The sequence below is a fragment of the Mycobacterium sp. BK086 genome (genome assembly GCA_004362315.1).
GTDB lineage: Bacteria > Actinomycetota > Actinomycetes > Mycobacteriales > Mycobacteriaceae > Mycobacterium.
In genome coordinates, this window is the sequence record SNWL01000005.1 from 510654 (window position 1) to 622883 (window position 112230).

Annotated in this window: 118 protein-coding genes and 1 pseudogene (2 of these 119 running past the window's edge); 61 read left to right on the forward strand and 58 right to left on the reverse strand. The window is 66.5% G+C overall.

What is annotated here, in order from left to right:
- The 10 genes from EV580_RS18880 to EV580_RS18925 all read left to right on the forward strand — a co-directional run.
- Positions 1-515, forward strand: the final stretch of a protein-coding gene (locus EV580_RS18880) for a GMC family oxidoreductase (protein ID WP_133692722.1). 1171 nt of this gene lie to the left of the window's left edge; only the last 515 of its 1686 coding nucleotides appear in the window; the start codon falls outside the window, past its left edge; the stop codon is at positions 513-515.
- 37 nt (positions 516-552) lie between these two features.
- Positions 553-1035, forward strand: a complete 483-nt coding sequence (locus tag EV580_RS18885) for an SRPBCC family protein (RefSeq protein WP_133692723.1) — start codon at positions 553-555, stop codon at positions 1033-1035.
- A 10-nt stretch (positions 1036-1045) separates the two neighbouring features.
- Complete coding sequence (locus tag EV580_RS18890; protein ID WP_166654768.1) at positions 1046-1513, forward strand: nitroreductase/quinone reductase family protein; 468 nt, start codon at positions 1046-1048, stop codon at positions 1511-1513.
- 178 nt (positions 1514-1691) lie between these two features.
- The gene (locus EV580_RS18895; RefSeq protein ID WP_133692724.1) at positions 1692-3608 is read left to right on the forward strand and encodes a hypothetical protein; all 1917 of its coding nucleotides are present in this window, start codon (positions 1692-1694) and stop codon (positions 3606-3608) included.
- A 95-nt stretch (positions 3609-3703) separates the two neighbouring features.
- The gene (locus EV580_RS34090; RefSeq protein ID WP_133692725.1) at positions 3704-4099 is read left to right on the forward strand and encodes a lyase family protein; all 396 of its coding nucleotides are present in this window, start codon (positions 3704-3706) and stop codon (positions 4097-4099) included.
- Positions 4080-5327 (forward strand): threonine/serine exporter family protein, encoded by a 1248-nt coding sequence (locus EV580_RS18905; protein WP_166654769.1) that lies wholly within the window; start codon positions 4080-4082, stop codon positions 5325-5327. Before EV580_RS34090 ends, EV580_RS18905 begins: the two co-directional genes overlap by 20 nt.
- A 79-nt stretch (positions 5328-5406) precedes the next feature.
- Positions 5407-6780, forward strand: a complete 1374-nt coding sequence (locus EV580_RS18910) for a sodium/glutamate symporter (RefSeq protein WP_133692727.1) — start codon at positions 5407-5409, stop codon at positions 6778-6780.
- Positions 6777-7475 carry an AAA family ATPase gene (locus EV580_RS18915; protein ID WP_133692728.1) on the forward strand — a complete coding sequence of 233 codons (699 nt, stop codon included), beginning with the start codon at positions 6777-6779 and terminating at the stop codon, positions 7473-7475. The genes EV580_RS18910 and EV580_RS18915 overlap by 4 nt, the downstream gene beginning before the upstream one ends.
- 74 nt (positions 7476-7549) lie before the next feature.
- Positions 7550-8851: a cytochrome P450 gene (locus EV580_RS18920; RefSeq protein ID WP_133692729.1), complete on the forward strand. Its 1302-nt coding sequence runs from the start codon at positions 7550-7552 to the stop codon at positions 8849-8851.
- A gap of 30 nt (positions 8852-8881) precedes the next feature.
- Complete coding sequence (locus EV580_RS18925; RefSeq protein ID WP_133692730.1) at positions 8882-9301, forward strand: type II toxin-antitoxin system VapC family toxin; 420 nt, start codon at positions 8882-8884, stop codon at positions 9299-9301.
- Positions 9302-9310: 9 nt separating this feature from the next.
- Here EV580_RS18925 and EV580_RS18930 read toward each other — a convergent pair whose 3' ends face one another.
- A complete protein-coding gene (locus EV580_RS18930) occupies positions 9311-10093 on the reverse strand; it encodes a pentapeptide repeat-containing protein (RefSeq protein ID WP_166654770.1) in 783 nt (260 codons plus the stop codon).
- Positions 10094-10444: 351 nt separating this feature from the next.
- On the opposite strand from EV580_RS18930, the gene EV580_RS18935 reads away from it, so the two are divergent.
- A complete protein-coding gene (locus tag EV580_RS18935) occupies positions 10445-11245 on the forward strand; it encodes a DUF1906 domain-containing protein (protein WP_133692732.1) in 801 nt (266 codons plus the stop codon).
- Between the two features lie 160 nt (positions 11246-11405).
- On the opposite strand, the gene EV580_RS18940 is transcribed toward EV580_RS18935, so the two are convergent.
- Positions 11406-12197: an SDR family oxidoreductase gene (locus tag EV580_RS18940; RefSeq protein ID WP_133692733.1), complete on the reverse strand. Its 792-nt coding sequence runs from the start codon at positions 12195-12197 to the stop codon at positions 11406-11408.
- 259 nt (positions 12198-12456) lie between these two features.
- Between EV580_RS18940 and EV580_RS18945 the strand changes: the two genes are divergently transcribed.
- The gene (locus tag EV580_RS18945) at positions 12457-14814 is read left to right on the forward strand and encodes a putative bifunctional diguanylate cyclase/phosphodiesterase (RefSeq protein WP_133692734.1); all 2358 of its coding nucleotides are present in this window, start codon (positions 12457-12459) and stop codon (positions 14812-14814) included.
- On the opposite strand, the gene EV580_RS18950 is transcribed toward EV580_RS18945, so the two are convergent.
- The 3 genes from EV580_RS18950 to EV580_RS18960 form a co-directional block, all read right to left on the reverse strand.
- On the reverse strand, positions 14750-15259 hold the full coding sequence (locus EV580_RS18950) for a TetR/AcrR family transcriptional regulator (protein WP_286171666.1): 510 nt from the start codon (positions 15257-15259) through the stop codon (positions 14750-14752). The two genes, EV580_RS18945 and EV580_RS18950, sit on opposite strands and share 65 nt — an antisense overlap.
- A gap of 161 nt (positions 15260-15420) precedes the next feature.
- The gene (locus tag EV580_RS18955) at positions 15421-16512 is read right to left on the reverse strand and encodes a TIGR03857 family LLM class F420-dependent oxidoreductase (RefSeq protein ID WP_133692736.1); all 1092 of its coding nucleotides are present in this window, start codon (positions 16510-16512) and stop codon (positions 15421-15423) included.
- Between the two features lie 117 nt (positions 16513-16629).
- The gene (locus EV580_RS18960; RefSeq protein WP_133692737.1) at positions 16630-17100 is read right to left on the reverse strand and encodes an SRPBCC family protein; all 471 of its coding nucleotides are present in this window, start codon (positions 17098-17100) and stop codon (positions 16630-16632) included.
- Between the two features lie 126 nt (positions 17101-17226).
- Here EV580_RS18960 and EV580_RS18965 point away from each other — a divergent pair, with 126 nt between their 5' ends.
- Together EV580_RS18965 and EV580_RS18970 are read left to right on the forward strand one after the other, a co-directional pair.
- Positions 17227-17625, forward strand: a complete 399-nt coding sequence (locus EV580_RS18965; RefSeq protein WP_133692738.1) for a Zn-ribbon domain-containing OB-fold protein — start codon at positions 17227-17229, stop codon at positions 17623-17625.
- A gap of 34 nt (positions 17626-17659) precedes the next feature.
- Complete coding sequence (locus EV580_RS18970) at positions 17660-18871, forward strand: thiolase family protein (RefSeq protein ID WP_133692739.1); 1212 nt, start codon at positions 17660-17662, stop codon at positions 18869-18871.
- A gap of 5 nt (positions 18872-18876) precedes the next feature.
- On the opposite strand, the gene EV580_RS18975 is transcribed toward EV580_RS18970, so the two are convergent.
- Entirely contained in the window at positions 18877-19872 is a 996-nt protein-coding gene (locus EV580_RS18975) for an alpha/beta hydrolase (protein ID WP_133692740.1), read from the reverse strand.
- A 379-nt stretch (positions 19873-20251) separates the two neighbouring features.
- On the opposite strand from EV580_RS18975, the gene EV580_RS18980 reads away from it, so the two are divergent.
- A complete protein-coding gene (locus EV580_RS18980) occupies positions 20252-21607 on the forward strand; it encodes an NAD(P)/FAD-dependent oxidoreductase (RefSeq protein ID WP_133692741.1) in 1356 nt (451 codons plus the stop codon).
- On the opposite strand, the gene EV580_RS18985 is transcribed toward EV580_RS18980, so the two are convergent.
- Together EV580_RS18985 and EV580_RS18990 are read right to left on the reverse strand one after the other, a co-directional pair.
- A complete protein-coding gene (locus EV580_RS18985; RefSeq protein ID WP_133692742.1) occupies positions 21601-23880 on the reverse strand; it encodes a putative bifunctional diguanylate cyclase/phosphodiesterase in 2280 nt (759 codons plus the stop codon). The two genes, EV580_RS18980 and EV580_RS18985, sit on opposite strands and share 7 nt — an antisense overlap.
- Before the next feature lie 136 nt (positions 23881-24016).
- The gene (locus tag EV580_RS18990; RefSeq protein WP_133692743.1) at positions 24017-24667 is read right to left on the reverse strand and encodes a TetR/AcrR family transcriptional regulator; all 651 of its coding nucleotides are present in this window, start codon (positions 24665-24667) and stop codon (positions 24017-24019) included.
- A 57-nt stretch (positions 24668-24724) separates the two neighbouring features.
- Here EV580_RS18990 and EV580_RS18995 point away from each other — a divergent pair, with 57 nt between their 5' ends.
- Both EV580_RS18995 and EV580_RS19000 read left to right on the forward strand, forming a co-directional pair.
- Positions 24725-25216, forward strand: coding sequence for an Rv1443c family protein (locus EV580_RS18995; protein ID WP_133692744.1), 492 nt, complete (start codon positions 24725-24727; stop codon positions 25214-25216).
- Positions 25217-25282: 66 nt separating this feature from the next.
- The gene (locus EV580_RS19000) at positions 25283-26722 is read left to right on the forward strand and encodes a WS/DGAT/MGAT family O-acyltransferase (protein WP_133692745.1); all 1440 of its coding nucleotides are present in this window, start codon (positions 25283-25285) and stop codon (positions 26720-26722) included.
- On the opposite strand, the gene EV580_RS19005 is transcribed toward EV580_RS19000, so the two are convergent.
- On the reverse strand, positions 26719-27522 hold the full coding sequence (locus tag EV580_RS19005; RefSeq protein WP_133692746.1) for a lysophospholipid acyltransferase family protein: 804 nt from the start codon (positions 27520-27522) through the stop codon (positions 26719-26721). The genes EV580_RS19000 and EV580_RS19005 overlap by 4 nt on opposite strands.
- Before the next feature lie 333 nt (positions 27523-27855).
- Entirely contained in the window at positions 27856-28365 is a 510-nt protein-coding gene (locus tag EV580_RS19010; RefSeq protein WP_133692747.1) for a hypothetical protein, read from the reverse strand.
- Between the two features lie 115 nt (positions 28366-28480).
- Here EV580_RS19010 and EV580_RS19015 point away from each other — a divergent pair, with 115 nt between their 5' ends.
- Positions 28481-29053, forward strand: a complete 573-nt coding sequence (locus tag EV580_RS19015) for an HD domain-containing protein (protein WP_133692748.1) — start codon at positions 28481-28483, stop codon at positions 29051-29053.
- On the opposite strand, the gene EV580_RS19020 is transcribed toward EV580_RS19015, so the two are convergent.
- From EV580_RS19020 to EV580_RS19085, 13 genes are all read right to left on the reverse strand, one after another.
- Positions 29048-29797 (reverse strand): dienelactone hydrolase family protein, encoded by a 750-nt coding sequence (locus EV580_RS19020; protein WP_133692749.1) that lies wholly within the window; start codon positions 29795-29797, stop codon positions 29048-29050. The two genes, EV580_RS19015 and EV580_RS19020, sit on opposite strands and share 6 nt — an antisense overlap.
- Before the next feature lie 191 nt (positions 29798-29988).
- Positions 29989-30513 carry a hypothetical protein gene (locus EV580_RS19025; RefSeq protein WP_133692750.1) on the reverse strand — a complete coding sequence of 175 codons (525 nt, stop codon included), beginning with the start codon at positions 30511-30513 and terminating at the stop codon, positions 29989-29991.
- A 22-nt stretch (positions 30514-30535) separates the two neighbouring features.
- Positions 30536-30847 (reverse strand): hypothetical protein, encoded by a 312-nt coding sequence (locus tag EV580_RS19030; protein ID WP_133692751.1) that lies wholly within the window; start codon positions 30845-30847, stop codon positions 30536-30538.
- A gap of 88 nt (positions 30848-30935) precedes the next feature.
- Complete coding sequence (locus tag EV580_RS19035) at positions 30936-31559, reverse strand: hypothetical protein (RefSeq protein WP_133692752.1); 624 nt, start codon at positions 31557-31559, stop codon at positions 30936-30938.
- Between the two features lie 62 nt (positions 31560-31621).
- Entirely contained in the window at positions 31622-32386 is a 765-nt protein-coding gene (locus tag EV580_RS19040) for a cutinase family protein (protein WP_133692753.1), read from the reverse strand.
- A 546-nt stretch (positions 32387-32932) separates the two neighbouring features.
- Entirely contained in the window at positions 32933-33856 is a 924-nt protein-coding gene (locus EV580_RS19050; RefSeq protein WP_133692755.1) for a TIGR03564 family F420-dependent LLM class oxidoreductase, read from the reverse strand.
- Between the two features lie 48 nt (positions 33857-33904).
- Complete coding sequence (locus tag EV580_RS19055; protein ID WP_133692756.1) at positions 33905-34582, reverse strand: class I SAM-dependent methyltransferase; 678 nt, start codon at positions 34580-34582, stop codon at positions 33905-33907.
- A 75-nt stretch (positions 34583-34657) separates the two neighbouring features.
- Positions 34658-35701: an alpha/beta fold hydrolase gene (locus tag EV580_RS19060; protein ID WP_133692757.1), complete on the reverse strand. Its 1044-nt coding sequence runs from the start codon at positions 35699-35701 to the stop codon at positions 34658-34660.
- A 28-nt stretch (positions 35702-35729) separates the two neighbouring features.
- Complete coding sequence (locus tag EV580_RS19065; RefSeq protein ID WP_133692758.1) at positions 35730-36470, reverse strand: hypothetical protein; 741 nt, start codon at positions 36468-36470, stop codon at positions 35730-35732.
- Positions 36467-37657 carry a zinc ribbon domain-containing protein gene (locus EV580_RS19070; RefSeq protein WP_133692759.1) on the reverse strand — a complete coding sequence of 397 codons (1191 nt, stop codon included), beginning with the start codon at positions 37655-37657 and terminating at the stop codon, positions 36467-36469. Before EV580_RS19070 ends, EV580_RS19065 begins: the two co-directional genes overlap by 4 nt.
- The gene (locus tag EV580_RS19075; protein ID WP_133693138.1) at positions 37654-39255 is read right to left on the reverse strand and encodes a S53 family peptidase; all 1602 of its coding nucleotides are present in this window, start codon (positions 39253-39255) and stop codon (positions 37654-37656) included. The genes EV580_RS19070 and EV580_RS19075 overlap by 4 nt, the downstream gene beginning before the upstream one ends.
- Before the next feature lie 43 nt (positions 39256-39298).
- Positions 39299-39742 (reverse strand): hypothetical protein, encoded by a 444-nt coding sequence (locus EV580_RS19080; RefSeq protein ID WP_133692760.1) that lies wholly within the window; start codon positions 39740-39742, stop codon positions 39299-39301.
- 75 nt (positions 39743-39817) lie between these two features.
- Positions 39818-40990, reverse strand: a complete 1173-nt coding sequence (locus EV580_RS19085; protein WP_502703939.1) for a S1C family serine protease — start codon at positions 40988-40990, stop codon at positions 39818-39820.
- Positions 40991-41407: 417 nt separating this feature from the next.
- Here EV580_RS19085 and EV580_RS19090 point away from each other — a divergent pair, with 417 nt between their 5' ends.
- Positions 41408-42040 carry an FKBP-type peptidyl-prolyl cis-trans isomerase gene (locus EV580_RS19090; RefSeq protein WP_183505247.1) on the forward strand — a complete coding sequence of 211 codons (633 nt, stop codon included), beginning with the start codon at positions 41408-41410 and terminating at the stop codon, positions 42038-42040.
- Between the two features lie 7 nt (positions 42041-42047).
- Here the strand turns inward: EV580_RS19090 and EV580_RS19095 are convergent, their stop codons facing one another.
- The 6 genes from EV580_RS19095 to EV580_RS19120 form a co-directional block, all read right to left on the reverse strand.
- Positions 42048-42578 (reverse strand): hypothetical protein, encoded by a 531-nt coding sequence (locus EV580_RS19095; RefSeq protein ID WP_133692763.1) that lies wholly within the window; start codon positions 42576-42578, stop codon positions 42048-42050.
- A gap of 92 nt (positions 42579-42670) precedes the next feature.
- On the reverse strand, positions 42671-43132 hold the full coding sequence (locus tag EV580_RS19100; protein ID WP_133692764.1) for a DUF5078 domain-containing protein: 462 nt from the start codon (positions 43130-43132) through the stop codon (positions 42671-42673).
- A gap of 126 nt (positions 43133-43258) precedes the next feature.
- Positions 43259-43522 (reverse strand): hypothetical protein, encoded by a 264-nt coding sequence (locus EV580_RS19105; protein WP_133692765.1) that lies wholly within the window; start codon positions 43520-43522, stop codon positions 43259-43261.
- A 101-nt stretch (positions 43523-43623) separates the two neighbouring features.
- Positions 43624-44229 carry a hypothetical protein gene (locus EV580_RS19110; RefSeq protein WP_133692766.1) on the reverse strand — a complete coding sequence of 202 codons (606 nt, stop codon included), beginning with the start codon at positions 44227-44229 and terminating at the stop codon, positions 43624-43626.
- Between the two features lie 169 nt (positions 44230-44398).
- Entirely contained in the window at positions 44399-44695 is a 297-nt protein-coding gene (locus tag EV580_RS19115; protein WP_133692767.1) for a hypothetical protein, read from the reverse strand.
- An 81-nt stretch (positions 44696-44776) separates the two neighbouring features.
- Positions 44777-45202: a pyridoxamine 5'-phosphate oxidase family protein gene (locus EV580_RS19120; RefSeq protein ID WP_133692768.1), complete on the reverse strand. Its 426-nt coding sequence runs from the start codon at positions 45200-45202 to the stop codon at positions 44777-44779.
- Positions 45203-45322: 120 nt separating this feature from the next.
- Here EV580_RS19120 and EV580_RS19125 point away from each other — a divergent pair, with 120 nt between their 5' ends.
- The 7 genes from EV580_RS19125 (at position 45323) to EV580_RS19155 (ending at position 52539) form a co-directional block, all read left to right on the forward strand.
- Positions 45323-47641: a Tex family protein gene (locus EV580_RS19125; RefSeq protein WP_133692769.1), complete on the forward strand. Its 2319-nt coding sequence runs from the start codon at positions 45323-45325 to the stop codon at positions 47639-47641.
- Positions 47642-47908: 267 nt separating this feature from the next.
- A complete protein-coding gene (locus EV580_RS19130) occupies positions 47909-49015 on the forward strand; it encodes a type III polyketide synthase (RefSeq protein WP_183505241.1) in 1107 nt (368 codons plus the stop codon).
- Between the two features lie 14 nt (positions 49016-49029).
- Positions 49030-49533, forward strand: a complete 504-nt coding sequence (locus EV580_RS19135; RefSeq protein ID WP_183506413.1) for an isoprenylcysteine carboxyl methyltransferase family protein — start codon at positions 49030-49032, stop codon at positions 49531-49533.
- Between the two features lie 108 nt (positions 49534-49641).
- Positions 49642-50478, forward strand: a complete 837-nt coding sequence (locus EV580_RS19140; RefSeq protein ID WP_133692771.1) for an SH3-like domain-containing protein — start codon at positions 49642-49644, stop codon at positions 50476-50478.
- A gap of 15 nt (positions 50479-50493) precedes the next feature.
- Positions 50494-51210, forward strand: a complete 717-nt coding sequence (gene scnC / locus EV580_RS19145) for a thiocyanate hydrolase subunit gamma (RefSeq protein WP_133692772.1) — start codon at positions 50494-50496, stop codon at positions 51208-51210.
- Positions 51207-51542, forward strand: coding sequence for a thiocyanate hydrolase (locus EV580_RS19150; protein ID WP_133692773.1), 336 nt, complete (start codon positions 51207-51209; stop codon positions 51540-51542). Before scnC ends, EV580_RS19150 begins: the two co-directional genes overlap by 4 nt.
- 163 nt (positions 51543-51705) lie before the next feature.
- Positions 51706-52539 carry an acyl-CoA thioesterase domain-containing protein gene (locus tag EV580_RS19155; RefSeq protein ID WP_286171669.1) on the forward strand — a complete coding sequence of 278 codons (834 nt, stop codon included), beginning with the start codon at positions 51706-51708 and terminating at the stop codon, positions 52537-52539.
- Here the strand turns inward: EV580_RS19155 and EV580_RS19160 are convergent.
- Positions 52536-54518 carry a carbohydrate-binding domain-containing protein gene (locus EV580_RS19160; protein WP_133692774.1) on the reverse strand — a complete coding sequence of 661 codons (1983 nt, stop codon included), beginning with the start codon at positions 54516-54518 and terminating at the stop codon, positions 52536-52538. The two genes, EV580_RS19155 and EV580_RS19160, sit on opposite strands and share 4 nt — an antisense overlap.
- Before the next feature lie 324 nt (positions 54519-54842).
- Here EV580_RS19160 and EV580_RS19165 point away from each other — a divergent pair, with 324 nt between their 5' ends.
- Positions 54843-55616: an enoyl-CoA hydratase/isomerase family protein gene (locus EV580_RS19165; RefSeq protein WP_133692775.1), complete on the forward strand. Its 774-nt coding sequence runs from the start codon at positions 54843-54845 to the stop codon at positions 55614-55616.
- On the opposite strand, the gene EV580_RS19170 is transcribed toward EV580_RS19165, so the two are convergent.
- The gene (locus EV580_RS19170) at positions 55613-56431 is read right to left on the reverse strand and encodes a transporter substrate-binding domain-containing protein (protein WP_133692776.1); all 819 of its coding nucleotides are present in this window, start codon (positions 56429-56431) and stop codon (positions 55613-55615) included. The genes EV580_RS19165 and EV580_RS19170 overlap by 4 nt on opposite strands.
- A gap of 60 nt (positions 56432-56491) precedes the next feature.
- Here EV580_RS19170 and EV580_RS19175 point away from each other — a divergent pair, with 60 nt between their 5' ends.
- The 3 genes from EV580_RS19175 (at position 56492) to EV580_RS19185 (ending at position 58706) form a co-directional block, all read left to right on the forward strand.
- A complete protein-coding gene (locus tag EV580_RS19175) occupies positions 56492-57295 on the forward strand; it encodes an acyl-CoA thioesterase (protein WP_133692777.1) in 804 nt (267 codons plus the stop codon).
- 173 nt (positions 57296-57468) lie between these two features.
- Positions 57469-57759, forward strand: coding sequence for a DUF4193 domain-containing protein (locus EV580_RS19180; RefSeq protein ID WP_133692778.1), 291 nt, complete (start codon positions 57469-57471; stop codon positions 57757-57759).
- 29 nt (positions 57760-57788) lie between these two features.
- Positions 57789-58706: an alpha/beta hydrolase fold domain-containing protein gene (locus EV580_RS19185; RefSeq protein ID WP_133692779.1), complete on the forward strand. Its 918-nt coding sequence runs from the start codon at positions 57789-57791 to the stop codon at positions 58704-58706.
- Here EV580_RS19185 and ripD read toward each other — a convergent pair.
- Together ripD and EV580_RS19195 are read right to left on the reverse strand one after the other, a co-directional pair.
- A pseudogene (ripD, locus tag EV580_RS19190) lies at positions 58702-59187 on the reverse strand (NlpC/P60 family peptidoglycan-binding protein RipD); the annotation flags it as partial. The gene EV580_RS19185 and the pseudogene ripD overlap by 5 nt on opposite strands.
- A 208-nt stretch (positions 59188-59395) precedes the next feature.
- The gene (locus tag EV580_RS19195) at positions 59396-60175 is read right to left on the reverse strand and encodes a hypothetical protein (RefSeq protein ID WP_133692781.1); all 780 of its coding nucleotides are present in this window, start codon (positions 60173-60175) and stop codon (positions 59396-59398) included.
- A gap of 83 nt (positions 60176-60258) precedes the next feature.
- Between EV580_RS19195 and EV580_RS19200 the strand changes: the two genes are divergently transcribed.
- Positions 60259-61107: a formate/nitrite transporter family protein gene (locus EV580_RS19200; protein WP_133692782.1), complete on the forward strand. Its 849-nt coding sequence runs from the start codon at positions 60259-60261 to the stop codon at positions 61105-61107.
- Position 61108: 1 nt separating this feature from the next.
- On the opposite strand, the gene EV580_RS19205 is transcribed toward EV580_RS19200, so the two are convergent.
- Positions 61109-62671: a PucR family transcriptional regulator gene (locus EV580_RS19205; protein ID WP_133692783.1), complete on the reverse strand. Its 1563-nt coding sequence runs from the start codon at positions 62669-62671 to the stop codon at positions 61109-61111.
- An 81-nt stretch (positions 62672-62752) separates the two neighbouring features.
- Between EV580_RS19205 and EV580_RS19210 the strand changes: the two genes are divergently transcribed.
- Both EV580_RS19210 and EV580_RS19215 read left to right on the forward strand, forming a co-directional pair.
- Entirely contained in the window at positions 62753-64270 is a 1518-nt protein-coding gene (locus EV580_RS19210; protein WP_133692784.1) for a CoA-acylating methylmalonate-semialdehyde dehydrogenase, read from the forward strand.
- A gap of 35 nt (positions 64271-64305) precedes the next feature.
- Complete coding sequence (locus EV580_RS19215) at positions 64306-65691, forward strand: aspartate aminotransferase family protein (RefSeq protein WP_133692785.1); 1386 nt, start codon at positions 64306-64308, stop codon at positions 65689-65691.
- Here the strand turns inward: EV580_RS19215 and EV580_RS19220 are convergent.
- The 3 genes from EV580_RS19220 to EV580_RS19230 form a co-directional block, all read right to left on the reverse strand.
- Positions 65688-66038 carry a hypothetical protein gene (locus EV580_RS19220; RefSeq protein ID WP_133692786.1) on the reverse strand — a complete coding sequence of 117 codons (351 nt, stop codon included), beginning with the start codon at positions 66036-66038 and terminating at the stop codon, positions 65688-65690. The two genes, EV580_RS19215 and EV580_RS19220, sit on opposite strands and share 4 nt — an antisense overlap.
- A gap of 65 nt (positions 66039-66103) precedes the next feature.
- Positions 66104-67237 carry an acyl-CoA dehydrogenase family protein gene (locus tag EV580_RS19225; RefSeq protein WP_166654803.1) on the reverse strand — a complete coding sequence of 378 codons (1134 nt, stop codon included), beginning with the start codon at positions 67235-67237 and terminating at the stop codon, positions 66104-66106.
- 126 nt (positions 67238-67363) lie between these two features.
- Positions 67364-67912 carry a cysteine hydrolase family protein gene (locus EV580_RS19230; protein ID WP_133692788.1) on the reverse strand — a complete coding sequence of 183 codons (549 nt, stop codon included), beginning with the start codon at positions 67910-67912 and terminating at the stop codon, positions 67364-67366.
- A 158-nt stretch (positions 67913-68070) separates the two neighbouring features.
- Between EV580_RS19230 and EV580_RS19235 the strand changes: the two genes are divergently transcribed.
- The 5 genes from EV580_RS19235 to EV580_RS19255 all read left to right on the forward strand — a co-directional run bounded on the left by EV580_RS19235 (position 68071) and on the right by EV580_RS19255 (position 73666).
- Positions 68071-70581, forward strand: a complete 2511-nt coding sequence (locus EV580_RS19235; protein WP_133692789.1) for a glycogen/starch/alpha-glucan phosphorylase — start codon at positions 68071-68073, stop codon at positions 70579-70581.
- Positions 70582-70600: 19 nt separating this feature from the next.
- Complete coding sequence (locus EV580_RS19240; protein ID WP_133692790.1) at positions 70601-71434, forward strand: class I SAM-dependent methyltransferase; 834 nt, start codon at positions 70601-70603, stop codon at positions 71432-71434.
- A gap of 9 nt (positions 71435-71443) precedes the next feature.
- Positions 71444-72421: a DUF3533 domain-containing protein gene (locus EV580_RS19245; RefSeq protein WP_286171670.1), complete on the forward strand. Its 978-nt coding sequence runs from the start codon at positions 71444-71446 to the stop codon at positions 72419-72421.
- A gap of 76 nt (positions 72422-72497) precedes the next feature.
- On the forward strand, positions 72498-73478 hold the full coding sequence (locus tag EV580_RS19250; RefSeq protein ID WP_133692791.1) for an MOSC domain-containing protein: 981 nt from the start codon (positions 72498-72500) through the stop codon (positions 73476-73478).
- 2 nt (positions 73479-73480) lie between these two features.
- Positions 73481-73666 carry a hypothetical protein gene (locus EV580_RS19255; RefSeq protein WP_133692792.1) on the forward strand — a complete coding sequence of 62 codons (186 nt, stop codon included), beginning with the start codon at positions 73481-73483 and terminating at the stop codon, positions 73664-73666.
- Here the strand turns inward: EV580_RS19255 and EV580_RS33780 are convergent.
- From EV580_RS33780 to EV580_RS19265, 3 genes are read right to left on the reverse strand one after another with little or no spacing between them, the layout of a single operon-like run.
- The gene (locus EV580_RS33780) at positions 73663-73806 is read right to left on the reverse strand and encodes a hypothetical protein (RefSeq protein ID WP_166654771.1); all 144 of its coding nucleotides are present in this window, start codon (positions 73804-73806) and stop codon (positions 73663-73665) included. The two genes, EV580_RS19255 and EV580_RS33780, sit on opposite strands and share 4 nt — an antisense overlap.
- Before the next feature lie 41 nt (positions 73807-73847).
- Positions 73848-74813 carry an enolase C-terminal domain-like protein gene (locus tag EV580_RS19260; protein ID WP_133692793.1) on the reverse strand — a complete coding sequence of 322 codons (966 nt, stop codon included), beginning with the start codon at positions 74811-74813 and terminating at the stop codon, positions 73848-73850.
- Between the two features lie 4 nt (positions 74814-74817).
- On the reverse strand, positions 74818-75717 hold the full coding sequence (locus tag EV580_RS19265; RefSeq protein ID WP_133692794.1) for a mycobacterial-type methylenetetrahydrofolate reductase: 900 nt from the start codon (positions 75715-75717) through the stop codon (positions 74818-74820).
- A 176-nt stretch (positions 75718-75893) separates the two neighbouring features.
- Here EV580_RS19265 and EV580_RS19270 point away from each other — a divergent pair, with 176 nt between their 5' ends.
- The 3 genes from EV580_RS19270 (at position 75894) to katG (ending at position 78847) form a co-directional block, all read left to right on the forward strand.
- Positions 75894-76124, forward strand: coding sequence for a hypothetical protein (locus EV580_RS19270; RefSeq protein WP_133692795.1), 231 nt, complete (start codon positions 75894-75896; stop codon positions 76122-76124).
- A gap of 76 nt (positions 76125-76200) precedes the next feature.
- Positions 76201-76623 (forward strand): Fur family transcriptional regulator, encoded by a 423-nt coding sequence (locus EV580_RS19275; protein WP_221218386.1) that lies wholly within the window; start codon positions 76201-76203, stop codon positions 76621-76623.
- A gap of 58 nt (positions 76624-76681) precedes the next feature.
- Entirely contained in the window at positions 76682-78847 is a 2166-nt protein-coding gene (gene katG, locus EV580_RS19280) for a catalase/peroxidase HPI (RefSeq protein ID WP_133692797.1), read from the forward strand.
- Between the two features lie 57 nt (positions 78848-78904).
- Here katG and EV580_RS19285 read toward each other — a convergent pair whose 3' ends face one another.
- From EV580_RS19285 to EV580_RS19295, 3 genes are all read right to left on the reverse strand, one after another.
- The gene (locus EV580_RS19285; RefSeq protein ID WP_133692798.1) at positions 78905-79216 is read right to left on the reverse strand and encodes a hypothetical protein; all 312 of its coding nucleotides are present in this window, start codon (positions 79214-79216) and stop codon (positions 78905-78907) included.
- Positions 79217-79284: 68 nt separating this feature from the next.
- Complete coding sequence (locus tag EV580_RS19290) at positions 79285-80142, reverse strand: cytochrome c biogenesis CcdA family protein (protein WP_133692799.1); 858 nt, start codon at positions 80140-80142, stop codon at positions 79285-79287.
- A gap of 3 nt (positions 80143-80145) precedes the next feature.
- Positions 80146-80601, reverse strand: coding sequence for a protein disulfide oxidoreductase (locus tag EV580_RS19295; protein WP_255497068.1), 456 nt, complete (start codon positions 80599-80601; stop codon positions 80146-80148).
- Between the two features lie 247 nt (positions 80602-80848).
- On the opposite strand from EV580_RS19295, the gene EV580_RS19300 reads away from it, so the two are divergent.
- Genes EV580_RS19300 through EV580_RS19310 form a run of 3 tightly spaced genes read left to right on the forward strand, consistent with a single transcriptional unit; the run spans position 80849 to position 83701 of the window.
- Positions 80849-81388 (forward strand): TetR/AcrR family transcriptional regulator, encoded by a 540-nt coding sequence (locus tag EV580_RS19300; protein WP_133692801.1) that lies wholly within the window; start codon positions 80849-80851, stop codon positions 81386-81388.
- A gap of 1 nt (position 81389) precedes the next feature.
- Entirely contained in the window at positions 81390-82457 is a 1068-nt protein-coding gene (locus EV580_RS19305) for a DUF1214 domain-containing protein (protein WP_133692802.1), read from the forward strand.
- A complete protein-coding gene (locus EV580_RS19310; RefSeq protein WP_133692803.1) occupies positions 82454-83701 on the forward strand; it encodes a sulfotransferase family protein in 1248 nt (415 codons plus the stop codon). The genes EV580_RS19305 and EV580_RS19310 overlap by 4 nt, the downstream gene beginning before the upstream one ends.
- Here the strand turns inward: EV580_RS19310 and mug are convergent.
- Complete coding sequence (gene mug / locus EV580_RS19315) at positions 83674-84195, reverse strand: G/U mismatch-specific DNA glycosylase (protein WP_133692804.1); 522 nt, start codon at positions 84193-84195, stop codon at positions 83674-83676. The two genes, EV580_RS19310 and mug, sit on opposite strands and share 28 nt — an antisense overlap.
- A 90-nt stretch (positions 84196-84285) precedes the next feature.
- Here mug and EV580_RS19320 point away from each other — a divergent pair, with 90 nt between their 5' ends.
- On the forward strand, positions 84286-85155 hold the full coding sequence (locus EV580_RS19320) for an aldo/keto reductase (RefSeq protein WP_208114638.1): 870 nt from the start codon (positions 84286-84288) through the stop codon (positions 85153-85155).
- Positions 85156-85348: 193 nt separating this feature from the next.
- A complete protein-coding gene (locus EV580_RS19325) occupies positions 85349-86716 on the forward strand; it encodes an HNH endonuclease signature motif containing protein (RefSeq protein WP_133692806.1) in 1368 nt (455 codons plus the stop codon).
- Here EV580_RS19325 and EV580_RS19330 read toward each other — a convergent pair.
- A complete protein-coding gene (locus EV580_RS19330) occupies positions 86713-87288 on the reverse strand; it encodes a restriction endonuclease (protein ID WP_133692807.1) in 576 nt (191 codons plus the stop codon). The genes EV580_RS19325 and EV580_RS19330 overlap by 4 nt on opposite strands.
- 111 nt (positions 87289-87399) lie before the next feature.
- Here EV580_RS19330 and EV580_RS19335 point away from each other — a divergent pair, with 111 nt between their 5' ends.
- The 3 genes from EV580_RS19335 to EV580_RS19345 all read left to right on the forward strand — a co-directional run bounded on the left by EV580_RS19335 (position 87400) and on the right by EV580_RS19345 (position 89577).
- Positions 87400-88362 carry an LLM class flavin-dependent oxidoreductase gene (locus EV580_RS19335; RefSeq protein ID WP_133692808.1) on the forward strand — a complete coding sequence of 321 codons (963 nt, stop codon included), beginning with the start codon at positions 87400-87402 and terminating at the stop codon, positions 88360-88362.
- A 171-nt stretch (positions 88363-88533) separates the two neighbouring features.
- Positions 88534-88965 carry an STAS domain-containing protein gene (locus EV580_RS19340; protein ID WP_133692809.1) on the forward strand — a complete coding sequence of 144 codons (432 nt, stop codon included), beginning with the start codon at positions 88534-88536 and terminating at the stop codon, positions 88963-88965.
- Between the two features lie 45 nt (positions 88966-89010).
- Positions 89011-89577 (forward strand): Rv1352/Rv1906c domain-containing protein, encoded by a 567-nt coding sequence (locus EV580_RS19345; protein WP_183518436.1) that lies wholly within the window; start codon positions 89011-89013, stop codon positions 89575-89577.
- Here EV580_RS19345 and EV580_RS19350 read toward each other — a convergent pair.
- The 3 genes from EV580_RS19350 to EV580_RS19355 form a co-directional block, all read right to left on the reverse strand.
- A complete protein-coding gene (locus tag EV580_RS19350; protein ID WP_133692810.1) occupies positions 89574-90692 on the reverse strand; it encodes a YeiH family protein in 1119 nt (372 codons plus the stop codon). The two genes, EV580_RS19345 and EV580_RS19350, sit on opposite strands and share 4 nt — an antisense overlap.
- Positions 90693-90696: 4 nt before the next feature.
- On the reverse strand, positions 90697-90837 hold the full coding sequence (locus tag EV580_RS33785) for a hypothetical protein (RefSeq protein WP_166654746.1): 141 nt from the start codon (positions 90835-90837) through the stop codon (positions 90697-90699).
- Between the two features lie 93 nt (positions 90838-90930).
- Entirely contained in the window at positions 90931-91701 is a 771-nt protein-coding gene (locus tag EV580_RS19355) for a CDP-diacylglycerol diphosphatase (RefSeq protein WP_133693143.1), read from the reverse strand.
- Positions 91702-91826: 125 nt separating this feature from the next.
- On the opposite strand from EV580_RS19355, the gene EV580_RS19360 reads away from it, so the two are divergent.
- From EV580_RS19360 to EV580_RS19370, 3 genes are read left to right on the forward strand one after another with little or no spacing between them, the layout of a single operon-like run.
- Positions 91827-92231, forward strand: a complete 405-nt coding sequence (locus EV580_RS19360; protein ID WP_133692811.1) for a TOBE domain-containing protein — start codon at positions 91827-91829, stop codon at positions 92229-92231.
- 11 nt (positions 92232-92242) lie between these two features.
- A complete protein-coding gene (gene modA / locus EV580_RS19365; protein ID WP_133693144.1) occupies positions 92243-93007 on the forward strand; it encodes a molybdate ABC transporter substrate-binding protein in 765 nt (254 codons plus the stop codon).
- A gap of 20 nt (positions 93008-93027) precedes the next feature.
- Entirely contained in the window at positions 93028-94161 is a 1134-nt protein-coding gene (locus EV580_RS19370) for an alkaline phosphatase family protein (protein ID WP_133692812.1), read from the forward strand.
- On the opposite strand, the gene EV580_RS19375 is transcribed toward EV580_RS19370, so the two are convergent.
- Both EV580_RS19375 and EV580_RS19380 read right to left on the reverse strand, forming a co-directional pair.
- Entirely contained in the window at positions 94152-94778 is a 627-nt protein-coding gene (locus tag EV580_RS19375) for a nitroreductase family protein (RefSeq protein ID WP_133693145.1), read from the reverse strand. The two genes, EV580_RS19370 and EV580_RS19375, sit on opposite strands and share 10 nt — an antisense overlap.
- A gap of 44 nt (positions 94779-94822) precedes the next feature.
- Positions 94823-96085: a sensor domain-containing diguanylate cyclase gene (locus EV580_RS19380; RefSeq protein WP_133692813.1), complete on the reverse strand. Its 1263-nt coding sequence runs from the start codon at positions 96083-96085 to the stop codon at positions 94823-94825.
- 118 nt (positions 96086-96203) lie between these two features.
- Here EV580_RS19380 and yaaA point away from each other — a divergent pair, with 118 nt between their 5' ends.
- The 3 genes from yaaA to EV580_RS19395 all read left to right on the forward strand — a co-directional run bounded on the left by yaaA (position 96204) and on the right by EV580_RS19395 (position 98848).
- Positions 96204-96950 carry a peroxide stress protein YaaA gene (yaaA, locus tag EV580_RS19385; RefSeq protein WP_133692814.1) on the forward strand — a complete coding sequence of 249 codons (747 nt, stop codon included), beginning with the start codon at positions 96204-96206 and terminating at the stop codon, positions 96948-96950.
- A gap of 22 nt (positions 96951-96972) precedes the next feature.
- Entirely contained in the window at positions 96973-97572 is a 600-nt protein-coding gene (locus tag EV580_RS19390; RefSeq protein WP_286171672.1) for a class I SAM-dependent DNA methyltransferase, read from the forward strand.
- Positions 97573-97723: 151 nt separating this feature from the next.
- Positions 97724-98848, forward strand: a complete 1125-nt coding sequence (locus EV580_RS19395) for a GGDEF domain-containing protein (protein ID WP_133692816.1) — start codon at positions 97724-97726, stop codon at positions 98846-98848.
- 1 nt (position 98849) lies between these two features.
- Here the strand turns inward: EV580_RS19395 and EV580_RS19400 are convergent, their stop codons facing one another.
- Positions 98850-99224, reverse strand: coding sequence for a nuclear transport factor 2 family protein (locus tag EV580_RS19400; RefSeq protein ID WP_133692817.1), 375 nt, complete (start codon positions 99222-99224; stop codon positions 98850-98852).
- A gap of 60 nt (positions 99225-99284) precedes the next feature.
- Here EV580_RS19400 and speB point away from each other — a divergent pair, with 60 nt between their 5' ends.
- Positions 99285-100328, forward strand: a complete 1044-nt coding sequence (gene speB, locus EV580_RS19405; RefSeq protein ID WP_370581619.1) for an agmatinase — start codon at positions 99285-99287, stop codon at positions 100326-100328.
- Here speB and EV580_RS19410 read toward each other — a convergent pair.
- Together EV580_RS19410 and EV580_RS19415 are read right to left on the reverse strand one after the other, a co-directional pair.
- Positions 100325-101440 (reverse strand): hypothetical protein, encoded by a 1116-nt coding sequence (locus EV580_RS19410; protein WP_133692818.1) that lies wholly within the window; start codon positions 101438-101440, stop codon positions 100325-100327. The genes speB and EV580_RS19410 overlap by 4 nt on opposite strands.
- Positions 101437-102756, reverse strand: coding sequence for a hypothetical protein (locus EV580_RS19415; protein ID WP_133692819.1), 1320 nt, complete (start codon positions 102754-102756; stop codon positions 101437-101439). Before EV580_RS19415 ends, EV580_RS19410 begins: the two co-directional genes overlap by 4 nt.
- A 66-nt stretch (positions 102757-102822) precedes the next feature.
- Between EV580_RS19415 and EV580_RS19420 the strand changes: the two genes are divergently transcribed.
- Entirely contained in the window at positions 102823-103482 is a 660-nt protein-coding gene (locus EV580_RS19420; protein WP_133692820.1) for a hypothetical protein, read from the forward strand.
- Between the two features lie 5 nt (positions 103483-103487).
- On the opposite strand, the gene EV580_RS19425 is transcribed toward EV580_RS19420, so the two are convergent.
- The 3 genes from EV580_RS19425 to EV580_RS19435 form a co-directional block, all read right to left on the reverse strand.
- A complete protein-coding gene (locus EV580_RS19425; protein ID WP_133692821.1) occupies positions 103488-104828 on the reverse strand; it encodes a CHAT domain-containing protein in 1341 nt (446 codons plus the stop codon).
- Entirely contained in the window at positions 104825-106507 is a 1683-nt protein-coding gene (locus tag EV580_RS19430) for a hypothetical protein (RefSeq protein ID WP_166654773.1), read from the reverse strand. The genes EV580_RS19425 and EV580_RS19430 overlap by 4 nt, the downstream gene beginning before the upstream one ends.
- A gap of 94 nt (positions 106508-106601) precedes the next feature.
- The gene (locus EV580_RS19435) at positions 106602-107099 is read right to left on the reverse strand and encodes a lipoprotein LpqH (RefSeq protein ID WP_133692823.1); all 498 of its coding nucleotides are present in this window, start codon (positions 107097-107099) and stop codon (positions 106602-106604) included.
- 133 nt (positions 107100-107232) lie between these two features.
- On the opposite strand from EV580_RS19435, the gene EV580_RS19440 reads away from it, so the two are divergent.
- A complete protein-coding gene (locus tag EV580_RS19440) occupies positions 107233-108090 on the forward strand; it encodes an endonuclease domain-containing protein (RefSeq protein WP_133692824.1) in 858 nt (285 codons plus the stop codon).
- A 47-nt stretch (positions 108091-108137) separates the two neighbouring features.
- Here EV580_RS19440 and EV580_RS19445 read toward each other — a convergent pair whose 3' ends face one another.
- Entirely contained in the window at positions 108138-109406 is a 1269-nt protein-coding gene (locus tag EV580_RS19445; RefSeq protein WP_133692825.1) for an amidohydrolase family protein, read from the reverse strand.
- Between the two features lie 25 nt (positions 109407-109431).
- Between EV580_RS19445 and EV580_RS19450 the strand changes: the two genes are divergently transcribed.
- Positions 109432-110265, forward strand: a complete 834-nt coding sequence (locus EV580_RS19450; RefSeq protein WP_133692826.1) for an AraC family transcriptional regulator — start codon at positions 109432-109434, stop codon at positions 110263-110265.
- Between the two features lie 212 nt (positions 110266-110477).
- On the opposite strand, the gene EV580_RS19455 is transcribed toward EV580_RS19450, so the two are convergent.
- Positions 110478-111152, reverse strand: coding sequence for a hypothetical protein (locus tag EV580_RS19455; RefSeq protein WP_133692827.1), 675 nt, complete (start codon positions 111150-111152; stop codon positions 110478-110480).
- 216 nt (positions 111153-111368) lie between these two features.
- Between EV580_RS19455 and EV580_RS19460 the strand changes: the two genes are divergently transcribed.
- Positions 111369-111818, forward strand: a complete 450-nt coding sequence (locus EV580_RS19460) for a hypothetical protein (RefSeq protein ID WP_133692828.1) — start codon at positions 111369-111371, stop codon at positions 111816-111818.
- 55 nt (positions 111819-111873) lie between these two features.
- Positions 111874-112230 carry the 5' portion of an amidase gene (locus EV580_RS19465; protein WP_133692829.1) on the forward strand. 1113 nt of this gene lie beyond the right edge of the window, so 357 of the gene's 1470 nt are visible here — the first part of the coding sequence; the start codon lies at positions 111874-111876; its stop codon lies beyond the right edge, outside the window.

Here is a 112230-nt window from a genome sequence, read left to right on the forward strand (position 1 = left end):
AGTTCGGCGAACCGCTGCACTCCTTCGGGGCGATCACTCCCTCGGTCTGCAACCTGCGACCCAGCTCCCGAGGTCACGTGCGCATGGCCACCGCAGATCCCCTGATCAACCCGAAGATTCTCTGCAACTACCTGTCGACCGACGCCGATCGCCGCATCGCGGCCACCGGCCTCCGCATGACCCGTCAGATCATGGCGGCACCGGCGCTGGCCCGCTACGAACCGCAAGAAATGCTTCCCGGCTCGGAATTGGTGAGCGACGAGGATCTGCAGCGCGCAGCCAGTGAACTGGGTACGACGATCTTCCATCCGGTTGGGACCTGCGCGATGGGATCCTTTGACGCACAGGGTGTGCCGCGATCAGCAGCCACAGTGCTGGACACCGACTGCCGGGTGTATCGCGTCGCAGGCCTTCGCGTGGTGGATGCTTCGGCGATGCCGACGATCACGTCCGGCAACACCAACGCGCCGGTCATGCTCATCGCCGAGCGCGCAGCGCGGGCGATCACCGAGTAGCACTCACCGGACTGCCGCGGTCTGGCAGGATCGATCCGTGACCGAACGTATCGAGGTTGAACGACTCATCGCCGCGCCGGCTGCGGACATCTTCGCCGTGCTCTGCGATCCGCAGGGTCACGTCGCCATCGACGCGACGGGCATGTTGCAGGACGCCGACGGTCAGCCAGTGCGCGCCGTCGGCGACAGCTTCGTCGTGCACATGGACCGTGAATCGCTCAACGACTATCCGTTGGGCAAGTACAACGTCACCGTGTCGATCACGCAGTTCGAACAGGACCGGTTGATCGCCTGGACGATCTTCGGCCAGCTCAAGCCGGACATCGGCCACGTGTACGGCTACCGGCTGGAGCCGACGGACGGCGGTACGACCGTCACCTCGTTCTACGACTGGTCCGAGATCGATCCGCACTGGCGCGAGGCGAACATCTTCCCCATCGTCAGCGAACTGGCGTTGCGCGGGACGTTGGGAATCCTCGACCGTGCCGTGCGGCGCGGCTATCCGCAGGCGTCAACGTAGAGCCGACCTGATGCTGCGCGACGCGATCAGTGCGTTCCAGAGATGGCAGTACCGCGGCGGCCGTCCAGGGTTCTCAGCTCGTATCTCGAACCGGGTGGCCGCCATCGCCGTGGCGGCCGGTCTCGGGCCCGATTCTTCAGCCACCCTCGAAGTTCGTGGCCGCAAGACGGGTCGTGCGATCTCCTTCCCCGTGGTTATTGCGGACTACCGGGGCGACCGCTACCTGGTGGCCATGCTTGGCGAAGAGACGAATTGGGTGCGCAACCTTCGAGCGAACCCCCGAGCGGTGCTGCTGCACAACAAGAAACGCGAGGCGGTGACGGTGGTCGAGGACTTCACGGACGGCCGTCCGGCGATCCTGCGTCGATATCTCGAGTTGGCGCCCGGCGCGCGTCCGTTCTTTCCCATCGGTCCCAGAGCACCACTGACGGACTTCGAGCCGATCGTCGACGACTACCCGGTCTTTCGACTCGCCTGACGTCTGACCTGTGCGTCCCTGTGCGGGAGCTATGAGTTGATGAGAGTTCCGCCGCGCCGCTGGGTGCGCTGCGCGGGAATACGTAGATTTTAGTTGTGCTTGGTAAGTGAGGTAAGCACACAATCGCGCGGTCGGGAGCGACTCAACTACGGCTATCTGTCGTTGTCAGGAGGCCGCCATGACGACTCTCAGTCCCCCGCCCATCCGCGAGAACATCCTGCAGTTCGCTGATGCCGAACCGGAGCCGCCGTCGCGATGGCGCCGCTTCATCCCCCACTCCCGCCGCGCCAAGGCGGCTGTCGCCGGCGGGTTGAGCGTGCTCCTGGTCGCGGGCGTCCTGACGGCGACGTACGAGACGTCACCGGGCGGCACTCTGTGGGGTGCCGAGAAGATGATCTTTGCAGAGCATTCACAAGACGTTGCCCTGGCCGCGGTCGTCAGCGATCTCAAGCAGGCTCAGGACATCCTCGGTGGCGGACAACAGCCCACTCCCGATCAGCTGACCGCGGCCCGCACATCCCTCAATCAGGCCAAACAGGACCTCGACTATCTCTCAGCCTCACCGCAGCGAACCAGCCTGCAGAACCTGTATCTGCAACTGACACAACAGCTTCTGCAGTACACGCCCGAATCGGTGCAGCAACTTCCGCCGCTGCCACTGCCCCCTCCTGCCGACCCCTCGCAGGCGCCGGATGTGGCGCTGACGAGCGCATCGGCGCCCAGTTGGGGTTACCCGATCACCGATGAGTCGGCGACGTTGGCCCCGCCGCCGGGTGTCCCGGACGCTCCGTTGGCTGACTGGCCCCAGCCCTACGCGCCTCCGCTGACACCGAACCTCGGAGACCTCGGTTATTACGACCCGTCGTGGGGACAGCTCTACGGCTACGACCCAGGCGACTGGTACAACTATGACCTCAGTGGCTACAACCAGTACGGCTATGACTTCCTGGGCTTCGATCGGTGGGGCTATGACCGCTGGGGCTACGACCGGTGGGGCTATGACCACTGGGGCTACAACTGGGCGGGCTACAACTGGGCCGGCTATGACCGCGACGGCTGGGATCGCGACGGCCGCAACGACTGGGGCCAACGCCGTGACCATCCCGGCGACCCACGTAATCAGGACTGGTACAACGACCACCACGCCTACCAGCAGTACTACCAGTGGAAATTCCAGAACAACGACCCGGTCTATCACCGCACGCAATGGGATCAGGCTCATGGATTCAACGCGAACCTCTACCAGAACTGGAACAGGAACCGAGACTGGCAGAATCCGCGAAACCGGGACTGGGCACCGCCGGCCGCGGCAGCAGTCACGAACATCGACGTCCGCGCCTCGTCCCCAGTGGTCAACCTGAATGCCTCACTGACACAGTTCATTTCCACCGACAAGGCGACCAACTCGGGGCAATTGCTGAAGGACCTCGCCAACAAGCCTGCGCGCGAGTTCACCAATGAACTCAACCCGCGGATCACGATGTCCACGGGATTGCAGCCTCAGCCACTGTCGACCCTTGGCAAGTTACCTGCGGGAAATCACCAAACAGCCTTGGCGCCACCAATATTGACCGCACCCGCGCCGGCAACGCCACCGTCGAAGGTGTCACCCGGGTTCGCCGCTCCCAAGCTCTCGCCGGCGCCCGCGTACACACCGCCGAAAGCCGACCAACCACCGGGCAGCCGCGAGCCGGGACGGGACGCCATGCCCCCGTCAGGACCTGTGGCGGTCCCGCCGAAGGCCGACCCGCAACCCGCCCCTCCCCCGGCTCCGCGTGAGGTCAATCCGGCTGAGCAGGCACCGGATCCGGTGCCACATCGGCAGGCCCAAGAGCAGCCGCCTGCTCAGGACGCACCGGCTCCACGAGCGCCGTCGCCCGCGCCCAAAGCGGAGGCCCCAGTGCGTCCGGCACCGGAGCCGCAGGCGCCCGTCCGCCAAGCGCCCGCTCCCCGCGCGCACGAAGCACCGCCACAGCAGCCGACCCGACAGGCACCGCCACAACACGAGGCGCCCGCACCGAGGCCCGCCCCTGAACAGCACTCTGCACCTGCGCCCTCTGGTCCGAAGTGTTCGATGCCGGGGATGTGCGGATAACCAACGAAACCCGGCGCCGCGAACCTCTTCGAAGTGAGCAGTAGTCCTGCAGAATCGGGATGAGTCTGCCCACTTCGACTTACGGGACCGCCAATATGACTGATCAGGGCCAAGATTCGATACCGGAGTACACCGACGTCCCCATCGGGATCGACGCTGTCGGTACCCGAAGTGAATTCGACAGGCTCGGGACTGTCGAGGTCCCGGCCGACAAGTATTGGGGAGCGCAGACGCAGCGCTCTCTGCAGCATTTCTCGATCGGCAAAGACCACATGCCCATTGAGGTCTATCGCGCCTACGGGCTGGTGAAGAATGGCTGCGCACTTGTCAACGAGCGTGCGGGACGGGTCGATCACTATGTCGCTACCAGTGCCATGCTGGACAGCACGCTGCGTGACGCGGCGCTGGTATCGGGCAAACTCACCGCCGAACAATTCGATTCCGTCGTCAAGCCACATGACATGGTCGGCGATGGCATCGCAGGAGCCTGATCCCGTCGCGCCGAAGGCGCTGGACATCATCGCCCGCACCGCGGCATTCCTCCACGACCACGGTCAGTCGACCTCCATGACGCTCACTGCTGTCGAGCGGCTCAGTCGCGGACTGTCTCAGCCCGCGGTGGTGATACCGGCGTGGGCGTCGGTCACGGCGTACGACCCCCGCCCAGGCGGGGCTCTCATCATCACCACCGCCCGGCCCAACGTCGTCAACATGCGCAGGGTGGGGGTCGTGATGCGCGCCGTCGACGCGGCCGAGGACGGGCCCGTTCTCGAGGCCGACATCGAGCGCGCTCTCATGGAGGCGCGCAACCTTCCGGTCTCTGCCACAACACCATTCGTCGCCGCCTGTGCGTTGGGCGCCGCGGCACTCGCATTGGTCTTCGGCGCCACCGACGTTCGCGTCATTGCACTGGTCGCGGCCGCCGCGGGGATCGGAGGTCTGCTACGAAGGCTGTCGGGGCGCTTCTCCGTAGGCCCGCTGGTCGAGACGTTCGGCGCCGCGCTGGTGGCCGGAGTCGCCGGCGCCATCGCTGTGCACGCCGATTTCGGTCACGCGGCGCTGGTGGCGGTGTGTCCGGCAATGGTCCTCGTGCCAGGGCCCCAAATCCTCATCGGCGCAATGGATCTCCTCGCGCTGCGGGTACCGCTTGCGGTTGCGCGTCTGAGCTACGCAGCTCTGGTGCTGGCCACCATCGCCGCCGGCCTGATCGTCGGACTGCGCGTGGGCGGCCAGAGTCTGGCGGTGACATCGCCAAGCACTGACGTTCCGTTCCTCGTGGACGTCTTCGCCGCTGGTGTCGCAGCCGCGTGCTATCCGGTGTTTTTCTCCATGCCCTACCGACTGCTGGGCTGGCCGATCGTTGCCGGTATGGCCGCACATGCGCTGCATTGGTGGTCGATGACTGCGTGGCACGCAAGCTTGCCGACGGCGGCCCTCTTCTCCTGCCTCCTCGTCGGCGCTCTTCTCACGCCCGTCGCCTATCGGTTACGAATCCCCTTCGCGGCAATCGGATTCGCCGCGGTGGTGGCACTGGTTCCCGGCGTCTACGTCTTCCGCACAGTCGCCGGTCTCGCCGAGATGGTGTCAGCACCGACGACCGAGTTGATGCTCGACATCGGAATGAACGGGGTCACCGCCGCACTGACCGTTGCCTGCATGGCGTTGGGTCTGACCCTGCCGACGTTTGTGCGGGACCGAATCTTGAGTCGGACTCAGTGAGGTATCAGGCATGACAATTTCCGTCGCCGACGCGCCGGTGCCCGTAGGTTGAGAGCCACCCCTTCGACCGAGGATTCTGATGTTCAACCGGCTGACCGACGCACAGACGGTCGGCTTCGCGTTGGTGATCCTCGGTGTGATGTTCGGCGTCGGCTGGATCGTCCGTTCGCGCCTGAGCTTTCTGCGCGCGATGTTCATCCCCTCGAGCATCGTCGCCGGCTTCCTGGTGTTGCTCTTGGGACCGCAGGTGCTGGGCAGGCTCATCGGCACCAACGGGCTGTTTCCCACCGAAGTGCTCGACATCTGGCGCGTGATGCCGGGTCTGCTGATCAACGTCGTTTTCGGCGCGATCATGATCGGCAAGACGCTGCCCACACCCCGTAGGCTCTGGCAGGCTGCCGCTCCACACGCCCTATTCGGAACGTTCCTGTCGCTCGGCCAATTCGCGCTGGCCGGCCTTGCGGTGCTCTTCATCCTCGGACCGGTTTTCGGGTTACCCCCTGCCGCGGGAGCGCTGCTCGAGATGTCGTTCGCCGGCGGGCACGGCACGATCGCCGGGATGGGCCAACTCCTCGCCGAGGCCGGAGCTCCGGAGTTGGTGGACGTCGGTCTGGGTTTGGCGACGATCAGCATGATCACGGGAATCGGAGTCGGTTCGGCACTCGTGCGGTGGGCGGTACGCAGCCCGCGAGTCACGGTGGCGCGCAACGCAGCTCTCACCACGCACGACGATTACGACATCGACCGCGTACGTCCGGCACCCGTCGACGAACGTGAGCGCACGGACGACGGAATCCACTCCACGGTCCTCGCCTTCGCGCTCATAGCGGCCGCGATCGCCGTGGCTATCGCCTTGTTGTGGGGGCTGCGCTGGGTCGCCAACGCGGGTGGTTCGGATATTTTCGACAGGCTTCCGCTCTTCCCCATCACCGTCATCGGCGGGTTCCTCGTGCAGTGGCTGGCGACTAAGACCGGGCAAGCCGCCAAGATCGACAAACGAGCAGTGGACGGCATCTCGGCGGTGGCGCTCGATGCCCTGCTGGTGTGTGCGATCGGCACGATGTCCTTGGCGGCACTGGCCTCGAACGTCCCAGCCATCATCGTGTTCACCGTCATCGGTGTGCTGTGGAGTGCGATCACGTTGATCTGGTTGGGCCGGCGATTCCACCGCCACAACTGGTTCGAGCACACCATCGCCGACTTCGGCCAGTCACAGGGCAATGTCGCGACGGGATTTGTGTTGGCGGACATGGTCGACCCGCAACGGCGCACCAGCACGGCCAACGACTACGGCTACAAACAACTGATCTACGAGCCGATCCTCGGTGGCGGACTCATCACCGCGCTGTCGGTCCCGCTCATCACAGACATCGGCTTGCCGGCGTTCACCGCGGTGAGCGTCGTGCTCCTGCTTATCGTGGGCGCCTGGGGAATTCGCCGAGGCGCTTCATGAGGATCGCCGTCAGTGGCTCCCACAGCATGGGCAAGTCCACTCTGGTTCGAGACTTTCACGCGGCGCATCCCGAGTTCGTGATCGAGGACGAGCCGTACCGCTATCTCGCCGCTCACGGTGAACGAATCCACTTCGCGGAGCGCGCCAGCCAACGCTGCAACACCCTGATGACACAGCACGCGATCAGTCGCATCATCGAGGCGCGGGATATCCGGCCGGGTACGAACGTCATCTGCGATCGCAGCTGCCTTGATTTCATTCCCTACTCGGAGTACGCGCGCGCCATGGGTGGCGAGGAAGGCGTTCCCGAAAGCGACCGGCGCAGAACGCTGGAAGTCCGCGCTGACATGCAGGAGAAGAACAACGCGCGGTATCCGTCGGATATCACGGCTGCCTTCATCGACGAACTGTGGGACGTCGTTGTCGACAGCGATGCCTTGCGCAGCTACGACCTGATTGTGTTCCTTCCACTCACCGGTGACCCGGCGGTCGATCCGGCGATGGAGGACGACGGGATCCGCTCGGTGGAATCCTTCTACCGCAACTGGATCGATCGCGCGTTCAAGAGGCTGTACCGCGAGGAACTGCCTCGGCGTGCTCCTCTGCCCTGCCGATTTGCCGAGCTCACGGGTGATCGGGAGGAGCGAGTGAGAGCGCTGGAGCGAATCATCGACGAAATGCGCAAAGTTAAGTAGTCCAATACCTGTGCCCTTGGCTTCGGCCTCCGTGATCATGGATGAGGCGGACGCGGTCGGCTCGGGAGGTCACCATGACAACGCTCGAATCGGGTATCAACCACAGCGCTAACGGCACACCGCCACCTCACGTGCCGTTGAGCGATATCGACTTGGGCTCACTCGAGTTCTGGGGATGGGACGACGACCGCCGCGACGGGGCGTTCGCGACCCTGCGCCGCGAGGCGCCCGTCGCGTTCTTCGAGGCCGCGACGGTACCGGGATTCGAATCAGGCCCCGGCCATTGGGCGTTGACGTCCTTCGACCATGTGCACCATGCGAGCCGGCATCCCGAGGTGTTCAGTTCCGTTCCGACCAGCGTGTCCCTGAGTGAGATCGACCCGGCGGTCGCGGAATTCAGCGGATCGATGATCAACCTCGACGATCCGCGCCATCTGCGGCTGCGGTCGATCGTCAATCGCGCGTTCACCCCCAAAATGGTGGCCCGCATCGACGAGAGCGTCCGTCATCGCGCGCAGCAACTGGTGAGCGACATGGTGGCCGCTCATCCCGATGGGACGGCCGATTTCGTCGCGTCTTTGTCGGGTCCGTTTCCGCTACAGATCATCTGCGACATGATGGGCATCCCTGAGGCCGACCAACAGAAGATCTTCCACTGGACCTCGATCGCCTTGGGAATCGGCGACAAGGAGGTGGCCTCCGACCACGATGTGGTGATCCAGGCGGTGCTCGACATCGCCGCGTACGGCATGGAGTTGGCCGAGGCCCGCCGCTGCGAGCCTGCCGACGATCTGACCTCGAACCTGGTGCACGCGGAAGTCGACGGCGAGCGGCTGTCGTCCGCGGAGATCGCGTCGTTCTTCATGCTGTTGTCGGCGGCGGGCAATGAGACCACCCGCAATGCCATCAGCCACGGCATGGTGGCGTTGAGCCGGTATCCCGAAGCGCGGCAGACCTGGTGGGCCGATTTCGACGCCGTCGCCCCCAGCGCGGTCGAGGAAATCGTGCGCTGGGCGACCCCGGTGATCTTCATGCGGCGCAATCTCACGCAGGACGTCGAACTCGGCGGCGTGACGATGAAATCCGGCGACAAGGTATCGATGTGGTACAACTCGGCCAATCGCGACGAAGCCAAATTTGACAACCCATGGTCGTTCGATGTCATGCGAAATCCCAACCCGCACTTGGGATACGGCGGTGGCGGAGCCCACTTCTGTCTGGGCGCAAACCTCGCCCGGCGAGAGATCCGGGTGATGTTCGAGGAGTTGCACGCCCGCGTTCCCGACATCGTCGCCGTCGAGGAGCCCGCGATCCTGCATTCGGCGTTCATCCACGGCATCAAACGATTGCCTGTCGCCTGGACTCCCCCGGGCTGACCGCCGGTCGCCTCATGCGAAGGTGCTGAGATGACAATCTTCGTCGTCGACGCACCCGTGGCCATCGACCTCGCGGTCAAGGGAGCAACGATTCCTCCGGAGCACAGTCTGGCGGCTCCCACGCTGCTACGTTCACAGGCGCTGGCGCTTGTGTACGGATCGGTGCAGCGCGGCGAGATCGATCAACGCGCCGGCCGCAAGATCCTCGACGATATCCGTGGGTTGCGGATTCGGCTGCTGGGCGACCGGTCGCTGCAGGACACCGCATGGCGAATCGCCGCCAAGTTGGACTGGCCCGACACCTATCGGACCGAGTACATCGCGCTGACCCAGCTGCAGGCCGATGCACTGGCCACCGCAGACAAGAAACTCGCCGCTGCGGCACGCGCATTCGTTGTGGTCGTGTCGCCGGCCGACATCGTCACAGGTGTCCCTAAATGCGCTGATTGACAACAGGATTCATCCCATGCATGCGGTAATGTTTCGGTAGCCGCACTGGTCCTCGCGGGGTCGGCTGGGTGGCGGTGTGAATCCTTCGGGCCATGTCGTTGTGGCGTCGTACACGATGCGGCCGAGATTCGCCCCGGCCAGGTTCGCGCCGACCAAGTTCGCGTAGGAAAGGTCGGCGGCGTAGAGGTTTGCGCCGGTCAACTCTGCGTGATCCAGTAGTGCGGAGTGGAGGTTGGTCATGCTCAGGTTGGCGCCGGCTAGGTCCGCGTCGGTGAACTCGGCGGCGTTGAGATTCGCTCGCTGCAGGCTTGCGTTGGTGAGGCTTACGGCCGGCAACCACGCTTTGACCAGACTCGAGGCGTCGAGGAGCACCCCGTCGAAGTTCTTTCCTGTCAGGATGACGTTGGCCAGACAGGTAGACCGGAGATCGATCCTCTCGGGTTGCCCCGCCCTCTGGTCACGTCGTCCGATCACCGTCAGCGCGGCGTCAACGTCGACGGTGGGAGTTGACGAGGCGGTGCATGTGTCCACCGGTCCCGCATGCGTGCGGACGTAGGCGCTGAGCACTTCGAAGATCACACCGCGGTCTGCATTGGAATCTCCGGCGAGACCTTCCAGCGAGTAGATGCCGCCGAGGCGGATATCCAGCTTGTCGGAGCCGAGTTGCTCGACCGCCTTCGTGAACCGGTCGGTGACCTGTCCCCTCTCGGAGAGCGTGTACTGCTGTTCAGTGGACCTCAGGGATTGGGCCGAGAACCACAACGCGGCAACGGCCGTGAGCGCCGTGGCCACCGCCGCGAGCTTCGACCAGCCGGTCCAGTTGACTAGCCGGTGGCCTCCCCGCCGAACGGACGCGACCGCCCGCTGCCGGCGGGTCAGGAGTGGCGCCGGCTGTCTCAGCCGTAGACGCTGTTGGCCACCGCGAGAAAGTCGAACGCCGGCAGCCCGATTGCTCGGTTCACGCGATGCCGCGGGTAACGGACTCACCTATCAATGATCTTCCGGACGCTCGGGGTTGCACGCGCAGCGGACTACTCGTATCCGGGCAGGTGGGTAACGGTCCGAACTCATCTTGGGTCAATACCGGACACAAGAAGCGAGTCGCTACACCAGTAACAACAGTCACATCGTTAACATCACGCGATGCACGATTGGCTCCCGGCTGCCCGCGAACGGCCGTCACGCCCGGTTACCCGGCGTGACGCGCTGCGCTATGCCACGGCGCTGGCGGGGCTGGGGGTGGCGTCGTTGGGCGCGGGTACGCCCACCGCGGCGGCCGCGGCCCCCACGCTGATCGACTTCGCCGCCAAACAGATCCCCGCACAGGACATCCGGGCTGCCGGCCATTCGGGGGTGGTCAACTACGTCTCGATGTCCCGGCCCGGCTCATCATTCGGTGCCAAGCCGATCACGTTGCCGTACGCCAAGTCGCTGACCGCGGCGGGCCTGGTGATCGTCAGCAACTATCAGTACGGCAAGCCTGGCGGCACGGCGCCCTCAGATTTCTTGCGGGGCTACGCCGGGGGTATCGCCGACGCCCGCACCGCCTGGCAGCTGCATACTGCGGCCGGCGGCGGACAGAGCGCGCCGATCTACTTCACCATCGACGAGGACATCGACCGCGATACGTGGAACCGCGTGGCACTGCAGTGGTTTCGCGGCATCAACTCCGTCATCGGGGTCCAGCGCACCGGCGTCTACGGCGGCATCGATGTGTGTGAGTGGGCCGCAGCCGATGGCGTCCTCGGAAAGTCGAGCACGCCTGGCCGCTGGTGGGCCTGGCAGACCAAGGCCTGGTCGGGGAACAAGGTCCACCCCGGCGCCGCGCTCTACCAGCGCGTGGTAGCTACCGCGTCGAATCCGGGCCCGCTGGTGGGCGGCCTCGAAGTCGACGTCAACGACGTCCTGGCCTCCGACGTCGGCCAGTGGAACCTACATCCCTGACCTCAGTCGGCGCAGGACGTGCAGTCGGGGCTGTCGATGTCGAGTTGCCCGCAGGTCGGGCAGATGAACGGAATCATGAGCTGTCCTCCGTCTAACGGTTCGACGTCGGCTGACCGCGACGTTGGCGCTTTTTTACCCCGCGCCGTCGGGCTCGAAACCCCTAACCCAGAGCGCTCTTGTAGCGGCGCATCCCGGCAATCCACCGGTCGTAGTCGGCACCCTTCTGCCGGTACATGGTCAACACCTCGGGGTGCGGCAAGACCAGGAAGCCGCCGTCGATGACGGCCCGGACCACCAGGGCGCCGACAGTGTCTGGTTCGATCACCGCGCCGGAGTTGGTGACGGCAGCACCGGCCAACCGGATCTGCTCCTCCGGCGACTCGGACATCCCGCGTAGCAGTGGGGTGTCCACGCCCATCGGGCACACGCAGCTCACCCCGATTCCGTTGTCGCCGTAAGTGATGGACAACCATTCGGCGAATCCGACGGCGGCGTGCTTGGTCACGCTGTAAGGCGCCCCACCCACTTGGGTCAGGAGGCCGGCAGCCGAGGCGACGGCGACGAAATGACCGCGGCCGCGCTCGACCCATTCCGGCACAACAGCTTTGGCGGCGCGGATGTGTGCGCGCAGGTTGATATCGATGATCCGGTCCCAGGCGGCTTCGTCATCGCCGAGGCCGCCCTGCCCGGCGATGCCCGCATTGGCGACGTAGATGTCCACCGGGCCGAACGTCTGGCGCGCGGTCTCGAGAAGGGCAGCGATGCCCGCTGTGTTCGAGGCGTCCGCCGACACCGGGACACCGCCGATCGCCGCGGCCGTCTCGCCGGCCGATGCCTCGTCGATGTCGCCGACCACCACCGACGCGCCGGCCGACGCCAGCGCTGCCGCAATAGCTCGGCCGATGCCCGAGCCCGCTCCGGTGACCACCGCCACCGATCCGTCGACGTTCACGGCACATGTCTAGCCCACACCGATTGCCGGCGCGGCGAGTCGCGGAAAGTGGAACGTGAAGACGGCCGGTCCGAACCAGCGACACCGATCGTTGCTCGATCTTGATTTTGGCGGCTTTTACCGACCATTTACCGTCTGACATGTTTGCCGGGTACTTTGCGCGTCTGCTACCGAGTTGTGCCGGATGGCTCTAGGATCACTTAGCTGAGTTTTGTCGTCTCGGAAGGCGTGCCACCCGGGGGGTGCAGGAAGGGGTCGCATGCCCAAAACCGTCCATGTCGTGATCGGCGCCGTCGTCATTTTCACCACCTTTGTGGTGTGGGTCGTCGGCGGCTGGACGCACGGCACGTCGGTCAAGACCATCAACGACATCGTGTTCGTCGTTTTGAGCATCCTGGGGACCGTCTTCGCCGCCTTCGCGGTACGGGCGGTGCACGGCAGGTTGCGTGCCGCATGGATCGCCATGACGGTCGGGATGGCGGGTTGGGCGCTCGGTGAGGTGCTCTGGGCCTACTACGAAATCGCCCTCGACGAGCCCCCGTTTCCCTCACTGGCCGATGCGGCCTATCTGGTCATGCCCGTCGGGTTCTGCGTGGGTTTGCTGCTGTTCCCGGCGGACAGCGGCCAGTCGCGAGGGCGCACGCTGCTCGACGGCGTGATCGTGGCCGGTTCGCTCTTCGTGGTGAGTTGGGTGACCATCTTGAGCCCGATGTATGCGGCCGGGTCTGATAGCCCGGCGGCAATGGTCATTTCGCTGGCGTATCCGATCTCGGATGTTGTGATCCTCACGATTGCCGCGACGGCGTGGCTGCGAGCCGCCAAGGATCAACGCCGGGTGCTGGCCATGCTGACAATCGCAATCGCCTGCATCGCGCTGTCGGACAGCGGCTTTACCTATCTGTCGGCCGAGGATGCGTACTCCAGCGGCAACTTCATCGACATCGGATGGGTAGCCGGGCTGCTGCTCATCATGGTGGCGGCCACGGCCAGCCGTGACGCGGTCGGTCTGCCGCCGACTCAAGCCGCATTGACCGGCTGGGCGCCGGTCTGGTTTCCCTACGCCCCGCTGCTCCTGGCCGGAATCATCGCCGCGGCCGAGCCTGCGACGATCTTTCAAACCCCGATGGTGGAGGCCGTGGGGGCACTGTTGATTCTGGCCGTTTTGGGCAGGCAGTACCTCGCGGCCACAGAGAACCGGAGGCTGCTGGCGACCGTCGCCGAGCAGGCGTTGCGCGATCCGTTGACGGGCCTGGCCAACCGTGCGATGTTCTCCGACCGGCTCCAGGAGGCGATGCAGCGCCGTGAGCGCGACCACGTCTGCGTGGCATTGATCATCTTGGATCTCAATGACTTCAAGGTCGTCAACGACACTCTGGGCCATCCGGCTGGCGACGAATTGCTGAACCGCGTCGGCGAACGGATCTTGGGCTGTGTTCGCAACAGTGAGACCGTCGCACGACTCGGCGGCGACGAATTCGTCGTGCTCGTCGACGACGACTCCGCCGACGTGTACGCCGGTCAGATTGCTGCGCGGGTGGCTGAATCCTTCGACAAGCCCTTTGCCATCGACGGTCACGAGCTGTTCATCCGACCCAGTGTCGGGCTGGCGGTGGCAGGCGCCGACGAAGCTGGCGTGTCGGCGGAGGCACTCGTCAAACGCGCTGATATGGCGATGTACGCGGCCAAGAGGACGCGCACCGCCGGCGTTCACACGTTCGCGCCCGAGCTGGGAGTGTCCAACCCGCCCGACGATGGGGTGAGCCAGCGGGCGCCGACCACGCCCTCGACCGCGGATATGGCCGCGGTCCAACTGCTCGGTGAGCTGCGCCAGGCCATCGACTCCGTCGAACTCACGCTTCTGTATCAACCCAAGTTCAACCTGCTCACCGGTGCCATGGTGGGGGTCGAGGCGTTGGTGCGCTGGCCACATCACCGGCGCGGCCTTCTCAGCCCCGACGAGTTCCTGCCCTTGGTCCGGCACCACGGCCTGATGCGCCCTGTCACCGATCTGGTTATCAACACCGCACTCGACGCTGCGCTGCAGTGGCATCAGGAGGGACTGCAGCTACCCGTTGCCGTCAACATGTCGGCACCCCTGCTCGCCGACCCGCACCTGCCCACTCGTATCCGGCGAGCGCTGGCTGAGCGGAATCTGCCCGCCAGTGCGCTGACCGTTGAGATCACCGAGGACCTCGTTCTCGGCAATATCGAGGGCACCCGTGACGTTTTGAACCAGCTGCGCCGCAGCGGAATCCGGATCGCGATCGACGATTTCGGCAGTGGCTATTCCACCCTGTCCTACCTGTGCGAGCTGCCTGTCGACGAGGTGAAGCTGGACCGGAAGCTGGTCTTGCCCATCTTGACGGACGTCCGGGTGGCGACGGTGGTCCGCGCGGTGATTGCGCTCGCTCACGAACTCGGCCTGATCGTCGTCGCAGAGGGAGTCGAGGACGCGACGACCGCTGCGCGCCTCACGGAGTTCGGCTGTGATGTGGTGCAGGGCTTCTATTTCAGTGTGCCGGTGTCGGCTGCGGAGGTATCGGGGTTGGCCGCTAAGCCAACAACGCCACCACTGCGTCTGCCAATGTTGCACGGGCAACATCAAGGTCCGAGGTGAAGCCGATCTCGCGTTCGTTGCTGAGCCCCCGGATCGCGGCGGGTAGCAGGCACCGAACTCGGTAGAGCTTGTCGGGATCGAGGCCGAGTCCGTCCATGAAGTAGTCGAAGCCCTGGATCCAGTCGAGTTCGCGGGCCGCGAATGCGGCCGCTGTACGCGGATATTCGACGGCGATATCGGAACGGCGCGCCGGCAGTGAGGTTCGCAGCGCGGTGAGTGCTCGTCCCTCGGCGGTGTCCAGATAGCTCCAGACTGAATCGATCACCGCGTCCACCCGGTCGCGCAGCGTCGGACCACGCGTCGGCCAGGAGTTCGGATTGGAATTCCAACTACGGGAATGGATCTCGGTGATCACCGCGACCCACAGCCCGTCGAGGTCACCGAACTGATGTTGCACCGTCCCCCACGTCACCTCGGCGTCTTTGGCGATACGGTTCGCCGACACCGGCTCGCCCGCGCTATCGGCCAGGCAGCGAATGGCGACGTCGAGAAGGCGCGCCCGGGTCTGCAGGCCCCGCTTGTTCAGCCGGGTGCCCGCCGCCGACTGGGGTGCGTCGCTGGAGACCGCGGCCTGCCACTGTTCTCGGGCGCGGTCGGCCTGCCGTGTCAGGCGAACCGCCCGGGATTCGCTGCGACCGCCCGGCGCAATGTTGGGCGCGCGTCTCGATACGCCTGGACGACGGGCGCGAGTTCGTGCGGGCTGGCGCCGTGCATGATGACCGAGTGCACGCCCAAATCGTATTGTCGAGCAATGATTTTCGCGCAGTCCTCAGGCGATCCCTTGGCCACGGAGTCCAGCCAGTCGGCGGGGATCAATTCGGCGATTCGCTGCAGCGTCTCGTACGACGCGCTGGCGTCGATGGGTCCGGCAGACGCCGCGTCGGTGAACAGGTCGGACTGCCTGATGCGGTCGAACGTCGACCTGTCCCAGCCGTTGGCGGAGACCAGCACGTCCGGGTAGGCCTGCAAGTAGGTCGCCAGCCGCCCGACCCCACGACGGATCTGGTCTTCCGGCGACAAGGCGTCGGGCACCGTTGCCAGGCATGCCCAGATCCGGACACTGTCGGGATCCTTGCCTGCCCGCTCGGCGCCGCGGCGCACCGCGGCCACCGACGCCGTCGTTGCCTCATCGGAGAAAAATGTATGCAGCACAACGAAATCAGCGATCTCGCCGGCGAGCTCCATGGTCTTGGGGCCAACGGCCACCAACCCGATGGGTGGTCCGTCGGCCAACCCACTCACGTGGCGCAGTAGCGGCCACTTCCCCGCCGGGCCGTCGTGGTCGAGGATGGTTTCCCCACTCCACAGCCGTCGCAGGATCCCGAAGAAGTCGCGCAGCCGGGCCTCGGTCACGACGGGAAGACCGATCGCCTGCCAATATCCGGCCATCCCCCGCCCGAACGCCATGGCGAACCGGCCTTCGGTCAGCGCGTGCATGGTCGATCCCACGGTGGCGGTGACGGTCGGGTGGCGGGTCTGGTAGTTCGTCGAGGGGGCGATACCCAGGCTTGTGCTGCAGCCGGCGACCGCGCCGGACAGCACCGCCGCGTCCTTGACGGTGAAGCGTTCGCCGATGTGGCAGGAGCCCAAACCGAGCTCCTCCGCCGCGCGGGCTTCAGGAAGCACCACCCGGACATCTGCTGGGTGCCTGGTCACGGCGTAATAGCCGAGTTCGTTGAGCTGCGCGGCAGTGCTCATTGATTGCCTTTCGTGCCGGTGACGCCTAGCACTCTCATCTCCGTGACGGCAATTGTCAATGAACCTTCTCAATAACTTGGACACGTCGTGGCCGCGTCGAACCGCAGGCGATCAGCCTCACGTGGCGTAGCGCTGAGCCAACTTGGTAAGTGTGGCTTCGATGCTTTTCGCATTGCCTTTGGCGAAGCCCATTCGCTCGTAGTACTTCAATGCGTTCTTGAGCGACCCGGCGTCGCGATAGTCGAACGTCTCTGTCACGCGAGTGAGAGTCGGTGTGAGAGAGGCGAATTCCCAACGCCAACGGTGCCCGACGGGGTGGCGCCACTCGAAGAGTTCGTCGGGCTGGACCGCGGTGACAGTGCTGGTGATGCGGTAGGGCACCCCATACATCCGCATTTTGGTCGCGAACCGCGCCCCGGGAACCATTCGGTCTGGGCACGTGATGTTGTCGCGTACGGTGTCCGAACCGTCCAGCTCGTGGTGGCGGCGCGGGTCGGCGACCATGGCGAACAGCTCGGCCGCCGGCGCGTTTACCTCTATCGAGCGGCTGACTTGTCGTGGTCCGGCGTCGACGATGGTGACGGGCATGTTCCGAAGCATGCGCGTGTCGCTCGGGCCGGCGCAATAGGCGCTTCGGTTCTCGAATTCCACCCCGCTCCGTGGGCACCACCGACCACTCGCTAGCGTCACTTGGACATAGACGCGGAGGTTCACATGGCTGAGCAGATACCGATGGTCGACTACCTGGTGCTCGACGATGGTGAACCCCATCTCGTCGCCCATGAATGCACGGCCTGCGGTGCTCGGTTCTTCGACCGGCGCAATGCCTGCGCGGGCTGCTTCGGCACCGATTTCGCGACCGTCCCGGTGGCGACCGAAGGCACGGTACGAACGTTCACCATCGTCACCTTCGCCGCTCCGGGTGTGCCGGTTCCCTTCGTCGCGTCCGTGGTCGACTGCGACGGCACCCAGGTGCGCGCCAACCTCGTCAATGTCGAGCCCGATCCCGAACACGTTCGCGACGGCATGAAGGTGCGCCTGAGCACCTACTCGCTCGGCGCCGACACAAACGGAACCGAGGCCATCGGCTTCGGCTTCGAGCCCGTCGCCTGAATCCCCCGCCCCCGAGCCCTGCCAAGGAGATGCGATGAGTGCCAGTGACGAGATCTGGATCCTCGGAATCCGGATGACCAAATTCGGCAAGCACGCCGACAAGGACACCGTCGACCTCGCCGCAGAGGCCGCGACCGCCGCACTTGCCGACGCCGGCATCACGATGGCCGACATCGGAGTGCTGGCCGCCGGGAATCTGATGAACGCCAGCGCCGGAATCGGCCAGCAGCTGCAGAAGCAGATCGGCCAGACCGGTATCCCGGTCTACAACGTGGCCAATGCGTGCGCCACCGGAGCGACCGCACTGCGGACGGCCATCATGGCGGTCAAGGCCGGCGAGGTCCGTTACGGCATGGCAGTCGGTGTGGAAAAACTCTCGGGTGCAGGCCTTCTCGGTGCGGGTGGTCGCAAGAAGGATGACGCCGCGGTCTGGGAGCCGGCTGGCCGCTTCGGCGCCGTCGCTCCCATCGACGGACGGATCGGCACCGAGTCCATGCCCGGCGTGTTCGCCCAGATCGGCACGGAGTACGGCCACAAGTACGGCGGCACCAGCTTCGAACTCTTCGCCAAGATCAGCGAAAAGAACCACGCCCATTCGACATTGAATCCGCTGGCCGCCTACCAGAAGCGGTTCACGTTGGAACAGATCATGAATGACGTGATGATCGCCTACCCCAACACCCGCCCGATGTGCTCGGCCAACTGCGACGGCGCGGCCGCGGCCATCGTCTGCAACGGCGAAACGTTGAAATCCCTGTCACTCGACCAACGTCGGCGTGCCGTCAAGGTGTCGGCCTCGGTCCTGACCACCGACCCCTACGAAGCGGGGTGTCAGGTGCTGCCGAACGTCAACACCCTGACCCGCAACGCCGCCGCCACTGCCTACGAGCAGGCCGGCATCGGCCCGAGCGATCTCGACCTGGTGGAGCTGCACGACTGCTTCGCGACGGCCGAGTTGGTCCACTACGACAACCTGATGTTGTGCGAGCAGGGCGGCGCCGCCGACTTCTTCAACTCGGGTGCCACCTGGCGGGACGGCTCGACACCGGTCAACGTCTCCGGCGGCCTGCAGTCCAAGGGACACCCGATCGCCGCGACCGGTATCGCCAACATCTGGGAGATCTGCCACCACCTGCGCGGCGAGGCCGGCGACCGTCAGATCGAGAACGCGAAGGTGGGACTGGCCCACGTCATCGGGCTCGGATCAGCCTGCGGTGTCCACATTCTGGAGAAGTCCGTGGCCTGACGCCGCTATGCCCCCAGGGCGGGCCCGATGGTGGTGTTCCACGACTCCTGCATCTCGGACTCGAACAGACCCCACGTGTGCGAGCCCTGTGGGCGAGCGACATAGGTGACCGGAATTCCGGCGGCCCTTGCGGTGTCGGCGAATCGGCGGGTGCTGTCGGCGACGATGCGCTCGATGAAGCCACCGCTGATGTTCGGGCCGAACCCGTCCGGCAGGCGGTCGACCGCACCGACATCCCCGGTGTCGGAGGCGGCGGCATAGACGGCGACGCCCTTGAGGCGACCGACGTTCTGCGTCGGGTCGTGGGCGACCCACCCCGGCCCACTCAGTGGCCCCCACATGTTCTCGGCACCGAGCCCACCCGTGGACAGTGTCAGCGAAATCTGTTGTGCGGACTGGGGATCCGACGGCGTCAGGAATCCGCTGTACGAGCCGACGGCGCGGTAGGTGCCCGGTGCTTGAACGGCGTAGTCGATCGCGGTGCCGCCGGTGCTCGACAAACCGCCGACCGCGTTCCTACCGTTGGTCTTGTATTGCGAATTGATCAGTGGCGGAAGCTCTTTGGTCATATAGGTCTGGTACTGCTTGCTGGCGTCGTTGACCCAGTCGGTCCACCAACTGAACTGGCCGCCGAGTGGGGACACGACGTTGACGTTCTTGTTGGCGAAGAAGCCTTGGATGTCGGTCATGCCGAACCAGCTCTTGGTTCCCGGTGCGAAGCTGACACCAGGGTCGAGATTGTCACCACCGTCGATACCGGGCAGCAGGTAGAAGGTCGGTGCCCCGGATTTCGGCGACCTGTACACGTCGTTGACGATCACTGTGTTCATCGACGGCGAGTACACCGACACCTTGTCCCAGCGGTCGGTGATGTGCTGGATATCGGTGATGCGTGCGCCCCCGGCGGGATCCGCGCTCGCCGGCGGAACAGCCAGGAAGGCGGCCACGGAGATCAGCACGACGATGAGCGCGCGTACGCGGGTCGGGATCAATACAGTCACGGCACCGGATCCTCACTGGTTGTGATCGGAAGCTCTTGTACGGATTCACAAGGGATATACAGGGTTCTCACCACCGCCACACAACCGAAGCATCGATATTCACAGTGTTTTAACAGGATTTAGTTTTTCGCTGTTCAGCGGTGCGCAAATGGAGCGCGTGGATTTGCTGACGATTCCGCGACGGCGGTTGACAGGTCCGGACCCAGGCTCGCGTGCGGTTTATCCCCTACTGCCGCGCTCTCAGCAACCCGGCTGTCCTGACGGTGCCGGGCGCCCGCAAAACACCCACCTCGCCGCGCCCGGCGGCAGTCGGCCGCGCGGGGGCGAGAGACCATGTGAGTATCGGTAGTAGGACCAAACCAAGAGGGGTTGATTCGGCATGGGCACTGACCGCCCGAAGGTACTGATCATCGGCGGTGGGTTCGGCGGCCTGTTCTGTGCCCGCCGCCTGGGCCGCGTCGACGTCGACGTGACACTGCTGGATCGTGCCGCGTGCCACGTGTTCCAGCCGCTGCTCTATCAATGCGCCACCGGAACACTGAGCATCGGGCAGATCAGCCGCTCGTTACGCGAGGAACTGGCACGCCACCGCAACGTCACCACACTGCTCGGTGAGGCCGTCGAGCTCGATGCCGACGCGCGGCGGGTGACGGCTCGGCGTCCGGACGAAACGGTCTTCCATCTGGACTACGACTACCTGGTGATCGCGGCCGGCATGCGCCAGTCCTACTTCGGCAATGAACAGTTCGCGGCCTGGGCGCCCGGCATGAAAACACTCGACGACGCTCTCAGCATCCGGCGTCGGGTCTTCGCCGCGTTCGAGATCGCCGAGACTCTGCCGCCGGGGCCCGACCGTGACCCGTGGCTCACCTTCGCCGTCGCCGGCGCGGGCCCCACCGGCGTCGAATTGGCCGGGCAGATACGGGAACTCGCGACCCAGGCGCTGGCCAACGAGTTCCACAGCATCGAACCGCGGGAAGCTCGTGTGCTGTTGTTCGACGGCGGTGACCGGATCCTCAAGGGCTTCTCGTCGGGTCTCTGCAAACAAGCCTCGCGAGTTCTCGAGAAGCTGGGCGTCGAGCTGAATCTGGGCGTGCACGTGACCGACGTGCGGCGCGACGGCGTGACCGTGACCCCGAAGGACGGCGGCCCCAGCAGGGACTACGCCACCCGCACGGTGTTGTGGACGGCCGGTGTCGAAGCCGTGCCCTTCGCGCGGCACGCCGCCGAAAGGCTGGGCGCGCAGAGCGACCGATCCGGGCGCATCGCGGTGGATGCGGATCTGTCGGTGGCCGGGCGCTCCGAGGTGTTCGTCATCGGTGACCTGGCCGGCCGCGACGGGCTGCCCGGCGTTGCGGAGAACGCGATGCAAGGCGGCTTGCACGTCGCCGCCTGCATCAAACGCGACCTCGGCAGGACCACTCGCAAGGACTTCCGCTACCGCGATCTCGGGTCGGCGGCCTACATCAGCCGTGGACACGCGCTGCTGCAGGCCGGGCCGGTCAAACTCACGGGCTTCATCGGTTGGCTGGGCTGGGCGTTCATCCACATTGCCTTCCTCACCGGCGTCCGAAATCGCTTCAGCACGGTCGGAACCTGGATCGCGAGCATCGCCCGCGGCAACCGCAGCGACCGGACGTTCATTCTGGGTGGCTCCGGTCACCGGCACGAGCCCTACATGTGGGAATCGCCGGCCCATCAGGCACACCACGCCAGGCGCGATTCGGCTCAGTAGGGCCTGACGGCCTCATCGGCGATGTCTGCCAGCGTGGACGCTCGTCCGAACAGGTGCCCCTGCGCCAGGCCGCACCCGGCCATGTAGATGGTCTCCGCCTGATCGGCGGTTTCGATTCCTTCGGCAATCACGTTGAGGCCCAACGCTTCACAGAGGCCGGTGACCGACCGGTACAGCAACAGGTTTCGCTCGGGCTCGACGCCCATTGCGAGGCCCCGGTCGAGTTTCACGATTTGCACCGGCAATTCGTGAAGGTAGGTCAGCGAGTTGTAGCCCGCACCGAAGTCGTCCAATGCGACGCGCACGCCCAGTTCGTTCAACCGTCTGATGGCCGCGGCACCGTCGGCCAGGTCGACGATCGGAACCGTCTCGGTGATCTCGAGGACGAGCCGCTGTGGCGGAAGGAGATGGCGTGCCAGCGTGCGGCTGACGACATGCTCGAATTCCACGCTGCCGAGGCGCGCGGCACCGATGTTGATGTGAACGTCCAGATCCAGTCCGGACGCTTTGATCTGTGCGCAGGCCTGATCCAGAACCAGGGCATCGAGTTGAGCGCCCATGCCGTTGGCCTCGGCCAGCGAGACAAAGGTTTGCGGCGGTATCTGGATCCCGCTGGGCGCCGTCCACCGGGCAAGAGCCTCGACAGCGACCGGGATGCCTTGTGGGAGAGTGACTATCGGCTGATACTTCAGATGAAACCCTTGCGGAGCACCGCCCTTGGCTTGCCGTAGGGCGGTGGGAAAATCCTCTGACACACTGAACGCCGGCCGGTACACCACCGCGGTGTCTTTCCCCAGCCGCTTCCCGGTGTACATGGAGTTGTCGGCCTGCTTGAGCAGGTCGTCGGATGTCGGTGGTACACCGTCTGATCCGGGGCTGACCAAGCCCATGCTGGCGCGCACCCGAACCGACGTCGCGTGCACCGAGAACGGGCTGCGCAGCGCCACCCGTAGCTGATCGGCGACGATCTCGGGTGCGCCGACGGCCCCTGCGATGAGGATGGCGAACTCGTCTCCCCCGATCCGTGCCAACGTATCCCCGGGGCCGAGACAGCTCTCCAGGCGGGCGCTGATCGCGCACAGCAGTTCGTCGCCCGCGGCATGCCCGAATTGGTCGTTGACCTCTTTGAAATCGTCGATATCGACAAAGATCAGGACGAAGGGTCCGTCCCGGATGGCTTCGTCCAGTCGTTGCGCCAACAGCAATCGATTCGGCAGGCCGGTCAACGCGTCGTGGTGAGCCTGGTGAGCCAGGCGCCGCTTGGCTTCGACGAGCTGTTCGGTCAGCATGCGCTGCACGCGCATCGCCACCACGTAGCGCGTCGCCACGAGCAACGCCATTGCCAGGTAGGTGCCGATGAAGACCGGATCCACCCGCGCACCGACCAGAACGTGGAACGCCAGCAGCGCGGTGCTCCCCATGAAACCCACATAGGGCAGAGTCAATTGCGCCCAGTTGGTGGGCTGCTCCAGCTCGTCGTGGTCGGGCCGTGATCGCGGCGGGAATTCCAACAGGCTCAACATGATCAACAACGGAGCGATGACGAATCCGATGCCGACCCACGGATCCAGCTCGGGCACCCCGATGCTACGGAAGTAGGCCAACAGTCGGTCCGCGGATGTCAGGGTGATCACCGAGGAGGCGAGCAGCATGTAGTTCGCGCGGCCCGGACGGTACGGCGGATACCACATCGCGAGGAGGATCGCGCCGACCACCGTGACGAGTTCGACGGCGCCGATACCGAAGACGACCCCGGCGTTGGTGGACCGCGGCAGTGCTGCCCCGTCCATGGCACCCAATCGGGCGACGTACACCAGATGGGAGAACGCCAGCGTCGCGAGCAAGCCATCGAGGACGGTGGTGAGCACCGGCCAGGTCCGCACCCATGTCCTGCCGTCGTCGCGGTGGCCGGCCCGGACGAGGAGCAACATGGCCGCCGCGAACAATGGGCCTGCAATGAAATAGCCGGCAACGGCAAGTGCCGGGGCGGTGGCGTTGAGGTCGACAGCGTGATCCCCCCGCGCGAGAAACTCGGCGGTCAGGAACACGGCGATCGCCACCACAAGAGTGACCCGCCACCACCGCGAAAGGCCGGTGACCCGGCGCGCGACCACGATTCCGACGATCAGCGCGGCCACACACAGGGTTGCTTCGATGACGAACTGGACGCGCTGTGCGGTTTCCTGTCCCCACAGGGCGAGCGCGTTGAATCCTGCCGCGACGACAACGGCGGCAGATAATCCGCTACGCAGGCGGCGACTCCCAAGTGGCAACGCGTCCCCTCCAGCCCGCGGCGTTGACGTCCATATCCTGGCAGAAGAGTTTGCTTGCTGGACCGTTATCGCCCAACTAGATTCACGCGGTATTAGGTCGACTTAACCAATATCCGAAACCCGTTGATGTGCAGCACTATTCACTGGAAGGGTGGAGATATCTCCCGAGTAGCACGACGATTTCGTCTTCAAGTTCATCGAGGTCGACTTCTAGCTCGGTCGTGACGAGCCGATGCACCAGCGACTCGATCGTGGTCACCACAACATGAGCGGTGAGACGAGTGACTCGGACTCCCGGACGTGTGTCGAGCACGGCCGCGGTGGCGTCCACCGCGCGTCGCTCCATGTCGTGCAGGTGGGCCAGAAACTCCGGAGCCCGAGGTGCCTCCTCGAACAGCACCCGATGCAGCCGCGGATTGTCGCGGTGATTGTCGATGGTCGCGCGGACGAACACGCGCAGGGCGTCGTCCACATCGCTGGGCAGCCCGTCGGCGATCCGCTCGGCGATCAGCTGGGCACCCGCGTCGGCGTGGGCCTGCATGAGCGCCCGCAGCACCGCGTCCTTGTTGGGAAAGTATTGGTACAGCGAGCCGATCGAGACCCCGGCGCGTTCGGCGATGCGATTGGTGGTGCCCGCGGCGTACCCGTGCTCGGCGAAAACCTGAGCCGCCGCGTCCACGATGCGCTGCCGGGTCTCGGTGGCTCGGAGCTGTTTGGGCTGCTTGCGCTGCTTGAACCGGTCGGAGGGAGCGATCGTCGGCCTCCCCCGTGAAAAGCGAGTAGTCAGCCGGCGTCACCACCGGCAGACTTAGGGTAACCTAACTCGCCTGAAGGAGTGCTGCGAATGCGCACCATCCACCACCAGACAATCTTCCCGACCAGCGCACAGCGGGTGTGGCCGGCGATGCTGTCCCCCGCCACGTTCCTCTATGCGTGCAAGGGTCTGTTCAGCGTGCCCGCGCTCGCCGGCCGCGTCGAGCCGTTCCGTGAGGGCGAGAGTGGAACCGCCTGGCTCTTCGCTCTTCATGTCGTCCCCGCCTATCGGCACACGATCGAGGTCCACGACATCGACCCGGCCACGCACACGGTGCGCACGCGCGAGCACGGTGGAATCCTCAGGGCCTGGAATCACACGCTGCACGTCGAGGCCATTGACAACACGTCATGCCGTTACACCGACACTGTCGACATCGACGCGGGGATCGCGACGGGCCTGGCGGCACTCGTCGCCGACGGCATCTTCCGGTACCGGCAACGGCGATGGCGCACGCTCGTGCGCAGGCATCTCTTACCCGAGGGCACCGCGTACGGAAACGTCCGGGTTGATCGATGCTGAGCAGTCGCTTAGCATAGGTCCAGCGAAACGCTCGGTGCGGGGGCCAGGCACTGGGGAGGTTTGGTTGTGAGGCGACTCAACGGCATGGACGCCATGCTGCTCTACAGCGAGACCCCGACATTGCACACCCATACGCTCAAGGTGGCCATCGTCGACGCCGCCGACTACGACGGGGTGTTCGACTTCGGGGTGTTCCGTCGCACCGTCGAAGAGCGCCTACATCTTCTCGAGCCGCTGCGCTACCGCCTGGTGGAAATCCCCGGCCGCCTTCACCACCCGATGTGGATGCAGGACTGCGACGTCGACCTCGGCTACCACCTGCGCCGGGTCACCGTGCCGGCCCCGGGCGGGCGACGGGAACTCGACGCACTGATCGGCCGGATCGCCAGCACACCCCTGGACCGGCGATACCCGTTGTGGGAGTTCCATTTTGTCGAGGGGATGGCACACAATCGCTTCGCACTGATCGGCAAGGTGCACCACACCCTCGCCGACGGCGTCGCCTCGGCCAACCTCCTGGCCCGGCTGATGGATCTGGCCGGCCAGCCGAGCCCGGAGCCCACGTCTTACCCCGTGCGCATCCCGCCGTCGAAACGCGAACTTCTCCAGGCTGCGTTCGCTGACCACCTGCGCCAGGCCAGGGCCTTGCCGAGGCTGATCAACGATGCGGCAACGGGTTTCGTCCGCCTGCGTCGGCGCCAGCGAGAGCGTCGCGATCATGTTCAGTTGGCCAAGCCGTTTGCCGCTCCCGCGACGTTCGTCAATCACGTGGTGTCGCCGGTCCGCACCTTTGCTACCGCCACCTTGGAACTCGCGCAGGTCAAGGAAACCGCCAAGCATCTAGGTGTCACGTTCACCGACATCGTGCTGGCGGTGACCGCGGGCGGTCTGCGAGATCTGCTGCTGCGTCACGACGGCAGCGCGGACGAGCCGCTCGTGGCGGCGGTACCGGTGGCGATCGACAAGTCCGCCGACCGGGTCACCGGCAATGAGATCGGTGGGCTGTCGGTCTCGCTGCCCGTCCACATCGACGACCCGCTGGAGCGAGTCCGGCTCACCGCCTTGGCCAGTCGGCGAGCCAAGGAGAATTACGAACTTCTGGGGCCGACGGTGCAGGGACGATTGATGCAGTACCTGCCAACTGCACTGTCACCAGCGGCATTTCGGTGGCAGGCGCGTCACGCCGCGCGCAACCGGATCATGAATGTCGCGGTGTCCAGTGTGCCAGGACCGCGCCAGCGCGGGAACATCGGCGGAGCGCCGGTCAGTGAAATCTACTCGGTGGGAGTGCTTTCGGCGGGCAGTGCGTTCAACATGACCGTGTGGAGTTATGTCGATCAGCTCGACATCGCGATCCTGTCCGACGACCGCACATTCGCCGACATTCATGAGGCCACTGAGGCGATGGTTCGGGCATTCGCCGACATCCGTTCGGCGGCCGGGTTCTCCGACGGCGTGTGCGTCGTCGATACCGCGATGCCGCCGGTCGCCTTGGCCGGCGGTTAGCCCAGAATCGGCAGCCGGCGTTGCCGTGCAAGCCGTTTGAGCGCTTCACCCATCACCGATCGCACGTGCGCGTCTACTTCGGCGATATCGGGATCGGGGCCGAACCGCGCGACGATGTCGATCGGTTCGAGCACCTCGGTGACGACTTTGGCGGGCAGCGGCAGATTGGGTGGCATCAGCACGCTGAGCCCGAACGGCACGCCCACACTGACCGGCAGGATGTCCATCCGCGCCTTCGTCAGCCCGAGTCGTTTCGCCAGCCAATTCCCACGAGTCAGGAAGAGCTGGGTCTCCTGTCCCCCGATCGACACGGTCGGCACCAGCGGCACCCCGGTATCCAGCGCGGTCCGGATGTATCCGGTGCGGCCGTTGAAGTCGACGGTGTTCTGCTCGAACGTCGGCCGGTACGAGTCGTAGTCCCCGCCCGGGAACACCAGCACGACCGCGCCGGAATGCAAAGCGGTGGCGGCATTCTCCCGACTGGCTTCGATGACGCCGAGGCGGCGCAGCCAGCCGTCGAGCGGGCCGAGGAACACCCCGTAGTGAGCCAGCGTGTAGAGCGGCCGGTCGTAGCCGAATCGGCGGTAGAACTCGGGGGCGAAGATCAGCACGTCAGGTGTGAGCATTCCGCCGGAGTGGTTGGACACCACCAGGGCGCCGCCGGCCGCCGGCATGTTGTCCAGTCCGCGGACCTCGGCGCGGAAGTACCGGCTCACGACCGGTGACACCACCTTGCTCACCTGCTCGGTGAACGCCGGATCGAACTTGGCGGTCTCGTGGTCGAGTGCGTCGTCGCTCATAGCTACCCCTGGACGGTCTAGTGCCGTTCCCGCTGGTGGCCATGCCTCCCCGTTGGCCACCCGCACCAGCGGATATCTGATTTTCGAAAAATGAGAATACCATATCCGCTGGTGGTGGCCAAATTCCGGTAGAGCACTGGGACAACCCCGGCGTCAGGTCAGCGACGCGCGCTGGTGTGCCAGCACATGCCGGCGATCGCGCCGGCAACGGTGAGGAATTCGAGTGCGATATTCATGACGCCCCTCCGGTGGATGACGACGGTCCCGTCTCGAACAAGATCAGCCCAAGCTACCGCCGCAATCCGGCCCGTCCGGTCAGGCGCGGCGGGTGGCTCAGGTCTTACCGCGATATTCGAATGCCTTGAACGAGAACCATCCGGCCTCGCGGGCCTGCTCGAGCAGGTCGAGGTGGAGGGCGAAGTGCCCGCTGAATATGCAGGGCAGATGTGAAAGGCGTTCGCGGACTTCCTCTTCGGTCAGTGCTCGCCCCACGCGATAGACGCGGTCGTTTTTGTAGTACTTGTCCGTGATGACCTCGTGCAGGGTGTGCAGCACTCGCACGGCTTCGTCTGCGTTCTCGACGGTCAGGACAACGAGATCGTAGTCATTGAAGTGATATCCACGGTCAAAGAGAGCGGGGTCGTTGTGCAGCGATGAATGGACCATCAGGCGCAGGGGCCGGCCGGTCTTCTTGTTCACGATGACCCCGGTGTGGAGCGTGAATCCTTTCGTCACACAGGGAAAGAACCACCCATCGTTCAGCTCGCGGGCTTCACCGAGGACCACTTCCCCGTCGTCGAACGCGCCTTCGCCCAGCTCACGTGCCTCGGCCTCGTCGATCATGGAGCGAGATCCTAATTCGGCACGGTATGCGGGACACCAGATTCGCGAAGTGGACGATACGCAGCGGAAACACTCCGTCGCTACGGTGTTGGGCAACCGACCGAGAGGACTCGCCATGGCCACCCAGACCCGCGCGACCTACCGCACGATGGCCGAGGGTACGGCGGAGGACTACGCGCTGATCGTGCGTGCCGAGGAGGCCAACAACGCCGGACTCGTCCCCCGCGTCGTCAAACTGGTCGAAGCCCTCGCCGATGGGGAACAGGCCTACCCGGTCAGCAGATTGGAGCACTCGTTGCAGTCGGCCACCCGTGCCTACGACGACGGCCGATCGGCCGAGTACGTCGTGGCCGCGCTCCTGCACGACATCGGTGACACGTACGCGCCGCACGCGCACGGCGCGTTCGCGTCGTCGGTCATCGCGCCCTACGTATCCGAGCAAACGGCCTGGATCGTCAAGGTCCATCCGGAGTTCCAGCAGTACTACTACGCGCCGCACATGGGCGGATTCCGCGACGCTCGGGAACGCTACCGCGGGCACCAGTGGTTCGACGACGCGGTCGAATTCTGCGAGAAGTACGACCAGAACTGCTTCGATGTCGAATTCGAACACCGACCCCTCGAGTTCTTCAGGCCGATGGTCGAGGAGGTCTTCGCCCGCGAACCATGGGCCTGCCACGCATCATGACGTGGCCGGAGAGAGGGTGCGCACGAAGAACTGGGCTGCGTTCTCGCGTTCGTAGTCGAGTGCCGGATAGAGCCGACCCGATCGTGCGTGCAAGGACTTCTCGGTGGACCCCAACGCGTCAAACAGTGCGATTCCCGCTGCGCGATCGAATTCCTCATGGCCCCAAGGGATCCGATACTCGACCGGAATGGTGACGTTTCTGGCCGCTTCGATGGCGGCACCGTCGACGAACACCGCCCCGAAACTCGCGGCCCGGATGCGGGGCTCGGCGGTCGCCAGCATCAGCCCGGTGACCACTCCCAATGTCATGCCGGCGTAGCCAACCGGCTTTCCGGCGCCGATATCGGGCAGCGCCTGCAGAGCGTCCAAGGTGTGCTGCCATTCCGGCACCGCACGCTGCACCAGTGACCAGCTGTAGTCGATGACGATCGGCGCGATCGGCTCCCCCGCCGCCCGCGCGTGACGGATCGCCTCGGTCCATCGGTGGTCCTGACGGCTTCGCGGCCGGTCACCATGCCCGGGTGCATCGATGGCGACGACGGTGAAGCCGTGCCGGGTTACGGAGTGCAGTGCACTGGCGACCAATCCGGGCGCCTGTTTGTGCATGCCGCCGGAATGCCCGGCCATGAGCAGCGGAGCGTCGACGAATTCTGTTGCGGGCGACCAGAGCACACCGGTGATCTCGCCCAGAATGAAATGACGTTCGATGACACCGTTGGATGATGTCTCAGTGGTGAAGTACATGGTGTTGCCTTTCGGGAGTGCGGTATTGGGCGCTCCCGGCGACACCTGCGCCTACCGCTCGACCGCGAACACGAGTGGGAGCACCCACCTGGTTACTGCGTTCATGGGTTTCACCTCCTCGTGTGAAGTCACGGTCTGGCGCACGCTATCAACGTGAACAGACCGGCGTCCAACGCTTTTCTGGTCCCTGGCTACAGCCCAGGGTCGCTGTAGACATTGAATCCGTATGCGACAAGCGGCCGGAGAACCGGTGAGATGGTGAAGCCATTTGGTCCCACCTCGCGCTCGTCGGCGCGCGTGGCGATCACGACCAGCCGCCCCTGATGTCCCGCGAAGCAGTACCACTTGACGCCATTACTGGCGAGGTCGAGCTGCATCGAGTCTTCATTGAGGTACTGAGCCGCCAACAGAACCGGGTCCGAAGCCGAATCATCGGTGGCCAGGCACGCTGCGCTATAGGTCGATCGAGGTACGGCGAATGTCGAATTGGGAGAGAGCAATACGGTCCCCGCAGCCGGCGATTGATCGGTTCCCACACGCACCTGACGAACACGCGGTGCACAAACCGCCGAAATCCACGCGTCCGGCGTACCGGATACCGGGTCGACTGTCGGGAAGTGCGGGTCCTGCCACGGCTTGCCGACTCCGATCATCGTCGGCGTCCCGGCCACGACGCTCACCGATACGAGCGGCGGGATGACGCCGACGACGACCACCGCGCTGACAGCGACACTGACGCTAGTACTGACCCAGCGGCCGGCAGACATTGGTGATCGGATTCCAATACTGCCCGGCGTCACAGCTCAGCGGGACCGGCGACACCGGCGGTCGGCACACATTGGCGCCGGGGTCCCACCACTCCCCGTTCTGACAGTTCAGTGGCACCGGTGCGACCGGTGGCTGACAGACGTTGGCGACCGGATCCCACCACTCCCCGTTCTGACAGTTGAGGGGATCGGCCGCGCCTGCTGCCGGAGCAACCAGTGACAGCGCGGCGATTGGCGTGAATGCTGCCGCCAGAATTGTCGAGCGACGGATTAGCTTCCTCATTCGTTGAGCCTGCCCCATTCGCGGGGCTGCCAAACGCTAAAGACTCACCAATTGGATGATCGCCACGACATCGTTCGGAGCTTCCACATCAGGCCACCCGCTGGATTGTGATGCGCGCGTTGATGTGCCACACCGAATCGTTCTCGTTGACCTGAAGATAGAGACCCTTCACGTCCTCGCCGACCTGATGCTCGACGACGAGCTTGGCCTCGTCGGTGACATTGAGGAAGGTGTCCATGAAGCTCGGGAGCGCATTGGCGTCGCTACCAGTCCCGACCGACAGGGCCTTCGCGTTGCTGGCGTTGATCACATCGGGGGTTGGCACGGTGTCCGGCGCGAGGGCGTCCTTGAGATAGCGGAGACGGGCGTATCCGGCAGGCGGAGCCGGCACTGTGGGGATGACCGTCGGATTCGCCGGATCGGCATAGTTGACGAGCGACAACGCCGTCACGCGATAGCGACCGGGTTTGAGAGTGACGACGCCGGTCTGGTCGTCGAGGCTGATGTGGGTGCCTTCTTCGACCTCGCGCTTGTTGAATACTCGCGTGTTCCAACCGGCCACCATCGGCTTGCTGGTGAGCGAATACTCGGCATAGACCGCGTAGTCCACGGCCGGCGGCTCCGGGGTGCGGCTGCACGACGTGAGCATCGTGGCGCCCGTGGCAAGGGCGATAGCAGAGACGATCGAGGCGACTGAACGGGATCCGATCACCACGACATGGTGACGGAGATCCCGATCAGTCGCACTCGATTGCGGTTTCTCGGCAGAAGGCGTCAGTTGCCGGGAGCGACATCGGCAGCAGCCTGCACCAACACCGCCGCCGGGGCAGGCCCGCCGAGCTTGCTCGCCACGAAGTCGGCGGCCTGGTCGGCCATGCCGTTGGACTTGTACGAGCTGTGCGCTGAGCGGTCCAGGCCGCCGGGATAGCAGACCGGGTCGCCGGGGGCACACAGCTGGATGGTCTTACCGGCGTAGAGGTCGCCGATCGTGATCGGCGGTGCGTTGCGATCTGCCAGTCCCAGAAACCACGCGTCGGGAGTGCCGAAGAGCGCCACCGCCGCGACGTGGGAAGCGACCGACGCGGGCAGCGGCCCGGAAATGCTGGCGGGCAACGTGATCCCCGACGGAACAGTGCTCGATGTCGTATATCCCGCCACCGCGGCTCCCTGGGAATAACCGCCCAACACGATCTTGGTGGCCGGGCATTCTGCGGCGACCGACTGAATCTTGTTGACCGCGTCGCCGATTCCGTCGACGGCCTGCCCGAAGTTCAGCGAAGCCGGGTAGTTCACCCCGTAGGCCTCTACTGTCTTGCCGGGCAGTCGGGCATTCAAGGCGTCGACGAAGGACTGCCCGGTAGCACCAACGCCGGGTGCTTCGAAGGTGCCGCGGGCGAAGACGACCTCGACGGCCGCGCACGAATCCTCGGCGGCATTGGCGGTCGCAGCGGGGCCCGCGACGACGGCGATCAAGGCGAGGGCGGCGAAGATCGCCGATTGGGTAGCCTGTGCGGTCCGGGCCAACAATGCTCTGCTCATGCCTGCATAAAGCGGCGATCCCCTACCTGCGATTCCGCCGATGTCAAGTGATCTATCTCACCGGAGAGAAGATGGCTCGGCGGGATGGTCCAGGGGCGGTCAGGCGTTGGCTTCCTGCCACGACGATGCCAATTCAATTAGATGGGTTAGCTATCGGCGGAGCCGGGTAGACGAACCTCATGCAAGCGAAACTTTCGAAGCTCACACCAGTTCTGTTCGCAGGTGTTGCTGCCGCCGGAATCGCAGCCGCACCAATGGCTTTTGCCGATCCGGCGCCGGGTTGCTACAACCCGGATGGCACGCCGTGCACGCCGTCTGCCGGCCCTCAGGGTGCCGGAGCTGAGGTGCCCGGCGGACCCGGCGCACAGGCGGGCGCTGATGGCCATGTCTCCGCCGGAATCCCCAACGGTCCGTGGGCAGAGGCCGGTCCCGGTGGCGGGATTGCCTGTATTCCCGGTGGCCCGTGCCGGACGATCAATCTGCCCGGCTAACTGCGACTTGGCACGAAAAGCCTTCTCTTAGTGGGGCTTTTCGTGCCAGCTCGGGCTAGGTGTCGTACGCGCGCAGCAGTGCGCGCGTGCGGGCCCGGCCCTCGGACGACGAATCAAACGGCGCCGCGACGTACTCGTCGACCCCGGCGGCCCGCAATTCGTCGAGCCGGCCACGCACCGTCTCCTCGTCGCCGATGATGGCGGCGTCCTCCGGGCCTGCGTACCCCTCGCGGTCGAGCATGGCGCGATAGGACGGCAAGTGCCCGTACATCGCGAACTGTTCGGCCGCCTGCTTACGCGCTTCGCCGACATCGTCGGTGACGCTGATGGGCAACGACGCCGCCACCCGGACGGCGCCCTCGCGTCCGGCATCGGCCGCCGCCTGTCGCAGCGCCGGTCCGACATGCTCGGCCAGCGTCTTGGGCCCGGTCATCCAGGTGCAGGTGCCGGCCGTGCGCCGTCCGGCGATCTTGAGTAACTGCGGACCCAGAGCCGCGATGTACACGGCGGGCGCGGGCGCCCCGGCGATCATCAGCGCGCCCCGGGTGGTCACCGTCTCCCCCTCCGCGGCGGCAGGTTGACCGTCCAGCAGTGGCAGCAGCCCGTCGAGGTATTCGTTGAGTCTGCGGACCGGTTTGTCCCACGGGATGCCCCACATCCCCTCGGTGACGGCCTGATGCGTCATGCCGAGTCCGAGGATGAACCGGCCACCGGAGGCGAGGCTCACTGTGAGCGCGCGCTGCGCCATCAGCATCGGATGGAGATTCTGGATGGGCACGACGCCGCTGGCCACTTCGATCGTGTCGACCTCGTGCAACGCGATCGCCAGAACGGTGAGAAGGTCTGGCTCGTAAGGTAATTGGCTCATCCAGACACGCTTGAAGCCCTCGTCGCGCAGCATCGCGAGGTTCGCGATCGTCGCATCGATCGGAGATCCACTGCCCGATCCGCTGAGTTGCCCGAACATACTGACCTGCATCCGCCCAGCCTACGACGCATGCCCGGGTGCCCGACGCCGAATTCCGGCCTAGGCGCTGACGGTCGCCGATCCGACGATCAGCGGGTGCACGATCGCCGGCATCCCGCGCCATACCTGATCGTCTGCCTCGACGGTGAATCCACAGTTGCGCATCAGCTCCAGGGTCTGGCGGTTGCAGACGCATCCGCCTGCGAATCCGCGCCACGGCCTCAGCAGCGCGTCCTGGCACGCCGCGAGGAAGCGTGAACTGGCCCGCACGTGCTCGATGAACAGCAGTCGCCCACCCGGGCGCAGGATGCGGGCGATTTCACACAGGGCCGCTTCGGGGTCGTCGACGGTGCACAGCACGAGCGTCGACACGACGGTGTCCACGGACGCATGGGCGAACGGCAGTCGCTCGGCAGGAGCGTCGACGATCCGCGCGGCCAGTCCGCGCCGGCTGACCTTCGAAGCGAGCTTTCGGCGCATGCCGGGTTCGGGCTCGGTGAGTACGAGTTCGTCGAGCCCGGCGCGATAGTGCGCCACGTTCAACCCGGTGCCGGCACCGATCTCGACCACACGTCCGTGCGCGTTGGCCACCACTGCCCGCCGGCGGCGGCGCATCCCGGCCATCTCTCCTAGCCAGACGAAGGGGTCGTAGAGCAGGGCCATCACACGCAACCAGGCCGAATACGACGTACTCGCCTGGAGTTCGGTGCTTGATTGGTGGGCAGCGGTCTCGGTCATGCCGGGAATCTACGAGTCGCGTGAACCCCGGCGCATCCCCGAGAGCGGCCATCTTCACCCGATGGCCGGTTTCGGCTACACCAGTCCCAGACGTGCGGCTTGGGCCACCGCTGCAGTCCGCGACGTCGCGCCGAGCTTGCGCCGGATGTTCGCGACGTGGCGGTGCACGGTGTGCGGGCTCAGCTGGAGCTGCTCGGCGATCTCGCGATCGCCGAGACCGTGCGCGACGCAGGCGAGGATCTCACGTTCACGCTGGGACAGCAGGACCGGTTCGGATTGATCGACCGCCGCGGTGGGTGGTTGATCGGGTGCCAGCCCTTGGCGGCACGCGCGGACGACGGAGTCGACGTCACCGTGCCAGGGGAAGTGCGATTGACCGTGCAGCGGGATGAAACTCGCCCCGGGAATCGCGGCGGCGACCTCACGCCCGAGCCGGTAGGGCACCGCGCGGTCGTCGCGGCGGTGCACGACAGTCGTCGGTGCGGCCACCAGCGGAAGCTGCGCACGGATGTCGAGGCGATAGACCATCTCCAGCAATGCCGCGGCGGTCTCGGCGGTTGCCGACTCGCGCTGCAGCCGTGAGAAGCGTTCGTGCGCTGCGGTTTCCGCGCTGCCGAGAAAAATATCGCTGAGCATCCGGGCGCCGAGTCCCCAGTGGGCGCGCACCGCTGCGACGATCGCGTCCCCCACCCCCGGTGCGGTGAGTACGTCGCCGACGGGGTACGACCCGTACAACACCACGCGTTCGACGCGTTCGGGATATGTCGCGGCGAACGCGACAGCGGTGCAGCTGCCAGACGAACCGCCGATGAGCGAAACCCGATCGAGCCCGATCTCGTCGAGGAGTGCGTGCAGGATGGCGACTTCGGTGTCGAGGGTCAGATCGGCTTCGTCGACGGTGCGGTCCGACATCCCCACCCCGAGCCGGTCGTAGCGGATCAGGGTGTAGTTGTCGGCGACGCCCTCCCAGAATCGCCGGACGTCCGGGTTTTGCCAGTCCAGTTCGAGATGGCTGACCCACCACGCGGGCGCCACCAGCGGCGGGCCGTCACCGCGCACCTCGTACGCCAGACGCCGGGCGCCGACGGGGAGGAAACGAATCTCGAACGTGTCGTACATCGCCTGTGAGCGTACGACTCCCGGTGGTTTACCGCGGCGGGTCGCCCTTCCACAGGAAACTGTTCACGTACTTGCCCAGATCCTGGGCGAGTTCGAGATTGGCGCCCGACGGCACCCCCGGGCCATCGCCGGGCGCGAACTTCCGGTACGGACCGATCGCGACGCCGACGAGCGCCAGGTCGTTCTTGACCGCGGCCATCAAGACCAGGCGGGTCCTGGTGGCCGTCGTGCCGCCCTGCGGGTAGATGTCGAGGACCTCACCGAAGCCGAGCTGGTAACCGACGGTGGTATTGGGCAACACGTACGCCACCGTCGCGTCCGGTTGCTTGGCTTTGAGGAGGTCGTCGATGACGTCCTCGGCCGACCGGCCCTCGGCGGGTACGCCGAACAGCTCCATGACTCCCCCGTCGCCGCCGGTGTACGTCGCCGAGACACCGTCGTCTTCCAGGGTGACGTCGTATGCGGTTCCCGGCGCTGGGTACGACACCGAGAATGCGCCGTCGGCCGACACATAGCGTGGGCTTGCCTGCACCGGGACGCCCGTCGGCGGGCGCCCGCAATCCGGCGGGCAGCTGTAGCGCACGGTCGGCCCGGCGGCCACATTCCACAGCGCTGTCGACGCTCCGATCAATGCCGCCAGGGTGACGATCAACGATGTGAGCATCCGCCGAAACGATGTGAACCGTTGTGGCCCAGCTGTATAGGAGCCGGAGGGTACCGAGTAGCCGGGGAACAGCTCTACGGGTTGTGGCGCGGTGGGGGCGCTCATTGCTCCACCACCTCGATGTGGGGTTGAGGTCGATTCTCACGCCGTTCCGTACGCGACGTCTGCGATGCCGCATGTCCGGCAACGCCACAGGCCGGGCAGAACTTGGTATCGGGGACGACGTGGTGGCACCAGATGCACAGGATCGGCAGCTCCGGGAAGACGGCCGCATGTTCTTCGCGCAGCATCGTCAGTTGCAGGCTCAGCCGTAGCGCGATGATCGCCGCGACCGCGAGCACCGCATGCACGGTGAACTGTAGATACGGCGGCAACCGGTACGCCTCGGCAAGGCCGACACAGGCGTAGGCAGCGGCGCCGACGATCAGTCCCAGACCGCCGACCACCAGCACTCCGCGGCGATCGGGTCCATCGCGCCGGGCATACCAGAGACCCGCGCCGACGAGACCGCCGAGTGCCAAGCCGGTCAACGGTTCTGCGATACCGCGCACGCCGGCTTGAAGCAACATGTCCTCGATGGGCAGATCGCCGGTCACCGTGCTGTCGCCGAATTGCGGGATCATCCTGACCACGTTGGTTGCGAGCGTGAACGCCGTGGCACCTACCAGACCGATGACGAAGCCGTGCAACGATTCTCGAACCGGGGCCCGGACCAGTCGAACAACGATCGCCGGCAGCTGCAGGGCCAGCAGCGCCCCGAACGGGATCACCACCACGTCGCGCAGCAGGCGCGTCGTCGGAATCTGTGAGCCCAGCCCCAGGCTGTAGGTCTCGGCCACGATGGCATCGGTCAATGTCGCCCATCCCACGCCGACCCCGATGCCGAGGACCACCGTGAGCACCCACACCCACGCGGGAAGGTCTGTCAGCAGCCGAGATTCGACGAGATAGATCGCGACGAAGGTCGGGGCCGCGAAGATCGCCAGCGCCAGCATGGGCACATACCACTGCAGCAGGCAGAAGGCGATCAGCACCACCACTACCAGGGCGAGTGCGAACCGGAACGCGATGCGTGAGCGGGTCGGCAGCTGCGGGAACAGCGAGCTGAGGATCGAGGGCTGCAGAACGTTTTCCCCTGGCGCGGCAGCGAAGTCACGCACGCGCAGCAGCCCGGGCCGCTGGCCGGGCGCCAGCGACAGATGGGCGCCGCAGCGGACGCAGAACCTGCCCGCCGGGACGTCGTGATGGCATGCCGGGCACGGCATCGTGGCGATGGCGGCGTCGGCGGTCATCGCGGACCCCGTTGCACGTCAAGGATGTTGCGCACCAGGTTGTCGACGTCGGGACTTCCCAAGCCGGTCACCATGTCGTAGCCCGGCTGGGAAATCGCAACGGCGTTGGTCCCCAGAGTGATGTCGTGGAATCCCGGCCGCGACGCGCCCGCCTTGAGGCGGTACAGCATCGGGTTGAACTCGCCGAGCGGCCGTCCGCCGTTGGACACCAGGAATTGGTTCATCACCGCGGCGATACCGGCCCAGATCGGGGCCGCCATCGATGTGCCACCGCCCACGACCAGCCGCTGGTTTTGCACGATGACGGCGCCGGTCGAATTGTCCGCCACGGCTGAGACGTCGGGGGTCAGCCTGCGCACGGTGTTGGTCGTGTTCGTCACGGCGGACTGCCATGGTGGCCGGTCGAAGAGGCTGGACACTCCACCCCCGCTCCCCTGGGTCAGCGGGCCGTCGCTCCAGGCCTGCTCGCCCAGCCAGCGGTAGTTCTCGTCGGTCGACAGCGTGGTGCCGCCCACGCTGGTCACCTCGGGCAACGATGCGACGGCGTCGAGCCCGACGTCGGCGGGCCCGGGTGGCGCCGCCCAGTCGTGCCCCCGCTTGCACTCAAGACCGGCCAAATCCCCGCTGGCGTCGAACACCGTGGTGCCGTGGGCCAGCGCGGTGGCTATCGCGCCGCGGATCGGGGCGAGGTCAGCAGCGGTGATCATCCGGTCGCAGCCCCAACCGATGGACAAACTCCAGATGGCCCCGGGGAATTGCCGATCCACCGACTGCATCAGCTCGGCGATCTTGACGTAGGTGCTTCCACCGGCGACCGTCGTCCGCGCATTGACGAGCACCTTGTGCGCGTCAGGCGCGATCGCATGAGCGACCTGAAGGTCCATCGTCGATTCGCCGCTGCGATGCTCGGGAACGCCGCCGACCACCTCGGGGACGAGCTTCGGCAAGCCATAGGTCGCGGTGAACATGTCCAGGTCGGCCTGATCGAATCCGTCGAATCCGAATACGGCGATGGTGGTGCCCTTGCCGGTGTAGCCGGCTTCGGTCAACGGACGCACGTTGTAGGTCGTTCGCAGCGAGTCCGGGGGCAGGCTGTGGTCTGGTACGTCCAATGGCCGGAACGATGGACTGTTCGAGTGGTACGGCGTGAAGCTGAGGATCCGGCCAAGGCCGGCCACGGTGTCTTTCAGCGATGCGGGAACCGCGGGCTGCTGGGGTGAGGCGTAGAACACCTGCCCGCCCCGGCCGCGATAATCATGGACCGGCACGCGAAACGCGTTGGCCACGTGGGTGGGCGGCCCCTGCACGACGGCCCATCGATCCCCGGTGCGCCATCGAACCGAGAGACCGTTGGCTGCCGCCCACGCCTCGAGCCGACCGGGGCGTTGCGAGGTGTTGAGCTCGGCGGTGAGTTCGACGGTTTGCGCCTGCGAGTCACCAAGATTCGTCGAGAGCGCCAGCAGGGTGGCGAACGGACCCGAAATGGGTGGCGGCAGCTGCCAATCCGAGTGGGGCCGCAGTTGGATTGCCGCTATGGTCAGTGCTCCCGCGGTGAGCAGCGCAAGCCAAACCCGCAATGGTCGCCCCCTCAGACCCATCGGCACATCGCCAAGCTAGTGCATTTCCGCACGAAAGCCAGTGCTATCCAGTCAAACAGCCGAATTCATAGAGGGCGGCGGGAATCTTGGCGTCGGCGGGTGCGGGCGTGGTCGAGGCGTTCGTGCCGCACACCTTCTGCCTGTCCTGGTTCAGCCATTGCGAGCCCTGTTGCTGGAACACCAGCGTGGTGGGTGCGCCCATCTCGGGGTTGGTGGTACTCGACCACAGGCCGCCGGTCACCGCCCAGCCGTCAGCGCACTTCACATCGTCGATCCGGTAGGTGTTTTCCTTGGCCACGGCCTGTACGGCGGCGGTCGCGGCGTCGGCAAGCCCGGTTTTGGTGCAGTCGGCCGCCGGCGCGGAGCTCGAGGTCACCGGCGCGGTGGAGGTGGCCGTCGATTCCGACGATGAGCATGCGGGCAGGCCCGCGATGACAAGTCCCGAAAGGGCAACGGCGACAACGAGTGGGCGGGCGCTACGGTTCACGAGGGTTCCCCTGAAGTCCGTTGGATAGACGGCAGCTACCGGACTATAGCTGCCGCCTATCCCCGGCGAACGCGATCAGGACTGCATCGTGCCGAGGGTCACCTGCACGGTGTGCGAACTTCCGGAGGGGTCGTCGAAGGTCACGGCGACGCTGTCGCCGGGTGCCTTCGAATGGATGGCGGCGACCAGCGATTCCGGGCCATCGATCACATGGCTGTCAACTTTGGTGATCACCGCACCCTTCGGAAGACCGGCCGCTGCCGCAGGACTGCCGTCCGCGACTCCTGCGACCATCGCGCCATGAGCGCTGTCGTCCGAACTGAGCTGGACGCCGAGCGACGCGTGCTGAACGGTTCCGGTGGAAATCAGTTCGTCGGCAATGCGTTTGGCCTGATCGACCGGAATGGCAAAGCCGAGGCCGATCGATCCGGCTTGGCCCCCCTGCGAATCCTGGCCGCCACCAAGGGATGCGATCGCCGAGTTCACGCCGATCAGATCGCCGTTCATATCCACCAGCGCGCCACCGGAATTGCCGGGATTGATCGCCGCGTCGGTCTGGATCGCGTTCATGACCGAATGCTGACCGGTTTGTTCGTCGCCGGTGGCCACCGGACGGTCGAGCGCGCTGATGATGCCGGTGGTCACCGTGCCCTGCAGGCCCAACGGAGAACCGACCGCGACCACGTTCTGGCCCACCTTCAGATCGTTGGACGAACCGATGGTGATCGGGGTCAGCCCGGAGACGTTCTGCGCGCGAACCACCGCGATGTCGTCGGCGGGGTCGGTGCCCACAACCGTGAACGGAACCGTGCGGCCGTCGGAGAAGGTGACGGTGGCTTCAACACCCCCGCTGGTGCGACCGTACGGCCGCACACCCGGGCCGTCCTGACTGTCGCCCGCGGGATCCTGGCCACCCGCAGCCTGTGCGGCCGCCGCGACCACATGGTTGTTGGTCAAGATCAGCCCGTCGGAGCTCAGGACGATCCCGGAGCCTTCTTCACGCCCCTGTCCCATGCTGATCTGCAACTTCACCACGCTGGGCAGCACCTTGGCCGACACCTGCTCGACCGATCCGACCGGCGCCTGACCGGTGGGCTGACCGGAGACGGGTCCGACCTTCGGCGCCGGCACGCCCGGGGCAACCGGCTTGGGTGCGGCGACCGTGGCTGCAGGTTGTCCGACATGGTCGACGACCACGACGGCGGCGGCCCCCGCAACCATCGCGACCGCCGCGGTGCCGCACACCAAAAGACTGGCGCGGGCTTTGGATCGCGATTTGAGATTTTGCTGTGACGGCGGTCTCACAAATTGGCTGCCGGTATTCCCATATGGTCCGTACGGAGGCGCTTGCATCTGCGATGTATGAGAATTTCCGTAATAATTCTGATGCCCGCCATAGCCCCACTGCTGTGAGTTGGCGTGATCTGCAGCATCTTTCGCACGCCATTGGCGATTGTCGTCGTGTGGCGCATTGTCTGACCGGTAGCTCATCGTGTTCGACTTCTCTTTCTCATAACAAATTAATGTGTGCGCCGGCTAGCGCCTGAATGCAGGTTGCCTGCGATGGCTGAGGCTTTGCTGAGAATTAGTTCAACGCCGCCCAAGACTTTTGAATGGCTCGACATTGGGTGCCGGTAAGCCGACGTCGGGCAATGTCGCTGTAGCGTGGCCACCGTGAATTCCTTTCGTGTGCCCTCCGCCGTCGCGCTGGTAGCCGGCGCCGCCTCGATTGCCGTGACCCTGGCCGCTTGCGGCTCCGACACCTCTTCTCCCTCGGCGAGCAAGACCTCCACCGCCCCGGCGGTGGCCTCCTCGGTGACCCAGGCCGCCGGACCGGACGCCACCTGCCCGACCACGCCACCGGCGAACCCCGGCGCCCCCGAGTGGACGTTGCCGGGCACCACGGGCAGCGTCGCGGTCACCGGATCGACCGACACCGCCGCACCCGTCGTCAAGGTGACCGCGCCGTTCAGCGTGGCGGCCACCCAGGTGCAGACCCTTCAGGCAGGCACCGGGCCGGTGGTCGCGCCGACCGCCTCGGTTTCGGTGTGCTACATGGGCGTCAACGGACGCGACGGAACTGTGTTCGACAGCAGCTATGAACGCGGTGAACCGGCCGACTTCCCGCTCGACGGTGTCGTGCCGGGCTTCCAGAAGGCGATTGCCGGACAGAAGGTCGGATCGACGGTCGCTGTCGCGATGGTCTCCGCCGACGGTTACCCGGACGGCCAGCCGCGAGCGGGAATCCTGCCGGGCGACACCCTGGTCTTCGCGATCAAGATTCTGTCCGCCTCGTAGCGGGCGGCTACGGCTGGCAGGTGGGCTGCAGGCCGTTCACCAGCGCGTAGATGTCGTCCTTCTTCTGGTCGGCGTAGTCGATGGCGGTCCAGGTCGAGGGCTGCGGCCAGGCGTTGGACACCGTCGGCCCATAGCCGCCATAGCCCAACCCGTACCCATAGCCGCCGCCCGAAATCACGAACAGCGCCCCGACCGCGTCGCGCATGTCGTCGCTGGCGCGGCGGAGGTCGACGAGCGCGGGTGCCAGCCCGGGGACGATGCCGGGACCGTTGACGTCTTCCATGTAGTGGACGCCGTGGCTGATCATGGCGAGCTTGACGTTGGTGTCGCGCTGTTGGGCTGCGCCACTCGCGTACGGCGAGCTGATGACGATCCGGACCCCGCCGATGCCGGCGTTGATGTCGTTGTCGAGGCTTTCCCGCACCTGATCGAGCACCCCGCAGGGCACCCGCGCCGGGTCGGCGGTGGCGGCCGGTGCCACACCGAGAGACGCGCACGTCAGCGCCGCCGCGAGAGAAATGTTGAGAGTTTGCTTCATCGTCCACCTGTGTATCCGGGCATCACCATTGATGCCTGTATATAGGTGGAATTGACGCCTTCGTTACCGTCGGCCAGAAATTAGCTCTGAGGTTAGACCCAGTCCCAGACCGACATGTCGCCCTTGGGGTAGTTCATGCAGACGTCAGTGGCCTTGGCGACGACGCCCTTGTTGTTGAAGAACAACTTGGCCCAGTTGCCCCAGCGGGTCGCGACGAACTCGTAGTAGATGTTGGTCGCGGTGTCCTCGGAGTACTGGCGGCGGGCCACCGGGTCGAGCGAGAAGAACCAGTGAATGCGATCGAAGGCGATCTGCTGCACCTCTGGCGGCCGGTTGCTCCGGTCGATCATGTAGCGCTCGAAATACACCGGGCTGGTGTCGCGTGCGGCGGCCATGTACTGCTCCACATCACACTGGGTGATGATGATGCGGTGCGGGATCGGATAGTCGTCGCTGGCGTCCGCAGCCGCGGGACCGGCGGAGATGATGCTCCCAGCCGCTACTGCGCTCAGCGCAAGACTCGCCAGCTTGGCGCGACTCTTCAAACCAGCCATCGTTCTCCAACCCCAATCGCTAAAACCTTAAGCGGACTAACTATATAGCGGTCCACTGCGCAGTATCCACCCTAGGTGCGCGCTGGACGGCTTTTGTGACGCGTGAGACTTCTGCCGCCGAAAGTGTCAGCCGCCGTTGGTGACCGGGTTGGACGACAGCGTGATGAAGCCGTCGTTGATCCACACGCCCCAGCGGCCGCCCCACATGTGGGTCCACACCACGGGGTGACCGGCCCACACCTCAGCCGGCTTGCCCGGCGCCCAGGCCGGCACCGGGTCACCGATGTTCTGGTCCGGCGGCGGCGGGTCGGCGCTGGCCGGCGCAATGCCGATGGTGAGTCCAACCGCGAGTGCGCCGACTGCGGTCAGCGCGGTTTTGATCAAGGCCATGTGCACGACTCCAGCGTTCAGACATCAGCGAGATACTTAGCAAATATAACCAGAGGGCGACGCGGATAATCCCCTACCCCGCAATACCGTGAGTCGCGGACCTATGGCGTCGGCGCGGGCGTGGCGGTGATCGGTGCAGGCTGACCCGGGGTGTTGTATTCGTAGCCCGGCGGCGGCGGCCCCGAAATCGAGTAGTACCCCGGAGGCAGCGCGGGGGTACCGGGCGGAGGCGGTTTACCGGGGCCGAATTCGCTCGGCGGCGCCTCCGAGCCGGGTGCGGTGTAGGACTTGTAGCCGGGCGGCAACGGCGGCGGCGCTCCGGCGCCCGGCGGCGGCGCGACCGAACCGCTGGCCGCTGCGGACTCGTCGGGCGAGTAATACGGGTCGCGGACGTTGTGCCACATGTCTTTGAGTGACCCGAGGACGCCGGGGGTGTTCTGCGAGCCGTAGGTCGGGTTCGGGATCTCGGGGACCGAGGGCGGCGCTCCCGGCGGCGGCGGAGCCGGCGCAGCCACGGCGGCGGGGTCGACCGGCACGGCCACCGGCTGGCCAGGCGGAACGGCTGCCGGATCACCGGGAACCGGAATCGGCGTCGGCGTCATCGGGTCGGCCACGGCCGTCGCGGCGCCGGCGAGCGCACTGCCCGCCGTCAAACCTGCGACGAGGAGTGCGCGGACGAATAACGCGGTGCGGTGACCATCAGTCATGAATCCGGCGGTCCTCTCTGTTGCCCAGGCCCACCGATCGTCGCACAGATCGGCGCTCGGTGTTCCCGGGGCAAACCCGGTGTACTCCCGTCCTATCGCCCGCGCGACGCACGTCGTTTCAGCAACGCGCAGGTGCCCGGCCGGTTGGCCGGGCACCAAAGACGCCAGATCAGACGTTGTTGCGCTCGGGGTTGCTCTCGGTGCTGCCGGTTGCCGACCCCTTGAGATAGCGGGTGGCGAAGCCGAACGACACGACCGCGGCGACGGCACCGAGCACGCCCCACAGAATGATGGGGAAAACCAGCGACCCGAAGATGAAGTCGTAGGTCAGGGCCAGGTAGAGCGACCAGACGACCCGGTAGAGCGACCAGAACGCGAACAGGCCGGTGCTGATGGCGATGTACAGGCTGTACTGGCGGTCGACGCGATCGATCTGCTGGGCGATGGGTGCCGGCACGATCTTCATGGGTTCTTCCTCTCGTTGCTCGCCGCCTTCGTGGCGTCGTTGCGAGAAGTAAAGAACTGGCGATCGCCTACCGATCCCAACTCATTCCGAGAAGTCGGCGCTCAACCATCGGTCCGGGCGGAGGGTGAACAGCACGTTGGCATGCCCTTCCATGGACTGGACGAACTGCTTGCCGCCCTCCTCACCGAGGTAGCGCACGGCGATCGACTCCAGCACCTCCGGCGGGGTGGGATCGGTGGCCTCGACCACCGTCGCTTCCACCGTCACGTACTGATACGGCGGTTCCTCGTTCTGCACCACGAGCGCCACCGCCCCGGCCTTCTTGATCAGCCGGGCCTTTCGGCTCGTCGCCCCAGTGGTGACTCGGACGTTGCCGCCAGGGGCGTAGTCGTACCAGATCGGAACGCTGGCCGGCGGACGGCCGTCTTCGGCGGCGACGGACAAAACCGCCACATGTTTGGCGGCGAGGAAGTCCTGCCGCTCGGACTCGGTCAGTTCTCTGGGCATACTGCGGCCAACCTACCGTTGCGGCGGCGTATTCCGGTCGGTCCCGAGGCGGGTGAATCGCGGGCGGCACGCTCACGACCAATCGCGGTGATTGTCGGCGCGGTTCGGTAGGGTCTCCGCGTGACTTCGAGCCCAACCCTCAAATCTGTAAATGCCCGTCTTGCTGAGGAACTCGCGGTGGCCGAGACGCAGGTGACCGCCGCAGTCCGGCTCCTCGACGAGGGTGCGACCGTTCCGTTCATCGCCCGCTACCGCAAGGAAGTCACCGGCAGCCTCGACGACGGACAGCTCCGCGACCTCGAGGAGCGGCTGCGCTATCTGCGGGAGCTCGACGAGCGTCGAGACGCGGTGCTGGCCTCGATCGCCGAGCAGGGCAAGCTCACCGACGAATTGCGGGCGGCGCTGCTGACGGCCGAGACCAAGTCGCGGGTCGAAGACATTTACCTGCCGTACAAACCCAAGCGGCGCACCAAGGCTCAGATCGCGCGCGAAGCGGGCCTGGAGCCGCTTGCCGATCGGCTGCTCGCCGACCCGACTGTCGATCCCCAAGCCGCGGCCGCCGAATTCCTGGGCGCCGAGGTCGCCGATGCCGCGGCCGCTCTCGACGGCGCGCGGCACATCCTCGTCGAGCGCGCGGCCGAAGACGCCGAGTTGGTCGGCGCGATTCGGACGAAATTCTGGGCCGAAGGTGCGTTGCGGACCACACCCCACTCCGAGGAATCCGCGAAAAGCCCAGCGGCACAGAAGTTCCGCGACTACTTCGAGTTCTCCGAACGGCTCGAAGATATGCCGTCACACCGGGTGCTGGCCGTCATGCGCGGCGAGAAAGAACAGGCCCTGGCGCTGCGCTTCGACGGCGGTAGCGACGATGCCTACGAAGTGATGGTCGCGCAGGCGCTCGGAGTCGACATGTCGGCCGGTGCGGCTGCGACGTCGTGGTTGGCCACCACCGTTCGGCTGGCGTGGCGTACCCGGCTGATGATCTCCGGGGCGGTCGACGCGCGTATGCGGTTGCGACAGCGCGCCGAGGACGATGCGGTCGCGGTGTTCGCCAAGAACCTCAAGGACCTGCTACTGGCCGCGCCGGCAGGCACCCGCACCACGCTCGGGCTCGATCCCGGCTTCCGCACCGGTGTCAAGGTCGCCGTTGTCGATGCCACCGGCAAGGTGCTCGATACCTGCGCGATCTACCCGCATCAGCCGCAGCGCCAATGGGATACGGCCAAGGCGACGTTGGCTGCGCTGGTCGCGCGCCACGGCGTCGAGCTCATCGCCATCGGAAATGGAACGGCATCTCGCGAGACCGACGCCCTGGCGACCGAGCTGATCAGCGACATCCGTGGTGCCGGTGCGACCGCACCGGCCAAGGCCATGGTCAGTGAGGCCGGCGCGTCGGTGTACTCGGCGTCCGCGTACGCCGCCCGCGAGTTGCCGAGCCTGGACGTGACGGTGCGCGGCGCGGTGTCGATCGCGCGACGGCTACAGGACCCGCTCGCCGAACTCGTCAAGATCGAGCCGAAGTCGATCGGTGTCGGCCAGTATCAGCATGACGTCACCCCGGGCACGCTCGCACGCAGCCTCGACGCCGTGGTGGAGGACGCGGTGAATGCCGTTGGCGTGGACCTGAACACCGCGTCGGTACCGCTGCTGGCGCGGGTGTCCGGGGTCTCCGAGTCGCTGGCCGAGGCCATCGTCGCCCACCGGGAGAAGTCCGGGCCGTTCCGCAGTCGAACCGCGCTGCTGGAGGTTGCGCGACTGGGCCCCAAGGCTTTTGAGCAGTGTGCAGGCTTCTTGCGCATCCGCGGGGGCGACGATGCCCTCGATGCGTCGGGGGTCCATCCGGAGGCCTACCCGGTGGTCCGGAAGATCCTGGACCGCTCGGGGATCGCGCTGGCCGAGCTCATCGGCAACGAACGGTCGCTGCGAGCATTGAAGCCTGCCGACTTCGCCGACGACCGATTCGGTGTCCCGACGGTGACCGACATCCTCGCCGAGCTGGAGAAGCCGGGACGCGATCCGCGCCCGGCCTTCTCCACCGCGACCTTCGCGGCCGGGGTGGAGAAGGTGGCCGATCTGAAGGTCGGCATGGTGCTCGAAGGTGTCGTCACCAATGTGGCGGCCTTCGGCGCCTTTGTGGACGTCGGTGTGCACCAGGACGGCCTCGTGCACGTGTCGGCGATGTCGGACAAGTTCGTCTCCGACCCGCACGAGGTGGTTCGCTCCGGGCAGGTCGTGCGGGTGAAGGTCCTCGACGTCGACGTGGACCGGCAGCGCATCGGCCTGACCCTGCGGCTGGGCGATACGCCAAAGCGCGAGCAGCCCAAGCGAACTGAGCGTCGCCAGCCGTCGCGCGGTGGCGGCGACGGCGGCAGGCGTGAGAGCAACCGGTCGACGGGTTCGATGGCACAAGCGTTGCGGGACGCCGGTTTCGGCCGTTGAGGCGTGCACGTAGGTTCGTGAGAACCGGTTCACCGGCGTCGGCGATTGCCAGCGTTCGCCCAGCTATTCCGTGGCTGGCGCCAAGCTGATTGTCAGATTGGCCGGGATTTCTGGGAATTCTCAGCCGCCATTTATGTTGTGCTTCTTTACATTTCATAAATTCGCGACGGGCACGAACTTATACCGATGGGTGTCCGTTATTGCATGGATCTGTGCAAAACCTCTCACCGGGAATTCGATCGACGTGCCCAGGGTGTTGCAGCGCGCATGACAGATACCGCGTTTTACCGCTCACTCAACTCAATTGGCGTCCCCCAACGTGGCGACCCGCGCATCGCAGGCACCGCGGTCGCGTTCACCCCACACCGCCACAACCAGGACGAGGTGGCAGCGGCGCTCACCGAGTTCGCTGATCCCGCGTTCGCCCGCTTCGCCCAAACCAGCGGCGTCGAATACCGCAATCTCGCCCTTCCGCTGGAGCGCTACCCGGAGATGTCCGGCTTCACCGAGGCCAACGCGGCATACCTCGAGGTTGCCGTCGAACTCGGCGAGCAGGCGCTGCGGCGTGCCCTGGACGCCGCACACATCCGGCCGGACGAGGTCGATGCGATCGTGTCGGTGTCGAGCACCGGGGTGGCAGTGCCTACCATCGATGCCCGCATCGCATCCAGGGTGGGCCTTCGGCCCGACATCAAGCGCATTCCGCTGTTCGGCCTCGGCTGCGTGGCCGGGGCGGCCGGCCTGGCGCGGGTGCACGACTATCTGCGCGGCTTCCCCGACCACATCGCCGTGCTGCTCTCGGTCGAGCTGTGCTCGCTGACTTTGCAGCGCGACGACACCTCGATTCCCGCGCTGATCGGCGTGTGCCTGTTCGGTGACGGGGCCGCGGCCGTTGTCGGCACCGGAGCCGACCGGGCACCGGCCGGGCTGCCCCTGCATCCGGGTCCCCGGGTGTTGGCCACCCGCAGTCGGCTGTTCGCCGACACTGTCGACGTCATGGGCTGGAACGTCAGCTCCAACGGATTTCAGCTGGTGATGTCGCGCGACGTTCCGAACATGGCCCAGGACCACCTCGCCGAGGAGGTCGACCGATTTCTTGCCGACCACGGTCTGACGACAGCCGACATCGCGACATGGGTGTGCCATCCCGGCGGGCCCAAGGTGCTCGACGCGATCAGCAGCGCAGTCGACGTCCCGCCGGAGGCGTTGCGGCACAGCTGGGAATCGATGCGCGACAACGGCAACATCTCGTCGGCGTCGGTGCTCGACGTCCTCGACCGGACCATCGCCGAACCGCCCGCCGCGGGCTCCCTGGGTGTGATGCTGGCGATGGGGCCCGGCTTCAGCTTCGAACTGTTGCTGCTGAGCTGGTGAAGGAGACCACGATGTTGTACTACCTACTATTCATCGCGGCGATCGGCATCGAGCGGCTCGTCGAGTTGGCGGTGTCGCGGCGCAACGCCCGGTGGTCCTTCGCCCGGGGCGGCCGCGAGTTCGGCCAGGGGCACTACCCGGCGATGGTCGCAATGCACACCCTGCTTCTGGTGTCCTGCGTCGTCGAAGTGGCGACCCTGCACCGCCCGTTCCTGCCCTGGCTCGGCTGGCCGATGGTGGGCGTCGTGGCGATCAGCACCGCCCTGCGCTGGTGGTGTGTGTCGGTCCTCGGCAAGCATTGGAATCCGCGGTTGATCGTCATCAAGGGTGCGCCCCTGGTGCGGCGCGGCCCGTATCGATGGCTGCACCACCCCAATTACACGGCGGTGGCTGCCGAAGTGGCCGCGCTGCCCCTGGTGCACTCCGCATGGGTGACGGCCATCGTGTTCAGCATCGCCAACGCCCTGGTGCTGACGGTGCGGATCCGTGCCGAGAACGTCGCCCTCGGGTACGCCTGAGTTTGACGGAGCCGCAACTATATTCACAGGTTGTTTCGGCCGCCCGCGCCCGTAACCGGTGTTAGGTTGTGCCCGTTGATGTGCTAGTTCGCGTCGAGGGGGGCTTCAATGAGTACTGCCGCCGAACGGGCCGAGCAGCTGGCTCTGGTAGCGCGGCTGAAGTCCGCGTACCCCGAACTGCCGGACGCGCCGACCCCGGATCTGCTCGACCACGCCAAGTTCGTCGCGTACATGAAGCCCGTCCACGATGTCGGCGGCGAGCCGGACGCTCCGATGAAGTACGAGAACAAGGATTACGAGTACTGGGAGCACATGACCTACGTCATCTGCGAGGTGCTCGCGTGGCGCGGTATCTGGCTCTCGGAGGAACGGCGGCGCATCGGCAACGTCGACGTCCAGCGTGCGGTCTATCTCGGATTCCCGTACTACGGCCGCTGGTTGCTCTCGGTGGCGCGGGTGCTGATCGAGAAGCACCACATCGGTCTCACCGAGCTCACCGAGCGGATGGCCGAGGTCAAAGATCGCTACGCCGGTGGGCTGGAAGGCAAGACGCTGAAGGCCGAGCCCAAGTTCGAGGGCGACGGGTCGCAGGTCAAACGCAACAGCCACATCGTGCATGCCCAGGGCAAGGGCGACCCGCAGGTGTACGCCGGCAAGGCCGGCGAGCCGAGGTTCAAGGTCGGTGACCCGGTCGTCGTCCGCGAACTCCCGGTGCTGTTCTACACGCGCACACCGGAGTACGTCCGCGGCGCGAAGGGTGTGATCGACGCGGTGGCCTATGAAAGCCCCGCCGCCGAGGACGAGACCTGGGACATCCCCGACGCCAAGCCGGAGTGGTTCTACGTCGTGAAATTCAGCATGTCCGAGCTGTGGAACGACTTCAACGGCCCGGCGACCGACAGCCTGCGGACCGAGATTCCCGAGCACTGGCTGCAAGAGGCCTAGGAGAAACGGACGGATATGACAGATCACGGCCACGATCACGACCATGATCACGACCGCACCGTCAAGCCGATGGTCGATGAGATCACCGACTTCGAGGTCCTCGAGATCGCGCTGCGCGAATTGTGTATCGAGAAGGGCATTTTCACCGCCGAGGAGCACCGGCTGTTCACCGAGTTCGCCGAGCAGATCGGCCCGACGCCCGCTGCCCGGTTGGTGGCGCGGGCCTGGCTGGATCCCGACTTCAAGGCGCTCGCACTGGCCGAGCCGATGACGGCGAGTAAGGAAGTCGGCGTCGACTGGCTGGAGCCGACCGGCTTCGGAACCCCCAGCGATTTCACCGCCTTCCAGATCCTCGAGGACACCCCGACCGTGCACAACGTGATCGTGTGCGCGCTGTGTTCGTGCTACCCGCGCCCGATTCTGGGCAATTCCCCCGAGTGGTATCGCACCCCGAACTATCGCCGCCGGCTGGTTCGTTGGCCGCGCCAGGTGCTCGCCGAGTTCGGCCTCTACCTGGGTGACGACATCGAGGTTCGGGTGCAGGACTCCAACCAGAAGCACCGCTTCATGGTGATGCCGATGCGCCCCGAGGGCACTGACGGCTGGACCGAAGATCAGCTGACCGAGATCATCACCCGGGATTGCCTGATCGGCGTCGCTCTGCCGAAGGCCGGCGTGACGACCAACGTCATCACCGACACCCGTCCGGCGATGCATCCGGTCGGCGAATGAAGCCCGACACGCTGCAGCAGATCGTCGACCGCAATCAGGTGTGGTCGGTGATGGCGGCCAAGTACGGCGTGGAGAATCCGGTGCCGCCGTGGAAGACCAGCCTCGACGGACTCTGCGATGCTCTCGACAAGGCGGCGTGCGACGCCGATATCCCCACCTTCAAGGAGCGGCGCGACGAGGAGGACGAGCTCTCGGCCACCGTCTACTCGACGCTCCCCTATCCGGAGAATCAGCTCGTTGCCCTGGCGCATTCACTGCTGGCCAGAGGTGTAATCACTGAAGATGAACTGCGGCAACGACTTTCGGTAATCAGGGCCCGACTGGAGGCCTGAGCTGTAGCGCGTTGTCCCCTGATCGGTGGACACCGGGATTCATCCGGTATTCCAGCCGATCGGTGGACAGCCCGTGACCCCGGTGGGGGTCATAGTTGCCTGGTGAGCCGTCAAGCAAGCGGCGGCTCCCCCAAACAAGAGGATGGCAACGGTGAACAGCAGCATGGATTTGTCGGAACGTACGGCAGCGGCCTCCAGCGCGATCGGCATTCGCCCCGCATATTTCGTCCAGCAATCGAACGGGAGCTTCCGGCCGACGACGTCCGCCGCAGCGTCCTGGAGCGACGGTGTGCTCAGCGGCCAGGCGATCGCCGGGCTCGCGGCGTCGACGCTGGAGCGCAAGTACGGTGCCATCGGATACCTGCCCGCCCGGCTGACCCTCGATCTGCTCAAACCCGCTCGGGCCGTGGCGACGCACACGCAGACCCGGCTGATCCGGCACGGGCATCGGATGCGTACGGCCGAATGCGACATCATCCAAGACGACTGGATCGTGGCGCGGGCCACGCTGTTGCAGTACCGCCAGGTGCACACCGCGGTCGACGAGCACTGGGAAACCGCGACGGCCGTCATCGCGCCGGACGGCGTCGAGAACCATGCGCTGCACGTCGACGATGACGGAACCGGTTGGAGCCCAATGGGTCTGCGGCACCACAACACCGGGCGCAAGCGTGCCTACTACGGCGGTCTCGACGCGGTGGCCGGCATCCCCGCCACACCGTTCGTCCGGTCCTCGGTCGTCGCCGAGGCCGCCGCCAATCTGGTGACCGACATGGGCGCCAACGGAATCGGCTACATCAATGGAGACCTGACGGTCGCCCTGACCCGGCTGCCGCGCGGCGTGTACATCGGCGTGCAGGCCGACACCCACTTCTCCGAGAACGGGGTGTCGGTGGGCAGTGCGACGCTCTTCGACGACGACGGTGCCTTCGGCAGCAGCATGGTCACCGCGATGGCCAGCCCCACGGCCCGCATGGACGTTGCCGGACGCGGCTAGGACCCGTCCCAGTTGGCCAGCACCCGCAGTTTCGACCACGGGATGGCGGCCATGTCGTAGTAGTCCCATTGCAGACCGGCGGCCGTGTACGCGGCGCCAGGGTCCGTCGAGGTCGCGTCGGGGGCGACCTCGAAGATGAAGGCCATTCTGGCCCCTCCCTGGTCGCCGACGTACGCGCCGTAGGTCTGGAGAGTCTTGGCGATCACCTTCTCGGCCGCCGTGATCCCGGGAATCGCATCGACATTGATGGACGGGTCCAACTGGATGCGGGTGCCCTCCGGGATCGGAGTCGACACACCGGCCATGTTGGTGCCGTCGGACTTGGTGGCCGGGCCGGTGAACAACGCACTCGCGAGGTCACTGGAGATGAACAGCGCGTGGTTGATGCCCGTGTTGGCGGCGACCGCCGCGCTGAACTCCGCGGTCGTGATCACTCCGGCATAGCGGGCGATGTTGGTCCCGGTGGCCGAACCCGAGGTGTCCACGCCGTTGCCGTTCAGGTCGGTGATGCCGCCCCAGGCGGCTGTCCAGGTGTTGGTGGCGCTGTCATAGCTCGCCCGCCACAGACCGTAGGCCTTGCCAGTGGTGGGATCCAGGATCGCGATCTGCCGATCCGAGCCTCCCGGCAGATTCAGGCCGAGGGGAATCGCCACGGTGTAGGACCCCATCGGGTCGTTCCCCCACGCTTCGGTGAAGGTGACGTCGTACCGCGGCGTCGAGGCCGTCGCCTGGACCAGGGTCACTCCGTAGTCGTAGAGATCGGCGACATGCTTGGTGTTGACGGCCGATAGGTAGCTCACCCACGTCGCGCTGTTCGCGGCGATGACGGGGTTGGCCACGATCGGCTTCCACAACCAGTCGGCCGCCTGGAAATACGGCGGAGTCTGCGTCGTGCTGGACGAGGCCGGCACCACGGTGATCTTGTCGATGCGAAGGTTGCGATCCTGCGAGCCCGAGGCTTTCAGGTCGTTCGTGAACGCGATGCTGATGGTGTGCGTCCCGGCCGACACCGACACCGGGATCGTGTAGTCGGCCCACGACGTCGAGGTCACCTGCGTCGTGGAGACCACCTGTCCGTCGATCGACACCGTCATCACCGGAGCCCCGTTGTACTGGTCACCACGGGCGCGAATCACCAGGCTCGACGTCGACGGAAGTGAAAGTGTCTTGGCCGCACTCCCATTCGTGGACAGCAGCAGCGCCTTGCGGCCGGAGGCCGCGGTATCCGTGTAGGTGCTGCCGGCTTTCGTCGGGGTGAGGATCAATGTCTCACCCTCGATGGTGACCGTCGTGGTGCCGGTGGCGACGGTTCCGGTGCCGGGCGTCGCGGCGGCCTCGGTGTCCGGAGCGCCGAAGATGGCCTCGAATTCTTTACGCGTCCAGGCCAGAAGCGAGGCAAGCAGCTGGGCAACCGAAGGGAACGCCGGTGGTTTGACGTTCTGCACAAGGCTTTCCAGCGTCGTCCGCGCCGCGGTCATCACGGCACTGATCGCGGTGACGGGATTGGTCGTGGTACGCGCGGCCGAGACGGTCTGCGTGCCCGCACCGTCTGCCGGTGCGGCCGCGGCCGACAGCGCCACCGCCACCGCCGCGCTCTGATCGGCTGTCGAGTCGGTGGAGGGTGTGCTCGCGGCCGTGCGAGTGGCCGCAACGGGCTTGGCTGCTGTGGCGTGCGGCGCGACCGTGCGCGACCGCGACCGCGATGAATCCTGGCGGACGGCGGTGCGTGGCGTCGATGACGTCGCGGTCGAGTGGCGCGCTGAGCGCGCCGAGTTGCTTTGTGAGGATCCGGCCGACGAATCGGTGCCGGTGGTGTCGGCGTGGGCAACGGCGGCGCTCATCATTGCCGAGCCGATACCCAATGCGACGGCCAGGGCGCCGATGCGGCCGACGTAAGGGGCGTAGGAACTACAGGCGACGGTCGATTTCGCGCCAGCTACCGATCGCAGCGAATACGCCGGAGTCTGTTCGACCGACATCCGTGATCCCCCCAATCATCCCGGCCGTCGGCGAGCAATTCCGAAAGGCATTGCCCGTCACAGCTTCTGTTGTCGCAAGCGAAAATTACCTCCTCCTTTCCCGCACGTCTCGCTGTTCAAACAGAACGAATGTGGGCTTTTCCTTCCGGCAACATTGAAAAATTTGCCAGGATGAAACAAGCGACAATTATGCGAAATCAAATAGCGGCATTTTGCTCGTAAACATTCACTGATGTGCAGAACTAGCAAACAATGGTGGCGTCACACGTATCGCGAAAAATTGGTCGGCTGATCTGCCACGCCTGACCTCACTAGAGTGCAGCAATGAGCCTCGTCACCTACCAGCTCGACGATCACGTCGCCACGATCACTCTTAACCGTCCGGAGGCGCGCAACGCCATCAACGGCCCGCTTCGCCAGGAGATCAACGCCGCGTGGGACCGGTTCCGGGACGAGGAAGAGGCCTGGGTGGGGATCCTGACCGCCGCCGGTGACGTCTTCTGCGCCGGCGGTGATCTCAAGGACGGCGAAGGCTCGGTGGGCACCTTCGGCGGCACCTTCTGGGAGAAGCCAACCATCAACAGCTTCGAGTCGGGCATGGAGTTGTTCAAGCCGACGATCGCGGCCGTGCACGGGCCGTGTGTGGGCTACGGCCTGACCGGAGTGTTGTTCTGCGACTTCGTGATTGCCTCGACCGACGCCACCTTTCACTACCCGGAGGTGGCGCTGGGCGTTCCGACCATCGTCGGTGCAATCCGGCTCCCCCATCGGGTCGGCTGGGCCAATGCCATGGAGCTTTTGCTGACCGGCAAGCCGATCAGTGCCGAGCGGGCCAAGGAGATCGGCCTGGTGTGGAAGCTGGTCGAACCCGAGGACCTGCAGTCCGAAGCGCAGGCGTGGGCGAAGACGCTTACCGCGGCGGCGCCGTTGGCGCAGCGGGCCACCAAAGAGGTGGCGTGGCGGACCGCCGACATGGGCTGGATCGAGTCGGTGCGCTTCGGCGAGGTGATGCGCAAGGTGGCAGGTGCCACCGAAGACGTCACCGAGGGCCTGACGGCCTGGCGTGAGAAGCGCAGGCCGCAGTGGAAGGGCCGCTAACCCGGCGCCTCGGGCGCCGGTGCGTGCAGCCAGCGCTGGTAGATCCCGGCGAAGGTGCCGTCGCCGAGCGCATCGGCCAGCCACGCGTCGGTTTGGCCGGCGATCGGACTGCCTTTGGGGAGTAGATAGGCCTTGACCTCGGAGGTGAAGGGTTGCTCGGGGTGCTGTGCGACCAATCCGGGGTGCAGGTCGGACTGGTAGATCGCCTCCACGGCGTCGGTGACCATGACGTCGGCATATCCGGCCGCGAGCTGGTCGAAGATCGTGGTGTTGTCCGGCCAGATCGTGAGCGCGGCGTTCGGGAAGTGTTGTCGGGCGAACTGCTCGTTGGTGCCGCCGCTGTTCTCGATCACTCGCACACCGGGCTGGTCGATGTCCTCGATCGAGGACAGCCGGCCGGCGTTGGCGGCGGCCACCACCGGGGTCTTGCCGCTGGACAGGTACGGCTTGGTGACGTCGGCGACGCGGCGTCGCTGGGCGGTGTCGGTGATCCCGCCCATGGCGATGTCGCAGGTCCCCGGCGAGGTCAGGTCGGTCATCAGGGTCGACCAGGTGGTTGGCACGAACATCGGCGCTCGCCCGAGGTGGGCGGCCAGGTCGGTGGCCATGTCGATGTCGACGCCGCTGTACTGCCCGGTCGCCGGATCGCGGTAGGTCAGCGGCGGGTAGTCACCGGTGGTGCAGATCTTCAGGGTGGCCGGGTCGCCGCCCGCAAGGGCCGGTGGCGCGGCCAAACCGGATGCCGCAATCGTGGCGGCGAACGCCGCGGCCCCAAAGCTCAACGGCCACATGCGGTTCGTGCACCCGCGATCCATCACCGCAGTCTATGCAGTTATCGTGAGTTCGAATTCGACCACGACGACCGCGGGGAGCACATGCCGAGCTGGATCGCCGACCTGGTTCATTTGAACGGCGACGCCCAACTCGACCGCGATGGACTCACCTTTCACACCTCGGCGACATCCGGAGTGGGCCCACGGTTGTTCGGTGGATTGATCGCCGCACAGGCGCTGGCCGCCGCGGCCGCCACCGTGGATCCCGCCCGGCTGCCGCAATCCCTACACGCCTACTTCATCAAGGGCGGGCGGATCGGCGTCGACATCGAGTTCACCGTCGAGATCACCCGCGACGGCCGCTCGTTCAACACCCGCCGGGTCACGGCTGTACAGGACGGGGCCGCGATCTTCGAGATGATGGCGTCGTTCCATCAGCCGGAGATCACCACCGACTGGCAGCGCCCGGATCCCCTGGCCGTCGAGTTGACGGACGCGACAATCGTCACAAAGCTGCCGGTGCGTTGGGCTGATCACTTCGAGATCCGGGTTGCGCCAGGGCAGTACGGTCACGACGACTGGCCGGTTCAACCGTTCTGGTTCCGGACCCGGGAGCCGGTCGAGGACAACCCGGTTCTGCGGGCCTGCGCGCTGACATTCATCTCTGACCTCGGCCTGGTGTCCTCGGCCCGACCGCCGGGCGAGGGTCGCCCAGGCCAGGGCGGCGCCGCCAGCCTCGACCACGCGCTGTGGTTGCACCGGCCCACCGATCCTCATCGCTGGCATCTCTACGACGCCATTGCGGTAACTCACAGCGACGCGCGGGGCCTGGCTCGGGGGTCAATTCACCGCGATGACGGTACTCTCGTCGCCAGCGTCGCCCAGGAATCGCTCTGGCGAATGTGATCGCGCGTCCTCCGGTTCGCCCGGTAAGGGAATTCGCAGGTCACCGCCGGTCCGGGGCAACAGCTCAGCCAGGCCGAAACAACGGTGTTTAGCCAGCAGCGGCTACGGGAACAAACTCGCATTCGACCGCGTTGACGCGACGTCAAGCGCGGAAGGAACGAAAGGCACGGACCATGTCGGTTGACTATGACGCACCCCGCCGGACCCAGGCCGAGCCTGAGGAGGAATCCCTCGAAGACCTGGCGGGCCGGCGTAAAGACACAGCCACGGCTGTCATCGATGTTGACGAGGCTGAAGCCGCTGACTCGTTCGAGCTGCCCGGCGCGGACCTGTCCGACGAGGAGCTCACCGTTCGGGTGATCCCGAAGCAGGCCGACGAGTTCACTTGCACGAGCTGCTTTTTGGTGCATCACCGGAGCCGCCTGGCTGACGCCTCGAGCATGACCTGCACCGACTGCGCCTAATCTGCGCCTGATCCGGCCACAATGGTCGGATGGCCAGTGTGGGAAGCCGGCTGGTGCCGGTGATTCTGCGCGTCACCGGTCGTGGAAGGCCGCTATCGCGGCCAGGCGCCGCTCGTCAGCGGGTTGTTGATCGAGCGCTGCGACCCCGTCCGTTCGGACCGCCCAAGCGTCTTCGCGACGACGTCGACGTGACCGTCGTACACGACCGATGGCCGATCTACACCGTCTCTCCCGCCGGCGGCCGCGCGCGCCATCGCGCCGTGTACCTGCACGGCGGTGGCTGGGTGAACGAGATCGAGCCGGCGCACTGGCGGCTGGTCGCCCAGTTGGCCGCCGAAACGCAGACGTCGGTGCGGGTACCGATCTATCCCCTGGTGCCCTGGGGCACCGCGGGCGACGTCGTCCCGTGGATTGCGGAACTGATCACCGCCGAGATTGCCAATCCGGGTGCCGAAGCGACGTTCGTGCTCGGCGACTCGGCCGGCGGCCAGATCGCGCTGTCGTCGGCAATCTATCTGCGCGACAACAACTCTGAACAGCCTCGTCGGCTGTTTCTGATTGCGCCGGTGCTGGACGCCGCGATGAGCAATCCCGCCATCGCGGCGGTGGAGCCCAGCGATCCCTGGCTGTCCTGTGCCGGGGTCCATGTCTACGCGCAGCATTGGCGCGGCCAGCTGAGCCTGGAGGACCCGATGGTCAGTCCGCTGTGCGCATCGCTCGACGGGCTGACGGCGATCACGATCTTCAGCGGAACGCGCGACATCCTGAACCCCGACGCGCGCCTGCTCGCAGGCAAGGCCGCGGCGGCCGGTGTCGATGTCGACTACGTGCAGGGTGAGGGCATGGTGCACGTCTATCCGCTGCTGCCCATCCCGGAAGGGCGTGCCGCTCGCCGACACATCGTCGGCGCGATCAACGGCACGCCCTACGGACTGCTTAGGCGATGACGCGGACCAGGAACGGCGCCATGTCCTTGGCGCGCACCGCGGAGACCGCGACGACGGTGTCGGTGACCTCGAGCATCTGGTTGTTGCCGAGGAACATCGAGACGCTCTGAGTGCCGTCGGGCCCGTAGAAGATCAGGTCACCCGGCAGCGCCTGGTCGGCGGTCACGTGCTGGCCCACCTTGTACATATCGCCCGAGGAGCGCGGCAGCTTGGCGCCGACGCCGGCGTAGATGTACTGGATCAGGCCGGAGCTGTCGAAACCGACCACCGCGGCGCTCGGTCCCTTGCCCAGGGTGGGTCCGTTGATGTCGCCGCCGGCCCAGGCATAGGGCACGCCGCGCTGGGCGAGCCCGCGCTGGATCACCAGCTGGACGTATTGATCCCGGCTGACGGGAGCGGCCGAAGCCACCGGGGCCAGCAGGCCGGGAATGGCGAGCAGCATCATCAGGCTGACCGCGAGGGCGTATACGCGTTTCTTCATCATCATTTCCACCTTCCGGGCGCCTCTGAGCAAAACTCCGTCCGGTTCACAGAGGCCACTTCTGTAACTTCTACAGCAAATGGCTGACAGCCGCCGACCACGGTTCAAGCCTGAACAGGCCTTTTAGCCAAACCGTGATGTAACAGTGTCCGAAGTGGTGTGCATCCTTGCCTGATCGGTTGCGATCGCCGATGGGCGCCAGCAACGCTCAGTGACGCCGGTCACGCACCTGGTAGGTGGACGGCCACGACTTACGGGAATCGTCTCCGGTCAGCGCCATGCCCATGCCGCCGACTTTGACGTTGTAGGCCTCTTTCCCGGCGCCCACTTCACGGTTCGCGTGCTCCTGCGCCAGGTAGTACAGCTCGTCGATCGCGGCCTCGCTGTAGGCGACGAACGACGTCTCGCGAACCGCGTCGTCACTCGGCGTCATCTTGTCGGGCAGAATGCGAGAGGCCAGCGCCGCCAGTCCCATGAAGGCGAACGGGATCACCCAGTAGCAGACGAACGACAACGGGGTCTTGGTGTCGAGGATCGTCGCGTCGCCCTGCACGATCGGCGGGACCGCCGAGGACACCGTCATCCCCGCGAAGGCGGCGACCCAGATCCAGGTCAGCAGAGCGGTGATCTTCTTGAACAGGTCACTCTTGATCACCTCGTCGGGGCGGCCGGCCGCGGCGAACTCCCGGACGAACGGCTTGCCGATCAGGGCGCCCACCAAGGCGATCAGGAAGATTCCGGCGTTGCTGAGCGGCTGCATCCAGCGCTCCATGAAGGCCTGGCTCGTCACGAACGTCAGGATGGCCAACACGGAGAACGTTGCGACAGCGCCGATTTCGAAGGTCAGGCCGGGTGCCTTCTTCACGCGCCCGACGACCAGCCCGGCGACGGCGATACCGAGGGCGACCAGCACTGCCGTCTCGAACGGGACGTTGCCCACCAGTACCCAATAGACGATCCACGGCGCGAAACCCACGAGAATGCCCACGGTGGGCCAGTGTATGGGCGGGCGTTGTGCAACTGCTCAGCGGTGTCTCGTGTCGGGCGCCGTATTGACGGGTAAACCGCACCGTGAGTTCGACGAGTCAGCGACAGCTGGGCGATTCCAACAGTCCGATCGAGGACGAGCTGGAAGACGCCTTCAACCGGATGGTGGACGAAGGTAGTCAGCGCCTGCACCGCACGTGGCGCGAGGTTCTGGTGACGGGGTTCTTCGGCGGGACCGAAGTCGCGATCGGAGTGCTCGCGTACCTGTCGGTGCTGCACGAGACCCACAACCAGCTCTTGGCCGGCGTGGCGTTCGCGATCGGTTTTCTGGCGCTCCTGCTCGGCCGAAGCGAGCTGTTCACCGAGGGCTTTCTGGTGCCGGTGACGACCGTGGCCGCCAAACGCGCCAGCGTCGGACAGCTCGCGAAGTTGTGGAGCGGCACGCTGGTGGCCAACCTGGTCGGCGGCTGGGTGATCATGGCGCTGATCATCGCGGCGTTCCCCAAATTGAGGGCGCAGACCATCGAGTCCGCCGAGCATTTCGTCACTGCGCCACTGTCGGTGCAGAGCCTGGCGCTGGCGGTGCTGGGCGGCATGGTGATCACACTGATGACGCGCATGCAGCACGGCACCGACTCCATGCCCGGCAAGATCGCCGCCGCGGTTGCCGGGGCGTTCGTGCTCGCCGGACTTCAGCTGTTCCATTCGATCCTGGACTCGCTGTTGATCTTTGGTGCCCTATCGACCGGGGAAGCCCCGTTCGGTTACCTGGATTGGCTGGGGTGGTTCTGGTACACGCTGATCGGCAATATCGTCGGCGGGCTGGTGTTGGTGACGTTGCTGCGGCTGCTGCGCAGCAAGGAGCGACTCAAGGACGAGCGGGAAAGCGCGGAGTCGTCATCGGGTGAGGGCGCTGCTCCCCCGCGCGCTTAGATCATGAGGACTGCAGGATCAGCATCGCGACGTGCAGCGAGGTCCGCGACTCCGCGTCGTCGAGGTCGAGACCGACGATCTTCTGCAACGCCTCCAGCCGGGAGTACAGCGTCGGACGTGACATGTGCAACGTTCTGGCCAGCTCGGCCTTGTTACCCCCGGCGTCCAGAAAGCGCCGCAGCAGATCGAACGCCTCGTCGCCGTGCTTGGCGCGGTGCGTGAGCAGACCGGCGAGCTCGGTCTCGGCGAAGGCCTGCACTCGCGGATCGGTCCGGATCAGCGACAGCAGGCCGCGCAGCCGCACATCGGCGGCGCGATGAAAAGGCAAGGCGCTCAATGGCATCGACATTGCCACCTCGGCGACGTGACCCGCCTCGCGCAGGCCGCCCACGGCATCGATCAACCGGCTGGATTCTGGCCCAACCCCGATGACGCAGTCCCCGACGCCGTCCAGGCGGATCACCGACTGGCGGATCGCCGAACAGACGTCGGCCAGAGTGCTGGTGCGCTGCGGTGCCAGCACCAATTCGATCTGCCCGTCATCGCGGGTGGCCGCCAAGCCGGTGTGCCCCGCCGCGCGCACCGTGTGCATGATCGCGTCCAGCATGCGCACCCGGCGCTGGGCGACGGTGACCTGATCAGCACCCGCGCTCTCCCGTAACCGCACCGCCATCGGGACGTAGGTCAGCGCGGGGCGCAATCCCAATGCGTGGGCGCGGGCGGTCGCCTCGGCTTCGTCGGTGATCCGGCCGCGGCGCAGATCGTCGACAAGCCCACTCTGAGCGCGAAGCTCGAGCGAACTGCGATTCTGCTCGACCATCCGGTGCAGGGCCAGCGCCTGGGCCGCCCGCTCCAAGGTCATCACCGCCCGCCCGTCGGTGACGAGGTGTGGGGCGATCAACCGTCCCCACTCCTCGCGATACGGGCCGACCGGGCTGGCCGTCCAGGTGTCACCGGCGCTCAGGCGCGATCGTCGCTCCCAGTCGGCCAGCAGGACCGTCGCCGACATCCCCCGTCCATCGAAGGCCAGCACCTGCCGGTTGAGATCCTCCAGCACCACCGGGGTGTCCAGCATGTCCGCCGTCGCGCTGACGATCTGGTCGACCGACGCGCGGCGCATGCTCAGCGCGGTGAACGCCTCGTGCACCCGCTGCCCGTACGCCACCTCGGCGTACTGGTCGGCGACGATCCTGCGGTGCACCTCCTCGGTGACGTCGATGAAGCGCACCGGTCGGTGCAGGACGATCACCGGCAGCCCCGACTCCGCACCGCTGGCCAGCACAGACTGCGGAAGCGTGTCGACGTGCAACCCGAGTTCGACCACCACGCCGGTGGCGCCCGCGGCGGCCAACCCCGGCAGATAGCCGTCGCGCCGAGCCGGATCGACCAGCGCCTGACCCGTGGTCAAGACCAGTTCCCCGCCCGTCAGCAGGCCGGACAGGTCGGCCAGATCGCTGACGTGGACCCAGCGCACCGGGCGGTCCATCGGCCCGGCGCACACCACCTCCGGCTCACCGCCGCGAATCGACGGCAGCTCGAGGATGTCGGCCAGCGTCAACTGCATTTACACAGTGTATTGGCATCGCTTGCATTTCTTACAATCTGTCGGGTCCGAACCGGTCGAACGACCCGCAGAATCGCAGGTATGACTCTCACCGCGCCCAACACCCGCGTCCGCACGATCGCCCACTGGGCCGGCGGGAAGAACTTCGCAGGCGGCAGTGACCGCACCGCCGCCGTCACCAACCCGGCCACCGGTCAGGTCACCGGGCAGGTCGCGCTGGCCGATGTCGACGACGCGCGCGCGGTGATCGATGCCGCAGCCGCCGCGTTCCCCGCCTGGCGCGACACCTCGCTGGCCAAGCGCACCACCATCCTCTTTGCTTTCCGCGAGCTGCTCAACGCACGCAAGGAAGAGCTGGCCGCGATCATCACCGCTGAGCACGGCAAGGTGCTCTCCGATGCCCTCGGCGAAGTCAGCCGCGGCCAGGAGGTCGTCGAATTCGCTTGCGGGATATCACATCTGCTCAAGGGTGGGATGACAGAGAACGCCTCGACCAACGTCGACGTCGCCTCGATCCGCCAGCCGCTGGGCCCGGTGGCCGTCATCAGCCCGTTCAACTTCCCCGCGATGGTGCCGATGTGGTTCTTCCCCATCGCCATCGCCGCCGGAAACACGGTGGTGCTCAAGCCTTCTGAGAAGGATCCGTCGGCCGCACTGTGGATCGCCAACCTGTGGGCCGAGGCCGGACTCCCGGCAGGCGTCTTCAACGTGCTGCAGGGTGACAAGGTCGCCGTCGACGAGCTGCTGACCAACAAGGCCATCAAAGCCGTCTCGTTCGTGGGCTCGACCCCGATCGCGCAGTACATCTACTCCACGGCGACGCTGCACGGCAAGCGCGTTCAGGCGCTGGGCGGAGCCAAGAACCACGCGGTGATCCTGCCGGACGCCGACCTCGACCTGGCCGCCGACGCGATGGTCAATGCTGGTTTCGGCTCGGCCGGTGAGCGCTGCATGGCGATCTCGGCTGCCGTGGCAGTCGGCCCGGTCGCCGACGAGCTCGTCGCCAAGATCGCCGAGCGCACAACGACGTTGAAGATCGGCGACGGCACCCGTAATACCGACATGGGCCCGCTGGTCACCAAGGCCCACCGCGACAAGGTGGCCTCCTACATCGATGCCGGTGAAGTCGACGGCGCCACCATCGTCGTCGACGGACGTGGCACCGCGGTCGACGGAGATGACACCGGATTCTGGTTGGGCCCAACACTTATCGACAACGTCACCCCCGAGATGAGCGTCTATACCGACGAGATCTTCGGCCCGGTGTTGTCGGTCGTGCGGGTCGACACCTACGACGAAGCTCTGGAGCTGATCAACTCCAACCCCTACGGCAACGGCACCGCGATCTTCACCAACGACGGTGGCGCCGCGCGGCGCTTCCAGAACGAGGTCGAGGTCGGCATGGTCGGCATCAACGTGCCGATCCCGGTTCCGACCGCCTACTACAGCTTCGGCGGCTGGAAGAGCTCCCTGTTCGGTGACACCCACGCGCACGGCACCGAAGGCGTGCACTTCTTCACCCGTGGCAAAGTGGTCACCACGCGGTGGCTCGACCCCTCCCATGGCGGTATCAACCTCGGCTTCCCACAGAACCACTGACACCACTGCGCACCACGAGCTCGAAAGAGGCACGCATGACGACCACCGAATCCCACCTGCTCCCCAACGGCCAGGACATCGACACCGCCCGCGCCGAAGCCGCCAGGGCCTACGAGCTGGACCGGGCGCACGTCTTCCACTCGTGGTCGGCGCAGGCGCAGATCAAGCCGATGACGATCGTCGCCTCCGACGGGTCCTATGTCTGGGACGGCGACGGCAACAAGCTGCTGGACTTCTCCTCGCAGTTGGTGTTCACCAACATCGGTCACCAGCATCCGAAGGTCGTCGCCGCGATCGCCGAGCAGGCTGCCAAGCTCTGCACGATCGCACCGCAGCACGCCAACGCGGCCCGCTCCGAGGCCGCCCGGCTGATCGCCGAGCGCACCCCCGGCGACCTGAACCGGGTGTTCTTCACCAACGGTGGCGCCGACGCCGTCGAGCACGCCGTGCGGATGGCGCGCCTGCACACCGGCCGCTACAAGGTGCTCTCGCGCTACCGCTCGTACCACGGCGGCACCGACACCGCGATCAACCTGACCGGTGACCCGCGGCGCTATCCCAACGACTACGCCAGCTCCGGCGTCGTGCACTTCAATGGCCCGTTCCTGTACCGCTCGTCGTTCTTCGCCGAGAACGAGCAGCAGGAATCCGAGCGGGCGCTCGACTACCTCGAGCGGCTGATCCAGCACGAGGGGCCTGCCTCGATCGCCGCGATCATCCTGGAATCCGTTCCGGGTACCGCGGGCATCATGGTGCCGCCGCCCGGATACATGGCCGGTGTGCGGGAGATCTGCGACCGCCACGGCATCGTGTTCATCGCCGACGAGGTGATGGCCGGCTTCGGGCGGACCGGAAAGTGGTTCGCAATCCAGAACTTTGACGTGGTACCGGACCTGATCACGTTCGCCAAGGGTGTGACGTCGGGGTACGTGCCGCTCGGCGGTGTGGCCATCAACGACGCGATCTACTCGACGTTCGCCGAGCGCGCCTACCCGGGCGGGCTGACCTACTCGGGCCACCCGCTGGCCTGCGGTGCCGCGGTCGCGACGATCAACGCGATGGAAGACGAGGGCATGGTGGCCAACGCGGCCCGGCTCGGCGAGCAGGTGCTCGGCCCCGGCCTGCGTGAGCTGGCGGCCCGCCACTCGTCGGTTGGCGAGGTCCGCGGGCTCGGCGTGTTCTGGGCGATCGAGCTGGTGGCCAATCAGCAGACCCGCGAACCGCTGGCGCCCTACGGCGGCTCCAGCCCGGCCATGAACGACGTGCTGGCCGCGTGTAAGGCCGGTGGCCTGCTGCCGTTCGCAAACTTCAACCGGATCCACGCGGTGCCGGCCTGCAATATCAGTGATGCCGAGGTGGCCGAGGGTCTGGCCATTCTGGACAAGGCGCTCGATGTCGCCGACGGGTTCGTGTCCGGCTAGTACGGCGTGGTGTGCTGGGTCAGTACGAACAGCATCAATCCCAGGCACAACAGCACGTTGATCGCGATCAGGATCGTGACGAGAAGGATGAACCCGCGCACGCAATGACGTTGTGCACGGCCAACTTTGGATCGGCGCTTTTCGCTGATCAGCGCTGTCGCGGTGAGCGCGAAGGTGACATCGACCATCTCGTCATAGGTGGGCGCGGCGCCGCCCACGGTGATCTCCTGTAGCCGCTCCGGCGGAATCCCGACCCCGACGCCGGCGAAGTTGCGGCTCAGTCGCTTGATCTGGCGGGGACTCGTCGTTTCAGCGCTGGGCAGCCGCGGATCGGACCAGTCGGTCATAACCTTCGGACTCTAATCCCGGGTGCGCCCGAACGCGCGCGAAATGCCGAGGCGCGCGGCGCCGTTCACAACCCGGGCTGATCGTCGACGATGCCCAGCCAGATCTGGGCCACGTCCATGGCCACCTTCTCGCTGATGAACGCGTGCTGGGTTCCGGTGTAGATGTCGCGGAATCCGCGCTCCAGGCGACTGCCCTCCCGGATCGAGGTGGTGCCTGCAGCCAGGTGCGCCCACTCGGCGGCCTGCCGTGACACGTCGGTCGCATAGTTGGCCGCGGCCCTCATATCTGCGCGCAGCAATGGGGTCAGGTCATCCCCCGCAGCCACGACGGCTTCGGCGGTGGTGAACGCATCGAGCACCAGCAGCCGCGCCGCACGCCATGCCGCGACGTGATGGGCCAGATCCTTCTGGAAGGTCTGTCGGCTGGCCAGTGAGGCCATGTCGCTCATCCGGAACTTGGTGGCCGCCAGCTCTTGGACGTCGTCGAGCATGCTCTTGGCGATGCCGAGCGCCCACGACGCGTGACCGGCCGCCGTCACCGGCATCAACCCCATCCGGGTGGCCGGCGAGCCGCCCCGGTAAGGAACCCGCGAGAACAGCGGAAACGTCCGGCCGGTCGGCACGAAGACGTCCTCGACGCCGTAGTCGTAGGAGCCGGTTCCCTTGAGCCCCTGAACATGCCAGCCGTCCTTGAAGACGATCTCGGCCCGCGGGATGACAGCCACCAGCATCTCGGGTAGTCCGCCGGCTTCCATCACCGGCTGGCCGTCGACCATCGGGAAGAACCCGGCACACACATATTCGGAGTGACCGGTGCCCGAGCCGAAGCTCCATGAGCCGGTGACCCGGTAGCCGCCGTCGACCACGACTCCCTGGCCGTTGGGGAAGAACTGGCCGCCCATCGTGACGCGGTTGTCGTTGGCGGTGAACACCTCGGCGAATCCCTCGTCGGGCAGGTAGGCGGCCGCGGCGAACGACGACGGCAGGTTGGCGATCCCGATCCACCCGAAGGAGCCGTCCTGCCAGGCCATCTCGATCCAGGTTTCGATCATCTCGGTGAACGACGGCTCGACACCGCCGGCCGCGACGGGGTTGAACGACTGCATCAACCCGCTGGCCCACATCTCGTCGACGACGGCCGGGGCGATGGTGCGCAGCCGCTCGGATTCACCGGCCTGGGCCATCACCAGATCGCGCATCCCCCGGGCCAGCTCGATGACCTGATCCCCCGATTGCAGTGTCGACGTCAATGTCTTGTCCGATCGTTCGCGGCAGTGAACACTTCCGCAAAACTGTATAGCGCGGGTTCGGTCGGCGGTAGGCGTTTACCAAACGACCTCGGCGGCCGCCGGCGTGGTGGCTGCTCGTCCGGGCGCCGACTGGTGCGACCAATAGAGGTTGGTGTGGGCGATCACCTGCTCGGGCGGCGGAGCGCCCCACGGCGAGAGGTCTTCGGTGGTGTGGGCGTCGGCCACCAGAGTGACGTCGTAGCCGCGGGCGAACCCGCCGTGAATCGTCGACCGGACGCACTGATCGGTTTGGGCGCCGACCACCACCAGATGCCCGACCCCCAGCTCGGCCAGCGTCGACTCCAGGGCGGTGGCTTCGAATGAGTCGCCATAGTTCTTCGCGATCACCGGCTCGGTGGCGGACGGGGCCAGTTCGTCGACGATGCACCATTCCTGGCTTCCCGTGGACAGTTCGGCATCGGAGTGCTGTATCCAGACGACCGGAACGCCACTGCAGCGGGCGCTGTCGACAAGTCCGGCGATGGTCGCCACGACACGATCCCGGTCGTGGGCGCGGGCCACGACGTCGTTCTGCACGTCGACGACGAGCAGTGCGGTCGCCGGGCGGTTGGTCAGTGTGGTCATGCCCGCGATCGTAGGGATCGCTCGCCGCGCGGTGCGCATGTTCATGCGCGATAGTTCACGGGAGCGACTCGTGGACCTCGCCTTGCCGAAATACGGTGGTGTCAGACTTCGGGTCCTCGTTTCGGATCAAGAAGTGGTCTTCAGAGCAGGAGAAGGCAATGACGGATGTCGTGAACAACGTCCCGGGTGACATCACCGGTGAGGCACGACCGCACGAGCACAGCCGCACCGGACTCTCGGCGGACGCGCTGCACCGCGCGATCGCCGATCATCTGGCCTACTCCATCGCCCGGCCGCCCAGCGTGCTGACTCCCGAGCACTACTACCGGGCCCTGGCCCTGGCCGTCCGCGACCGCATGCAACAGCGGTGGATGGCGACCACGCAGGACCTGTTGCACGGCCCCGCCAAAGTGACGTGTTATCTGTCCGCCGAATTCCTGATGGGCCCGCAGCTCGGCAACAACCTGCTCAATCTGCGCATCGAAGCCCAGGCGCGCGAAGCGCTGGCCGCTCTCGGTCAAGACCTCGACGTGATCCTGGCGTGCGAGGAGGAGCCGGGCCTCGGCAATGGTGGCCTCGGCCGGCTGGCGGCCTGTTACCTGGATTCGATGGCCACCCTGCAGCGCCCGTCGATCGGCTACGGAATCCGTTACGAATTCGGCATTTTCGACCAGGAGATCCAGGACGGCTGGCAGGTCGAGAAGACCGACAACTGGCTGGTCGCCGGAAACCCATGGGAGATCGACAAGCCGGACGCCAGCTACCTGGTCAACTGGGGCGGCTACACCGAGCAGTACGAGGACGTCGCGGGCAACCACCGGGTGCGCTGGATCCCCCGGCGGGTGATCAAGGGCGTCTCGTATGACACTCCCGTCCAGGGCTACGGCGTGAACACCTGCAACACGCTGACACTGTGGAGCGCCCGGTCGGTGTCCTCATTCGCTCTGGACGCGTTCAACACCGGCGACTTCTACAAGGCCGTCGAGGACGAGGTCCTCTCGGAGAAGATCTCCAAGGTCCTCTACCCCAATGACGAACCCGAGGCCGGCAAGCGGCTGCGGCTGCAGCAGCAATACTTCTTCGTCAGCTCCTCGCTCCAGGACATCCTGCGCATCCACACCGAGCGCGCCCGGCTGCCGCTGAGCGCGCTGCCGGACAAATGGGCCATCCAGCTCAACGACACCCACCCGTCGATCGCGGTCGCCGAGCTGATGCGACTGCTGATCGACGAACACCACATGGCTTGGGATGAGGCGTGGGAGATCACCGTCGCCACGTTCGCCTACACCAACCACACGCTGCTGCCCGAGGCGCTCGAGACCTGGCCGCTCGGCATCTTCGGCGAATCCCTGCCCCGGCATCTCGAGCTCATCTACGAGATCAACGAGCGGTTCCTCGACGAGGTGAAGGCCAAGTTCCCCGGCGACGAGGACCGGGCCCGGCGGATGTCGCTGATCGGCGAGGACGGCGGCAAGAGCGTGCGGATGGCGCACCTGGCCACGGTCGGCAGCCATGCCGTCAACGGTGTCGCCGAGCTGCACTCCGAACTGTTGAAAGCCAGTGTGCTGAAAGACTTTTACGAGATGTGGCCGGAGCGGTTCGGCAACGTGACCAACGGCGTCACCCCGCGACGGTTCCTGGCACTGTCGAATCCGGGACTGCGGACCCTGCTCGACGAGACCGTCGGCGACGGCTGGCTGACCGACCTCGACCAGCTGCGCCAACTGGAATCCTACGTCGACGACCCCGCCTTCCGGGAGCGCTGGCGGGACATGAAGCGTGCCAACAAGAGTCGGCTTGCCGAATACATCCACTCGTCGACCGGCATCGAGGTCGACCCGACCTGGATGTTCGACGTGCAGGTCAAGCGCATTCACGAATACAAGCGCCAGCACCTCAACGTGCTGCACATCATCACGCTGTACAACCGGCTCAAGCGCAACCCTGGATTCGCAATCGCCCCAAGGGTATTCATCTTCGGTGGCAAGGCCGCACCCGGCTACTTCATCGCCAAGCGGATGATCAGGCTGATCACCGCCGTGGGTGCCACCGTCAACAACGATCCCGACGTCAACCGCTTCATGCGGGTGGTGTTCCTGCCGAACTTCAACGTCAAGAACGCCCACCTGATCTACCCGGCGGCCAACCTGTCCGAGCAGATCTCCACAGCGGGCAAGGAAGCCTCGGGCACGGGCAACATGAAGTTCATGATCAACGGCGCGTTGACGATCGGGACGCTCGACGGCGCCAACGTCGAGATCCGCGAGGAAGCCGGGCCGGAGAATTTCTTCCTGTTCGGCCTGACCGTCGACGAGGTGGAGCAGCTCAAGGCCGAGGGTTACCGGCCGACCAGTTTCGTCGAGCGTGACGCCGAGTTGGCCGAAGTGCTCGAACTGATCGTCGAAGGCACCTTCACCCACGGCGACACCGAGGTGCTGCGTCCGCTGGTCGACAACCTGCTGCACCACGACCCGTTCCTGGTGCTCGCCGACTACCGCTCCTACATCGACTGCCAGTCCAGGGTCAGTGCCGCCTGGCTGGACTCCGATGCCTGGTCGCGGATGTCGATCCTCAACGCCGCCCGCAGCGGCAAGTTCTCCTCGGACCGCGCGATCGCCGAATACTCCGACGAGATCTGGCATGTCGGCGCGATGCCGGTGAAGCTCTAGATTCGCCATACTGTCGAGCGTGCACACGGACGGCTCGAGCGAACACCGGGACGTCAACCGCTCGCTGTGGGACGAGCGGGCGCCCGCCCACGCCGGCTCGCCCGACTATGCGGTGGACAGGCTGGTCGCCGATCCGGAATCGTTGTCCGACGTGGTGCGGTTCGACCTGCCGCGCCTCGGTGACATCACCGGTCTGCGGGCTGTTCATCTGCAATGCCACATCGGCACCGACACCCTGTCACTGGCCCGGCTCGGGGCGCGGATGACGGGGCTGGACTTCTCCCGCGCGTCGATCGCGATCGCCCGATCGATCGCCGCCAGGGCCGGCGTCGGCATCGACTACGTCGAGTCCGATGTGTACAGCGCCGCAAGCGTTCTCGGCCAGGACGGCTTCGATCTGGTGTACACCGGGGTCGGTGCGCTGGTGTGGCTGCCCGACATCCGGCGCTGGGCCGAGATGGTGGCGACGCTGCTGCGGCGCGGGGGCCGGCTCTTCCTTCGGGAGGGGCATCCCGTCCTGTGGGCTGTCGACGAGCAGCGCACCGATGCGATCACGCTTGGCTACCCGTACTTCGAACACGCCGACCCGATGCGATTCGATGCGTCGGACACGTACGTCGAGACCGACGCCGTCTTCGTCCACACCGAGTCTCGGGAATGGAATCACGGCCTCGGCGAGATCGTCAGCGCCCTATTGGATGCCGGCCTGCGCTTGAGCATGCTCGTCGAGCACGACTCGGTGCCGTGGGAGGCGCTGCCGGGACGCATGCACAACACCGACGGTGAGTGGCGCCTGGACGAGCACGCAGAGCGGCTGCCGCTGAGCTACACCCTGCAGGCGGTCAAGCCGTAGAGTGCGCGTGTGCCCGGGTCCTCACTGAAGAGCATTCCGCTGGAGATCCGCAAGGCCGCAACCGTCATCGCGATCGCCATCGTGTTGGCGTCGAGCTTCGCCGCCGCCTACACCGTCGCGCTGGGACGGCCCTCGCCGCGAAACCTGCCGGTCGGCGTCGTCGGATCGACGGCCGTCACGGCGCCGTTCGTCAATGCGCTGCACCGCAACTCAGGCGAGTTCGACGTTCAGCAATATGCGACGCGCGACGACGCGGTCACCGCGATCAACCAGCAGCGCATCACCGCCGCCATCGACGCCACCGCGACACCACCCCAGCTGTTGCTGTCCAGCGCCAGCGACCCGTCGGGTACCCGGGCGCTGATCCAGCTGGATCAGACCCAGCCGGGACAGTTCATCCTGCCGATCGTCGATTTGCATCCGTTGCCGGCGTCCGACCCGGCCGGGCTGGCCACGTTCTATCTCGTCATCGCGGCGACAATCCTGGGCTTCATCACGATGTTTCAGTTGCGGGCCAACGTCAAGACACTCAGCCTGCGGCGCTGGCTGGCCTGCCTGGCGGTGCTCGCGGTCGTCGGCGGGGCGGTCCTGTCGGTCGTCACCGGGCCAGTGCTCGGCGCGCTGAGCACGCCGTTTCCCCAGCTGTGGCTGCTGACCTCGGTGCAGATCGCGGTCGCCGCGTCCTTCAACTCGGCCATGCTGGTGCTGATCCACCGGTGGGCGATCATTCCCACCTGGCTGGTGTTCATCCTGCTGGGCAACACCTCGTCGGGCGGTGCGGTGTCGGCCTCGCTACTGCCTCAGCCGTTCGCGTTCTTCAATCACGCGCTGCCCAGCGGTGCGACGGTGTCGGCGATCCATGCGGCGACGTACTTCCCGCACAACCAGCGACTGCTGCCGTTCGTCGTGCTCGGCGTGTGGTTGGTGGGCAGCCTGGCCGCGCTGGTGATCTCGTCACGTGCACTCCATCGCTCGCCGGCGGACTAGCCATGACGATGCGCCGCAGCGAAGCGAGGCGCTGAGGAGTGGCTACATCGAGCTGCAGACGCCCTACTCTGGGTGAATGATTCCCGCCGGCCGTATCACCTCGATTTGGCGCTATCCGGTGAAGTCGATGCTGGGCGAGCAGGTCGCGCAGGCCGAGATCGGCGAGCTCGGCCTGCACGCCGATCGCACCTGGGCCGTGCGTGACGTCGAACTGGACGCGACCACCAGCGCCAAGCGGCTGCCCGGCCTGCTGTGGCTCACGGCGCGCTACGCGCAGGCGCCACCGCCCGACGCCGGACCGGGCCACGCTCCGGAAGTCGTCATCACCTTCCCCGACGGCACCGAGGTCACCAGCTCGGATCCCGTTGTCCATCAGGCACTCTCGCGGTATCTGGACCGAGAGGTCGAACTTCGGCCGCTGCCCGCGCTGGACCGCAAAGATCAGTACCGCGGGCCGATGGCCACCAAATCCGACCTGCGCACGATCTTCGGACTGGAGGACGGCGAACCGCTGCCGGATCTCTCGATGTTCCCGGTCCGCAAGCTCGCCGAGATCAGCCGCTACGCCACGCCGGTCGGCAGCTACGTCGACGCCTATCCCCTCCACGTCATCACCGAGCAGAGCCTGGCCACGATGACCGGGCTGGCGCCGGAGTCGGACTTCGACGTCCGGCGATTCCGTCCGACCATCGTGGTCGACTCCCCCGCCACGTCGCCGCATCCGGAATGGGACTGGTGCGGCGGTACGTTGCACGCACCGCACGCCGAACTGCAGCCCCTGATCCCCACGATCCGATGCGTGATGCCGTCCCACGAGCAGCCCGAGCTCAAGCGGGACAAGGAGATCACCCGCACCATCGCCGCCCACTCGCGGCGCTGCCTCGGCGTCTACGGCAACATCACCCGGGCTGGCCGGATTGCCGAAGGCGATGTGCTGCAGCTTGATCCGCCGAATCGCTCGACCATCGGCGCTACCGCGGGGTCGGGTGCAACGAAAGTGAAACGAGCCGTCATGCGGGCGGTGTCCGCCGCCATGCCGACCGGAAAGAGGAGCTGACCATGCGTCACGCTGTGGGTGTAGTGGGCGTGCTGGTTGCGCTCTTCGGATCGCTGTGGGCGCTGCAGGGGTTCGGTGTGGTTCAGGGCAGCCCGATGAGCAACACCACGACCTGGTCGGTCATCGGACCGATCACCGCGCTGATCGGTGTGGCGCTGGCTGTCTGGGCCTGGCGTCCGCGACGCTAAGCCGCGTACACCCAGTACAGAATCAGGATGATTGCGGCGACCAGGTAGCTCGACCACAGGACGATGAGCGTGGTTCGCCTCGATTCGAACGGGGACATCGACTGGGGCGGAAGGGCCTGCTCGGCCGGCTCAGGAGTCATCGGCGCCCTTGTACCCGGCGCCCTGGCATCCAAACCGCTTTCTACAGAAGTTCTTTTGCGGCTATCAGCCGGCGGCGCCACCAGGCGACCCGTTCGGCGTCGGCGAGGGTGAACTCCGCGACCCGCGCGGCGTCAGGCGCCGGGGCCATCGGCGCGACCGGCAGATGACCGTCGACCGGTATCAGCACCCGGCCCGGCGACACCACATCACCGGCCAACGATGCGGCGGTGCCCAGCCCGCAGGCAAACGCAACCTCAGGCAGCGCACCCGCCAGCGCGAGACCCCCGGCCAGGCCGATGCTGGACTCCGACGCCCCGGCCGCCGCCGATACCACGCACGGCAGGTCGCTGCGTTCGGCGAACCGCAGGGCACGACGCACACCTCCGAGCGGGCCGACCGTCAGCACCGCGATATCGGCGACCTCCGGCAGCGTCAATCCGTCGGCGCTGAGACCCGAAACATCCACGGCCACCGGCACATCGACGCGTCGGCGCAGGGTGGCCAACTCCGCCGCGGTCGCGCACGGCTGCTGCACGAACTGCAACCCGCCAGCTGCCCGGTCCAGCACCGGAATCAGCCGGGCCGCGGTGTCGACGTCCCAGGGGGCCTCCACCACACAGCGGATCGCCCCGTCCGCTCCCAGCGCACCGCGCACCGCCTCGAGGCGTGCCCCATCGCCGGGCTGACCGGTGACACGCACATCGGCCGCCGCGCACCCACTGGCCGAGGCGATCGCGGCGGCATTCTGCGGGCCGACCGCGGGTACCGCCGCCGCAACCGCGACCCGGCCGCGCACCGGGTCGGGCCAGCCGACCGTGCCGCCCTCGATCGCCGAGGTGAGCCATCGCGCCGCCGCGAGGTCGTCGCCTGCGGGCGGCGGGCAAAACGCGCCCCAGCCCTGCGGCCCCTCGACCAGGATGCCCTCGCAGGCCGAGAAGCCCGGATAGCCGTCGCGGGCCGGGATCGAAATGACCGGCGCGTCCTCGAAATCGATCAGTGCCTTCACTGGATCAGGAGGCGGGTTGCGCCGGCGACCAGTACGCCAGCATCTCCGCGAAGGTTTCGAAGGCCGGCCGGGACATACCGTAGGTGGCTTCGAAGTGGATGCTCAACGGGAACCCGAGGTCGCCGACGCCGTCGATCACCCGCTTGTACAGGTCGACCAGGAGTTGTCGTTTGACGGGCGGATCGCTCTCGGCGAGCGTTCGGACGAAGTCCTGCTCGGCGGCGACGGCCGCATTGCCCGGATCCTGGATCAGCCAGTTGATGAGGCCGACGCGGGTCTCGACTTTCGGCACGAAGCCGAAGGACAGCAGGATCTCCGGACGATAGTCGGTGGTGGCCGCGAACCCGGTCAGGAACTCGACGATCGCGTCGGAGTACAGCAGCTGCGTCATGCCGTACGTGGCGCCGCGTCCACACTTGAATCCGAAGCGGCCCGCTTCCTCTGCCCGGGTCGGGATCAGGATCGCGCCGCGGTTGGGTACGAGGTGGGAGAAGATCGACAGTGCATCGGTGGGTGCCACTCCGGCGCCCTCCCCGTCGTTCATGGTCCGGGGAACGCCCACGAAGGCGACGCCTTCCATGCCCGCGTCCAGCAGCGCCGTCAACCGGCTGACCAATGTCGGCTCGTCCATGAACGCGGTCACCTGCGTGCACAGTCCGCGCACGCCGGGCAATTCCGGTGAGATGCGCGCCCAGTAGTCGAGCACATCCAGCTTGGGCTTCATCTCGATGGGACGGTCGCCGTCCTCTTCGATCATCCCGGGAATCATGACGTGGCCGATTCGACCGGTCAGGCCGGTCTCGGCGGACAACTGCACGACCTTGCGCGCTTCCTCGAGCATCTCGTCCGGCGTGCGATCGGTATTAGGCGGCACGAGTTCGAGCGCGACGGTGTTGAGGGGCACGAAACTGCTCCTGACAAGACGACTGGGTCCCCGGTGGTGCGAGCCCGGGATGGCCGCCGGACGCGATCCGCCGATCACCCTACAGAGCAGACCGCAAAGCGCGCTGCGCACACCCGTGAGAGGGTAGTTTTCCAGGTGGCACCGCGTTTGTGTGTGCCCGGGGTCAGGGGTCAGCGATGCAGGGTCGGAAGCTAATCCGGGCGGTCTGCCTGGTGTGCCTGGCCGCCGGCGTGGCGGTCGGACTGACGGCCTGCGGCGCCGGCGACAAGGCCCCCGCGCCCACGAGCGCTTCGCTGTCGCCGACCAGCAAGGCCACCCTGCCCGGCCCGAATAACTTCAGCCCGTCCCCGATTGCGCCGCTGAACCCCACTGTGAACCCCGGCAACGACCAAACTCAGCACCCCTGACCTGGGTGTTGAGAGATGTTCGGGGCCAACTCTTGACTGATTCCAGAAAAGGGACGACGATCTGACCGTGACTTCGATGTCGGATATCGCCGACCAGCTGCGCACCGCGCAGCTGCGGGTCACCCGGCCCCGCGTCGCGGTGCTGGAGGCGGTGCACTCCCATCCGCACGCCGATACCGACACCATCTTCGGAGCGGTCCGTGCCGGTCTTCCCGACGTGTCGCGCCAGGCGGTCTACGACGTCCTGCACGCTCTGACCGCCGCCGGTCTGGTGCGGCGCATCCAGCCGTCGGGTTCGGTGGCCCGCTACGAATCCCGGGTCGGGGACAACCACCACCACGTCGTCTGCCGGTCCTGCGGGGTGATCGGTGACGTCGACTGCGCCGTCGGCGATGCGCCGTGTTTGACGCCATCTGAGCACAACGGTTTCGTCCTGGACGAGGCCGAGGTCGTCTATTGGGGCCTGTGTCCCGACTGCACCGCGAAAGAACCTTCCTGATCACATCAGTGATCACAGCCCAATCACCCAAATGATGTATGGAATGGAAAGGTAAAAAGTGTCCGAGAGCGAAAATCCGGTCATCGAAGCGCCGACGCCGAAATCGCATGCGCCGCTGACCAACCGGGACTGGTGGCCGGATCAGGTCGACGTTTCCAAGCTGCATCCCCACTCGCCCGCGTCCAACCCGCTCGGTGATGATTTCGACTACGCCGCCGAGTTCGCCAAGCTCGACCCCGAGGCGCTCAAAGCCGATGTGCTCTCGGTGATCACCACCTCGCAGGACTGGTGGCCCGCCGACTACGGCAGCTACGCCGGTCTGTTCATCCGGCTGAGCTGGCACGCCGCCGGCACCTACCGCATCTACGACGGCCGCGGTGGCGGCGGGCAGGGCCTGCAGCGCTTCGCCCCGCTCAACAGCTGGCCCGACAACGCCAACCTGGACAAGGCCCGTCGTCTGCTGTGGCCGGTCAAGAAGAAGTACGGCAACAAGATCTCCTGGGCCGACCTGCTGCTGCTGGCGGGCAACGTCGCTCTGGAGTCCGCCGGCTTCAAGACCTTCGGCTTCGGCTTCGGTCGCCCCGACGTCTGGGAGCCCGAAGAGGTCCTCTTCGGTGAAGAGGGCGAGTGGATGGGCACCGACAAGCGGTACTCCGGTGACCGCGAGCTGGCCGATCCGTACGGTGCCACCACCATGGGCCTGATCTACGTCAATCCCGAAGGGCCCGAAGCGAATCCGGATCCGCTGCTGGCAGCCATCGACATCAAGGAAACCTTCGGCCGGATGGCGATGAACGTCGAGGAGACCGCGGCGCTGATCGTCGGCGGCCACACTCTCGGCAAGACCCACGGCGCCGGCGACGTCGCCGATCTGGTGGGCCCGGAGCCCGAGGGCGCCGCCATCGAGGCGCAGGGTCTGGGCTGGCAGTGCCCCTTCGCGGGTGGCAAGACCGGCAACACCGTCACCAGTGGCCTCGAGGTCGTGTGGACCCCCACGCCGACCAAGTGGAGCAACTCGTTCCTGGAGATCCTCTACGGCTACGAGTGGGAGCTGGTCAAGAGCCCGGCCGACGCGTGGCAGTTCGAGGCCAAGGACGCCGAGGCGATCATCCCCGATCCGTTCGGTGGCCCGAACCGCAAGCCGACCATGTTGGTCACCGACGTCTCGATGCGGGTGGATCCGGAGTTCGGTGCGATCACCCGTCGTTGGCTCGATCACCCCGAGGAGCTCAACGAGGCGTTCGCGAAGGCTTGGTACAAGCTGCTGCACCGCGACCTCGGCCCCATCAGCCGCTACCTCGGGCCGTACGTGGCCGAGCCGCAGCTGTGGCAGGACCCGGTTCCGGCCGGTGCCGTGATCGACGACGCCGATGCCGCCAAGATCAAGGCGGCCGTGCTGGATTCGGGCCTGTCGGTGCCGCAGTTGGTCAAGACCGCGTGGGCGTCGGCGTCCAGCTTCCGCAGGACCGACAAGCGTGGTGGCGCCAACGGTGCGCGGCTGCGGCTCGAGCCGCAGAAGAATTGGGAGGCCAACGAGCCTGCCGAACTGGCCAAGGCGCTGCCGGTGCTGGAGAAGATCCAGGCCGACTTCAATGCCGCTGGGGGCAAGCAGGTTTCGCTCGCCGACGTCATCGTGCTGGCGGGTAACGCCGCGATCGAGAAGGCCGCCAAGGACGGCGGCGTCGAGATCACGGTGCCGTTCACCCCGGGTCGTGGTGACGCCTCGCAGGACGAGACCGATGTCGAGTCGTTCGCGGTTCTCGAGCCGCGGGCCGACGGCTTCCGCAACTACGCGCGGGCCGGCGAGAAGGCTCCGCTCGAGCAGCTCCTGATCGAGAAGGCCTACCTCAACGGAGTCACGGCTCCGGAGCTCACCGCGCTCATCGGTGGCCTGCGGGTGCTCGGCGCCAACCACGGTGGCAGCAAGCACGGCGTGTTCACCGACAAGGTCGGTGTGCTGTCGACCGACTTCTTCACCAACCTGCTGGACATGAGCACGCAGTGGAAGCCGTCGGCGACCTCAGAGAACGTCTACGAGGGCACCGACCGCGTGACGGGTGCGGCCAAGTGGACGGCGACCGCCGCCGATCTGGTGTTCGGCTCGAACTCCGTGCTGCGCGCGGTGGCCGAGGTCTACGCCCAGGACGACAACAAGGAGAAGTTCGTCAAGGACTTCGCCGCGGCATGGGCCAAGGTGGCCAACGCCGACAGGTTCGACGTCTGACCTTCGGCAGTAAGCGAAACCCCGCGGGCCATGCCCGCGGGGTTTCGTCGTTGATGGCTAGCGGCAGCCGCCGGCGCTGACCCATCGGCCGTTGTAGCCGACGCACCCGGTCACCGGCGGGGGTGGCGGAGGCGGTGGTGGATAGTCCTCGGGCAGCGGTGCGTAATACGACGGCGGCGGCACATAGGGGGCCATCACATCGGACAAGTTGGCGCAGCCGCTGACCGAGATCCGGCGCCCGGCGCTCGCACACACATCGGCCTGCGCCTCACCGCTGGGCTGGATCGTCACGATCGCGGCCGGCACGCCGGTGAGGGCCAGTACGGCCGCCCCGGCAATCCCCCAGGTTCGTATCGAATATCGGTTCATCCGCGTCTCCTCCCCTGCTTCGGACGTGCAGCGAAGTATATCGACGCGTGCGGTGCGGCGACTGTGGTTCAGGGTCGGTCGCGGCGGGCGCGGCGCATCCGGAGCGCCGCGGTCACCGCGATCAGCACCGCCAGCGCGACGACCCACGGCCAGGCGCTGGTGCGATACACCCAGCCGGCCAGCGCGCCCTGCAGCCGACCGGCCGCGGCGATGATCGGATCGGCGGGATTACCGTCCGCGCTGAACAACCGGATCTCGTAGAGCCCGTAATAGCCGACATAGAGCCCGACCGCGATCAGCACGACACCACTGAACTTGTTGACGTAGGGCAGCAGCTGGCGCATCCGGTCCACCAGTGCGGTACTGGTCAGGGCGATGCCGACGGCGAGCACGCCGACCACCAACGCCAGGCCGGCGGCGTAGGCCAGGTACACCAGCACGCCGTTGACCACCGAGCCGCTGCGAATCGTGCTGCCGGTGACCGCCAGGAACGGTCCGATGGTGCACGACAGGGATGCGATGGCGTAGCCCACGCCGTAGCCGAACATCGAACCCAGCCGAGCCGTCGGTGCCCACCGCCAATTCGATCCCATCGGAGCGCCCGTCAGCTCGCGACCTGTCAGCAACCAAATGCCAAGGGAGACAAGGCAGATACCGATGACGATGGTCGCGTAGGGCAGATAGCGCTGCACCACGGTGGCGACCGGGACCGTCAGCACACCGAACAGACCGAAGACCGCGAGGAATCCGAGCGCCATTGCGGCGGTGGCCGCCAGCGCCCGGCCGACCGCGGCGCATCGTCTCAGGTCCTCCCCGTCACCGCGCACGACGAGGGTCAGATAAGCCGGCAGCATGGCGAATCCGCACGGGTTGAGGGCCGCGACCATCCCCGCGGCCAGCGCCAGACCGGTCAGGTTTGCATCCACGGTTTATGACACCAGTGCGTGCACCCGGTCGCTGAGTTCCTGTTCCGACATCGCCGAGGTCGGATTGTTGACGAAACTCGATGTCCCGTCGGGTCGCAGGAACACATACGCGGGTTGCCACGGCACGTTGAACCGCGCCCAGATCGATCCGTCCGCGTCGTTGAGGTTGGTGAAGTTCAGGTTGTACTTCGACACGAACCCCTCCATCTGCCCGACATCGGAGCGCCCCGCGACACCGACGAAGGTGACCTTCGGGTTGGCTGCCGCCACTTGGCTGACGTTGGGAGCCTCCTGGTTGCAGAACGGGCACCACGGGGTCCAGAACCACAACACCGCGGGCTTGCCCTGCAGGCTGCTGCCGTTGAACGGGGCTCCGCTCAATGTCGTTCCGCTGAAAGCCAATTGATCCTCGGCGATGGCCGCCGGCGGTGTCGCGACCGCGACGGTGAGCGAGACCATCAGCACGGCCAGCGCCGAAAAGGTGCGGTACCAGGGCTTGAGCATGGCGTGGCCTCCTGGCCGTCCGGGGATGACTGCTGTTGTTGTCACGTTTACCCGAGCCCGTCCGGTTCAATCGCGGGCATTGACAGTTTACGTTACAAAGTGGAACATAATCCGCGTGCCGACGCCGGACCGCGCGCTTGCGCCGCTAAACCAGGAGCCGGTGCGTGGTCGTCCGCGTGACCCGCGTACGGATGAGGCGATCATGACGGCCACCCGCCGGTTGCTCATCGACGTCGGCTACGACCAGGTGTCGATGGACTCGATCGCCCGCGCGGCCGGGGTGAGTCGTCCGACGATCTACCGGCGGTGGCCGTCCAAGGCCCACGTGGTCTTCGAAGCCGCGTTCGGTACCGACGGCGGCAGTGCCGGGTTACCCCGGTCCGGGGATTTCGAGACCGATCTGCGCGCGTTCATCCACGGGGCGGTGGCCTTCTGGCGTGAGCCGGTTGTCGAGGCCGCGGCAATGGGCATCCTCGCCGACCGTCGCCGCGATTCCGAATTGCACATCCGCACACAGCAATTGCTCGACGACAGAATTCGCGGTGAGCTGGCCGAGCTGGTCCGTGCCGGCGCGGAACAAGGCGTGGTACGTGCCGACGTCGACACCGACACGTTGTTCAACGTCGTCGTCGGCACCACGTTCTATGGCGCCCTCGTCGACGGACGCGCCGATACCGACCACCTGGTCGACACACTCTGCTCCCTGGTCATGCAGGGCGCGCAGGTACGAGAGAAGGAATGACATGTCAGACGAATTGTCGACCGCCTTTCACGAACTGCTCGACGAGCTCGGCGGGCTCGAACGCAAGTTCCTGGCCAGCGATCCCCCGCTGCAGGAAGCTGACATCCTCGACGGATACCGGCTGACGTTCAGCCTCTTGCGGGTGGCGGTCGACACGTACGTGTGGGGCGACAAGGACAACCCCCGGTTCATCGACGTCATCGGTCCCTATCAGCGTTGGGGCGGCGACAATTCCGATGCCTTCTACCAACTCGCGCCGATCGACCCGACGCGCACGTACCGCGTCACGGGCAACCGAGGTGACTCCGTCTACCTCTCGATCACCGTCTACGGCGGCCCGGACGACGGCCATTACAGCAACCGCATCGTCGGCACGATGAACGACCGCTCGCTGGAGTTCGACGACGACGGCAACTTCGAGTTCACGATCAGCCCTGATCCCCAGCCGAGCGCCTGGCTCAAGCTCGAATCGGATGCCGTTGTCGCCCTGACTCGCGACTACCTGGAGAACCCCGAAACCGACCGGCGCGTCCAGTGGAAGATCGAGGCCGTCGACCCGCCGGCGCGTAAGCAGGACTCCCGTGACGACCTGATCCGGCGGCTGCGATCGGCGCGGACGTGGCTGGCCGAGCAGTACTCGTTCATCCCTACCCGGGTCGAGCCGCCCAACGAGATCGCCGAACCGTATCCGGTGCCTCAGCAGACCTACGGCTGGGCCGCGGGCGATGCCGCCTACGCGATGGGCGCCTACGAGTTGCAGCCCGGTCAGGCGCTCATCATCGACGGCACCTCGCCGGAGTGCGTGTTCTGGAATCTGTGTCTGTGGAACCCGTTCCTGCACACCTACGACTACAGCTACGAGCGGGTGACCATCAACGGCGCACACGTCACCTACGAACCCGACGGGTCGTGGCGAATCGTGGTGAGCGACACCGATCCCGGTCACCCCAACTGGGTGTCGACGGCCGGGCGCGCCAAGGGCCTGATCTGGTTGCGCTGGTTCCTGCCCGAGGAGACGCCGAAGCGGCCGGTGTGCCGGGTCGCGGACATTGCCGAGGTGTCGGCGTGACCGCCGGTGTAGAGCGCCCCGCGTCGATCCGGTTCACCGACCTGGCCGACCCCGTATTCCCGGAGGCCGCTCAGCCGATGCGCGACGCGCTCGCGGGCTACGGGTCGATCCTGGAGCTGACCTCAGAAGCGTTGCTGGCATGCGCAAGTGAGCGCACGGGGCTCGACGGCTGGGGCGATGACGGCTTCCGCGAACGCCTCGACGTGCTGACCGGATCGTTGCGGGAGGAGGCCGGGCTGTCCGACGTCGGCGTCGCCGTCGTCTTCGAGCAACTGGTGGGCAATCTGGTCAACCGGCTGCGATTCGAGGCGCTGATCGCCGAGCATCCCGAGATCGAGGACGTCGAAATCGCGCGGCCGATCATCATCTGCGGTCTGCCCCGCACCGGAACCACGCACCTGCACAACCTGATCGCCGCCGACCCGAACCTGCGCTATCTGCCGTACTGGGAGAGCCTGGAACCCTTCCCCGCACCTGGCGAGACCGAGCAGGAGCGCCGTGATCGATGTTCGACCGGGTTGGATCTGGTCGACACCTCGATGCCCGACTTCAAGCGCATGCACGACATGACGGTCGATCATGCCCACGAGGAAATCCAGCTGCTGGCCAACGACATCTCCGGCATGCTCTTCGAAACCACCTACCACATACCGACATTCGCGGCGCACTACAAATCCCACGACCAGGGGCCGTCATACGCACACCTCAAGCGGCAGCTGCAGGCCATGCAGTGGCTGCGCGGTGGAACTCGGTGGGTCCTCAAGTCGCCACAGCACCTCGAACAGTTCCGCACCCTGTACGCGACGTTCCCCGATGCGACATTCGTTGTGACGCATCGTGATCCGGTCGAGGTAACCCGATCGATGCTCACCATGATCGTCTACGCGTCTCGAATGGCCTGCGCGCAGCCGGATCCGGTCAAGATCGCCCGGAACTGGCTCGACCGGGCCGACGATCTGTTCAGCGGGTGTCTGCGCGACCGTGACGTGCTGCCGGCCGATCAGTCGATCGACGTGCGCTTCACCGAATTCATGGCCGACGAACCGGGCACGCTCTCGGCGATCTACGAGCTGGCCGATCAGCCTTACGGCGACGATGTGCGTGCGGCGATGGCCGATTTCATCGATGCGCATCCGCGCGGACGCTACGGCGAGGTGGTCTACGACCTCGCCGACGTCGGACTCGATCCCGCGGAGGTGGCCGAGCGGCTCAGTGCCTACCGGGAGCGCTTCATCGCCAGATGATCGTGCAGTTCCGTGTAGGCGGCGACCAGTGCCTCGGTGGTGAACCGCCGGTTGCGGCCACTGGGGTTGGGTAGCACCCACGCCGCCGAGCCGGCCACGGTGACCGATTGCAGCCCCCAGTTCACGGCGGTGGTGTCGAGCACCACCGAAATCGCCGGCTTACCCAGGAACGCCAGCATGCGGGGAGCGACCGCGATCATCTTGGTCTCGAACGACGAGAGTGCCTCACGAATTTCGAGCGCGGACACTTCGCGTGCCTCCGACGTCGGCCGCGTCACGACGGCGGTTATGCCGCAACCGAATTGTAAAAGGCTGCGTTCCTCGGCGGGCGACAGCCGGCGGTCGGTGAACCCCGCGAGATGGATCACCGACCAGAACCGATTGGTGGGGCTGGAGAAGTTGTATCCGTCGGCCTGCGCCGTCAGCGCCGGATTGATACCGCAGAAGACGACGTCCAAACCGCTGGCCAGAATGTCCGGCTGATAGTTCCGCATCAGGAATGAAGTGAACCATGGGCGAAGTTAGACAGGTCCGGACAGCAGTGCCACGCTCGATGTGGCGAACCCTCGATGAACGGAGCCACCATGACGGACGCGACGACCGCGGCAGCAGCCGGCACCATCACCATCGGCGATATGACCGTCAACCGCCTCGGCTTCGGATCGATGCGACTCACCGGCAAGGGCGTCTGGGGTCCGCCGGACGATCACGACGAAGCGATTCGTGTCCTGCGTCGCGCGGTCGAACTGGGCGTCAACTTCATCGACACCGCTGACTCCTACGGCCCTTACGTGGCCGAGGAGTTGATCCGAGAGGCCCTGCATCCGTATGCGGACGATCTCGTTATCGCCACCAAGGCGGGGCTCCTGCGCACCGGGCCGGATGTCTGGATACCGCTTGGGAACCCTAGCTACCTACGCCAAGAAGTCGAGCTCAGCCTTCGCCGACTCGGCGTCGAGCGCATCGACTTACATCAGCTGCACCGCATCGACCCGAACTTCCCGCTCGAGGATCAGGTCGGGGAACTCGCGACGTTGCAGAACGAGGGCAAGATCCGACACATCGGACTCTCCGAGATCGAGGTCGACCAACTCAGGGCGGCGCAGAAGATCGCACCCATCGTCTCGGTTCAAAACCTCTACAACTTGACGACGCGCACGGCTGAACCGCTGCTCAAGGAGGCCGAAAGCCAAGGTGTCGCGTTCATTCCCTGGTTCCCGCTGGCTGCCGGTCCCCTCGCCGAAACCGACGGCCCTCTTGGCTCGCTGGCGTCCGACCACGGCGCCAGTCCGTCACAGCTCGCGCTGGCCTGGCTGTTGAAACGATCGCCGGTGATGGTGCCGATCCCCGGCACGTCCCGCGTCGATCATCTCGAACCGAATGTCGTCGCAGCGGGGATCGAACTGACCGAGGAGGAGTTCGCCGCCATCGACGCGGCAACCGCCGGGACCTAGCGCTGCGGAATCCTCGACGCCGAACTTCAGCAGTACTGCGCGGGTCGCGCGTTAGCTCAGCGCGCCCGCGATAGGCGCGCCGGCCGGGGTGCGGTCGGTTGCAAGAATCAGTTTCATCCCCAGTCTCGGTTTCATCCCCAGAGGGGCTTTGGGCGGTCAGTTCTTGTCGGCAGTTCGCACTAGTGTTCGATTCATGAGTTCGGTCGACGCGGCGTTGGAAGCGCTGACCGCTGCGGTCGACACTGTGGCCGCTCTCGATTTCGATGTGTTGTCCCCGCCGGAACGCTTCGCGGTTCTGAATCGGATGGAGACCGAGCGGCGCCGTCTGACCGCGGTAGCGCATTCCGGGGTGGCCGCGCTGGAGCGGTTCGAGGGATGCCCGCCGCTGGGGATCGCGCTTGCGGATGCGCTGCGGATCGATCCGAAGGAAGCCAAGCGCCGCATCCGGGATGCCGCACAGTTGGCGCCGCGCACCACGCTGAGCGGGGAACCGTTGCCGCCGGTGTTGCCCGAGACTGCTGCGGTGTGGCAGGGCGGCGGGTTGGACGGTGACCATTTGCGGGTGATTCAGAAGTTCTTTCATCAGCTGCCTGATCATGTGCCGCCGGCTGAGGTGGTGAAGGCCGAGAAGGCCTTGGCAGAGAAAGCGGGGGTGCTTCGCCCGGATCAATTGGAGCGGGTCGCACAGCGGTTGGCGTTGCATCTGAACCCCGACGGCAAGTTCTCCGATGAAGACCGGGCCCGCAAGCGAGGCTTCGTGTGGTGTGGCGGCCAGCAGGTCGACGGGATGAGTGTGGGTCGGCTGATCGCCGACCCCGAACTGCGCTCGGAGTTGGATGCGTGGCTTGCGAAGTTCGCCGCACCGGGTGCGTGCAACCCCGACGACGAGAACCCCGCCTGCACCCCATCTGAGGACGCCGCGACGCGTGATCTGCGTACCTGCGGGCAACGCCAACATGATGCACTCAAGGCTCTGGTGCGTCTGGCGTTGGGTGATCCGAAACTCGGCCAGCACAACGGCTTACCCGTGACGGTGATCGCGACTGCCACCGTGCAGGATCTGCAAGCCAAGGCCGGGCACGCCGTGACTGCCGGCGGCACACTGTTGCCGATCCCGGATTTGATTCGGATGGCCACCCACGCCTACCACTATTTGGCGTTGTTCGACGGAGTGAATGGGCGGGCGCTATGGCTGGGCCGTACCAAACGGATCGCGTCGGCTGATCAGCGAATCATTTTGCACTCCAAAGACCGTGGTTGCACCCGCCCGGGTTGTGATGCACCCGGCTATCACAGCGTCGTCCACCACGCCGCCCAAGACTGGAAAAACGGCGGCAACACCGATATCAACGACCTCGCCCTGGCCTGCCCACCGGATAACGAACTCGTCGAGTCCGGCGGCTGGGACACCCGAAAACTCGCCAACGGCGACACTGAATGGATCCCACCACCAGGCCTGCCGATGCTGCGTGGCGGCGTCAACGACTACCACCACCCCGAACGGCTGTTGGGCAACGACAGCGACCCGCCATCTGACGATGCGGGCGACCCGGCCGCCTAGGGCCGGGAGCGAGAGAGCCGGGCCAGTCGGGTGCGATCGACCAGCACGCAGCCGTGGACATCGGCGAGCTGTTCGGCGGCCCGCGTGTAGCGGTGGTTGGACACCACCATCGTCGCGCCGCAGTCGTGCACGGCAGCGCCGGCCACCACCTGCTGGATCGCGGCACCGTTGACCACCCGGCTCTGCCGCTTGCACTGCACTGCGGTCCGAACGCCATCCCTCGTAGCGATCAGGTCAACACCGAAATCGCCTGTCGCCCTGGTTATTTCGACATCGAAGCCGACACCGCGCAGTACCGCCGCCACGTAGCGCTCGAATTCCACGCCCGTCATGGCGTCCACCGCGGCCAGTCCGGTGGCGCGGTACAGCGCGTCGCGCCTGGCGCGTCGGCGATGGTCCAGCCAGGCCAGCAGCGCCCGCCACGCACTGACCACGACTGCCGCCGCGCTGAATGCGGCCAGCACCCACACCGCCTTGTTGAGCAGACCGGCCAGCGCCAATAAGGCGGTCGCGACAACCCACAATCCCAGCCACTGCAGTGCCGTCCTGACTGCGGCCGCCTCCTCGCGCACGGCGCCACCGTAACGGCGCCAACTGGCCGGCGATCTCGCGACGGGCGACAGCGGCCAAATCGTGACCCGGCCGAGTCGGGTTTGCCGTAACCACGGCAATACAGTGCTGCAATGCTCGCGATTCTCCGCTTCAATTTCGCCTCGCCCGGAGGTGATCCCGGTGTGCAGGGTGAATTGCTCTCCGCCGCATTGGAGTTGGCGCAGTTTGGCGACCGTCACGGAATCGCGGCGATCAGCGTCGACGAACACCACGCCACCCGGCACGGGTGGAGCTGCAATCCGGTGATGATCGCCGGCATGTTCTTGGCTCGCACCGCAAACATCTTCGCGAGCATCGACTGTGCGCTCGGGCCGCTGTGGAACCCGGTCCGGATGGCCGAGGACATCGCGCTGATCGACGCGATGAGCCGCGGCCGGCTGCACACCACCGTCGGGCTGGGATACCGCGAAGTGGAGTACGAGGCGCTCGGCGTGGACTTCTCCCGCCGCGGCGAGCTGATGGATCAGTTGCTGGAAACCATGCTGGCGTCATGGGCCGAGGGTTCGGCAGTGGTGTCGGGAACCTGGACCAAACCCCACCCCCCGCTCTATGTGGGCGGCGGCGTGCGCGCGACGGTCCGCCGGGCCGTGCGGTTCGGTTTGCCCCTGAGCCTGCCCGACCATCGCCCCGACCTCGCCGAGTACTACACCGAGCTGTGCCGCGAGGCGGGGCAGCGGCCCTTTGTGCTCATGCCGCCCGCGGTGAACCGCGGGATGATCTACCTGCATGAGGACCCCGAGCGGGCCTGGGCCGAACTCGGTGAGCACATTCTGTGGGAGGCGGTCACCTACGGCGGATGGTCAGACGACCCGTCGCGCTCCCTGATGCACCTGCCCGGCGTGCAGACTCTGGCGGAAGTCCGGGCATCGGGCAGATACCGATTCCTCACTCCCGACCAGTTGATTGACGAGGCGCGGGCCTCGGCAAACTACGGCCCGATCGTCATGCATCCCCTGGTTGGAGGCATGCCGGTGGACGAGGCATGGAAGTCGGTAACTCTACTTACGGACGAGGTCCTGCCCGCTCTGCGTTAGCCATGCCGGCGGTTGACGTTGCCCGATTTCGAGAGTCGGGCCGAAAGTTGGGTTCTTAACAGAGTTTTAGCCACAGCTCCCGGTGACCTTAAATTTGCGGCATAACGTTCAGGTCAAGTTGAGGCGGCCCACTGGCTGTCACACACGTAACAGGACCGAATGGAGCAGCCCATGACGAGCTTCACGTCGCGGTACGGAAACCCCACCGTCGATTACAAGGGCGCCCATATCCGAGCACACTCCCGCCATGTGGCGACCGTCGTGGCGGTCAGCGGACGTATCGACTCCGCCAACCTCGATCACGTGGCCGACTACGCTAAGAAGCTGGTCCTCGCCGAGAAGCCGTTCGTTCTGGACCTCTCGGGTGTCACCTCGTTCACGCCGCAGGCGATCCGTTTGCTGTGCGATATCGACGACATCTGCACCACAGTGGGTGTGGAGTGGGCCGTCGTGGCCAGCGACGCGGTGAACCGCCGCCTTCGCCGGGACAGCGACGTGGTCTTCCCCGTCGTCGGTTCGGTCGCCGAGGCCGAGCACGCGTTCGACGACGCGATCCTGAACCGTCGCCGCTTCCTGCTGCCGCTGCTGAGCAAGACCGCTTAACTGACGGTTAGGTCGGCTATGCGTTACCGGGTTACCCTGGTTGACGTGCGTGTTCTAACAAGTGTGATCGCCGCCGGTGCGCTGGCTCTAGTAGCGGGCGCCGGCGTCGCGGTCGCCGACCCCACCACCACCCCGGTGCCCACACCCGCGCCGACGACGACGGATGCGCCGACCGGGCCTCCACCCGGGCCGGTCACCTCGTCGCCCGCGCCGTCGTCATCGGCGACTCCGACGTCCCCCGGGGCGACCCCGGCACCGGCCGGTGGACCGCCCAAGACGTCGATGGACACCGACGGCACCTACAAGGTCGGCGTCGACATCGTGCCTGGCACATACGCCACGGCCGGCCCGGTCGAGGGCCAGGCGTGCTACTGGAAGCGGGTCGGCGGACCCGACGGCCAGACCAACCTGGACAACGGGATCACCAAGAAGCCACAGATCCAGCAGATCGATCCCGGCGACGCGACCTTCAAGACCGATGGCTGCCAGCCGTGGACGCTGACCGATGCCCAGCCGCCCGCCACCCCGGGCCCGCTGATGTCACAGCTTCAGCTGCGTCACTACCTCGATCAGCTCAACGGGATGTCCGGGGGCCAGCTTCCGCCGTCCTAGCCGGCGCCGACTCCCCAGTGCAGCACCCGTGAGGTGACCAGCACCAAACCCAGCGACACCACGGCCACCACGACCAGGCCGATGACGGCCACCACCAGCGGTCGCCAGCCGGTGCGGGCCAACTCGCGGAAGTTGGTGGTGAGCCCGACGCCGGCGAAGGTCAGCAGGAACGCCCATTTCGAGACATTGCCCAGGTTGGCGACCTGCCCCTTGCTCAGTAAGTGGGCTGTGGCGAGGGCCGACACCACCAGGAAGCCCAGCACGAACTTCGGGAACTTCTCCCACACGAACCTGGCCTTGGCCCCGAACCCCGGCGCGATCTGGTCGGCCTCGCCCTTCGACGCCCAGTACAGCGCGAAGCCCAGCACCACGAACCCGATCAGCGCGTTGCGCACGGACTTCACCAGCACCGCGAGCTTTCCGGCTTCGTCGGAGAACAGATAACCGGTCGCGGTCGTCTCGGCGGTGTTGTCGACGGCCAGACCGGCCCACAACCCGAACTCGTGATCACTGAGGCCCAGCGCATGCCCCAGCACGGGCAGTGTGAACAGCGCGACGGCACCGAGCGCCAGGATCGCGGCTATCGCGTAGCTGACATCGGAGTTGCGGGCGCGGATCGCACCCTTGGAGGCGATGATGGCCGACACCCCGCAGATGGACGTGCCGATGGCCAACAGCGAGCCCAGCTTCCCGGACAGGCCGAACAACTTGGCGGCCAGCAGGATGATCCCGCCCGCGATCGTCATGTCGAGCAGGATCTGCACCAGTGAGATACCGCCGAGCTTGACGATGTCGCCGAGGACGAACCGGGCACCGAGGGCGACGATGCCGATCTTCAGCCAGAACTCATAGGTCTGCACGCCGGGCTTGAAGATCCGGTGCACTCCGACGGTGTTGGTGACGAGCAGGCCGATCAGGATGGCCCACAGCACGTACTCGATATCGGGAACGGTCCAATGTTGGTGTTTGGCAAGCGAATTCCACCAAATCTGGGCGTACTTGCCCAGCAGCCCGATCCCGATCAGCAGCAGGACACCCGGCACGTACTCCAGCAGGTTGCGGCTGGTGAAGACCGGCTGATCCTCTTCGCTCTGTGCGACGTCAGTTGTGGTCACCGGGTCACCACGGAATCTTGGGCAGGACGTTTGCGACGGCGAGGACGACGAAGACGCCCGCCACGATGGTCGCCCACCAATCGACGCCGATGCTGAATCGACTCCGGTCGGGTTCTCCCCCGCCGGTCTCGCTGGATTCGGCCACGCTTACCTCCCCGCTCGCTTTGGGTGTACGTCGCCGATGTTCGCCAGCGGGAGCCCGCGGGACCAGCAATGCGCTCGCGGTGATTCTCTCCGGCTATTTGGCGGTGGCTCCCGACGCGGGCAGCGGCGCCGGGCACGCGTCGTGGTCCTGCAGCTCCTCGCCACCGGCACCGGTTTCGGCATCGGCGCGGTCGGCAAGGATGACGAAGCCGGGTCGGCCCGCGGGGTCGGTGGTCCCGACGACGACCAGCGTGTACGAGCCCATGTCGGCGCGGGCGCCTTCGAGACCATCGGCGAGCAGGGTGAACGGGTCGGCGTCCAGGTCGGCGCCCCCGACGGCCATCGCCCAGTAGGAGTGTCCGACCAGCGGGACCGCAAGCGGTGCCCAGGTGGGTCCGATCGCGCCGGCCGATGACCGCAGTGCCTCGTGCACATCGGCGCGCAGGCAATCGATGTGGATGTGCAGCTGGTTCTGGGTGCGCGCGACCGCCGAGTTGATGGCCAGGCTCATCCAGTCCCGGGCGATGGTGCCGCCGGCCTTCTGTTCGACGAACGACCGCGCCTGCCAGGCCGCACCGAAGTAGTTCGTCGTGGCGGGGTCCAGTACTTGCGGGCTCTCGATCCCGGTGATGCGCGCGGTCGGGATCAGCAGGTACTGCCGGTCGCCGACGATGTCCTTGAGCACCGCGTAGCCACCCGACTCGCCGCGGCTGAGGTCGACGCGGGAGCAGGGCGCCGGGTCGTGCTGCTGGTGTTCGTCGACAACGCACTGGTCGTGGACGATCGTCCACAGGACGTTCGGGTCTGCGTGCGCGGTGGCCGGTCCGAGCAGGCACAGCGCCAGTACCGCAGCCAGCCCGCGCATGTGTCGCACGGCCACACCCTAGGGCCGCGACGCCGACGGGCTACCCCGAGGCTGGTAAACCGCATCTGCGGTCCTAAATGTGGGTATGGGCCGCAGCTGCGGAACCAATCGGATAACATTCGGCCGTGCCGATGCTGCGGGTTCGGGAGGCTGCCGAGTTGCTCGGCGTCAGTGATGACACGATCCGGCGATGGATCGACGACGGCGAACTGCCCACGGGCAGCGACCAATCCGGTCGTAAGACCGTCGACGGCGCGGCGCTCGCCGCCTACTCCAGCAAGAACGCCGCCGCGGCGCCGAAAGACCCGCTGTCCATTGCCAGTTCCGCGCGCAACCGCTTCGCCGGACTGGTCACCCGGGTTGTCACCGACACCGTGATGGCCCAGGTGGAGATGCAATGCGGTCCCTTCACCGTCGTCTCGCTGATGAGTGCCGAGGCCGTGCGTGAACTCAATCTCCAACCGGGCAGCGTTGCGGTCGCCGTCGTCAAAGCCACCACCGTCATCGTCGAAACGTCGGGAGAAGCGTGATCAAGAGGCTGATGCCCGCACTGGCCGCCGGTCTGCTCATCGCCGCCACCGCGGGCTGCGGTTCCTCGTCACAACCGTCGTCGACGACCACCTCGGCGGCGCCGCAGAAGATCATGGTGTTCGCGGCGGCGTCGCTGAAGAAGACATTCACCGAGATCGGCGATCAGTTCAGCAAGGACAATCCCGGTGCGTCGGTGGAGTTCTCGTTCGCCGGTTCCTCGGACCTGGTGACCCAGCTGACCCAGGGCGCACACGCCGATGTCTTCGCCTCTGCCGACACCAAGAACATGGACAAGGCGGCCCAGGCGGGTCTGCTGGCCGGCTCGCCGGTGAACTTCGCCTCCAACACGCTCACCATCGCCGTCGCGCCAGGAAACCCTAAGGGCATCAACACCTTTGCCGATCTGGCCAAGCCAGGGCTCAACGTCGTGGTGTGCGCGCCACAGGTCCCGTGCGGGTCGGCGACCCAGACCGTGGAGACCAAGACCGGTGTGAAACTGGCCCCGGTGAGCGAGGAGTCTTCGGTCACCGACGTGCTCAACAAGGTGACCAGCGGTCAGGCCGATGCCGGGCTCGTCTACGTCACCGATGCCGCGGGTGCCGGTGACAAGGTCGCCGCGGTGTCGTTCCCCGAGGCGGCGGGTGCGGTGAACACCTACCCGATCGCCACCCTGAAGCAATCCGGAAATCCCTCTCTGGCAAGTAAATTCGTCGACCTTGTGACCGGATCGGCCGGCCAGCAGATCCTGACGAAAGCCGGTTTCGGCAAACCTTGACGTGTGGCAGGCTCGAGGACGTGGACCTGCCGCGCCCCGACACCGACACCCCGCACCTGGCCGACGTGGTGCCCTCGGTCCTGGCGGCGATGGGGGCCGGCGGCTTCGAGCCGCGTTTTGACCTCGAGCCGGTCGCCGGGGCTTGTGTCCTGCTGATCGACGGACTGGGTGCCGAACTCCTCGACGCCCACGCGCACGATGCTCCCGTGCTGGCCGGCCTGCGCGGCCGCACCGTGCACGTCGGGTTCCCCGCCACCACTGCGGCCGGACTGGCCGCGGTCGGTACGGGCCTGCCGTCGGGCGGTCACGGCGTCGTCGGCCTCTCCTTTTGTCTGCCCGATGTCGGGGTCATCAACGCACTGCGCTGGCGGCCTTACCCGTGGGGCGACGATGCGCGTGAGCAGGCGGTGCCCGAGGAGGTCCAGCCGCTGCCCACCACGTTCGAGCGGGCGGCGTCGGCGGGCATCGCGGTCAGCGTGGTGTCCGGCGCGGAGTTCACCGGATCGGGCCTGACCCGGGCGGTGTTGCGTGGTGGGCGTTACGTCGGCGTCTTGGGTCTCGGTGATCTGGCGGCCGAAGTCGGTGCCGTGGTCGCCGGGGGCGGTTTCTGCTACGGCTACCACGCCGATCTCGACCTCATGGGTCACCTTTACGGGCCGGGATCGCTCGCCTGGCGAATGGAGCTGCGGCAGGTCGACCGGTTGGTGGAGTCCATCGTCGCGGGGCTGCCGGCCGGCGGCCTGCTCGCCGTCGTCGCCGACCATGGGATGGTGACCGTCGACCATGTCGGTGCTTTCGACATCGATTCCGCCACAACACTTCTCGATGGTGTGACTGCCGTTGGCGGCGAGGTGCGGGCCCGTCACGTCTACGTGCGCGAGGGTGCGGCGGCCGACGTCCTGGCTGCTTGGCGAGAGTCACTGGCCGACCATGCCTGGGTGGTCTCCCGTGACGAGGCGATCGCCGCGGGGTGGTTCGGCGGCGCCGTCGACGATCGGGTGCGGCCGCGGATCGGCGACGTGGTGGCCGCCGCCAAGGATCAGGCCGCCTTGGTGCGGCGCACGGTCGAGCCGATGGAATCGGCGCTGGTCGGCCACCACGGGTCGTTGACCAGGGCCGAGCAACAAGTGCCGCTGCTACTCGCCTACGGCTGAACGTTGCCGGCCAGCAGCTCGTCGGCGGGCGCATCCCACCGGTCGAGGTTGACCGCCGCCGAGAGCGGCCGGCGCCGCAGCGGGCCGTGCCGTCCGCGCGGCCAGCCGACCACGACGTGGCCGGCGATCAGCCAGTCCTCGGGCACTCCGACGGCCTCGCGCAGCAGTTCTTCCCCGCCATAGGACGCCCACCCGGTCGGGCACGCCCCCAAGCCCTGAGCCCGGGCCGCCAGCAGGAAATTCTGCATCGCCGGGAAGATCGAGCCGCCGAGCAACAATTCAGAGGCGGTCGGATAGTGCTGCTGGGCGAACAGCACCGAGGTGAATTCGCCTGCGCGGTCGTGCAATTCATAGGTAGCCCGATTGTTTCGGGCCTGCCTGCCGGTGTCATCGGGCGCGGGCCGGCTCATGCCATAGACGGGTTCGATGACCTCCAGGGCGCGCTTGGCCGCTTCGGCGACCACCGCGCGTTGCTCTGGTGAGCTCAACACCACGAACCGCCAGCCCTGCGCGTTCGCCCCCGAGGGTGCCCACGTCGCGGCCTGCAGGCAACGGCGCAGCGTCGCGTCATCGACCGGCTCCGAGGTGAATCGCCTGATGGATCTGGCCGTCGACATCACGTCCCAGATATCGCTGCTCGTTGCTCTCACCACGCTCCTGTTCAGACAGCGGATTCGCGAAGTCGGGCCTTGTGCCGGTACATGTCGATATCGGCCTGGCGGATCAGTTCCTCGGCATCGTCGGTCAGGCCCACCGTCGATCCCACCGATGCGGTCAGATGGAACGGATCGCAGCCGACGTCGTACCGGCCGGTCAACGCGGAGCAGACCGTGGCGGCCAGGCCTGCCACGACCGCCTCGTGCGGTGCGCCCGGCACCAGGACGACGAATTCGTCACCGCCGAGGCGGTACACCGAATTCGGTTCCGGTGCGGCCAAACTCAAGCGCCGGCCGACTTCGATGAGGACGGTGTCCCCGGCGGCGTGCCCATGCTTGTCGTTGACCTGTTTGAAGCCGTCGAGGTCCACGAAGATCAGCCCCATCGCGGTGCCGGGTGCGGCGGTGCGATGTTGTTCGACCGCGGCGACGAGCGCGTGCCGGTTGCGCAGACCGGTGAGTTGATCGGTGACGGCGAGCCGGCTCAACTGGGCTTCGGCGACCCGGCGGGCGGTGACGTCGATGAACTGCGCGATGATGACGTCCTCGACGCCGTACTCGTGCCCGGGTGCCAGCACCGCGTTGCGCTGCACCCAGATCGTGGTTCCGTCGGGGCGCAGATAGCGATGCTCGGCGGAGATCTGGTCGACCTCACCAGCGATGAGTTGGCGGTGCTCCTCAACTGCGGCGGCCAGCTCGTCGGCGTGCACGAAGTCGCGGTAGGTCGATCCGGACAGCTCCTCGGTGGTGCAACCGACCAACTGGCACAACGCCGGATTCACCAGCAACGCATGGCCATTGGTCGTCAAGACGGCTTCGCCGAACGGTGCGTTGGCCATCCGGAGCTGAAACAGCCGGAATGCTTCGTCGCGAGTCTTTTCGGCTTGCACGCGCGCTGTCACGTCATGGCCCTGAACGAAGAATCCGTGAATCTCACCGTCGACGAGGTCGGGGATATAGGTGGATTCGAAGTGCCGAACTTCCCCATGGCGGTCAGGCAGCGAGGATTCGAACACCTGGGTCTCGCCGCGAAGCACACCCTCGACGTGGGGCCTGACATAGGCGTACACCCGTCGCCCGAGGATTTCTCGCATGGAGCGGCCGTGGATCTCGTCGGGTGTGATTCCGAAGTAGTCGAAGTAGGCGTCGTTGGCGATCACGTTGCGCTCGTCGCGGTCCCAATAACCGATGACGGCGGGCAGGCGGTCGATGAACCGCCGAAGGCGGGCAAGGTCGTCTTCAGGGTTCGGCGGACCGTCAAGTGCCACCTACATACCCCCAGGTTGGTGCCGTCCCCCACGCGTGTCTGTTGTGTCAAACACTGGCGGACCAATTTACCGTGTGCCGGCATCCCCCGGACCGCTGGGCACCGCTACCGTCTGCGTCGTGATCGTTCTGCTTCCGCCGTCAGAGACGAAACGCAGTGGTGGTGACGGACCCCCGCTGCGCTTGGACGATCTGGGCAGCCCGGCGCTCGGCCCGCTGCGCCGGGATCTCGTCGACGAACTCGTCGCGCTGGCCGCCGAGCCCGCTGCCTGCCGGCGCGCGCTGGGCATCTCCCCGGCACAGGATGCCGAGATCGAGCGCAACGCGACGCTGTTGAGCTCGCCGACATTGCCGGCGATCAACCGCTACACGGGGGTGCTCTACGACGCACTCGACGTGGAGTCGCTCAAGGGTTCGGCCGCCGCCCGCGCGGGTGCCCGGCTGGCCGTCGGTTCCGCGCTGTTCGGCCTGCTTCGGGCGGACGACCGGATACCGGCCTACCGCCTGTCGGCCTCGTCCAAGCTGCCCGGCAGCGCGACGCTGGCCGCTCGCTGGCGCCCCGTCCTGGAACCGGTGCTGGCCGAGCTCGCCGCCGCCGAGCTGGTGGTCGATCTGCGTTCGGGGTCCTATGCGGGGCTGGGCAAGCTGCCCGACGCGGTTCGCGTCGACGTCCTGGCCGAGCATCCCGACGGCCGCAGAACCGTCGTCACGCATTTCAACAAGGCGCACAAGGGACGACTCGCCCGGGTACTCGCGACCACCCGGTCCGAACCCGGCGACGCGGCGACCGTCGCCGCCGTCGCGCGCCGGGCCGGGATGCGGGTCGAGCGAAGCGGCAACGAACTGACCGTCGTCGTCCCCGCGTGACGGCGATGCCAGGATGGTGGGCGTGAGCACCCGCTGGCAGAAGTCGTCGGCACCGCGCGGCAACGAGTACGACGCCCGGTGGAAATCGCTGGCCGATTCCGGACACAACATCCACGGCGAGGCGGATCTGGTCGACAGCATCCTGCGCGAGTCGGGCGGCCACTCGGTCCTCGACGCGGGCTGCGGCACCGGCCGGGTGGCCATCGAACTGGCCAACCGCGGCTATTCGGTGGTCGGCGTGGACGCCGACGCAGGCATGCTGGCCGCCGCCAGGGACAAGGCGCCGCAGCTGCGCTGGATCGAAGCCGACCTCGCCGACCTGTCGCGGGCCGGGGTTGATCGCGTCAACCTCGTCCTGCTGGCGGGCAACGTGATGATCTTCCTGGAGCCGGGCACCGAGTCGGCGGTGCTGGCCGGCCTGGCCGGGCGGCTGACACCGGGCGGACTGCTGGTCGCGGGCTTTTCGGTGCGTCCGGACCGGCTGTCGCTGCAGCAGTACGACCAGGCGGCCGAGGAGGCGGGGCTGGTGCCGGTGGTGCGGTGGGCAACCTGGGACCGTGAGCCGTTCGAGGGCGGCGATTACGCCGTGTCGGTGCACCGGCTGCGCCGTTCGCCACGCTGAACAAACTGTCGCCAGCGAAAAAGTTGGTAAAACAGGGGGTGGCCAGTGCAGAAAGCGTTCGCTAGGGTGATTATCCGGCGCCGGTAGATTGTCTAGGAGAGCGTTGCTGGCGAGCTTTGCTCTATCGGCGCGATCAGGGAGGGACGGGTTGATGCGATCGGCGTTCTCGGGCCGTCCCGCGAACCAGTACTACACCCTCACCGCGTTGCTGGCCGCCCGCGGCGCCCAGACCTACACCTCCCGGGTCATCGCGGGATCTGTCTTCACGCTCGGTCTCATCTCGTTGTCGACAATCGGCAGTTCCGCCGTCTTGCAGTGGCCGGCCAGTCGGCTGCTGCTGGGCGGGGTCGCGGTCCTGTGCTTCCTGTCGACGTTCATCTGGCTGCGACATCGGTGGCCGACCAGGACGGAATCGGGAGTGCTGGTCGGCATCGCCGCGGTTGCCATACCGATCGGGACCATCGCCCCGGTCGTCCCGATGTACGGATTACTCGGCTCGGCGTCGTTCGCGTTGATCATCGGCTACGCCGCCCTCTTCCACGGGCCGCGACTGTTGGCTGCGATTCTCACCGTCGCCGTCGCCACCCTGATCTATCTCGCGATCCGGATGGCCAAAGTGGATCTGCCGCTGGCCCTGGCCGGCGTCGCGCTGATGTTGCTGCTGTATGTGTTCGCCGCGTTCTCCTGCCGGCTGGTGGTCTGGCTCACCGGAACCGAGGACGGCGCCGACTCCGTCGAACCCCTGACCGGGCTGCTCAACCGGGACGCCTTCTATCTGCAGACCGCGACGCTGCTGGCCTCGCGTAACCGCGACGACGACCGCTACCTCGTGATCGGCGTGGTCAACATCGACAGCTTCGCGGCCATGGTCGCCGTCGCCGGCAACCGCGGCGGTAATCGGGCGAGGATCGCCGCCGGCCAGGCGCTGCGCGAGACGGTGCGCCGCGACGCGATCCTGGGTCACGTCGGGGAGGCCGAGTTCTTCGTGGCCGATTGCTTCACCACCCCGGACTCGTCCCCGTTGATCGAGCGCATCCGCGGCGCCATCGCGGCGACGCCGAGCGGGATGACGGCCAGTATCGGGGTGGTCAGCACGCCGCTGCGTCCCCTCGTGGAACACCCGCCGCACGAGATCCTCGACGAGATCGTCGCGCTGGCCACCACGGCCATGTACGAAGCGCGCCGGGCCGGCGGCAACCAGGCCCGCTACGTGGTACGCCCGAATCTGAGCATCAACGACGACGAGACCGACGGGTACGACACCCCGCTGCTGTGAATCACGGCGCGCCGACCGAATCCGGGTCGATCTCCACGCCGTACGACGTGATCGACGCGATCTCGGCGCCGTCGAATCGATAGATGTGGCAACTGGACACGACGGTGACGCCGTCCTGTCGCTGGTAGCGCCCGAGCACCTCGACGACGACGTCGTCGTCCTGCTCGACGGTCAGGCAGTGGTCCCAGGTCGCGACCGCCGCGGCCAGGCCGCCCGCGGTCTCACGGCACGTCGCGGTGACCGCGTCGGCGCCTTCCAGGACCGAATAGCCGACGATCGTCCACCGAACGTCACGGGCCAGATGTGGGAGGGCCTCGTCGAATCGGTGCTGTGCGAAGGCGCGCGCGATCTCAGCCCGGTCGCTCGGTCCGCTCACTGCTCAACTCCTGTCGAAGACACTGCTGTCGAGGCTATCTCGGGCGGTAGTGTCTGCCCAATGAGCCACGGCCACGACCACAATCCCGCGCGTGAACTGCCACCCGGTATGGCCGAGCAGCTGGATCTGCCCTATTCGGGCCTGGCCTCGTTCGGGCACCGCCCCTTCCTGACCGAACCCGAGCAGCTGGACAGCTGGCGCCCGGATGTGGCGATCGTCGGCGCACCGTTCGACATCGCCACCACCAACCGGCCCGGAGCGCGCTTCGGGCCGCGCGCGATCCGGGCCACGGCCTACGAACCCGGTACGTATCACATGGATCTCGGGCTGGAGATCTTCGATTGGCTGGAGGTCGTCGACTTCGGCGACGCACACTGCCCGCACGGATCGACCGAGGTGTCGCACGCGAACATCCGTGAGCGCGTGCACACCGTCGCCTCGCGCGGCATCGTGCCGGTCGTGCTCGGCGGCGACCATTCGATCACCTGGCCGTCGGCCACCGCGGTAGCCGATGTGCACGGTTACGGCAATGTCGGGATCGTGCATTTCGACGCGCACGCCGACACCGCCGACATCATCGACGGCAACCTGGCCAGCCACGGCACGCCGATGCGTCGATTGATCGAATCGGGCGCGGTGCCCGGTACGCATTTCGTCCAGGTCGGGCTGCGCGGCTACTGGCCGCCGCAGGACACGTTCGAGTGGATGCAGGAACAGGGCATGGTTTGGCACACCATGCAGGAGATCTGGGATCTGGGCTTCAAGGAAGTGATGCGCCGCGCGGTGAGCGAGGCGCTGGCGAAGGCCGACAAGCTTTATGTCTCAGTCGATATCGACGTGTTGGACCCGGCACATGCACCCGGCACCGGCACCCCGGAGCCCGGCGGAATCACCAGCGCCGACCTGCTGCGTATGGTCCGGCAGCTGTGCTACGAGCACGATGTCGCCGGCGTCGACGTCGTCGAGGTTGCCCCGGCCTACGATCACGCCGAGCTGACCGTCAACGCCGCCCATCGGGTGGTCTTCGAAGCGCTGGCCGGGATGGCGGCCCGCCGCCGGGATGCGGCCGGCGCGAAGGCGGGACCGCCGTCGCCGTTGGCCTAGTAGTCGGACTCGGCGGCCAGGATCTCGGCCAGGTAGGCGTCCGGTCCGGGTTCGGCCAACCGCTGCCGGGCGAATCGCCGGGCCCTCTCCCGGGATTCGGGCGCTTCGGACGTCTCGGCCCCGACCACGACCGCGGTCGCCGACCAGTCCTGGTCCCAAGCGGCGGCGGCCGTGGTGTCGGCGAATTCGACGGTCGCCCTGCCTGATTCGTCAAGCGCGCCAGAAGCGGTAAACCCGTTGCAGCGCAGTGTGATCGGGATACCGACCGGTGACCCGGGTCCGATCACCGCGACGTGCAGTGCGGCGGTCACCCCATTGTCGTCGCCGGCCACCGCCCAGCTGACGGTGTTCTCGGCGGCGTCGAACAGGCCACCGGGAACCCCGGACCACGCCAGCGAGGTGACGCCTCGGGCGATCAATCCGTCGGGTGTCGGTCCGGCGTCGGAGCCGGCGGCCAGGGCGTAGTCGTCGCGGTGCGCTGACGCTGTCGCCGGTGCCGCCATGTTCTCGACGGCATCGGACAGCTCGGCCCAGCCCGGTCCGTCGACGCCGACATCCTCGGCCAGCCGCACACACCGGGTCACGAGTTCCACCACGCGGGGGTCGCCGACCAGCAGGTGCAACGTGAGCGCGGTCGCGTGCGGGGCCAGCAGCGCATGGATATCGGCGTCGAGGCTGTCCTCCCCCACGAAATCGTCGGATTGCGCCGTCGCCAGCGCGATCTCGGCATCCAGCAGTGCCGGGTCCAGGCCCGCGATGCCGTCGCGGATGCTGGCCGGCCACCACCGGCGCAGCCAGTGCCCGATGGCCAGTCGCCGCAGGCTGTCAAGTGCGCCGGAGGTGACCTCGACGTCGGAAAGATCCACTGTGGCAGCCGGTTCGGTGGGCTGCACCGCGGCAGTCGCCACCGCGCGGTGGCCCGATTCGCCCAGTACCCGCCAGAGCCAGTCGGCCCGGTCGGCATCGGTCAGGGTGATCTGCGCGGCCTGCTCCTGTGACTCGTCGACTGTCCAGGCCAGCACCGCGCCGTCGACCTCCACCACCGCCACCAAAGGGACTTCGGCGACGGTGGGACCGATGCGCCACAGTCCGGAATCCGCAACCAATCTCATTGCATCACCTGGACTTCCAGCATGGCCTTGATCCGCTGGCGGTGGTCGAGGCTCACCGAACGGGCGACCCCCTCCAGCAGCGCGCGCAGATCGTCGACGTCGTCGCACGATTCCTGCCAGACATCGCGGCCGTGCAGCCGTGCCCACAACCGGCTCAGGTACGGCCGGGCGAAGTTGGCCAGATCGTCGACCACCTGGCGCTGACGCGGATGGAGCGGCTCGAGTGCGCCCAGGGCGCGCCGCGCGTGCAGCACGTAGGCCTCCTTGCGCAGCCTGGCCTGGATCGTCGCGGCCAGCTGATAGCGGCTCACCGCGCGCTCGTCGAGCGGGGCCAGCTGGCCGGCGATCTCGATACCGGCCACCAGCGCGGCCTGTTTGTCCTCGCCGAGGAAACCCCAAGGGGCACAGGCGCGGTCGACTTCCTCGGCACACAGCAGTGGTACGTCGGGAAGCTCGTCGCGGTCCAGCGCACGCCGCAGTGTCGCGCGCACACGGTCCACCACGCTGCGGTCCAGCGGCCGGTCACGCTCCGACCCGCCGGACAACGGCGGCACGCTCAGCGGCAATGCGGAGGTCAGCCCCAGTTCGAGGATCGACCACGGCAGCGCCGACGGGTGGGTACGGGCCTGGGCGCCCAGATTGTGCGGTGTCGCGTCGGCGATCAGTGCCGACCAGACCCGTTGGCGGGCAACGGTGGCGCGATGCCCCTCGGCCGGGCCGAGCACCGTGGACAGGCCGGCCAGGAACGGGCCGTTCATGCTGTCGTCGGCGCGCACATCGGCCCAGCTGCGGTGCAATTGGGCCGAAAGCCGGGTGAGCACCGCGGGTGAGGCCACGAGCTCGTTGAGCACCTCGACGCCGGTGCGGTCACGGTCGTCGTGCACGGCGCGCAGCGCCGCCTCTGCCACCTGCTGGCCATCGGCGCCGGGTGCGCCGTTTGTCACCGCAAGCTCGAAACAGACTGGGAAATAGAGGTCTTGGGCGTTACCGGCGGTGATGCGCTGCCGCCGTCGCTGCGCTTTCATCAAGTCGAACCACGCGGCCGTCGATCGCAACCGGTCGCCGTGACCGGCGATCAGGTCGGCCATCTGGGCGGCCACCTCGGAATCGACGAACGGAGCCGAGTACGCGGGGTTGGCGCGCAGTCGTAAGACGAGCGGGTCGAGGATGCGTTTCACCGTCCGGCGTAGCGGCCCGCCGTCGTCACCGCTGAGAACCTCCACGCCGGGCCCGAGGGCCCGCCACGCGCGGTCGATCACCGCACGCCGCGGCAGCGACGTGCCGACGGCGGTGACCGTGTCCGGGCCGGCGCTCATCCGGACAGAATAAGGCCAGCACGAAGTTGGGTTCGGTAGCCGGTGACGGTAGGCACGCTGCTCACCATGTCTGATGCACTGCTGGGCGCCATCGCCGTCGTCTCCGCCATCGCTCTCGCCTCGATCATCGTCGCCGCCGGTCTCGGCGGTCAGCCACCCCGTCCGCAACGTCCTCGCCGCACACGCTGCCCACGCTCGATCGGCGTCGGCATGGTGCAGATGGTGGAGGGCGCCGACGATCCTGTCATCGTCATCGAGGTGGAAAGTGTTGCCGGTCAGCGCTTCACCGGCCGGCTGTGCCACGGCCAGGACGACCCGGTGGTGTCGGCCCTGCGTCCCGGGGTGATCGTGCTGGTGTCGTTCGACCCGGCCAGCCGCAAGCAGCTCTCGCTGGCCGACGATGCCATCGCCGTGCGGGCCGCCGCCGACCACAGCTTGCTGCGGCAAGGCGTGCTCACCGACGACCAGCTGGAGCTGATCCGGTTCGGCACCCGCTCGTGCGGGGTGGTGACCGGAATGCGGCCCACCGGCCGCGAGCGTGCCGACTACCGCGAGGTCGAGCTGAACCTGATGGTCACCCGCCCCGGGGGCGGGCAGTTCCCGGCCCGCGAAACCACCCTGGTGCCCGAGTCCGTGCTGGCCAAGGTCACCCCGGGCAGCATCATCGACACCTATTACCTGCCGGAGGACGAGTCCGCGATCACGGTGTGCCTGCCCCCGGCCTGACCCGGTCATCGCGCACCCCCGACCGCAAAGGTGACCACCGCGGCCCAGTACAACGGGCAGGCGGTGGTATCGCCGTCGCGCCACCGGCGCATCTGCTCGCGCTGCCAGCGGTTCAGGCTCAACACCGCGTCGTCGGCCTCGTGCGCGTCATCGACCGCCATCACGACCTCAGCCATCGGATCCTCGGTGCGGGCGGTGAACCGGCGGTATCCCGCGGTCGTGGGCAGTGACCACAGCGTGGCCGTCACCAGCTCGCTGCCGCACAGCACCATCGCGGCGACCAGTCCGGTGGCCTCGTCGAACTGATAGTCGCCGCCGGAGCCGCACGCCAGCAGCGCCACCCGGGGCGGCACCGGCAGCTGAGCGGCCATCAGATCCGCGGCCAGCAGCGGACGGTGATCCCCCACCGGTTCGGCGGCGCCGTCGGCCGCGGACGTGCACGCCAGATGCAGTGCGGCGCGGTCGGCGTAGCCGTGCGTTTGGTCGGCGGCACTGGCGTGGCCGACATAGAGCAGCCGGCTCGGGGCGCGGTCCAGCAGCGTGGCCAGCCAGCCCCGGTCGGCGTCGCTGCGGCGGAACAGCTCCACGGCGGCACCGACCTCGGGCAGCACCGGGCGGTGGGCGCGCAGCACGTCGAAGTGGCGCGACAGCGTGCTCTCCCCCGAGGGCCTGCCCAGGACCGAGCCCAGGGGTGAATCCGGTCGCTGGCCAGGAACACGGGGGTCCATCACGAGAAGTGCTGGAGCGCTTTTCCTTTCACGCCAGTGCGCGGGGGTGCGCGGGGCGTGCACGATGTTCGGCGGCACTGCCATCACGACGTCGACCATTTCCATCAAGCGGAAACCCTCGGTCGCACTCTTGATATCGGCGAGCTGCCAGGGGATGCGTGCGGCGTTGGTGCCCTTGAAGGTGACGGCTTCCTTGCGGGCCGCGACCAGTTCCTCGGGGCTCGGGCCGGTCACGGGAACTGCCAACGCGCCCCACGGGATGCGGGCCAGTCGTGCGCTCGGCGAGATGAACAGCACCGGGCGCGGGTCGGCGACGCACTCCGAGATCAGCTGCCAGGCCGCCGCCGATATCAGCAGCACACCGAGGATGTAGGCGAGGGTCAATTCGCCCTCCACGGTGGCGAACGGCCCCCGGGTCAGGGCCCGGTCGAGCGCTTCGCTCAGGCTTTCGTGCCCGTCGGGGTCGGGCAACGCCCCGCGAAGCTCTTCGAGCGCGGCCAGCACGATCGGTTCGTGCACCACCCACGTCACGGTGCGGTCGGGTGCTCCGACGACACGCAGGCTGGCGTACGTCGCCACCCCGACGTCGGCGAAGCGCAAGACGAGCGTGGTACTCATGGCCAGGTCGACCAGACGGGGCGGCCGGAGGTGACGGCCTGGCCGTAGCGGTTCTGGGCCAGCAGCCGGTAGCGGGCCAGGATGGGGCTGCCGCCGGGCTCCATCTGCAGCGGTGGAAGGGCACCCAGCGTCGTCTGCGTCAGCGCGTCGACCACGAAGCCGCCAGCGGCCAGGGCCTCCTCGTCCCAGGTCTCGACGGGCACCGTCGCGGTCGCGGGCGCATCCCAACCGCCGGCTTCACCACGTGATTCGTTGGCGAAAGTTCCTCGGGCGCAGTGGTATTCGATCAGCTCGCTGAGAAGGGTGTCGTTCTCCCATTCCCAGGCCACCGAGAAGGCGCCGGCCAGCATCCGGGCCGAGACCTGGGAGGCCCATCGCCAGCGGGCGTCGGCATCGGTCATGGCGTAGCGCACGGAGTCGACGGCCAGCGCGGCCGGAATCTTGAGGTCGGCCGCCTTCTCGAGTTTGGCCAGGGCGCTGCGGTGGCGTTCGCTTCCGGTGTCGAAGCGGGTGACCCCGAGCGAAGCCACCTGGCGCTCCTGAAGCTGCTGCCAGTCGTCGCTCGACGGATCGCCGATTCCATCGAAGTTCAGGTCGGCCAGGGCGTCGGCGCGCCAGATCGAGCCGAGGTGGTCGTCGAGTCGCGCGTATTGCAGCCAGCTCGACCGCGACCAGCTGTCCAGGAATTCGCGGGCCTCGGCGACCTGCTTCACCGCCTCGTCGAACCGGCCGCGGAACACCGAGATCCAGCTGCGCTGCATCAGGATCCGATGGATGTACAGCGGGCGGCCCAGCTCCCGCCATTGCGTTTCGGCGTGCCCCCAGGATTCGTCGGCCTCCTTGAGCCAGCCGATTCCCAACCGGGTGAGCCCGAAGTACAACCAGCACCGGGCGACGTCGTGAGCGCGGGAATGCTCGGCGATCACCGGGTAGGCGGCCCCGACCAGCCGCTCGGTGGATTCGTGGTCGCCCCGTAGCCAGGTGGCCGCCGCGGTCTCGAGTTCGGCTCGCGCCCAATACAGTTGCCACTCCCGGCGCTGCGCCCGCGCGCTCGCCCGGTGCAGCCACTGGTCCCCTTCGGCCAGCCGGCCGGTCTCCACACAGAACCGGCCGTAGGCGATACCGGTGGCGACGAGAAGCTGGTCGGTCTCGTCGGTGCCCTCGGGCAAACCCTCGACGACCGGAATGATGTTCTGCCACAGAGCCGCAGCAGGCACGTGCAGATCGTCATCGCACAGCGCCGTCGCGCACAGCACGCCGGCCAGGGTCACCAGGTGGCGTTGTTCGGGCTCGAGGTCGGCGAACCGGCGGGGGGCCTCGTCCTCGTCCAGCTCGGCGAGTTCCCGTGCGGCCTCTTCGTGCTCGCCTGCGGCCGCGGCCAGGCCGGTGCGCAGGAAGCGGGCCCGCATGGTGTAGCGGGCGATCATGTGGTCGGCCTCGGTGCCGGTCTCGTAGTGGGCCAGGCAATCCGTCATCCGCTGAAGGCATTGGCGGGTGCCGTCGTATGCCGTTCTGGTGAGGTAGATTTCGCCGAGCTGGGCGAAGACCTCGAGTGCCAGATCGTCGCGGTCCTCGCGCTCGATCTCCGGCATCAGCGACAGCAGGAGGTCCTTGGCCGCCTCCTCTTTGGCGGCGAGCGCGAGCTCGCGGGCCCGCTGCAGATCGCCGGTGATGGACACGGCTGCATCATAAATCGCGCGGACCGCGTGGAGATGGCGAGACGGCGGACGTGCCTGGCACGTCCGCCGCCCCTTGCCCGGGGTGCCGATCACGTCACTTGCAGGTGACGGTGATTTCGAACTTCTTGCTGATCATGCCGGCCATCGGGTTCTTCATGTCGGCGCCGGCCGCCTCGCCGGTGATCGTGTAGGTGTCGCCGTCCACCTTCACCTCGGCGGAACCGGTGCCCATGCCGCCGGCCTGGCTCACCGCGAGTGCGTTGCCATCGACGACCATGCCCAGGGACTGGACCTTCGGCGGCTGTCCGTCGCTCATGACCACACCGAGCCCCTGCTGACCACCGACCGCGCCGCTGGCGATGTTGATCGTGCCGCCCTGCTTCACGCACGTCACGGAGTTCAGGTCGAGACCCTGAAGGTCGCTGCCGTCGACCTTGACCGACGTCTTGCCGCCGGAGGCGACAGTGGCACTGGAGGGCGCGGAACCCGTCGCCGAGCTGGTGCCCTTGCTGCTGCTGTTGTTGTCCGAGCAGCCGACCAGCATCAAGCTGCAGCCAACCACGCCGACACCGACCGCGAGAATTCGCTTCACCTGTGTTCCCTTCGTTCGCGGCGCCTCGGTGGCGCCGTCACGAGGTAAGTACAGGCGGTGGCCGTGGCTACCGATCCCAAACTTTCCGCGCCGATCTCGATGACCTGTCGGTAGTGCGCGCGAGTATCCAGGCATGAATGACGTGTTCATTGGCAGCGAAGCGATCGCTTCGGGTCGGCTCACCGAGCACGAGTTGCGTCGGTGGTATCGGCCGATCTATCGCGACGTTTACCTGGCGACCTCGGTCGAGCCATCGCTGCGCGATCGGACGCGCGCGGCGTGGCTGTGGTCGAAACGGAGTGGGGTGATCGCCGGGCTGGCGGCCGCGGCGTTGCATGGCTCCCCGTGGGTCGACGCGGATGCACCGATCGAACTCATCGGTCGAAGCGCCCGGCGCCACGAAGGGTTGATTGTCAGAAACGAGACGCTCGCCGATGACGAGATCACCAAGGTTGCCGGCCTGCCCGTGACAACGCCTGTGCGTACCGCGTTCGACCTCGGCCGGCACCTCGATGCGGCGGCGGCGATCGCTCGCCTCGACGCGTTGAAGTGGGCCACTTTCTTCTCTATCGACGACGTGACGAAGTTGGCGCGGCTACGTCCCGGTGCCCGTGGAGTGCGGCAGCTCATGGCGGTTCTTCCGCTCGTCGACGGTGGAGCGGCGTCACCGAAGGAAACGTGGCTCCGAATGCTGTTGGTAGAAGCTGGTTTTCCACGGCCGACGACCCAAATTCCAGTGATGGACGGGTGGCGGATGCTGGCCGTCCTGGATATGGGGTGGGAGGACATCAAAGTGGCGGTCGAGTATGACGGCGGCCATCACCAGTCAAGGCGAGCTCAATACGTCAAGGATCGACGAAGAATTCGCAGGCTCGAGGAATTGGGTTGGATCGTCATCCGGGTGATCGCGGAAGACCACCCCGAGGATGTTGTCAGGCAGGTGCGCGACGCGATTCTGCTTCGCAGTTCACCGAGATCGACGGTGGCGTGAGGGTTACTCGTACTTTCCCACGCCAGCGTCGATCTCGACGCAATGACTCAGGCCTTGGCGTTGGCGAATTGCTTGGCGTCGTAGAGCCGTGCCCACTCCGCACGCGGGCGGATCGACACGTCGACGTCGGCGCCCTTGGCACGCAGGCCCTTGACGGTGGCGTCTTCCCTGGCGGTGCGGGCGAACGGATCCCAGCTGAAGAACCGGCAGGAGTTCTCCCAGGTGATCTTGTTGATATCGGAATCCGATGCGCCCGCCGCGTTCAGCTCGGCCAGCACCTGCTCGGGTGCGTCCGGCCAGAAGCAGTCCGAATGCGGGTAATCGCACTCCCAGGCGATGATGTCGATGCCGATCTCGTGGCGCAGCTTCAGCGACGTCTTGTCGGTGACGTAGCAGGCCAGCGAATGCTCGCGGAACACCTCGCTGGGCATCTTGTCGCCGAAGTCGCGGCGCAGCCACTTCTGATTGGTGTAGTGCCGGTCGCTGCGATCCAGATAGAACGGAATCCAGCCGATGCCGCCCTCGGAGAAGGCGAATTTGAGATCCGGGTAGTTGCGCATTGCCGGGCCCCACAACAGGTCCTGTGCGCACATCGCCGAAACCTGGGTGGCCAGGATGATCATGTTGTCGATCGGCGCGTTGGGGGCCATGCTGATCGCGCCGAAGCCGGTGCCGATGTGCAGGCACATCACCACGTTCTCCTCGGACAGCGTCCGGAACACCGGACCCCAATAGTCCTCGTCGTGGTAACTCGGCAGGCCTTCGAGGTGCGGCAGCTCGGGCATGGTGACCGCCCGGCAGCCCTTGGCCGCCACCCGGCGGATCTCGGCGCACATCCCCTCGGGGGTCCAGGTCGGCAGGATCGCGATCGGGATGAACCGGTCCGGGTAGGCGCCGGCCCACTCGTCGATGTGCCAGTCGTTGTAGGCCGACACCATCACCAGGGTGACGTCTTCGCGGGTCATATTCAGGTGCCGCGCGGAGAAACCGGTGAACGTCGGGAAGCACATCGAGGCCAGGATGCCGTTGCGGTTCATATCGCGGACCCGCTCGTGTACGTCGTAGACACCCGGACGCATCTCGGCGAAGCCCGCCGGGTCACGGCCCCATTCCTCGGCGGGCCAGGACACCACCGCGTTGAGCCCGCTCACGCCCTGCGGACGGCCCTGGTACATCCACTGGTCGACGCCCTTGTCGTCGGTGACGACGATCGGAGCGTCGGGCTTGTACTTGGCCGGGACGTGGTTGAGGAACATATCGGGCGGCTCGACCACGTGGTCGTCAATGCTCACCAGGATCAGGTCGTCGACGTTCATGCCTCAAGTTGTACCCTCGATAATCGTGACCGTCTCCGCACATTCGGCCAGAGGTTTCGCTCAACCGGCCAACATCGGCCAGGTGGAGCTGCGCCGGGGTGGGCGGGTCCTGGCCGGCAGCTACCTCTACGAGGGAGAACTGCTGGTCACCGGCTGGCATTTTCACGACGTGCACCAGATCGAGTACGCGATCGGCGGGGTGGTCGAGGTCGAGACGACCTCGGCGCACTATCTGTTGCCACCTCAGCAGGCGGCCTGGATCCCGGCCGGCCTGGAACATCAGGCGACGATGAACCCGTCGGTCAAGACGCTGGCGGTGATGTTCGACCCCGAGCTCATTCCCGCCCCCGGCGACCGCGCCCGCATCCTGGCGGTCTCGCCCCTGATCCGGGAGATGATGCTCTACGCGTTGCGCTGGCCGATCTATCGAGCGGGCGGTGATGAGGCCTCGGACGCGTTCTTCCGCACGCTCGCCAATCTGGTGGCCGAGGCGCTGGATCATGAAGCGCCGCTGAGCCTTCCGAGCTCGGATGATCCGGTGGTCGCCGCGGCGATGGCCTACACCAAGGAGCACCTGCAGTCGGTGAGCCTGCAAGAGGTCTGCAAGGCGGTCGCGGTCTCCGAGCGCACACTGCGGCGGCAATTCCAGAGCGAAGCCGAGATGTCCTGGCGCACTTACCTTCTGCACGCCAGGATGCTGCGGGCGATGGCGCTGCTGGCCGCCCCGACGCAAAGTGTCCAGCAGACCGCGACCGCCGTCGGCTTCGACAGTGTCGGCTCGTTCACCAGGGCCTTCAGTCAGTTCTGCGGAGAGACCCCGTCGTCATACCGAAGGCGTGTCACCAACACCGGTGGGTGAGGTGACCGCGCGCCGATGGGTGCGCTCATGCCAGCGCAGGCGCAACAACAACAACCCGCGGTGCGCCTCGAACCCCAGCGACAACGGATGTCGCCAGGAGCCCGATCGTGTTCGCCGTGTTTGTGTCACCACTCCACTGTGCCAGCCGAGCGATTCAGGTTGCCGCGACACACCCCTCACTGTGCCGCTTGTCACCTGAAGTTCGTTGTCTGTCAAGAATCCTCGTCAGCACCGGTAATGGCGGCGACCAGCATGGTCAGTTCGCCGCCCAGCGCGCCGCGAACCTCGTGGCCGGCGCGCTTGGCCGACTCGCTGACGTCGCCGCGAGCAGCGACCGCAGTGGCGCGCAGTTCGGTGACGTTGCGGCCGAACGCCTCGCGCACATTGTCACCCTTGGTGGCCGCTGCCGCGACTGCAAAGGCGCCGTCGAGGGCCGAGCCGGCCACGGTGCCCTGTGCGGAAGCCAGCGAACCCGCGACCTCACCGGCGTATCCGAGGACCGCCACCGGCAGAGTGGCCTGATGGCCGACGTAGGTGGTGACGGCCGCGCGCAACCGCCCGCCGGCTTCCTCGAACACATCCTGGACGCCGCTGCCCGTGCGTTCCCACGCCGACGCGATGCTCTCGCCGTCCTGAATGGCGCCCGCGAACGTCGCCGGTGCGTGGGCGATCGCGGTGCCGACATCCGTTGCGGCGTCGATGAGTTGACTGCCCAACGCCTGGCCGGCGGCGATCTGACGCTCGAGGACCTGGCGGATGGCGAGCTTCATGCGTTCGTCCTGCGGTTCCGGCAGGATCTCCGCGTCGAGCACTTCAGCGACCTCGACGACGTCGTCGGCGGTCGGAACGGCGGTGACTGTTTCGGACTCGGTCGTGGATTCAGACATGCGCCCAGTCAACGCGTCCGGGCCGACGCGACGATATCGGCGAAGTGACGAACGGGACTCCGGCAGGCAAAGAGAAGGAAGTCCGGCTTCCCCCGGCTACCAGGCTGCCACCAGCTGGTATCCAGCTAGTTGCCAGAAAGTCGTCCTATCCTCAGTTTTCGCGTCCCGGCGACTGTGACGCTGCCTGTCGGAGACCAGCGGTGGAGGACAATCGCTATGACCAAGCTCATTCGACTCGGAGTCGGTGCCCTCGGCCTCGGTGCGCTGTCGCTCACACTCGGGTCTGGCGTCGCGCTCGCCGACGACTATGCCGGGCAGTCCTATTCGGACGCCTCCTCGGCCATCAGTGGTGCCGGCGAGAAGGCCGTGATCGCCACCTCCGTGGGAGACGGTGTCAGCCAAGGCGATTGCGTGGTCACCCGCTCGCAGAAGGCGTCCTGGCTCAAGGGTGACAACTTCTCCCCCGTCACCGACACCGTGTTGCTGTACCTGAATTGCAATACCAAGCTCGCGACGGCGGGGAAGGCGGGCAACTCGCTGGCCAGTCCGGAAGGGCGCGCCGAGAAGGCGTCCGAGGACGAGCAGGCCGCGAAGGACGCCGCCGCCCAGCAGGCCGCTGCTCAGCAGAACCAGTCGAGCGAGCTGCTCGCGCCCGGCGGCGACTGACGATCTCGCGTCCCGGCTTGCCGCCGTGGCGTTGGACGGCGAGGATTTCGTGGCAATGGACGCCACACATGCCGCTGAACTCGCCGATCTCGACGCCATCGGACAGGCCGCGCTGGTCGCGTCCGGAGAACTGTCCGCCGTTGAGTTGCTCGACGCGGCGATCACCCGGACCGAAGCCGCCCGCGGGCTGAACGCCGTCATCACCGATCTCTTCGAACGCGGCCGCGAACAAGCCGCGGCCCTCGATCAGTCCGGAACCCTGCGCGACGGCATCGCAGGACCATTGGCCGGAGTTCCCTTCCTGCTCAAGGATCTTGGCGCATCGCTGGCCGGTGCTCGCGAGGCGATGGGTTCGCGCGCGCTGCGTCACCACGTCGCGACCCAGACCGCCTGGATCGTGGAACGCTACCTG

Excerpts from the sequence above, each read along its gene's own strand:
- speB (WP_370581619.1), top strand. The coding sequence starts at position 99,285 with ATGAGCCACGGCCACGACCACAATCCCGCGCGTGAACTGCCACCCGGT.
- EV580_RS19150 (WP_133692773.1), top strand. The coding sequence starts at position 51,207 with ATGAAGCCCGACACGCTGCAGCAGATCGTCGACCGCAATCAGGTGTGG.
- EV580_RS19225 (WP_166654803.1), bottom strand. The coding sequence starts at position 67,237 with ATGCGCGATCTGGTGATGGCCCAGGCCGGTGAATCCGAGCGGCTGCGC.
- EV580_RS19185 (WP_133692779.1), top strand. The coding sequence starts at position 57,789 with ATGGCCAGTGTGGGAAGCCGGCTGGTGCCGGTGATTCTGCGCGTCACC.
- EV580_RS19300 (WP_133692801.1), top strand. The coding sequence starts at position 80,849 with ATGACGGCCACCCGCCGGTTGCTCATCGACGTCGGCTACGACCAGGTG.
- EV580_RS18935 (WP_133692732.1), top strand. The coding sequence starts at position 10,445 with ATGCACGATTGGCTCCCGGCTGCCCGCGAACGGCCGTCACGCCCGGTT.
- EV580_RS19165 (WP_133692775.1), top strand. The coding sequence starts at position 54,843 with ATGAGCCTCGTCACCTACCAGCTCGACGATCACGTCGCCACGATCACT.
- EV580_RS19415 (WP_133692819.1), bottom strand. The coding sequence starts at position 102,756 with ATGAGCGCCGGCCCGGACACGGTCACCGCCGTCGGCACGTCGCTGCCG.
- EV580_RS19335 (WP_133692808.1), top strand. The coding sequence starts at position 87,400 with ATGCTCGCGATTCTCCGCTTCAATTTCGCCTCGCCCGGAGGTGATCCC.
- EV580_RS18915 (WP_133692728.1), top strand. The coding sequence starts at position 6,777 with ATGAGGATCGCCGTCAGTGGCTCCCACAGCATGGGCAAGTCCACTCTG.
- EV580_RS19440 (WP_133692824.1), top strand. The coding sequence starts at position 107,233 with ATGAATGACGTGTTCATTGGCAGCGAAGCGATCGCTTCGGGTCGGCTC.
- EV580_RS19065 (WP_133692758.1), bottom strand. The coding sequence starts at position 36,470 with ATGAGCGCCCCCACCGCGCCACAACCCGTAGAGCTGTTCCCCGGCTAC.
- EV580_RS18980 (WP_133692741.1), top strand. The coding sequence starts at position 20,252 with ATGGGCACTGACCGCCCGAAGGTACTGATCATCGGCGGTGGGTTCGGC.
- EV580_RS19295 (WP_255497068.1), bottom strand. The coding sequence starts at position 80,601 with ATGGTCTCGCTCACCGTCGCGGTCGCGACACCGCCGGCGGCCATCGCC.
- EV580_RS19110 (WP_133692766.1), bottom strand. The coding sequence starts at position 44,229 with ATGACTGATGGTCACCGCACCGCGTTATTCGTCCGCGCACTCCTCGTC.
- EV580_RS19105 (WP_133692765.1), bottom strand. The coding sequence starts at position 43,522 with ATGGCCTTGATCAAAACCGCGCTGACCGCAGTCGGCGCACTCGCGGTT.
- EV580_RS19170 (WP_133692776.1), bottom strand. The coding sequence starts at position 56,431 with ATGGATCGCGGGTGCACGAACCGCATGTGGCCGTTGAGCTTTGGGGCC.
- EV580_RS19175 (WP_133692777.1), top strand. The coding sequence starts at position 56,492 with ATGCCGAGCTGGATCGCCGACCTGGTTCATTTGAACGGCGACGCCCAA.
- EV580_RS19395 (WP_133692816.1), top strand. The coding sequence starts at position 97,724 with ATGCGATCGGCGTTCTCGGGCCGTCCCGCGAACCAGTACTACACCCTC.
- EV580_RS19010 (WP_133692747.1), bottom strand. The coding sequence starts at position 28,365 with ATGATCGACGAGGCCGAGGCACGTGAGCTGGGCGAAGGCGCGTTCGAC.
- EV580_RS19420 (WP_133692820.1), top strand. The coding sequence starts at position 102,823 with ATGTCTGATGCACTGCTGGGCGCCATCGCCGTCGTCTCCGCCATCGCT.
- EV580_RS19055 (WP_133692756.1), bottom strand. The coding sequence starts at position 34,582 with ATGACCGAGACCGCTGCCCACCAATCAAGCACCGAACTCCAGGCGAGT.
- EV580_RS19250 (WP_133692791.1), top strand. The coding sequence starts at position 72,498 with ATGATTCCCGCCGGCCGTATCACCTCGATTTGGCGCTATCCGGTGAAG.
- EV580_RS19270 (WP_133692795.1), top strand. The coding sequence starts at position 75,894 with ATGCAGGGTCGGAAGCTAATCCGGGCGGTCTGCCTGGTGTGCCTGGCC.
- EV580_RS19115 (WP_133692767.1), bottom strand. The coding sequence starts at position 44,695 with ATGAAGATCGTGCCGGCACCCATCGCCCAGCAGATCGATCGCGTCGAC.
- EV580_RS19120 (WP_133692768.1), bottom strand. The coding sequence starts at position 45,202 with ATGCCCAGAGAACTGACCGAGTCCGAGCGGCAGGACTTCCTCGCCGCC.
- EV580_RS19235 (WP_133692789.1), top strand. The coding sequence starts at position 68,071 with ATGACGGATGTCGTGAACAACGTCCCGGGTGACATCACCGGTGAGGCA.
- EV580_RS19255 (WP_133692792.1), top strand. The coding sequence starts at position 73,481 with ATGCGTCACGCTGTGGGTGTAGTGGGCGTGCTGGTTGCGCTCTTCGGA.
- EV580_RS19460 (WP_133692828.1), top strand. The coding sequence starts at position 111,369 with ATGACCAAGCTCATTCGACTCGGAGTCGGTGCCCTCGGCCTCGGTGCG.
- EV580_RS19075 (WP_133693138.1), bottom strand. The coding sequence starts at position 39,255 with ATGGGTCTGAGGGGGCGACCATTGCGGGTTTGGCTTGCGCTGCTCACC.
- EV580_RS18890 (WP_166654768.1), top strand. The coding sequence starts at position 1,046 with ATGCTGCGCGACGCGATCAGTGCGTTCCAGAGATGGCAGTACCGCGGC.
- EV580_RS19215 (WP_133692785.1), top strand. The coding sequence starts at position 64,306 with ATGACGACCACCGAATCCCACCTGCTCCCCAACGGCCAGGACATCGAC.
- EV580_RS19070 (WP_133692759.1), bottom strand. The coding sequence starts at position 37,657 with ATGACCGCCGACGCCGCCATCGCCACGATGCCGTGCCCGGCATGCCAT.
- EV580_RS19375 (WP_133693145.1), bottom strand. The coding sequence starts at position 94,778 with ATGTCGACGGCCAGATCCATCAGGCGATTCACCTCGGAGCCGGTCGAT.
- EV580_RS19160 (WP_133692774.1), bottom strand. The coding sequence starts at position 54,518 with ATGTCGGTCGAACAGACTCCGGCGTATTCGCTGCGATCGGTAGCTGGC.
- EV580_RS19325 (WP_133692806.1), top strand. The coding sequence starts at position 85,349 with ATGAGTTCGGTCGACGCGGCGTTGGAAGCGCTGACCGCTGCGGTCGAC.
- EV580_RS19220 (WP_133692786.1), bottom strand. The coding sequence starts at position 66,038 with ATGACCGACTGGTCCGATCCGCGGCTGCCCAGCGCTGAAACGACGAGT.
- scnC (WP_133692772.1), top strand. The coding sequence starts at position 50,494 with ATGACAGATCACGGCCACGATCACGACCATGATCACGACCGCACCGTC.
- EV580_RS18960 (WP_133692737.1), bottom strand. The coding sequence starts at position 17,100 with ATGCCCGTCACCATCGTCGACGCCGGACCACGACAAGTCAGCCGCTCG.
- EV580_RS19275 (WP_221218386.1), top strand. The coding sequence starts at position 76,201 with ATGTCGGATATCGCCGACCAGCTGCGCACCGCGCAGCTGCGGGTCACC.
- EV580_RS19445 (WP_133692825.1), bottom strand. The coding sequence starts at position 109,406 with ATGAACGTCGACGACCTGATCCTGGTGAGCATTGACGACCACGTGGTC.
- EV580_RS19100 (WP_133692764.1), bottom strand. The coding sequence starts at position 43,132 with ATGGCTGGTTTGAAGAGTCGCGCCAAGCTGGCGAGTCTTGCGCTGAGC.
- EV580_RS19060 (WP_133692757.1), bottom strand. The coding sequence starts at position 35,701 with ATGTACGACACGTTCGAGATTCGTTTCCTCCCCGTCGGCGCCCGGCGT.
- EV580_RS18995 (WP_133692744.1), top strand. The coding sequence starts at position 24,725 with ATGCGCACCATCCACCACCAGACAATCTTCCCGACCAGCGCACAGCGG.
- EV580_RS18925 (WP_133692730.1), top strand. The coding sequence starts at position 8,882 with ATGACAATCTTCGTCGTCGACGCACCCGTGGCCATCGACCTCGCGGTC.
- EV580_RS19095 (WP_133692763.1), bottom strand. The coding sequence starts at position 42,578 with ATGAAGCAAACTCTCAACATTTCTCTCGCGGCGGCGCTGACGTGCGCG.
- EV580_RS19210 (WP_133692784.1), top strand. The coding sequence starts at position 62,753 with ATGACTCTCACCGCGCCCAACACCCGCGTCCGCACGATCGCCCACTGG.
- EV580_RS19205 (WP_133692783.1), bottom strand. The coding sequence starts at position 62,671 with ATGCAGTTGACGCTGGCCGACATCCTCGAGCTGCCGTCGATTCGCGGC.
- EV580_RS19230 (WP_133692788.1), bottom strand. The coding sequence starts at position 67,912 with ATGACCACACTGACCAACCGCCCGGCGACCGCACTGCTCGTCGTCGAC.
- EV580_RS19305 (WP_133692802.1), top strand. The coding sequence starts at position 81,390 with ATGTCAGACGAATTGTCGACCGCCTTTCACGAACTGCTCGACGAGCTC.
- EV580_RS18905 (WP_166654769.1), top strand. The coding sequence starts at position 4,080 with ATGGCATCGCAGGAGCCTGATCCCGTCGCGCCGAAGGCGCTGGACATC.
- EV580_RS19455 (WP_133692827.1), bottom strand. The coding sequence starts at position 111,152 with ATGTCTGAATCCACGACCGAGTCCGAAACAGTCACCGCCGTTCCGACC.
- modA (WP_133693144.1), top strand. The coding sequence starts at position 92,243 with ATGCCCGCACTGGCCGCCGGTCTGCTCATCGCCGCCACCGCGGGCTGC.
- EV580_RS19040 (WP_133692753.1), bottom strand. The coding sequence starts at position 32,386 with ATGAGCAGAGCATTGTTGGCCCGGACCGCACAGGCTACCCAATCGGCG.
- EV580_RS19425 (WP_133692821.1), bottom strand. The coding sequence starts at position 104,828 with ATGAGTACCACGCTCGTCTTGCGCTTCGCCGACGTCGGGGTGGCGACG.
- EV580_RS19355 (WP_133693143.1), bottom strand. The coding sequence starts at position 91,701 with ATGCGCGGGCTGGCTGCGGTACTGGCGCTGTGCCTGCTCGGACCGGCC.
- EV580_RS19180 (WP_133692778.1), top strand. The coding sequence starts at position 57,469 with ATGTCGGTTGACTATGACGCACCCCGCCGGACCCAGGCCGAGCCTGAG.
- EV580_RS19155 (WP_286171669.1), top strand. The coding sequence starts at position 51,706 with ATGGATTTGTCGGAACGTACGGCAGCGGCCTCCAGCGCGATCGGCATT.
- EV580_RS19285 (WP_133692798.1), bottom strand. The coding sequence starts at position 79,216 with ATGAACCGATATTCGATACGAACCTGGGGGATTGCCGGGGCGGCCGTA.
- EV580_RS34090 (WP_133692725.1), top strand. The coding sequence starts at position 3,704 with ATGACTGATCAGGGCCAAGATTCGATACCGGAGTACACCGACGTCCCC.
- EV580_RS19015 (WP_133692748.1), top strand. The coding sequence starts at position 28,481 with ATGGCCACCCAGACCCGCGCGACCTACCGCACGATGGCCGAGGGTACG.
- EV580_RS19030 (WP_133692751.1), bottom strand. The coding sequence starts at position 30,847 with ATGAGGAAGCTAATCCGTCGCTCGACAATTCTGGCGGCAGCATTCACG.
- EV580_RS19130 (WP_183505241.1), top strand. The coding sequence starts at position 47,909 with ATGACAGATACCGCGTTTTACCGCTCACTCAACTCAATTGGCGTCCCC.
- EV580_RS33780 (WP_166654771.1), bottom strand. The coding sequence starts at position 73,806 with ATGACTCCTGAGCCGGCCGAGCAGGCCCTTCCGCCCCAGTCGATGTCC.
- EV580_RS18970 (WP_133692739.1), top strand. The coding sequence starts at position 17,660 with ATGAGTGCCAGTGACGAGATCTGGATCCTCGGAATCCGGATGACCAAA.
- EV580_RS19410 (WP_133692818.1), bottom strand. The coding sequence starts at position 101,440 with ATGAGATTGGTTGCGGATTCCGGACTGTGGCGCATCGGTCCCACCGTC.
- mug (WP_133692804.1), bottom strand. The coding sequence starts at position 84,195 with ATGCGGAACTATCAGCCGGACATTCTGGCCAGCGGTTTGGACGTCGTC.
- EV580_RS18965 (WP_133692738.1), top strand. The coding sequence starts at position 17,227 with ATGGCTGAGCAGATACCGATGGTCGACTACCTGGTGCTCGACGATGGT.
- EV580_RS19140 (WP_133692771.1), top strand. The coding sequence starts at position 49,642 with ATGAGTACTGCCGCCGAACGGGCCGAGCAGCTGGCTCTGGTAGCGCGG.
- EV580_RS18895 (WP_133692724.1), top strand. The coding sequence starts at position 1,692 with ATGACGACTCTCAGTCCCCCGCCCATCCGCGAGAACATCCTGCAGTTC.
- EV580_RS18945 (WP_133692734.1), top strand. The coding sequence starts at position 12,457 with ATGCCCAAAACCGTCCATGTCGTGATCGGCGCCGTCGTCATTTTCACC.
- EV580_RS19020 (WP_133692749.1), bottom strand. The coding sequence starts at position 29,797 with ATGTACTTCACCACTGAGACATCATCCAACGGTGTCATCGAACGTCAT.
- EV580_RS19320 (WP_208114638.1), top strand. The coding sequence starts at position 84,286 with ATGACGGACGCGACGACCGCGGCAGCAGCCGGCACCATCACCATCGGC.
- EV580_RS18955 (WP_133692736.1), bottom strand. The coding sequence starts at position 16,512 with ATGAGCACTGCCGCGCAGCTCAACGAACTCGGCTATTACGCCGTGACC.
- EV580_RS19005 (WP_133692746.1), bottom strand. The coding sequence starts at position 27,522 with ATGAGCGACGACGCACTCGACCACGAGACCGCCAAGTTCGATCCGGCG.
- EV580_RS19340 (WP_133692809.1), top strand. The coding sequence starts at position 88,534 with ATGACGAGCTTCACGTCGCGGTACGGAAACCCCACCGTCGATTACAAG.
- EV580_RS19050 (WP_133692755.1), bottom strand. The coding sequence starts at position 33,856 with ATGCAGGTCAGTATGTTCGGGCAACTCAGCGGATCGGGCAGTGGATCT.
- EV580_RS18910 (WP_133692727.1), top strand. The coding sequence starts at position 5,407 with ATGTTCAACCGGCTGACCGACGCACAGACGGTCGGCTTCGCGTTGGTG.
- EV580_RS18920 (WP_133692729.1), top strand. The coding sequence starts at position 7,550 with ATGACAACGCTCGAATCGGGTATCAACCACAGCGCTAACGGCACACCG.